The organism is Citrobacter sp. Cpo100 (assembly GCF_030332595.1).
Lineage (GTDB): Bacteria > Pseudomonadota > Gammaproteobacteria > Enterobacterales > Enterobacteriaceae > Citrobacter > Citrobacter portucalensis.
The window spans coordinates 57,672-173,014 of the sequence record NZ_JAOWHM010000023.1; the positions used below are offsets into that span (position 1 = coordinate 57,672).

Below are 115,343 nucleotides of genomic sequence, written 5' to 3' on the forward strand. Positions count from 1 at the left end.
TTATACAGGCGAGAGTAGAGCGTGCTCTTAACGGAACTGGCAGAAGCGAATTTAGAGTGTTGGTGCAAAAAGGCTTGCCATTCGGGAAGTAAATCCGCGCGACGCGACATTTCCCGACCAGCCAGCAGTTCCAGCAGTTGCAGGTTGCCTTCCTGATCGTCAAGCGAACGCAATGTCTTTTCGTCATCATGCAGAAATTGTTGTCCACGAGGAGTGGGTTGCCAGGCATCATCTGGCGTGCTTTTCATCAGGTCAAACTGAGGATAGTTGAGGAACAAATAGCAGCCGTAGCTGTGGCGTGGGTTCAGAATATGGTTATCGGTATCCCAGATACGGCGGGCGATTTCGGCATCTTCACCTGATAAGCGCTCGCTGATCCACAGATCCGGTTCGGACCAATCAACGGGTTGTTGCGGGGTTCCTGTTTGCTCGTGAATGGCGGTAATCATATCCCGCACGGCTTTCAGGGAATAGCCTGAAACGGCTTTCATCATCGCTTTTACCTGGGCGTAGGTTGGAAAAAGCGGGGTAATCACTTTGTAATTTTTCACGTTGGTCCCTTAACGAGTGCAATGGCAATAGCTTGCCATACCAGATGAAAAATTCCATGGGATGAATCACTTATCGGAATGAAAACTGCCCATGCCGGATGGCGGCTGCGCCTTATCCGGCCTACAAGGAGCAGGATTTCCAGGCCCGGTAAGCGTAGCACCACCGGGCAATTCAGCAGGGGATTACTTCTTCAATCCCGCAAACGCTGCTCTAATCTCATCTTCCGGCAGGTTAATGCCGATAAACACCAGCAGGCTGTGTGGTTGTTCGTCGCCCCACGGGCGGTCCCAGTCGGCGCTGTAAAGGCGCTGGACGCCCTGGAACAGCAGTCGGTTCGGCTCGCCTTCAATCCACAGCATGCCTTTGTAGCGCAGTAGCTTCTCGGCGGATTCCAGCAGCAGGTTTTCCATCACTCGCGACACGTCGCTGATGTTGACCGGGTAATCCAGCTCGACGACGATCGAGGAGATATCGTTTTGTTTGTCGGCAATAAAGTGGAAGCGCGGTTTGGCGCTGACCACGTTCTCTTCCAGCATAAAACCGTTGGTGTCGAACAGCAGGGAGAGGTCGATGTCGCCATGCGTGACGGTATACACCGGGGCGCGGGCGTTGATGCGCGCCAGGCGTTCACGAAGCTTTTCGCTTTCACCTGCGACGTCGGTTTTGGTCAGCAGGATGCGGTCGGCATAGCCTACCTGCGACTGGGCGATGGTGAACTGATTCATCTGATCGTCGGCATGTACCGCGTCAACCAGCGCAATTACGCCGTCCAGCAGGTAGCGTTCGCAAATCACTTCATGGGAGAAAAAGGTCTGAATGATCGGGCCGGGGTCGGCCATGCCGGTGCACTCGATCACCAGACGGTCGAAATTGATGGCGCCTTTGTCGAGGTTGTCGAGCAGATCTAACAATGCGTCTTCCAGTTCACTGGAGCGGGTACAGCAAATACAGCCGTTGGTCAGGGTTTTGATCTGCGTGGCGCGATCGCCAATCAGCTGATCGTCCACCGAGACTTCGCCGAATTCGTTTTCGATAACGGCAATCTTGTAACCGTGCTGCTCGTTGAGAATATGGCGCAGCAGGGTGGTTTTACCCGCGCCAAGAAAACCGGTGAGTAGGGTAACTGCAATCGGGGTCATTCACTTCTCCTTCTAACAGCAACTGCTTCCGCCGCTACCGTAGCGGGCTTCCTGGCGCTCGCGGAAGAATTCTTCGTAGGTCATGTACGGCTTATCGGGATGGTTGGTCTTCATGTGCTCGACATAGTTGTCGTAGTCCGGAATGCCAATCAGCATCTTCGCCGCCTGACCGAGATATTTTTTAGCTTGCCCTAAAGTACCAAACATAAACAATCCTGATAAGCGAAAAGCCCCGCCGGAGCGGGGCTGAATACATCTTAGTGATGTGAAGAGGTCTTCACGCCGCCTTCCGGCACCGGCACATACGGTGTCTCTTTATCAGAGCGACCGTTGATGGCGCGGGCTTTCTGCCAGGTACGGAACCCGTAGAAAATGATGCTGTACACCACCACCAGGAACAGAATACTAAGACCTGCGTTGGTGTAGTTGTTGACGACGATGTGGTTCATGTTGGCAATCTGCTGAGCGGTCAGTTCGCCGCCGTTAGCAATCTTCTCTTTGTACTGATTCGCCATGAAGAAGAAGCCTTCCATCTGCGGGTTGGTGCTGAACAGTTTCAGACCCAGCGCCCAGGTGGTGCAGATAAGCAGCCATACAGCCGGAACAACGGTAACCCAGATGTATTTGGTGCGCTGCATTTTAACCAGTACCACGGTGCCGAGAACCAGTGCCACGGCAGCCAGCATCTGGTTAGAGATACCGAACAGCGGCCACAGGCTCTTAACGCCGCCCAGCGGGTCAACAACGCCTTGATACAGCAGGTAACCCCACAGGCCTACGCAGCCCGCAGTACCGATGATACCCGCAACCAGGGAGTCGGTTTTCTTCAGGAACGGCACGAAGTTACCCAGCAAATCCTGCAGCATAAAGCGGCCAGAACGGGTACCGGCATCCAGTGCGGTCAGGATGAACAGCGCTTCGAACAGAATACCGAAGTGGTACCAGAAGCCCATATCAGCCATCGGCAGCACTTTGTGGAACACGTGAGCGATACCAACAGCCAGCGTCGGTGCGCCACCTGCGCGGTTCAGAACGGACGGTTCACCGATGTCTTTCGCGGTTTGCAGGATCTGCTCAGGCGAAATGACGAAGCCCCAGGAGCTGACAGTCGCTGCCGCATGTGCGGTGACGTCTTTCAACTGCGCCATAATCAGCGGTGCGTTTTCGCCGCTCATTTCATGCAGGTTCGGCATGGTGATGCCAAGGCCCGCAGGCGGAGTGTTCATCGCGAAGTACAGACCTGGTTCGATGATAGACGCGGCAACCAGCGCCATAATTGCGACGAAGGATTCCATCAGCATTGCGCCGTAACCGATAAAGCGCGCGTCGGTTTCACAGGCCAGCAGCTTCGGTGTGGTACCGGAAGCAATCAGCGCGTGGAAGCCAGATACCGCACCACACGCGATGGTGATGAACAGGAACGGGAACAGAGCGCCTTTCCACAGCGGGCCAGTACCATCAACGTACTGCGTCATTGCCGGCATTTTCAGTTCCGGGTTGAGGATAACAATCCCCACCGCCAGACCGACGATAACGCCGATTTTCAGGAAGGTAGCCAGATAGTCGCGCGGGGCGAGGATCAGCCATACCGGCAGCAGCGCAGAGATAAATGCGTAGCCGATCAGGGTAAAGGTAATGGTGGTGTCTTTAAAGGTCAGCGCCGGGCCCCAGTACGGGTCGTGCGCAATCACGCCGCCGAAGTAGATAGAGGCAACCAGCAGCACAATACCAATCACCGACACTTCGCCCACGCGTCCCGGTCGCAGGAATCGCATATAGATCCCCATGAACAACGCGATAGGTACGGTTGAGCAGACGGTGAACACACCCCACGGGCTTTCTGCCAGCGCTTTCACCACGATCAACGCCAGTACTGCGAGGATGATGATCATGATTAAGAAGCAGCCGAACAGCGCAATGGTTCCCGGTATTGGGCCCATCTCTTCTTTGATCATCTCACCCAGAGATGCACCGTTACGGCGGGAAGAGATAAACAGCACCATGAAGTCCTGCACTGCACCGGCCAGCACGACGCCTGCCAGCAGCCACAGTGTACCAGGCAGGTAGCCCATCTGAGCAGCCAGTACCGGCCCAACCAGCGGACCAGCACCTGCGATAGCGGCAAAGTGGTGACCAAACAAGACGTTACGGTTGGTTGGAACGTAGTTCAGACCGTCATTATTGATGACCGCCGGCGTGGCACGCGTTGGGTCAAGTTTCATCACCTTTTGGGCGATGTAAAGGCTGTAGTAACGATAGGCCACCAGATAAACAGAAACTGAGGCGACCACGATCCACAGGGCACTAATGTGTTCACCCCGACGTAATGCCACTACCGAGAGGCAGAATGCACCGATGATTCCGAGAATCACCCAGGGTATGTGCTTGAATATCTTTTTCGTATCCATAGTAAAACCTGGTATCTAATTAATAATTGGCCGAAGCCGCGTGGGTTTGATCTTGTGTTTGAGGAGGTAAATTGACTGCTATGTTGGAGGGATCTTGCCAGAGAATTACGCGCGTAAAGTAAGGTAAATAAGTGAGCGGTTGTATGTCAGCTTAAGCGGTCCCAAGTGTCAGTGAGCGGTAAACTGCGGGGGGAACGGGGAAATTTATGTGATTGAGATCACTAATAAACCCGCTTAGCGCTTTGGCAGACGGCGTGGATCGACGAATCGTCGATGCTGAGATCGATTCAACTAGCACAAATTTCATAAAGTTTTCCCTTTCCAGGCCGAAAATTCTGACATCTGTCTAGCGGAAAGAGAAAACATGTTAAAACGAATGAAGATTGTTACCAGCTTACTGCTGGTATTGGCGCTATTTGGCCTTTTACAGCTCGCCTCGGGCGGCTTGTTTTTTAACTCACTTAAGAATGACAAAGAGAACTTTACCGTTCTGCAAACCATTCGCCAGCAACAGTCTGCGCTGAACGCCACCTGGGTTGAGCTGCTGCAAACGCGTAACACCCTGAACCGGGCAGGCATTCGCTACATGATGGATCAGAGCAATATTGGCAGCGGCGCGACCGTTGCCGAACTGATGCAGGTAGCCAGCACGGCGCTGAAGCTGACGGAAAAAAACTGGGCGATTTACGAATCGCTCCCGCGCGATCCGCGTCAAAGCGAAGCCGCTTTCCAGGAGATCAATCGCACCTATGACATCTATCACGGTGCGCTGGCGGAGCTGATCCAGTTACTGGGTGACGGGAAGATCAACGCGTTCTTTGATCAACCGACACAGAGCTATCAGGATGGTTTTGAGAAGCAATATATCAACTACATGCAGCAGAACGATCGCCTGTATGACATCGCGGTGGCAGATAACAACAGCTCTTACAGCCAGGCGATGTGGGTGCTGGTTTGTGTGCTGATTACCGTACTGGCGGCGATTATTGCGGTGTGGTTTGGTATCAAGCTGACCCTTATCTCCCCAATGAACCGTCTGATTGACAGCATTCGTCATATCGCCAGCGGTGACCTGGTGAAACGTATTGAAGTGGAAGGTTCCAACGAGATTGGACAGCTGGCGGAAAGCCTGCGCCATATGCAGGGTGAGCTGATGAATACCGTGGGTGACGTGCGTAACGGTGCCAACGCGATTTACAGTGGGGCCAGCGAGATTGCGATGGGCAATAACGATCTCTCCTCGCGTACCGAACAGCAGGCTGCATCTCTGGAAGAAACCGCAGCCAGCATGGAACAACTGACGGCGACCGTGAAGCAGAACGCCGAAAACGCGCGTCAGGCCAGCCATTTGGCGCTGAGTGCTTCTGAAACCGCGCAGAAAGGCGGCAAAGTGGTGGATAACGTGGTGCAAACCATGCGTGATATCGCGTCCAGTTCGCAGAAAATCGCCGACATTATCAGCGTCATCGACGGCATTGCCTTCCAGACTAACATTCTGGCACTCAACGCCGCGGTAGAAGCAGCACGTGCAGGCGAGCAGGGCCGTGGATTTGCGGTGGTTGCGGGTGAAGTGCGTAACCTGGCCCAGCGTAGTGCGCAGGCCGCGCGCGAGATTAAGAGCCTGATTGAAGACTCGGTCAGCCGCGTGGATGTTGGTTCAACGCTGGTAGAAAGCGCCGGTGAAACCATGGATGAGATCGTCAATGCGGTAACCCGCGTGACCGATATCATGGGTGAAATCGCCTCTGCTTCTGATGAACAGAGCCGCGGTATTGACCAGGTGGGTCTGGCCGTTGCCGAGATGGATCGCGTGACGCAGCAGAACGCCTCGCTGGTGGAAGAATCCGCTGCCGCCGCTGCGGCGCTGGAAGAGCAGGCCAGCCGCCTGACTCAGGCCGTTGCCGTGTTCCGTATTCAGCATGACCAACAGCGCGCGCGTGACGTTGCGGCCGCTAAACCGGTTTCAACGGTCCAGCCGCGCAAAGCCGCGGTAACGGATGCCGGGGATAACTGGGAAACGTTCTAAGCCTGTGATGCCGGATGGCGCTATCGCTTATCCGGCCTACGGGAAAGTTACGTGGTTGCCGGATGGCGCTGCCGCTTATCCGGCCTACGGGGAAAGATACGTGGTTGCCGGATGGCGCTATCGCTTATCCGGCCTACGGGGAAAGATACGTGGTTGCCGAATGGTGCTGTCGCTTATCCGGCCTACGGGAAAGTTACGTGGTTGCCGGATGGCGCTGCCGCTTATCCGGCCTACGGGGAAAGATACGTGGTTGCCGGATGGCGCTGCCGCTTATCAGGCTTACCGGAAATGTTACGTAGGCCCGATAAGGCGTAGCCGCCATCGGGCAATTAGCGCAACATCAGGTGCATGGCGCAGCGCGATTCAAATGCCAGTCCGTGCGCCGCTTCCTCTTCTCTTTTCTGGCGCAACTTTGCAGGCAGCGTCTCGTCAGCCAGCATTTCAAATCCCAGTCGCGCGTACCATGGCGCATTCCACGGCACATCGCGGAAGGTGGTCAGCGTGAGCGACGTATAACCTTTCGCGTGCGCCTGTTCGGCAACATACTCAATCAATCTGCGGCCAATTCCTTTTCCCTGCCACTCCAGATGCAGCGACAGTTCAGCAATAAACAGCGATGACCCCAGCGTTTCGGCAACCAAAAAACCGACCGGAAGCGCATCGACCTGCGCCAGCCAGCTCATGCCAGCGGCGGCAAAAGCCCGATGCTGAGCAGCGGATAACATCTGGTCTTCAGCAATCCACGCCAGTTCGGGGATGCGTAAAAAACGTTGTCCCGCAGATCGTTCGATGGCGGGAAGAGCGGCAGTGTCTGCCAGAGTAGTAGCGCGCAAGGTGATGTTCATACGAGGAGCATAACATGCCCGATAAACGCGGTGTTATCGGGCATCTGGAGGATTAATCTTTACGCGGATCGCTGATGGGTTGGCGAACCAGGAAGATGTAGGCGAGGGCACCCACCATGGTGACGCAGCCGCAGATGATCAACGCCAGGCGGAAAGAGTTGGTGGTATCAACAATAAAACCGGTGACGATCGGTGCGAACGACGCGCAGATAAAGCTGGCAAAGTTCTGGATACTGCCCACGGAAGCTGTCATACGTGAGGCGACGGCGACGTGGATCAGACCCCAGCACGAGGTACCTGCGAAGTGGATACAGAACAGCGCCATACCGATCAGTAACACGGCGGCCATTGACGTTGTGGCCTGTGGCACGACGAAGGTGAAGGCCGCGGAGCAGAACATCCCGGCGATAATACAAATCTTACGGCTCTTAATCGGCGCCATACCGCCTTTCACCAGCCAGTCGGTGACAAAACCGTTAATCAGCATGCCGGCTGCGCCAAACAGGAATGGGATCGCCGCCATTAATCCGGTGCTTTTTAAATCCAGGTTGTAGGAGGTTTGCAGGTAGCCCGGCAGCCAGGCCAGGTATAACCATGCAGTGTAGTTGATGCCGCTAAAGCCCAGCATCATGCCCCACATGGTACGGTTGCGGAACAGGCTGCGCCATTCGGCAAAGCTCAGCGGATCGCGGCGGGCATTGACGCTACCGGCGTTCAGGTACGCTTGTTCCGTGGCGCTCAGCTCAATTTGCTCGCGGTTGCGATACAGCATGTACCAGCCGATGGCGAGGAAAATACCCAGCACGCCAATGGTGATGAACATCCAGCGCCAGCCCATTACCAGCATCATGGCAGCCAGAATCGGCGGGCTAATGGCAACCCCGATGGTGGAGGCGGCGTTGAATAATCCCATCGGGCGGCCGCGCTCTTTGATGTTAAACCAGTCGTTGATGACCTTTACGCCGCACGGGTTCATTGGCGCTTCGCCGATCCCCATTCCGATACGCACCAACACAAACTGGGTGAAGCTGTGCACCATGCCGGACATCGCCTGAAACAGCGACCAGAAGAACATCCCCAGTCCCAGCATAATGCGCGGACCTTTGCGGTCCAGCAGCGGACCGCAGGGCAGTTGCGCAATACCGTAAGCGAGAGAGAATACCGACAGCAGCACGCCGATTTGCGTGGCGCTCAGCCCCAGTTCTTCACGAATCGTTAAGTTGGCGACAGACAGTGAACTGCGGTCGAGGTAATTAATCACCGCAGCAAAAAATAATAAAATCATTGCTGTGGTCTGGATACGTTTAATTCGGCTACTGCGTTGCACCATGCCCTCAGGCGGAACATTAATATCCGCAGATGACGACGTGCCAAACGAAGAACTTGGGTCGAGGGTAATATTATTTTTTTCCACGCCGGACTCCTGAACCTCAATAATTTATTTTTCACACAGCAGGACTGTGCAGTATTGAAAAAATACCAGTGATGAATCAATTTGCTCATCACCGCTCACAAAAGTTTTTAATGCAGTCGACTTAGCGTGAGCATAGGCAAGAGGTATTTTTCAGGCGTTTTTATTTTTATAAAATCGTGCTCCCGGTAATGATTTGCTGTTTTTTATCGGTACTTAATGAGCGACGTTACAACCCTGGTTGATGGAGCGAATCATCGATTGTTTGGCTGAATTCAAATGGTTACAGAGCGCGAGGGTGGCATCCAGGTCGCTGCGACATATCAGCGCGCTGAGGATGGTCATATGCTCATCAATGGCAATGATGTTACGCTGCTTGAGGTCGCTCTCATCCCACTGATAGTGGAAGTGGAAAATCACGGAGATGATTTCAAGTGATTGATTAAAAAATACATTATCGGCAGCAGAGAGTAGCAAAGCATGGAACTCACGATCTAACTGCGAGAACATGCGAAAGCTGCTGCCGATGCTGTCGCGCAGGATCCGATGGCGCTCCAGCAGCGTTTTAGCCTGCAACCAACGCGGGTCATCATCGGGCAGATTGAGGAAATGCTGCAGAGAATGCGTTTCCAGCATCTCTCTGAGTTCAAACAGCTGTTCAGCATAGGCCTGATCGAATTGCTTCATGCTCCACTGACCGCGTTTTTCGTTTTTAATCAGGTTGTAACGCTCGAATTTTAAAAGATATTCCCGCACTACCACCGGGCTGACGCCTGCGGCTCTGGCAAGCTGCAGTTCGGAGAAGCTCTCGCCTGCACGCAGCTGTCGCTGGTTGATCATGGTGAAAAACGCCTGTTCAAAAATCCGGTTTTGCTCGGTCATGGAGGCGGTGGTGCAGGCAAAACCATCGTCATGATCGGGTTTTCGCATGATGACATAGTGGCTGCCGACCTGGGTCAGAACGCCGCACTCGCCTAAGTGGCTCAGCATATGGCGCACGGTGGTGCGGCTGATGTTGTACATCTCCGCCAGTGCGCTTTGTGAGGGGAGTGGGGAAGGGATATGACCACGCGCCATATCATCGATTATCTGGTTAATCACATTGTGGCGTAAGTTCTGCGAACGGCTCATGGTTTCTCCTTTTTATCTATTAAAACCCGATTTAAAACATTTTTATGCGCTGGAATTCACAGATTGTGTTTCTGCTTTCTCCGTCCTTTTTATTTTCGTTGATATCTGAGGCAACAAAAAAACAGGAGAGCAGAATCATGTCTACGATGAATACGTTGATTTGCCAGGAACCTAAAAAATTAGTCTGGAAAGAGCGCGAAATACCTATTCCGGGTGAGGGTGAAGCATTAATTAAAATTAAATCGGTAGGAATTTGTGGTACCGATATTCATGCCTGGGGTGGCAATCAACCTTTTTTCAGCTACCCGCGTGTATTAGGGCATGAAATATGTGGGGAAATTGTCGGTCTGGGTAAGAATATACAGAATCTGAAAAATGGTCAGCAGGTGGCGGTTATTCCTTACGTGGCCTGCCAGCAGTGTCCGGCATGCCTGAGCGGGCGCACCAACTGCTGCGAGAAGATTTCAGTGATTGGCGTGCACCAGGATGGCGGATTCAGTGAATATCTGTCCGTTCCGGTGACCAATTTGCTGGATGCGCAGGGGATTGACCCGCAGGCGGCGGCGCTGATTGAGCCTTACGCTATCAGCGCTCATGCGGTACGCCGGGCGGCGGTGGCTCCGGGTGAGCAGGTGCTGGTGGTCGGCGCGGGTCCGATTGGTCTGGGGGCGGCAGCGATTGCCAAAGCCGATGGCGCACAGGTGGTGGTCGCCGATACCAGTCCAGCACGCCGGGAGCACGTGTCTTCCCGGTTGGGACTCCCGGTTATCGACCCATCCGCTGAAGATTTTGATGCGCAGCTGCGCGCTCAGTTTGGCGGTTCGTTGGCGCAAAAGGTTATTGATGCCACGGGGAATCAGCATGCGATGAACAACACGGTGAATTTGATTCGTCATGGCGGCAGCATCGTTTTCGTTGGGCTGTTCAAAGGCGATTTACAGTTCTCTGACCCTGAGTTCCACAAGAAAGAGACCACCATGATGGGCAGTCGCAACGCCACGCCGGAAGATTTCGCCAAAGTGGGCCGTCTGATGTCGGAAGGCAAACTTACCGCCGACATGATGCTCACGCACCGTTACGCGTTTGCCACACTGGCAGAAATCTACGAACGGGATGTGATTAACAACCGTGAGCTGATTAAAGGCGTGATCACGTTCTGAGAGGAGAAATGCGATGAAGACATTGAATCGACGTGATTTTCCGGGGGCCTGCTACCCAACGCGCGTGATCCAGTTTGGTGAAGGTAACTTCCTGCGGGCGTTTGTTGACTGGCAACTGGATATCCTCAACGAGCAAACCGATCTGAACGCTGGCGTGACCATCATTCGCCCGATCAATACCGATTTTCCGCCGTCGCTGAATACCCAGGACGGGCTGTATACCACGCTTATTCGCGGGCTAAACGAGCAGGGTGAGGCAGTGAGTGAGGCTCGGCTTATCCGCTCGGTGAATAACGAAATCAACCCGTATCAGGATTTCGCGGCGTATCTGGCGCTGGCGCACAATGCGGACATCCGTTTTGTGCTTTCGAATACCACCGAAGCCGGAATTAGCTATCACGCAGCGGACCGTGTGGATGATGCGCCGCCGGTGAGTTTTCCGGCCAAGCTGACACGCCTGCTGCTGGAGCGTTTTAACCACTTTGCGGGCGCGGTGGATAAGGGCTGGGTAATTATCCCATGCGAGCTTATCGACTATAACGGTGAGGCGCTCAAAACCCTGGTGCTGCGCTATGCGCAGGAGTGGCAGCTTCCTCCGGCATTTGCCGACTGGGTGGAGACGGCAAACACGTTCTGTTCCACGCTGGTCGACCGCATTGTCACCGGCTACCCGCGCGAAGAAGCCGCTACGCTGGAGGCTACGCTTGGCTATCACGATGCGTTTCTCGATACCGCGGAGCATTTTTACCTGTTTGTGATCCAGGGGCCGCAGTGGCTGGCAGAGGAGCTGAAGCTGGCGCAGTGTCCACTGAATATCCGTGTGGTGAGCGATATCAAACCGTACAAAGAGCGCAAGGTCGCTATCCTCAATGGTGCGCATACGGCTCTGGTGCCGGTCGCGTGGCTGTGCGGGCTGGAGACCGTTGGCGAGGCGATGCAGGATGCTGATGTCCGCCGCTTTGTCGAGCGGGCGATTAGTGAGGAGATTATTCCGGTGTTGGATCTCCCAGCGGACGAATTGCGTGAATTTGCCGATGCGGTGAGCGGGCGTTTTCAGAACCCCTACATTCGCCACCAGTTGCTTTCCATTGCGCTTAACGGGATGACCAAATTCCGCACCCGAATTTTGCCGCAGCTGCTGGCGGGTCAGCACAATGGGCGCTGGCCCGTGCGGTTAACGTTTGCCCTCGCTGCGCTGCTGGCGTTTTATCGTGCAGAGCGCGATGGGGAACGCTATCCGATACAGGATGATGAGCAGTGGGTAAGCCTGTATGCCAGCCTGTGGCCGCGAGTTGGCAATGATTTAACGCTGCGTGAACTGGTGGATGCCGTGCTCGGCGATGCGGCGCACTGGGGAGAGGATTTGACGTTGTTACCTGGGCTCGCCGGGCAGGTGACGGCCAATCTGGAGATGATTCTGGTGCAGGGTATGCGCCAGGCGGTGAACGGTCTGGAATAAGGTTGCCATGCAGCGCCCGGTGTGGTGTTGGGCGCTGTTTTTTTTTCAGACAATACATTCGGTTCACGATAGGCCTGATAAGCAAAGCGCTATCAGGCCTTTCATGTTACGAACCCTGAGCCACTACTTTGATTTCAACCATCCCGATCCCCAGCTTACGCGGTGAGTGACCGAGAATATTGCCCTCGTTGGTGGCGACCGGATCGGGTGGAACAATTACCAGCGTATCGGCATCCGCCGGGTTATCAAAATGTAAGGTGGTGGTGCTGACGTCATGGCCTAACACCAGCGTCTGCTCCTCGTTGCCAACGCGCACGGGGATCGGACGATTGGCATTGTCACCGAAGGCTTTCGCGGTAATGACCAGATCGAATTTCTTTGGTAGCGGGGCTTTGTACTCAATCGTTACTTCTTCGCTGAGCTGCGCATTGGACCAGCGTCCCCAGGATTCGGGGCGTGAAATGCCGCTAAACTGTTTGACTTCTTCCGGCGCGCCCGCCACGTTGAAAACGAAGCTATCTGCTTTGTAGCGAATGTCGTTATCGACAATTTTCAGCGTATCGACGTTACCTTTATAGCGCTCCATGTCGATCACCGTGTCTTTAAATACGGTTTTACTTTTCCACTTGGCTTTATCGACGTGCTGTACGATTTGCTGTCCGCCCAGCTGCCCCTGTGATACGCACCAATCGGTAGAGAGTGCCAGCTCCGGCGCCCACAGTTGCGCCATTTTGTAGCAGCGATCGACCCAGACGAAGTTATCGCGTGGGGCGAAATCTGCCAGCTGGAAGCGCAGCGGGGCCGAGTATTCGCTTTCCGGCAGCGGCTCGACGCGTTTGTCCGATACGCGCAGCAGCAGCGGCAGGCGGAAATGACTGCCGGAGAAAGAGATCATATTTTTGTCCTGGTCGACGGTGAACTCTTTCATCTCTTTCGGGAAATTCCACAGGCGAATGATATCGGGCTTCCACGCCAGCATTTTTTCTTTGATGTTCAGGAACACTTCCGAGACGGATTCGCTCGACAAGCTGCTGCGGCCAAGGCCGATAAAGTTATCGCCGCCGAGAATATCCAGTACCGTTGCGCCGTTATCCATCGTGTTACGCTTTACCGCCAGCGTGTCCTGTTGCGGTTGATCGCCGCGCAGTACGAAGAACAGGTTGTTGCGGTCCTGCTTGTTCAGATACTTCCATGCGGTGTTGTTCATCGCCAGATGATCGGAAGACACCACGATAACGGTATCTTTAAACCACGGCGATGCTTTGATTTTATTGATAAATTCGGCAATATTTTCCTGGCTGCAGCTGACCGCGCTGAACGATTGGTTGGCCTTCCCGTCGATGTCATAACGTTTACGGTTGCAGCTACGGGAGATAAATCCATCCGGATGATGGGTATCCACGGTCAGGGTAAACAGTGAAAAACGCTGGCCCGAGCGCGAAAGCTCTTCGAATTTTTTCCACGCTTCGTCCAGCACGGTATCGTCGTAGAAGCCCCAGTCGTTACGATAGGTCGGGTCCGCCACCACGCTTTTTAACTCTTCCGCACCATACAGATGGTCAAAGCCGTGAGATTTCAGGAACACGTCTTTGCCAGCAAAGCGCAGGTTGGCACCCTGCACAAAGTAGTTCTGATAGCCGGAGTTTTTCAGGATATCGCCCAGACAAATATTGTTAGGGAAGAAACTTGAAACCGACGCAGAGGCGTTGCCTTCAAACGGCGCAAACAGCGGAATACCGCACTGGGAGGCGACCATGCCCGCGATGGTGTAATCCGTACCCGGCAGCTGCATGGTGTTGCTGAAATCCAGACCTTCGTTTTTCAACGCGCCGAGTTCCGGGGTCAGATCCGGGAACGCGTCGTTATTAAAATAGGTGCGTTCGAGGCTCTCACCGTAGATATACACCAGGTTCAGCTTCGGATTGGGAATGGTTTTCGATGGCTCTTTATAATACGTCGGGAAATCCGGGTCGCCATCGCGTGACTGCGACTTCACCAGTTCGGTTATCTGGTGAAACGCCGGGCTGGCGTCAACGGAGGCCAGCGCCAGCAGCAGGGCCAGCAGACTGTAACCCACATGATGTGGATGATGGCGACGGCGGCGTAGGATCCAGCCGAGAGCGACAAAAACGGTAGTCAGCGCCAGCGCGATCCCAACGCCCGGCAGGATATATTTGCCGATGCCTGCGCCGGTCAGGCTGTTGGTCAGCGTATAGAGAACCGCGTCATTGATCCCGTCGCCGGTGAAATAGTCACTGGCATAAAGCGTGATATTCAAGACAATAAAAATCCCCAGCACCGTTAACGTGGCGGCAAACCACCAGGTGTTGCGACCCGCTTTCCAGGCATAAATCAGCACTGAAGCGAGAAACAGAGTGATGGAGATTAATTCTGACAACGGTCGATCCTCAGTAAACCGGGCAATTGCCTGGCAGGCTAATCATTTGGTGAGAGAACAATGTAATAGCGTTGTTACATTGCTGCAATTGTAGTGACATTAAATTACGTTGTTATTCAGAATTGGTTTAGATATGCGCGTTTTTGTGGAGAAATACTGTTTATTTGGAATGTGAATGTATTGTCGAAAATAAATAGATGCCGCGCAGGTTATACGCGGCATGTCGTGCGTCAGGAAATGAAGTTCATGCCCTGTTTTAACACCAGATCGCAAGCCTTGGTTTTTACCTGCTGTGCCAGTGAGCTGTTACCGATCGTGCTCAGGTTCAGCTGTTGACCATCTTTGGCGTTGAGCAGACCCTGAATACCGTCCATATAGTTGGTATCTTGTTTCTGCTCAGGCGCGCTGAGTCCCAGTTTATCCAGTACCTGGTTTTTGACGTTTTGCGCGTCGGTGACCGAAGCCAGCTTCTGTTTCGCGCAATATTCAAGGATCCCGGCTGCGTTATTCATGCTGCTGGAGGTCAAAGACTGATTGCTGCCATTCAGCAGGCTGGTCAGGGAAGAGAGAGACGAGCTGCTTTGCGAGCCGGAGCTTTGTTTGCTCAGCTCACTGGCCGCGCTGGAGAGCGAATCCTGCCAGGAGGCGGCGAAAACGCTGGTAGATATGAGCGTGCTGGCGGCAAGCGCACAGCACAGCAGACGTTTGGTAGTTTTCATCATTATATGCAACTCGTGTTATGCCTTTTCAGCGCAGTATAGCGCTGCCTGTCTTAGGAGTGTTCCTAATACCTTAATACTCTTTCCCGGTTACCCGACTACGGTAGCTTTCCCAGTTAAAAATGACCCACAGACTGTTGCCAAGGCGCATACGATCCATCACGCGCTCACCCAGCAGCTTGTTCATTTCATCCATATTGCTGTTAGTTAACATACCGGTCGGACGTTTTGAGGACGAACGGCGATCGACAATCTGATTAATGATCACTTTTTCATAGCGGGATTCGGTCTGCATGCCGATCTCGTCGATCACCAGCAGATCCACATTGCTCAGATCGTTGAGCAGCTGTTCTTCGCTGGTTTCACGATTACTGAACGTTTCTTTCATCGCCGACATGATATCGGCCACGGTAATGATCAATACCGACTTGCCGCGCAGCAGCAGTTCGTTGCAGATGGCGGCGGCTAAATGGTTTTTGCCGGTGCCGGGTTTGCCGGAGAAGATAAAGCTGGCGATGTTGCCGTCAAACTCTTCAACATACTGGCGGGCTTTGCTCAGGGCGTTCATCTGACCTTCGCACTCTACCCGATAGTTTTCGAACGAACAGTTCTGATGCAGCGGACGGATACCGGAACGGTTGAATGTGCGCTGCATTTTCATAGCCCGGTTTTCGCGGGCCAGCGCTGCGGCACGAATTTCACCTTGCTCTTTTTGCCATGCCAGCAGTTCTTCGCCCGTTTTAAAGGCGGGCTCGACATTAGGTGGCATCATTTTTTGCAGACGTTTCATCAGGTCGCCAACGTTTTTCATCGTTATCCTCTAAAACCCGGTGGAATGTGGCTGTCAGGTTCACTGACGCTGTTCACATCGCGCTTTGGCATTCCGCCATTGCTGGCCCGTCCAATCTGAATGCTGCGCGCCAGTTTTTGCTGCCACTGAATATGGTGAAAGACTTTTCCTTCAGCCTGCCAGTAGGCAACAAATGAGGCCAGCTCTTCAGCAGTAACCGGCTCTCTCAACGCTACGCCCCATAAAGCGGCCTGACGCTGAAAGTCGGCATCAGGCTGCCAGGCAGCGTACATCGCAAATTTCCCCATTGGTACGGCAACGGGAGCGGCTTGCGGCTCTTCATAAAATTGATCATCTAATGTCACATCGCTTCCCGGGCGTGACAGTTTCTCCTCAAGCGCCAACAGCTCAGCCAGTCTCGCAGGCGTCACCGCGTAAAACGCTGGCGCATTGTTAGCGAATACGGCTACGGCGCCACCCGTAGACTTGGCCAGCACGGCGTGGTGATCGTGTAGTAAGGCGTCAATGCTAGTGACGTCTGGCGTCAAAATTTTGCAGGGCATAATGTTTCTCAATACTGAACAACAACCGAGAAGGGGACTGCTTTTATAGTAACACAGAGAAGAAGGAGAGCAGCAGATGAGGGGGAGATTCCCCTCTCTGCAGGGCATTAAAGAAAGTGCACCGTCAAACGCGTGGGCGTTTGCGATACAGCCATAATCCTGGCACGGATAGTCCGATGGAGAGCGCGCCGACGATCGATGAGGCTTTCAGGAAATTGGTCAGCAGGGTGATCATCAGCGCTTCGCTGTAGCCAAAATGACCGATTTTTACCGCCGAGATCATGGCGGTGTAAGCGGAGATCCCAGGGAACATCGGGATCACTGCCGCAACGGTAAAGACTTTCGGATGTGCCAGATACCAACGCGACCACTGGATCCCAATGCAGCCGACCAGCAGCGATGCCATAAAAGTCGACCATTCGATATTAAACCCTGCGCTCATCATCACCATTCGCGAACCGTGGCCGAGCGCGCCGAGTAACGCACACCAGGGGAGCGCCCGATGAGGGACATTAAATACCATGGCAAAGCCTACCGCCGGGATCGCCGACAGGATCATGTCCTGCATTAACGCCAATATGAAATCGATCACGCCCATCCGCGCAGCCCCCATAAGGTCATCGACATGACCACGCCAATGCAGGTTGCCAATGTCAGCAAACTGGCAATTGCCCAGCGGGCGAGCCCGGTATTAATGTGTCCCTTAAACATATCCGCGACGGAGTTGATCAGCGGAAAGCCCGGAACCAGTAGCAGCACGCTGGCGGCCATGGCGATGGTCGGGGTGTGGCTAAACGTCGGTAGCGTCAGCAGCAGACCAGAAATCGTTGTCGCCACAAACGCGGTGATGCAAAAGTTAATTTGTGGGTGCAAATGCCGGGATGCCAGAATCTGACGGATATACATTGCCACCATGCTGGCGAAAAAGGTGATCACCGCACCATCCCATCCGCCGTTATTGAGTTTACAAAAGCAGGCGCAGGACAAACCGACCATGAAGGCGACCAGCCATCTTGGATAGCGTAGCGGCTTAATCTGGCTAAAGCGTTTCTCTACCCCTTTAATATCCAGCAGTTTATGTTCCGCCAAAATGACAATGTGCTGCACTTCCGTCACGACGTGCATATTAATGCCGCGATCCTGATTTTTTCGCGTTGATGTCAGGCATTGCCCGTCTTTAATGGTGGTCAGGACGATAGCGTTAGAGGAGATGGCGCTTTCTACGCTATCCATGCCAAGTGCCAGCCCGAGTCGGGTGGATAACTCGTCAACCAGAGCGCTTTCTGCCCCATGCTGAAGTAAAAAAAGTCCGCATTGAATACATAACCGTGTAACCGTTCGCTGTGACGACTGCTCTGTTTGCATGGCTCGCTCTGACTGAAAAGGATCTCTTTGAGTGACGAATGTCTTCTTTTTATCATGAAGCATGAGCCCGCTGGCTCTGGCTAAGATCAATCTTTGTGTCGAAAAAAGACACAGGTGATACGGTTGTGGCATCTTAACGCCCCCGTTCGCTAAGGTACGAGAGGGAGACATGATTGAAATGTAGCGCTATTTTCCCGGATGGCAAATACGTAAGCCATGCTAACGATCTATTGTAGTTATTATAATTGTACAGATAATGTATTTATACGTAATTGTGCAATAATAGCTTAGAATTTGGCGCTATTTGGATGGTGCCGTCAATACTTTTTGAAATAAATACCAAGGATAACAATTCACCCCGCTTATTGTTCGGAGTATTTTCCTGTGAGTTAAGATTATTAATCCACCCGGGAGAATTTAATTAAGTACGATTGCGGACTGGTGAGTGTGGAGGGGATATGTTGCCAGGACGCTGCAAAAACGCAATTATTATTAGTAAATCACCGATTATACAAACTGGGCTTAAAGGTATAATGCAGGGAAAGTTCTCCGATTACGAACTTACCTACTGTCGTTCTGTTGAAGAACTGACGTTATTACAGCTACGGTGTGCTGATTTGGTAATTGCTGATTTAACCGGAGACTGCAATCATCCACGTGCAGTTTGCGAACAATATTATTCTTTATTATCTCAATACCGTGATATTCACTGGGTATTTCTCGTATCTCGTATCTTTTATCCTCTGGCGGTTGAACTACTGATGTGTCCTGTCAGCTCGCTGCTCTCTGACGCCGAGCCGATTGGAAGTTTAGTGAATGTCATTCACGCGGGAAATACACGAGCAGAGAGAATAAGCAAGGCGCTGCTCTCTCCGCCTGCTATGCCGCAATTGTTAGACCATAGCGCACGATCTATCGTTCTCACTCTCTCTGAAAGAAAAGTATTGCGCCTCCTTGGGAAAGGATGGGGGATTAACCAGATTGCGGCGTTGCTGAAAAAAAGCAATAAAACAATCAGTGCCCAAAAGAATAGCGCTATGCGTCGCTTGTCGATAAATAGCAATGCAGAAATGTATGCCTGGATAAATAGTTCTCAAGGATCGCGAGAACTTAATTTACCTTCAGTTTATGGAGAAACCACGGAATGGAAAGCAGAATCATCAAAAGAAACGTTGCGCTGGTAGAAAAGTGCACGATGAGCAGCGTGGGTATTAAGAGTTTATTTAATACCATGCCGGATGACCAATATAAACTTCATCTCTTTTCAAACCAGCCCGCTTTTAGCCAGGCAATGTTAAAGATGTCGTTTTCGGCAGTTATTTTTTCCCTCTCTGCAATCAGAACCGATCGAAGAGCAGGGTTGACCTATTTAACGGAGCTGGCGATAAATTATCCGCGGATTCGCCGTGTGGTGATTGCCGATGATGACGCTGAAGCGCGTTTAATTGGTTCCCTATCCCCCTTGCCGTTAGATGGCGTTGTGAGTAAAGCTTCTTCGTTAACGTTGTTGCAGGACGCGTTATTTACGGCGTTAAGCAGCCCTGGTCGGGGAACCGAAGGCACGAAAAACCATTGGTATATTAATCAAAGCCGTATGCTCAGCCCGACAGAACGAGAAATACTGCGCTTTATGTCGAATGGTTATTCGATGCCACAGATTGCTGTTCAGCTTGAACGGAACATCAAAACCATTCGGGCACACAAATTTAATGTGATGTCCAAACTGGGGGTCAGCTCGGATGCCGGGTTATTGGATGCCGCCGACATCCTGTTGTATCTGCGTGCCGGCGAGCCAGCGCCTTTTATGCAGGCGGTTTCGTGACGGGCAACGTTGACGTGTTTCTTGCCGGGCTTGGCAGCCGGTTTAGCGCGTGAAACATTACTGACACACGTCAACCCAGGTGGCAGAAGTCAGTTCAACCATCCTTTCAGGCGTGATGCGAACCGCGCTGTGGATGGCACCTGCGGCAGGCAGCACTTCAGCGTAGTGTTTCAGAGAAACATCACAGTACACTGATATCGGTGTTTCTAATCCGAAGGGGCAAACGCCGCCAACGGGGTGCCCCGTCGCGTTCACGACCTCATCACTACTTAACATTCGGGCTTTGGCACCGAACGTACTCTTAAGCTTTTTATTATCCAGTCGGGCATCGCCTTTTGCCACGACCAGGATGATATCGTTCTTCACCTTTAGCGAAAGTGTTTTCGCTATTTGGCCAGGTTCAACGTTATGGGCTTTTGCTGCCAGATCAACGGTTGCTGTGCTCTGGTTTAATTCGATTATCTCGATATCTGGTGCATGTTGCGCCAGGAATTGGCGTACTGATTGCAAACTCATTCTTCTCTCCCTATCGCTTACAGATAGCCCTGCACAGCAGAAAACTGCAGGATGTAATTTGTCATAGGGGCAACCACACTGTAAATATTTTATTGTAACAACATAGCAACATTAGCAGTTTTTCGATCGTCTTCACAATCAAAGAAACCGGTTACAGTAACCGGTTGCAGAATGCTGAAATGACGATTAATACTGAAGTTGTCACTTCCTCTGTATCACATAATAAGAGCCATCTATGAAACTTAACTCGAAAAGCGGTAGCGCTGGTGTTCCTCCCGGCACGGTTGCGAAAAGTGGTAATGGGCTTTACGTGGTGGCGGTGTTGATGCCAGCACGGTTGCAGGGTTTTGCACAACGGGAGAACGGCTATGTCTACTAACCATGCTGTGTTTAACGTGATTTTCCGCTTTGTTGAAAATTACGTCAGCCCTGTTGCCGGGCGCATCTCTTCGCAACGACATGTAATGGCCATTCGCGACGGTTTTATTTCGGCGATGCCTTTTATGATTGTAGGCTCTTTTCTGCTGGTTTTTGCCTATCCGCCTTTTTCTCCGGATACCACCTGGGGATTTGCTCGCGCGTGGCTGGATCTGGCAAAACAGTTTGAAGGCCAAATCCTCACACCGTTTGATATGACGATGGGGATTATGTCGGTCTACATATGTGCGGCTATTGCTTATAACCTGGGCAAGCACTATGTGAAGTCCCATCAGTTAGATCCGTTTATGTGTGCGATGCTATCAATCATGGCTTTTTTGCTGATTGCCGCGCCAAAAACCAAAGGCACAATGCCGGTTGATAGCCTGGGAGGAACGGGGATTTTCACCGCCATCCTGGTGGCCATTTACTGTGTTGAAATGATGCGCTTCCTGAAGGCGCACAACATCGGCATCCGTTTACCCGATCAGGTGCCGCCGATGATCAAAAACTCTTTCGATCTGCTGATCCCGGTGCTGGTGGTAGTACTGACGCTGTACCCGCTGAGTCTGGTGATACAGTCGCAGTTTGACATGCTGATCCCTCAGGCCATTATGGCCATCTTTAAACCACTGGTGTCGGCTGCAGATTCTCTCCCGGCGATACTTCTGGCGGTATTGATTGGACATCTATTGTGGTTTGCGGGTATTCACGGCGCGGCAATTGTGTCGGGAATGCTGCAAATGTTCTGGCTAACTAATCTTGGGATGAACCAGTCGGCGCTGGCGCAGGGCGCGCCGTTACCGCATATCTTTATGGAAGCGTTCTGGACGTTCTTTATTGTGGTCGGAGGGTCAGGTGCAACGATGGGGTTGGTGATTTGCTATCTGCGTAGTCGTTCGGCTCATCTACGCTCGATTGGGCGTCTGAGCGTAGTCCCCAGCATTTTTAATATTAACGAACCGGTGATTTTTGGTACGCCGATTGTCATGAACCCGGTGTTTTTTATCCCCTTCCTGCTGGCCCCAATGGTGAATGCGGTACTGGCCTGGGCGGCGATGAAACTGGATTTAATTGGGCGGGTCATTTCAGTGGTTCCCTGGACAGCACCGGCACCGGTTGGCGCGGCATGGGCATTAGGCTGGGATTATCGTGCGGCTATTCTGGTGGTGCTGTTGGCGCTAGTGTCGGCCGTTATCTACTTCCCATTCTTTAAGGTCTACGAAAAGCAGCTATTGGCGCAGGAAAAAGAAGAAGCGCAGCGTATGGAAGAGGAAAACCAGCAGGTTGCATAAATATCTGGCGAGGGGCTACGGCTCCTCGCTTACTTCAGCGTGCAGTCTCCGCATTGCTGAACGTCAGGCAGGCGATAGCGTTGGCAGCAGGTTCTGCGTACTAACAGCCCCTCGCGCGGAACAACGGTTCGCCACAGAGGGTTATCCTGACCGCAGGAGAGTTGTTTCTCAAAAAAGCAGGTCTGGCGCAGCGTGGTCAGCAGTTCCTCACCTAGCAACGGCTTCATTTCCGTTAAATACCAGTGAATTAAATATCCGGTGTTGCTCCAGATAAGCTTCGCGTTGATCTCGCCCGTCGCTTCCAGCGCCTGCACAACCGGCGTCAGCGCTGAGAGAATCAGCGTTTCCATGCGTTGTTGAGGGGACAGAGCTGTTGCCTGGTGATCCTGATGGACGTCGATCCAGAAGCAGGCCGCACGGCCCGTTTCGTGAAACTCTACGCGCATATGTTCAGGAGAGACGTCGATAGCCTCTTTTTGCGTCAGTAGGGCCACCATTAACGGAGGCATCATCAGGCCGATATACCATTGCGCCCAAAGAGAAATCAGGGGCTTATTTTCGCGGGGTAGCGTGGGTTGGTTGCGATAGATATGGTCTGAATAAACGGCCAGCAGCGAGCTAAGCGTCGCCGGTTGCGTCCATTCATGCAGCGTCATTGCACCTGGCACAGGCGTTTCGTCAAGACGAATGAAGTCCAGCAGGTGCTCGCGAGTTTTGGCTATCGTTGTGCGTACGGCAGCAGCCAGCGAGGGCATCTCTGAGGGGAGATGGCTACGCCAGATGACATCTTCAACGATCGGTGCGGAACGATAAGCCATGTCGATATAAGGATGTTAATCTTAATGATAATGATTGCTAATCCTATAATTGACATTGAGCGATGGCAAGATCTTTGTCGCCATCCCGAGCGGCAGCGCACAGAAAGCTCAGGTAGAGGGGCAGTTTACCCGCAGCTCATCGCTGACCAGGGTATTGTTACGCCCAAGATTCTTGGCCTCGTAAAGGGCTTTATCCGCTTTGGCGATAGCAGCATCAATATCCTGTTCTACCAGAGGTGCAATGCCGATACTGACGGTTACGTTGGTTGCCACGCTCTCATTAAACATGTGAGGGATTTTAAGATCGTACACTTTCTGGCGGATACGTTCGGCGGCAGCCTGGGCCTGCTGTGGATCGACCGCGGTCAGCAAAATCATAAACTCTTCACCGCCAAAACGCGCCACCACGTCCCGGGAGCGTACGGAGTCTCGGATGGCGGCAGAAACACGGATCAACGCCTGGTCGCCCATCATATGTCCGTAATGATCGTTATAGGATTTGAAATGGTCGATATCCAGCAGCAGAACGAAGTGCCTCGAATTACTCAGAGCCAACAGCGTATCGAGCCGGTGTTGCAGCCCCCGGCGATTATACAAACCGGTTAGCGGGTCGAGCATGCTGAGCCCGTTCAGGGTTTCCCTTTCCTCCAGCAGTTTGTACATCAGTTGCTGAGCGAATCCATCGTAGCGCTTTTGTATCACATGCTGAATGGCGATACCGGCCATAGGCAGCGCCATAAAATAGAAAATCCGCAAACCATGTTCGCTGCCGTTAAGCCATAAACAAACAGCGACGGAGGGGAGTGAGTGGAGCGTAAACGCGATGATATTATTGGCAAAAGCGATAGAGCCAATAAACAGTACGCTGAGCAGCGCTATTAACAGGAAATAATAATCATTCTGACCTAGAGCATTATATTTCAAGAATATATGTAACGCCCATAACAAGCCAAAAACGATTGAAATAAAAGGGAGATTAATTCTTTTATCCGCGTATTTCCCATGCCATACCAGCAGCAGTGTACTCATCACCAGCATCAGCAACGCCGGTACTGATAAGGCTTTGACCGCAAACAGTGGGAAAAAAAGCGTAAACAGCGCGGAGACTGCGTTGAGCAGCAGAAACAGTCGTAAAGAGAGTTGGTATTTTTTTGTGCGCAGAGTTCGCCAGGATTGTACTGTCATAGGTAAATATTGTTAGTTATCTGCAATGTACGAAGGTGTGTTGGTAAATAAAACAAATAACGAACGGGGTATCATTCGCAGAGGTTTTTATTGTTTTTAGTTGAAGATCTAACCGGTGAGCAATTTATCACCTTGGATTATTCATGTCATCAATCGTTAAGTAAAACTCATATAATTGATAGTGCTTCACGGCTGACAAATGAGAAATTTTATCATATGATATTGGTTATCATTATCAATGTCATAGGTGAAATCATGTTGCAACGTACGCTGGGCAGTGGATGGGGTGTTCTGCTGCCGGGAATGCTGATTGCCGGGATGGCATATAGCGACCTGTCGGTCTACGTATGGAAGGTGATGATTGTATTAGGATTACTGCTGACTTCGCTCATGCTGTACCACAAACGTTTACGTCACTTTGTTTTGTTACCTTCATGCGCGGCACTGATTGGTGGCATTGTTTTGGTAATGATGAACTGGAATCAGGGATGAACAAAACAGAGAAGGAAATCGAGAGGGAAATAAGATAATTGGTGCGAGGGGGGGGACTCGAACCCCCACATCCTAAGGACACTAACACCTGAAGCTAGCGCGTCTACCAATTCCGCCACCTTCGCACAGTCATCTTATTTTTTTGATATCGCCTCGTTGGTGCGAGGGGGGGGACTCGAACCCCCACATCCTAAGGACACTAACACCTGAAGCTAGCGCGTCTACCAATTCCGCCACCTTCGCCCAGTGCGAGCAATATCAACGTGGATTATGGTGCGAGGGGGGGGACTTGAACCCCCACGTCCGAAAGGACACTAACACCTGAAGCTAGCGCGTCTACCAATTCCGCCACCTTCGCATACCATCGACACTCAAAAAGTATCGTTACCACGGGGGCGAATTCTAGAGATTTTATGCAGGGCGTCAACAGTTAATTTTCGAACTTAACGTGATTGCCGAAAAAAAAGGCGTTTCTTCGGTTTTTGGCGTTTTATGCAGGCCGGATAAGCGATAGCGCCATCCGGCGTTGCTCGGTGTCACGCCGGATGGCGGCGTAAACGCCTTATCTGGCCTACAGCCGTTAGGCTTTTTTCGCCTGGCGCGTCATCACAGTGCGATAGACCTTGAAACGTCCGGTCTGCGCGATAACTTCATGGAAGCCAAACACTTCATCCAGAACCTTCGGATAAGGCAGGAAGGCGTTCGCCACAATACGCAGTTCACCACCGCTGTTGAGATGACGCACTGCGCCACGAATCAGCGTTTGTGCGGCATCAAGGCTGGTCTGCATACCGTCGTGGAACGGCGGGTTGGAGATGATCATATCAAAACGACCCGTCACGTCAGAAAAGACGTTACTGGCGATGACGTCACCTTCAATGCCGTTGGCTGCAAGCGTTGCGCGGCTGGCTTCAACGGCGGCGGCGCTAACATCGCACAGGGTTAAGCGCACTTTCGGCGAGTGACTGGCTAAGGCGACGGAGAGAACGCCTGCGCCACAGCCGACATCCAGCACTTTGCCTTTGGTGTGCGGCGTCAGCGTGGAGAGCAGCAGTTGGCTGCCAACATCCAGACCGTCACGGCTGAAGACGCCCGGCAGCGTTTTGATGGTCAGATTTTCTGTCTGGTATTCATCCCAGTATTTTTCTGCATCAAAGACCGGCTGTTTTTCCAGACGACCGTGGTACAGGCCACAGCGACGTGCGCTGTCGACTTTGTTTAACGGTGCGTATTCGGCCAGCATCTGCTCTGCGCTACGTACACCGCTGCGATTCTCTCCGACAACAAAAATATCGGTGCCCACCGGTAACAGCGACAGAATGTTCATCAACTGGAACTGGGCTTCCGGCTTATTCTTCGGCCAGTAGTAGATCAGCGTATCGCTATCGGCAACGTCATCGGCCTGCGCGACGAGGCTGAAGCGGACGTTGTCGCCCATCTGGCGGTTAAGCACCTGCCAGTGGTGAAGTTGCTGGGTGTGCGCACGGCTTGCGGCGCTTTCAAAATGGGCAGGCAGGTCATCCTGCAAATCACCGGCAAACAGAATATGGCTTTGTTCGAAATCATCACTGTGGCGCAGCAAGACTTCACTTGCCGGGGTAAAAGCAGACATGGAATGCTCCTTAAATTGTACAGCGGGGGATTATAGTTGTTTGATGGCACGGATTCGACAAATTTGCTATATTTGCGCCCCTGATAGACAGGAGTGTTTCGCTATGACATCCCGACGAGACTGGCAGTTACAGCAACTGGGCATTACGCAGTGGTCGTTGCGTCGTCCTGGCGCACTGCAGGGCGAGATCGCGATTTCCATTCCTGCGCATGTCCGTTTGGTGATGGTTGCTGCACAGTTACCCGCGCTAACCGAACCGTTGATCAGCGATATTTTACGTGCATTAACCGTTAGCCCGGATCAGGTTTTACAATTGACGCCTGACCGTGTCGCCATGCTGCCGCAAGGCAGTCGCTGTAATAGCTGGCGGCTGGGAACCGAAGAGCCGCTGCTGCTGGAGGGCGCTCAGGTCGAGAGTCCTGCGTTTAATGAATTACGGGAAAACCCAGCGGCACGCGCCGCGTTATGGCAACAAATCTGCGCATATGAACACGATTTCTTCCCTCGAGCCGACTGATTTACCCGCAGCATTTCAGATTGAAAAACGCGCCCACGCTTTTCCGTGGAGTGAAAAAACATTTGCCAGCAACCAGGGCGATCGCTACCTCAATTTTCAGTTGAGGGTTGACGACGTGATGGCCGCCTTTGCAATTACGCAGGTCGTACTGGATGAAGCGACGTTGTTCAATATCGCCGTCGATCCTGACTTTCAGCGCCGGGGCCTGGGGCGTGAGCTGCTGGAGCACCTGATCGATGAGCTGGAAAAGCGTGGCATTTTGACCCTGTGGCTTGAAGTGCGCGCCTCGAATGCGGCCGCTATCGCGCTGTACGAAAGCTTAGGCTTTAACGAGGCGACGATCCGTCGCAACTACTATCCAACGGCCGATGGTCACGAAGACGCCATCATCATGGCGTTGCCAATCAGCATGTAAGACAAGGTGTAATGATGAAGAAGTGGGACTGGATTTTCTTTGATGCCGACGAAACGCTGTTTACGTTTGACTCGTTTACCGGCTTACAGCGGATGTTTCTCGACTATAGCATTACCTTTACCGCTGAAGATTTTCAGGACTACCAGGCCGTGAATAAACCGCTGTGGGTGGATTACCAAAACGGCGCGATTACCTCATTACAACTGCAGCATGCCCGTTTTCAGAGCTGGGCCGAACGCCTGAAGGTTGAACCGGGCCAGCTTAATGACGCATTCATCAATGCGATGGCGGAGATCTGCTCACCGTTGCCGGGGGCGGTTTCTCTGCTCAATGCGATTCGTGATAAAACGAAAATAGGCATCATTACTAACGGCTTTACCGCGTTGCAGCAAATCCGCCTTGAGCGGACGGGGCTGCGCGACTATTTCGACCTGCTGGTGATTTCTGAGCAGGTTGGGGTGGCAAAACCCGACCCCCGTATTTTTGACCATGCGCTGGAGCAGGCGGGTAATCCTGACCGTTCTCGCGTGCTGATGGTGGGTGACACCGCAGAGTCCGATATTCTTGGCGGCATTAACGCCGGGCTATCCACCTGCTGGCTAAATACGCACCACCGCGAGCAGCCAGCGGGCATTCAGCCGACCTGGACCGTAGCGTCATTAAGCGAACTGGAGCAGCTCCTGTGTAAACACTGATTGCCTCCCCCCCGTTGATGGGTAAAATAGCCGCAATTTTTCGTATTCAACTTGCCCGGCCCGTTGCCGTGCTTACCTAAGAAGATTTGACTATGACGTTGTCTCCTTATTTGCAAGAGGTGGCCAAACGCCGCACTTTTGCCATTATTTCTCACCCGGATGCCGGTAAAACGACAATTACTGAAAAGGTACTGTTATTCGGACAGGCCATTCAGACCGCCGGTACGGTAAAAGGCCGTGGCTCCAGCCAGCATGCAAAATCTGACTGGATGGAAATGGAAAAGCAGCGTGGTATCTCAATTACCACCTCTGTGATGCAGTTTCCGTATCATGACTGCCTGGTGAACCTGCTGGACACCCCGGGGCACGAAGACTTCTCCGAAGATACCTATCGTACTCTGACGGCGGTGGACTGCTGCCTGATGGTTATCGATGCCGCAAAAGGCGTCGAGGATCGTACCCGTAAGCTGATGGAAGTTACCCGTCTGCGCGATACGCCGATCCTGACCTTTATGAACAAACTCGACCGTGACATCCGCGATCCGATGGAGCTGCTGGATGAAGTCGAGAACGAACTGAAAATCGGCTGTGCGCCAATCACCTGGCCGATTGGCTGCGGTAAGTTGTTCAAAGGTGTCTATCACCTTTATAAAGATGAAACTTACCTGTATCAGACCGGTAAAGGACACACCATTCAGGAAGTGCGTGTTGTTAAAGGTCTGAACAACCCGGAACTTGATGCTGCCGTGGGTGAAGACCTGGCGCAGCAGCTGCGTGACGAGCTGGAGCTGGTGCAGGGCGCGTCCAATGAGTTCGACCATGAGCTGTTCCTCGCGGGCGAAATCACCCCGGTCTTCTTCGGTACCGCGCTGGGTAACTTCGGCGTTGACCATATGCTGGACGGCTTAGTGGAGTGGGCGCCTGCGCCGATGCCGCGTAAAACCGACACCCGCGTCGTCGAAGCCTCAGAAGAGAAGTTCACCGGTTTCGTGTTTAAAATTCAGGCCAACATGGACCCGAAACACCGTGACCGCGTGGCGTTCATGCGTGTGGTATCCGGCAAGTATGAGAAAGGCATGAAAATGCGCCAGGTGCGCATTGGTAAAGACGTGGTGATCTCCGACGCACTCACCTTTATGGCCGGTGACCGTTCTCATGTGGAAGAAGCGTATCCGGGCGATATTCTCGGTCTGCATAACCACGGCACTATCCAGATCGGCGATACCTTTACACAGGGCGAAATGATGAAGTTCACCGGTATTCCGAACTTCGCACCGGAGCTGTTCCGTCGTATTCGCCTGAAGGATCCATTGAAGCAGAAACAGCTGCTGAAAGGGCTGGTTCAGCTGTCAGAAGAGGGCGCAGTGCAGGTATTCCGTCCGATCGCCAATAACGATTTGATCGTGGGCGCTGTCGGTGTGCTGCAGTTTGACGTGGTGGTTTCACGTCTGAAGAGCGAGTACAACGTTGAAGCGATTTATGAATCTGTCAACGTGGCGACTGCGCGCTGGGTAGAATGTTCTGACGTGAAGAAATTCGAAGAATTTAAGCGTAAGAACGAAATTCAGCTGGCGCTGGATGGCGGCGATAACCTCACCTATATCGCACCAACCATGGTTAACCTGAATCTCACTCAGGAACGTTACCCGGACGTTCAGTTCCGTAAAACACGCGAACACTAATCGACCTCCCAGGGCACGGTATCCACCGTGTCCTGCAACTTTTCCTGTCTTTTAAATCCCTTGCGGAATGTTCTTAAAACCTCGCGTTTTTCTTTTGTTTGCCTGTTTTTTAATCAATTCTGACTGCGATCACGAAATCGTGAACTATATTTAACAATGTGGTGACATAAATATCGGCGTTAAATGCTTTTTAGGCTGCCTGTTGCAGCGTCTATTGCTGATATTTATTCCACTTACAAGATTAGTTGCTGGTTCAGGCCGTGTAACGGCAGAGCATAGCTTTTAGCAAAACATACAGGAATACATCGATGACAATGACAGGACTTAAGATTTCTAAAACGCTGCTGGCCGTGATGCTGACCTCCGCTGTTGCAACGGGTTCTGCTTATGCAGAAAACGCCACGATGGATAAAGCGCAATCCGGCGTCGAAAGTGCGGGGCAGAAAGTCGATAGCTCTATGAACAAAGTCGGTAATTTCATGGATGACAGCACCATCACCGCGAAAGTAAAAGCCGCGCTGGTGGACCACGAAAGTATTAAGAGCACCGATATTTCCGTCAAAACAGATCAAAAGGTGGTGACACTAAGCGGGTTTGTTGAAAGCCAGGCACAGGCCGAAGAAGCGGTGAAAGTGGCGAAAGGCGTTGAGGGTGTGACCTCCGTTAGCGACAAACTGCACGTGCGCGATAGCAAAGACACCTCTGTAAAAGGTTATGCGGGCGATACGGCAATCACCAGTGAGGTAAAAGCCAAGCTGCTGGCCGATGATATCGTCCCTTCCCGCAAGGTGAAAGTTGAGACCACCGATGGCGTAGTGCAACTTTCAGGCACCGTCGATTCACAGGCTCAAAGCGATCGTGCTGAGAGCATCGCCAAAGCGATTGATGGCGTGAAAAGCGTCAAAAACGATCTCAAAACTCAGTAATTAGACTTAATTCGTCCTCCTGACGTTTGTCGGGAGGCGTGTTGTGCACCACACTGAAAATATCGCCGATGGGCAGCCTGAGCGCTCATATCAAGCGGTGAAATTAACTATGGTAAAGGAGAAGCATATGTTTCGATGGGGCATCATATTTCTGGTTATCGCGTTAATTGCCGCCGCACTCGGTTTTGGTGGACTGGCGGGTACTGCAGCCGGCGCAGCGAAAATTGTGTTCGTGGTGGGGATCATTCTGTTTTTGGTCAGCCTGTTTACCGGGCGTAAACGACCCTAGCCCATAGCCGTAAAGAAAAATTGCTACTAAGCCAGTCCATTGGACTGGCTTTTACGGTTTTAGCGTCAGGCGATTTGCGTTACTTTGTTGCTCTATTACAAAAACAACAGGAAGGCAGAGGTGGGGCAGAGAATACCCGTCACGCTCGGTAATATTGCGCCGTTATCGTTACGTCCGTTTCAACCAGGCAATATGGCGCTGGTGTGCGAGGGTGGGGGACAAAGAGGTATCTTTACCGCTGGCGTACTGGATGAATTCATGCGCGCGCAGTTTAATCCTTTTGAGCTCTTCTACGGGACGTCCGCTGGCGCGCAAAACCTTTCAGCCTATCTCTGTAACCAGCCCGGTTACGGCCGCAAAGTTATTATGCGATACACTACCCGACGCGAATTTTTTGACCCGGTGCGCTTTGTGCGCGGGGGAAACTTAATCGATCTCGACTGGCTGGTGGATTCGACTGCGTCCCAGATGCCGCTGGCAATGGATAACGCCGAGCGTCTGTTTGCCGCAGGGAAAGCGTTTTATATGTGCGCCTGTCGGGGCGATGATTACACGCCCGGCTATTTTTCGCCGAACCGGCAAAACTGGCTCGACCTCATTCGAGCCTCCAGCGCGATTCCCGGGTTCTACCGCACAGGGGTTGTATTGGACGGCGTGAACTATCTGGATGGAGGAGTTAGTGATGCCATACCTGTGCAGGAGGCAGCGAAGCAAGGGGCAAAAACGTTGGTAGTGATTCGCACTGTGCCTTCGCAAATGTACTACACCCCGCAGTGGTTCAAACGTATGGAGCGCTGGTTGGGTGAAAGTAGCCTGCAACCGTTTCTGAATCTGGTGCAGCATCATGAGACCAGCTATCGTGCTATCCAGAGTTTTATTGAGAAGCCGCCGGGCAAGCTGCGTATTTTTGAGATCTATCCGCCAAAACCACTCCATAGCATGGCGTTGGGCAGCCGTATTCCGGCACTGAGGGAAGATTACAAAACCGGACGCCTGTGCGGTCGTTACTTTCTGGCGACAGTCGGCAAACTGCTGGCGAAAAATGCGCCGCTGCCTCGTCAGACGCCGAAGATTGTGGTGCCGGGGCCGGTGGTAGTTCCTCCCGCGCCGGTGGCCAACGATGCCCATGTGCCAGTGGTGACCGATGCGCCTCAGGCGAACGACACGACGTTTGATAATGAGGATTTGGCGTGAGTTATCGTTTTATCGATACGCATTGTCACTTTGATTTCCCGCCGTTTACCGGCGATGAATCTGCCAGCATTCAGCGCGCGGCGGAGGTTGGTGTACAGAGCATTATCGTTCCGGCCACCCAAGCGGCGAATTTTCCCCGCGTACTGGCGTTAGCGGAAAATTATCCTCCATTGTTTGCCGCGCTTGGTCTGCATCCCATTGTTATTGAGCAACATAGCGATGACTGCCTGGACCAGTTGCAACAGGAGCTGGATAAGCGCCCACAAAAGCTGGTGGCGCTAGGCGAGATTGGATTGGATCTGTATCGGGACGATCCGCAATTCGAAAAGCAAGAGCGGGTGCTGGAAGCGCAGCTAAAGCTGGCGAAGCGGTATGAATTGCCGGTGATCCTGCATTCGCGGCGCACCCATGACAAGCTGGCGATGCACCTGAAACGTCATGCTTTGCCGCGAACTGGCGTGGTGCATGGTTTTTCCGGGAGCGTGCAGCAGGCAGAGCGCTTTGTGCAACTGGGATACAAAATTGGCGTGGGAGGCACCATTACCTATCCGCGCGCCAGTAAAACCCGCGAGGTAATAGCGCAACTGCCGCTGGAATCGCTGTTGCTGGAAACCGACGCGCCGGATATGCCGCTCAACGGCTTTCAGGGGCAGCCTAACCGCCCGGAGCAGGTAGTCAGAGTCTTCGACGTCTTATGCGAACTGCGCCCGGAACCTGCGGACGTGATCGCTGACGCGCTGTATCGTAATACCACGGCGTTGTTTAACATGTGATTGGATGGCGTACCCAGCCGACAAAAGTGTGCGTTCCGTAAGCCTGATAAGCAAAGCGCATCAGGCATATCTTTGCCGGATGGCGGCTGCGCCTTATCCGGCCTACAAAAGTATGCGCTCCGTAGGCCTGATAAGCGAAGCGCATCAGGCATAACTTCGCCGGATCGCGGCTGCGTCTTATCCGGCCTACAAAAGTATGCGCTCCGTAGGCCTGATAAGCGAAGCGCATCAGGCATAACTTCGTCGGATGCAGCTGTGTTTTCTCCGGCCTGCAAATGATGTAGCCGCATCCGGCAATCACAGGTACAGCGCCGGGAAGATCAAATTATCCACCCTGCGCTCGCGCAATCTTTGCGCCAGGTGTTCCACATCCTTCGGCGTGGCGCTCGGCCAGTCCTTCGCTTCGCCATACACCCCGTGCGCATGGAAGGCATTCAGCCGTACCGGTACGTCACCGGTGCGTTTGATAAACGCCGCCAGCGCATCGATATGCTGTAGATAATCTTCCTGACCAGGAATTACCAGTAGGCGGAGTTCCGCCAGTTTTCTCTGCCCGGACAAAAAGGTAATGCTTTGTTTAATCAGCGTGTTATCGCGGCCGGTAAGCTGCCGATGACACGTGCTGTCCCAGGCTTTTAAATCCAGCATTACGCCGTCGCACACTGGCAGCAGCTTCTGCCAGCCGGTTTCGCTCAGCATGCCGTTGCTGTCGACCATGCAGGTCAGGTGTTGCAACTGCGGATCGGTTTTTATCGCGGTAAATAGCGCCACAATAAAGGGGAGCTGGGTAGTCGCTTCACCGCCACTAACGGTTATCCCTTCGATAAACAGTGACGCTTTACGAATATGTTGCAGCACTTCATCAACGCTCATACTCTGCGCCATCGGCGTGGCCTGCTGGGGGCACATATGCAGGCAGGTGTCACACTGCTGACACACATCGGACTGCCACCACACTTTCCCTGCGCTCAGGCTCAGCGCCTCATGCGGGCAATGCAGCACACACTCCCCGCAGTCGTTGCAGCGTCCCATCGTCCACGGATTGTGGCAATTTTTACAGCGCAGATTACATCCTTGCAGAAACAGAGCCAAGCGACTGCCCGGGCCGTCGACGCAGGAGAAAGGAATCAGCCTACTGACTAAAGCGCATCTGCTGTTCATGGCTAATCACGCGAGGTTGTCGTTCCAGAATGCGCGTATTGCGCGCGGCTTCTTCGCCAAGCCAGGTGGTGTTGGTTCGTGACCCTTCGGCGCGATACTTTTCCAGATCCGACAGACGCACCATATAACCCGTAACGCGAACCAGATCGTTGCCGCTCACGTTGGCGGTAAACTCGCGCATTCCGGCTTTAAACGCCCCGAGGCACAACTGCACCAGCGCCTGAGGATTACGCTTGATGGTTTCATCCAGCGTGAGAATGTCGCTGATCCCGGCGTGATAAAACGCGTGATGTGGCGCGACGGTTTGCAGATGGGTGATCGGGTCCGGCTCATCGCCGTAAGGCAGGCGTGCACCTGGCGTGGTGCCGATGTCAGAACTGATGCCCGACTGTGCATGCAGCATCGCGCGCTGCTTCCAGCCATATTTCACCGGGGTGTTTTCGACAAACTCCGCCAGGTAGGCGCTAATACGATAGCCGAGCTGATTGGCGAACTCATCTTTCCCATAGCGCGCATTCTGTCCCGACTTATCGCACAGCAGGTTAACCGCCTCCGCCAGACCATACATCCCGAACATAGGCACAAAACGTTCGGGATCAATCAACCCTTCCTGCACGAGGAAGCTATTCTCAAAGAAATGTGATTTCTCATAGAGGAATTCACATCGTGAATCAATGATGGCGATTTGCTGCTGGCAGTAGTGCGGTAGGGTGCGCGTAAAGAAGTCATCGACAGAGGTGCAGCGCTCTGCGATGGCTTTCAGATTAAGCCTGACCAGCGTGCTTCCACCCCCGGCGAGTGGCAAAGAGTTGTAACAACTGACGACGCCATACTGACCTTTTGTGAAAATTTTATCATTTTCAGGGCCGTTGGAAATATGCGGCTTACTGCACTCACAGATATTTTGCGCCACGTTGAGCAGCAGATCGTCAGGTGTGATTTGCGGGTCATAAATGAATGTCAGATTAGGCGAAACCTGCTTTAACTCTGCGTCCGCGCGTAAAATTGCACGGGTGACTGGTGTATCGGCGGGGCCGATATTGGCATGCATAAACGCGTCTGGCAGGGTTCTGTCGAGATAACGCCAGAAACGTTTTATTCGAATATCGATCTCGTCTTGTGTTAGAATTCTAACATACGGTTGCAGCAGGGCATCGAGCTGACCGAGATAAACCGGCATCGACGTCACTGACGGAACATGGTGGTAAAGAATAGTGAGTAAGGATAACGCGTCATCAAGATCCCTGGCGCCTTCCAGCTCCAGCCACGATGAGCCATTGGCCAGAAAACGCGCGTAATCGGGTAAAACATAGCGCGGTTTGAACGGGGCATGACCTTCGTACATATCGCAGATTACCCCATCATCCAGCGCCTGACGTGCCTGTGCAGGCAGTTGCGGGTAAGGCAGCGCGTTTTCAGCTTCCAGCGCCAGAAAGTGGCGTTTCTGCTCAGGGCTGAGCACTGGGCTGGTCACGATTTGTTGGCAACGCTGTTGCAGCGCGAGTTCGCTTGAAGTGGGCATCGTTGATTCCTTTTTATCCCGAAGGTGTAACGCCATTGTAGAAAGCAACGCCGCCGCAACCTTTGATCCGGATGCGCCTGATGCCACCGCATCCCTTTAGAAAAGGTGATTTATTTGAAGTAGATCTCATTAGAGTAATGCAAATCTGTATGTGGTTTTCATTAACTGTGATGTATATCGAAGTGTAATAGCGAGCGGATGTTAGAATACTAACAAACTCGCAAGGTGAAATTTTATACGGCGATGCCGTTGGAGAATGTTATGACCGATTTAACAGCAAGCAGCCTGCGTGCACTGAAACTGATGGACCTGACCACCCTGAATGACGACGACACCAATGAAAAAGTGATCGCGCTGTGTCATCAGGCGAAGACCCCGGTTGGCAACACTGCCGCAATCTGTATCTATCCGCGTTTCATCCCTATTGCGCGTAAGACCCTGAAAGAGCAGGGCACGCCGGACATCCGCATTGCAACCGTAACCAACTTCCCGCATGGCAACGACGACATCGAGATTGCGCTGGCTGAAACCCGCGCGGCGATTGCTTACGGCGCAGATGAAGTTGACGTGGTGTTCCCGTACCGTGCGCTTATCGCCGGTAACGAGCAGATTGGTTTCGATCTGGTTAAAGCCTGCAAAGACGCGTGTGCGGCGGCAAACGTGCTGCTGAAAGTCATCATCGAAACCGGTGAGTTGAAAGAAGAAGCACTGATTCGCAAAGCGTCTGAAATCTCCATCAAAGCTGGTGCTGATTTCATCAAAACCTCTACCGGTAAAGTGCCGGTCAATGCGACGCCGGAAAGCGCACGCATCATGATGGAAGTGATCCGCGACATGGGTGTTTCTAAAACTGTAGGTTTCAAACCGGCTGGTGGCGTGCGCACTGCAGAAGATGCACAGCAGTTCCTGGCGATTGCCGATGAACTGTTTGGCGCTGACTGGGCTGATTCTCGTCACTACCGTTTTGGCGCATCCAGCCTGCTGGCGAGTCTGCTGAAAGCGCTGGGTCACGGCGACGGCAAGAGCGCAAGCAGCTACTAAGCCTTATATTGCCGGAGCTGTAGCGACGTAGGCCGGATAAGGCGTAGCCGCCATCCGGCATTAAGACGACTGCCGGGTGGCGCGTTGCTTACCCGGCCTACAACGGCCTTCTACTCTTTTCCCCTGGGGGTTACCGTGTTTCTCGCACAAGAAATTATTCGTAAAAAACGTGATGGTCATGCGCTGAGCGATGAAGAAATTCGTTTCTTTATCAATGGTATTCGCGACAACACCATCTCTGAAGGGCAAATCGCCGCCCTGGCGATGACCATTTTCTTCCACGATATGACAATGCCTGAGCGAGTTTCGCTGACCATGGCAATGCGTGATTCAGGAACCGTGCTGGACTGGAAAAGCCTGCAACTGAACGGCCCGATTGTGGATAAACACTCTACCGGCGGTGTGGGTGACGTAACGTCACTGATGTTAGGCCCGATGGTCGCAGCGTGCGGCGGCTATATTCCGATGATCTCCGGGCGTGGTCTGGGGCATACCGGCGGTACGCTCGATAAACTGGAAGCGATTCCTGGATTTGACATCTTCCCGGACGACGCGCGCTTCCGTGAAATTATTAAAGACGTGGGTGTGGCGATTATTGGGCAAACCAGCTCGCTCGCACCGGCGGATAAACGTTTTTATGCCACCCGCGATATTACCGCGACGGTGGATTCCATCCCGCTGATTACCGGTTCCATTCTGGCGAAAAAACTGGCGGAAGGGCTGGATGCGTTGGTGATGGATGTGAAAGTGGGCAGCGGCGCCTTTATGCCGACCTACGAGCTTTCCGAAGCTCTTGCTGAAGCGATTGTCGGTGTGGCAAACGGTGCGGGTGTACGTACCACTGCGCTGTTAACCGATATGAACCAGGTGCTGGCCTCCAGCGCAGGTAACGCGGTCGAAGTTCGCGAAGCGGTGCAGTTCCTGACCGGTGAATACCGCAATCCACGTCTGTTAGACGTCACCATGGCGCTGTGCGTGGAAATGCTGATCTCCGGCAATCTGGCGAAAGATGACGCCGAAGCCCGTGTGAAATTGCAGGCGGTGCTGGACAACGGTAAAGCGGCAGAGATTTTTGGTCGCATGGTTGCGGCGCAAAAAGGCCCGACCGATTTCGTCGAAAATTATGCGAAGTACCTGCCGACGGCAATGCTCAGCAAAGCGGTATATGCTGATACCGAAGGCTTTGTCAGCGCGATGGATACCCGCGCGCTGGGGATGGCGGTCGTTTCCATGGGCGGCGGTCGTCGTCAGGCTTCGGACACCATTGATTACAGCGTTGGCTTTAGCGATATGGCGCGCCTGGGCGACAGCGTAGACGGACAACGCCCGCTGGCGGTGATCCACGCGAAAGACGAAGCCAGCTGGCAGGAAGCGGCGAAAGCGGTCAAAGCGGCAATTAGCCTTGACGATAAAGCGCCAGAAATTACACCGACAGTCTATCGTCGTATTACCGAATAACTGTATACTGATCTGATCGCTTTTTTGCGGCGCAGATGTATGGAGAACGAGATGAAACGTGCATTTATTATGGTGCTGGACTCCTTTGGTATTGGTGCGACTGAAGATGCGGATCGCTTTGGCGACGTAGGTTCAGACACTATGGGACACATTGCAGAAGCCTGTGCGAAAGGTGAGGCTGACAATGGTCGCAAAGGTCCACTGAATCTGCCTAACCTGACCCGTCTGGGCCTGGTGAAAGCTCACGAAGGTTCTACCGGTAAAATTGCTGCTGGTATGGACGGTAACGCGGAAGTGATTGGTGCCTACGCATGGGCACATGAACTTTCTTCCGGGAAAGACACGCCGTCTGGCCACTGGGAAATCGCGGGTGTCCCGGTTCTGTTTGATTGGGGTTATTTCTCCGATCATGAAAACAGCTTCCCGCAGGAACTGCTGGATAAACTGGTAAAACGTGCCAACCTGCCAGGCTACCTCGGCAACTGCCACTCTTCCGGTACCGTGATCCTGGATCAACTGGGTGAAGAGCATATGAAAACCGGCAAGCCGATTTTCTATACCTCCGCTGACTCCGTGTTCCAGATTGCCTGCCACGAAGAGACGTTTGGCTTGGATAAACTTTACGAGCTGTGCGAAATCGCACGTGAAGAGCTGACCGAAGGTGGTTACAACATCGGTCGTGTTATCGCACGTCCGTTTATCGGTGATAAAGCCGGTAACTTCCAGCGTACCGGTAACCGTCACGACCTGGCCGTTGAGCCGCCAGCACCGACCGTGCTGCAGAAACTGGTCGACGAAAAAGACGGTCACGTGGTTTCCGTCGGTAAAATTGCGGATATCTACGCTAACTGCGGCATCACCAAAAAAGTGAAAGCCACCGGTCTGGACGCGCTGTTCGACGCCACCATCAAAGAGATGAAAGAAGCAGGTGATAAGACCATCGTCTTCACCAACTTCGTTGATTTCGACTCTTCCTGGGGACATCGTCGCGATATCGCCGGTTATGCTGCGGGCCTGGAACTGTTCGACCGCCGTCTGCCTGAGCTGATGGAGCTGGTGGGTGAAGATGACATTCTGATCCTGACCGCTGACCACGGCTGCGACCCAAGCTGGACCGGCACTGACCACACCCGTGAACACATCCCGGTACTGGTCTACGGCCCGAAAGTGAAACCTGGTTCTTTAGGTCACCGTGAAACCTTCGCGGATATCGGTCAGACGCTGGCGAGCTACTTTGGTACGTCACCGATGGACTACGGTAAAAACATGCTGTAATACCCGTTGTCTTTCGCGCTGTAGATGCGTTGATTTCATTCGCTCACCCCGGTCACATAGTGAATCTATGCTCCCGGGGATTCACGAATTCGTCGCCTTCCTACAACGCGAAATCCTTAGGGTATTTCACTGTTTTGCATACGTTTTGTAGGCCTGATAAGGCGTGGCCGCCATCAGGCAATAACAACGAAATAAGGACAAAAAATGGCAACTCCACATATTAATGCAGAAATGGGTGATTTCGCTGACGTCGTATTGATGCCGGGCGACCCGCTGCGTGCAAAGCATATTGCTGAAACTTTCCTCGAAGATGTTCGTGAAGTGAACAACGTTCGCGGCATGTTAGGTTTTACCGGTACTTACAAAGGCCGTAAGATCTCCGTTATGGGTCACGGTATGGGTATCCCGTCCTGCTCCATCTACACCAAAGAGCTGATCACCGATTTCGGCGTGAAGAAAATCATTCGCGTAGGCTCCTGCGGCGCTGTGCGTATGGACGTTAAACTGCGTGACGTGGTTATCGGTATGGGCGCTTGCACCGACTCCAAAGTTAACCGTATCCGTTTTAAAGATCATGACTTCGCTGCTATTGCTGACTTCGACATGGTGCGTAACGCGGTTGATGCGGCAAAAGCACTGGGTGTAGACGCGCGCGTGGGCAACCTGTTCTCTGCTGACCTGTTCTACTCTCCGGACGGTGAAATGTTCGACGTGATGGAAAAATACGGCGTGCTGGGTGTGGAAATGGAAGCGGCGGGCATCTACGGTGTTGCTGCGGAATTTGGTGCAAAAGCGCTGACCATCTGCACCGTTTCCGACCATATCCGTACTCACGAGCAGACCACTGCCGCTGAACGTCAGACGACCTTCAACGACATGATCAAAATCGCGCTGGAATCCGTTCTGCTGGGCGATAAAGAGTAAGGGTTGTTATGGCCCGGTGGCGCTTCGCTTACCGGGCCTACGGGAATGCCGCTATTAATGCCTGATGGCGCTTCGCTTATCAGGCGTACAGGAGCGGTCTTGTAGGCCGGATAAGGCGCAGCTGCCATCCGGCAATTCGCCACTAATCGCTTAACGCACGGCCTTCGCCACCCACGCCGCCAGTTCACGCAGCTCGTTTTCCTGATCCGGATATTCCGTAACCAGCGCTTCGCAAGTCTGCTGTAAAACATCGGCGCGATACTGGCAGCCCTGTAGCCGCTCCGCCAGCGCTTCTAACGGCGCGGGATTGAGACTGTCGGTAAACACCTGTGTGCGCGTGATATGACCTTTTTCGACGTCGAAATGCAGCTCAACGCCACCCCAGGTGAAACGCTCGTCCAGCAGATGCGAGAAAGCAGGTGCCTGACCAAAATTCCATTCCCAACTGCTCTGGCGGGCAAAGGTTTCGGCAAAATTTGGCAGATCCGGCGTTTTATCCGGTGAGATCACTTCCGCTTCAACGCGTTCGCCATAATGAGCAAAAAAGGCTTCCGTGATGGCCTGACAGACCTGTTCATGGGTGATACCCGGTAACAGCTCCGTCAAATTCGCCACCCGTGAGCGGACAGAGGTGATCCCCTTTGCCGCGAGTTTCTTTTTGTCGGGATTGAGATAATTTGCCAGGCGGCTGAGATCGGCATTTAGCAGCAGCGTGCCGTGGTGGAAGCCGCGATCTTTCGTTTCCCGATAAGCAGAGCCTGAAACCTTGCGATCGCCGTCTGGCGTTTTCACAACCAGATCGTTACGCCCGGAGGCATCTGCCGTCACACCCAGAGAATTCAATGCGTTGAGGACAATCGCGGTGGAAATGGTTTTATCGTACTCCGGTTTACCGGCCATAAAGGTAAAGCAGGTATTGCCTAAGTCATGGAACACCGCGCCGCCGCCGCTGCTACGGCGGGCGAGCCGCACGTTGTCTTCCTCCATACGGCGGGTATTACACTCTTTCCACGGGTTTTGCGCCCGGCCAATCACCACCGTATCGGCGTTACGCCACAAGAACAGGACGCGCTGCGTGGCGGGCATCTGGCGAAAAATGCACTCTTCGACCGCGAGGTTAAACCACGGATCGTAAGAGTCTGAGATAAGCAGGCGTAGTGTAGTCATGGTTGATTTCCCTTCTGTTTTACAGTTTTTACTGCTCTTACTCTTTTTTCTCGTTGTCTTCTTCCTGCACCGGTTTGTTGGCGGTCAGCAGGAAAGGGGATTGCTGCCAGCGGGTACGCTTGCCTTGCAATAAGGTACGGGTGAGCACGACGCCAATCGCCAGCGCCAGCAGCAGCATCAGGCGTAAGATATTGGTGGTGTTATCTACCTGCTTCGCCTCGGTGGCGAGGGTGTGGGTATCCAGCGTCAGACGCAAATAGCCCAGCGGACCATTTTTCCCCTGAATGGGTTCGACAATCTGCTGGTTAAAATAACCCCCGGCTTTTTTGCCGTCGAGCGCCAGTCGGTCACGAACGTTGACGCTCTCGCCGGTGCGCGTAATCAGGTCTCCCTGTTCATCGTATACGCCAGCGTCCAGAATACGGCTACTTTCCGTCAGCTGTGTGAGTACCGCTTTGATGCGTTTTTCATCCGGCGTTTCGGTACGCATTAGCGGAGCAACATTTAGCGCCACCTGGCGGGCCAGCGTACGGGCCAGCTCTTCGAGCTGCGGATTACGCTGCTGCTGGTGACTTTGACTAAACCAGGATGCGCCCTGCATCAGGGCGACGAGCAGCGCAAGACAGAACAATACAATCACTGCACGATGAAGTCGGAATTTCAGTTTTGCGCGAGCCATATTCCACCTGCTGAAAATTTGAGACTTAATGTTGCCAGAAGCGCTGGTTACAGGGTAGCCTCATGCGTTATTTTCCCCTGATGATTCCGACCCGAACGATTTTACAGGAGCTTTAATGCCTAACATAACCTGGTGCGATCTACCTGAAGATGTTTCTCTGTGGCCAGGTCTGCCTCTCTCTTTAAGTGGCGATGAAGTCATGCCGCTGGACTACCACGCGGGCCGCAGTGGCTGGCTGCTGTACGGTCGTGGTCTGGATAAACAACGTTTAACGCAATACCAGAGCAAACTGGGTGCAGCGATGGTGATTGTTGCTGCCTGGTGCGTCGAGGATTATCAGGTGATTCGCCTGGCGGGTTCGTTAACGCCGCGCGCGGCAAAACTGGCGCATGATGCCAAACTGGATGTTGCCCCGTTAGGCAAAATTCCGCATCTGCGCACACCGGGTTTACTGGTGATGGACATGGACTCAACGGCAATCCAGATCGAATGCATTGATGAAATTGCTAAACTGGCTGGAACCGGTGAGATGGTTGCGGAAGTCACGGAACGCGCAATGCGCGGCGAACTGGACTTTACCGCCAGCCTGCGTAGTCGCGTGGCGACGCTGAAGGGCGCTGATGCCAATATTCTGCACCAGGTGCGCGAAACGCTACCGCTGATGCCAGGCCTGACACAGCTGGTGTTAAAACTGGAAACGCTTGGCTGGAAAGTGGCTATTGCCTCTGGCGGCTTTACCTTCTTTGCCGATTACCTGCGTAATAAACTGCGTCTGACGGCGGCTGTGGCAAACGAGCTGGAGATCATGGACGGTAAATTTACCGGCAACGTGATCGGCGATATCGTCGATGCCCAGTACAAAGCCAATACCCTGACCCGCCTGGCGCAAGAGTATGAGATCCCGATGGCGCAGACGGTGGCGATCGGCGACGGTGCTAACGATCTGCCGATGATCAAAACGGCCGGGCTGGGTATTGCGTATCATGCTAAACCGAAAGTGAATGAAAAGACGGAGATTACTATCCGCCACGCTGACCTGATGGGCGTGTTCTGCATTCTCTCCGGCAGCATGAACCAGAAATGATTAAATTGCCTGATGGCAGGGTGTCCGTATGCCGGATAAGCGCCTGCGCCATCCGGCAAAAGCGTTAACGGAAGAGGTAAAACGTGGCCAAAGCTCCAAAACGCGCCTTTGTTTGTAATGAATGCGGGGCCGATTACCCGCGCTGGCAGGGGCAATGCAGCGCCTGTCAGGCCTGGAATACCATTACCGAGGTGCGCCTTGCCGCATCGCCAACGGTGGCGCGTAACGAGCGGCTCAGTGGCTATGCCGGGAATGCGGGCGTGGCAAAAGTGCAGAAGCTGTCTGACATCAGCCTTGAAGAACTGCCGCGTTTTTCCACTGGATTTAAAGAGTTTGACCGCGTGCTGGGCGGCGGGGTGGTACCCGGCAGCGCTATTCTGATTGGCGGTAACCCCGGCGCGGGGAAATCAACGCTGCTGCTGCAAACGCTGTGCAAGCTTGCTGAGCAGATGAAAACTCTGTACGTCACCGGTGAAGAGTCACTGCAGCAGGTGGCGATGCGTGCGCACCGGCTCGGTTTGCCGACAGCGAATCTGAATATGCTGTCGGAAACCAGTATCGAACAAATTTGCCTGATTGCCGAAGAAGAACAGCCGAAGCTGATGGTGATCGACTCCATTCAGGTAATGCACATGGCGGATATTCAGTCTTCGCCGGGCAGCGTGGCGCAGGTGCGTGAAACGGCGGCTTACCTGACGCGCTTTGCCAAAACGCGCGGCGTGGCGATTGTCATGGTCGGCCACGTCACCAAAGACGGCTCGCTGGCCGGGCCGAAGGTGCTCGAACACTGTATTGACTGTTCGGTACTGCTCGACGGTGACGCCGATTCCCGTTTCCGTACTCTGCGTAGCCATAAAAACCGCTTTGGCGCGGTGAACGAACTGGGCGTCTTTGCTATGACCGAACAGGGCCTGCGTGAAGTCAGCAACCCTTCCGCTATCTTCTTAAGCCGTGGCGATGAGGTCACCTCCGGCAGTTCGGTGATGGTGGTCTGGGAAGGTACGCGCCCGCTGCTGGTAGAGATTCAGGCGCTGGTCGATCACTCAATGATGGCGAACCCGCGTCGCGTGGCGGTCGGTCTGGAACAGAACCGTCTGGCGATTCTGCTGGCGGTGCTGCATCGTCACGGTGGCTTGCAGATGGCGGATCAGGACGTGTTTGTTAACGTAGTCGGCGGCGTAAAAGTCACCGAAACCAGCGCCGACCTGGCGTTGCTGCTGGCAATGGTCTCCAGCCTGCGTGACAGACCGCTGCCACAGGATTTAGTGGTCTTTGGCGAAGTGGGGTTGGCGGGCGAAATCCGTCCGGTACCCAGCGGGCAGGAGCGTATTTCGGAAGCGGCGAAGCACGGCTTTCGCCGGGCGATTGTCCCTGCCGCTAACGTACCGAAAAAAGTACCGGAAGGCATGCAGGTCTTTGGCGTTAAGAAGCTTGCGGATGCGTTAAGCGTGTTTGACGACCTATAATCAAATACCCGTACATACTGATTTTGTAGGCCTGATAAGCGAAGCGCCATCAGGCAGTGTTACGCGATTTTTCCAGCAGGAGGCTCTTGTGTCATTTGAATATCTGAAAACCGCCATAAAGCAAAAGGGCTGTACCTTGCAACAGGTGGCGGATGCCAGTGGCATGACCAAGGGATACCTAAGCCAACTGCTGAATGCCAAAATCAAAAGCCCCAGCGCGCAGAAGCTGGAGGCGTTGCACCGCTTTCTCGGTCTGGAGTTTCCGCGCCAGCAGAAAAATATCGGTGTGGTATTCGGCAAGTTTTATCCGCTGCACACCGGCCATATCTATCTTATCCAGCGCGCCTGTAGCCAGGTCGATGAACTGCATATCATCATGGGCTATGACGACACGCGCGATCGCAGCCTGTTTGAAGACAGTGCCATGTCGCAACAGCCTACGGTGCCCGATCGTTTACGCTGGCTGCTGCAAACCTTTAAGTATCAGAAAAATATCCGTATTCATGCCTTCAACGAAGAAGGCATGGAGCCGTATCCGCACGGCTGGGACGTGTGGAGCAACGGGATCAAAACGTTTATGCAGGAGAAAGGGATCCAGCCAAACTGGATCTACACCTCTGAAGAATCAGATGCCCCGCAGTATCTCGAACATTTGGGGATCGAAACCGTGCTGGTGGATCCTAAGCGGACGTTCATGAGCATCAGCGGCGGGCAAATCCGTGAAAACCCGTTTCGCTACTGGGAGTATATTCCGACCGAAGTGAAGCCGTTTTTCGTGCGCACCGTGGCGATCCTCGGCGGGGAGTCGAGCGGCAAATCGACGCTGGTGAATAAGCTCGCCAATATCTTTAACACCACCAGTGCGTGGGAATACGGGCGTGATTATGTCTTCTCCCATTTGGGCGGCGATGAGATGGCGTTGCAGTATTCTGACTACGATAAAATCGCCCTGGGGCAAGCGCAATACATCGATTTTGCTGTTAAGTACGCCAATAAAGTGGCGTTCATCGACACCGATTTCGTGACCACTCAGGCCTTCTGTAAAAAGTATGAAGGGCGTGAACACCCGTTTGTGCAAGCGCTTATTGATGAGTATCGCTTCGACCTGGTGATCCTGCTGGAAAACAACACCCCATGGGTGGCGGATGGCTTACGCAGCCTTGGAAGCTCAGTTGACAGAAAAGCGTTTCAGACGCTGCTGGTCGAGATGCTGCAGGAAAACAATATCAATTTTGTGCACGTTCAGGAGCCTGACTACGACGGCCGCTTCCTGCGCTGCGTGGAACTGGTGAAAGAGTTGATGGGCGAGCAGAGGTAGGTTTTAATGCCGGATGCGCTGCGCTTATCCGGCCTACAAGTCGCACTAACCTCATAGACAGGATGGCGCTGTGCTTATTCGACCTACAAGTCGCACTAACCTCGTAGGCCGGATAAGGCGTAAAGCCGCCATCCGGCACTTAACGCTAATTACTTAGAAATACGCTTGTACTTAATACGTTTCGGCTCCAGCGCATCGGCGCCCAGCGTACGTTTTTTGTACTCTTCGTATTCGGTAAAGTTACCTTCGAAGAACTCAACCTTACCTTCATCCTGGTAATCCAGAATGTGGGTGGCGATACGGTCGAGGAACCAACGGTCGTGCGAGATAACCATCGCGCAGCCCGGGAATTCCAGCAGGGCGTTTTCCAGCGCGCGCAGGGTCTCGATATCCAGGTCGTTGGTTGGTTCATCGAGCAGCAGCATGTTGCCGCCAACCTGCAGCAGCTTCGCCAGGTGCAGACGACCACGCTCACCACCGGACAGCTCGCCGACGCGTTTGCCCTGATCCACACCTTTGAAGTTGAAGCGGCCCACGTAGGCACGGCTTGGCATCTCGGTGTTGCCGATTCGCATGATATCCAGCCCGCCGGAAACTTCTTCCCACACGGTTTTGCTGTTGTCCATGGCGTCACGGAACTGGTCAACGGAGGCCAGTTTGACGGTTTCACCCAGCGTGATGGTGCCGCTGTCAGGCTGTTCCTGACCGGACATCATACGGAACAGGGTAGATTTACCCGCGCCGTTCGGACCGATGATGCCGACAATTGCGCCTTTCGGTACGGAGAAAGTCAGATCGTCGATCAGAACGCGATCGCCGTAGGATTTACGCAGATTGGTGACTTCAACGACTTTATCGCCCAGACGTGCTCCAGGTGGAATAAACAGTTCGTTGGTTTCGTTACGTTTCTGGTATTCGGTGTTGTTCAGCTCTTCAAAGCGTGCCAGACGGGCTTTACCCTTAGACTGACGACCTTTAGCGCCCTGACGCACCCACTCCAGCTCTTTCTCAATGGATTTACGGCGAGCCGCTTCCTGAGAGGCTTCCTGGGCCAGACGCTGATCTTTCTGTTCCAGCCAGGAAGAGTAGTTACCTTCCCACGGAATACCTTCACCACGGTCCAGCTCCAGGATCCAGCCCGCAACGTTGTCGAGGAAGTAACGGTCGTGGGTAATCGCCACTACGGTGCCTTCGAAATCGTGCAGGAAGCGTTCCAGCCACGCGACGGATTCGGCGTCCAGGTGGTTGGTTGGTTCGTCGAGCAGCAGCATGTCTGGTTTTTCCAGCAGCAGGCGGCATAGCGCAACGCGGCGGCGTTCACCACCGGAGAGATTCTCAATTTTAGCGTCCCAGTCCGGCAGACGCAGGGCGTCAGCGGCACGCTCGAGCTGCACGTTCAGGTTATGACCGTCGTGCGCCTGAATAATTTCTTCAAACTTGCCCTGTTGCGCGGCCAGCTTATCGAAGTCGGCGTCCGGCTCGGCGTACTTGGCGTAAACTTCATCCAGACCTTTCAGTGCACTAACCACTTCGGCAACCGCTTCTTCAACGGATTCACGAACGGTATGTTCTGGGTTCAGTTTTGGTTCCTGCGGCAGGTAACCGATTTTAATGCCTGGCTGTGGGCGAGCTTCACCTTCGATATCGGTATCAATACCGGCCATGATGCGCAGCAGGGTAGATTTACCCGCACCGTTCAGACCGAGAACACCGATTTTGGCGCCAGGGAAGAAGCTCAGTGAGATGTTTTTAAGAATATGACGTTTCGGCGGAACGACTTTGCCGACACGATGCATGGTATAAACGAATTGAGCCACGTGGACTTCGCCTCTTTTATAGTGATGAATAGAGTTTTCAAAGGCGAAGTGTAGCCTTTTTCATTGCCCAATCCCAGCCAGCAGATCTCACTCGCAACAAAAGTAAAAAAGTGTCCGTGACGTGGCGCATTCTGCAATGTCTGGTTAGCATGAATTAATTAAGCGGCATGATGCTGCACAGACGTAACATGAGAAGAGGAAGAGCTTGTGGACAAAGCCAATCAATTTACCTGGCGCCTGCTGGCAGCCAGCGTATGTCTGCTGACGGTCAGTCAGGTGGCGCGAGCCGACTCCCTGGATGAGCAGCGCAATCGTTATGCGCAAATCAAGCAAGCCTGGGACAACCGACAGATGGATGTCGTAGAGCAGATGATGCCCGGCCTGAAGAACTATCCTCTGTACCCGTATCTGGAATATCGTCAGATCACTGACGATCTGATGAATCAGCCCACCATTACCGTTACCAATTTTGTGCGTGCCAATCCGACACTGCCTCCTGCGCGTACGCTGCAATCGCGTTTCGTGAATGAACTGGCGCGCCGCGAAGACTGGCGCGGACTGCTGGCGTTCAGCCCGGAAAAACCGGGTACCACGGAAGCGCAATGTAACTATTACTTCGCGAAATGGAGTACCGGGCAAACCGAAGAAGCCTGGCAGGGCGCGAAAGAGCTGTGGTTGACCGGGAAAAGTCAGCCGAATGCCTGTGACAAATTATTTGGCGTATGGCGCGCCTCAGGCACTCAGGATCCGCTGGCGTATCTGGAGCGTATTCGTCTGGCGATGAAAGCCGGGAATACCGGTCTGGTGACGGCGCTGGCCGGACAGATGCCCGCGCAATACCAAACCATTGCCTCTGCGATCATCTCGCTGGCCAACGATCCGAATTCGGTGATGACTTTTGCACGTACCACCGGCGCCACGGATTTCACCCGACAGATGGCGGCGGTCGCCTTTGCCAGCGTGGCGCGTCAGGATGTGGAAAACGCCCGCCTGATGATCCCGTCCCTGGTGCAGGCGCAACAGCTCAATGACGAGCAAACCCAGGAGCTGCGCGACATTGTTGCCTGGCGTCTGATGGGCAATGACGTCACCGACGAGCAGGCCAAATGGCGTGATGATGCGATTATGCGCTCCAATTCCACCTCGCTTGTGGAGCGTCGCGTGCGCATGGCGCTGGGAACCGGCGATCGTCGTGGCCTGAATACCTGGCTGGCACGTCTGCCAATGGAAGCAAAAGAAAAAGACGAGTGGCGCTACTGGCAGGCTGATCTGCTGCTGGAGCGCGGACGTGATGCGGAAGCCAAAGAGATCCTGCACCAGCTCATGCTGCAGCGTGGTTTCTATCCGATGGTGGCGGCACAGCGCCTGGGCGAAGAGTACGAGCTGAAAGTGGATAAAGCGCCAGCGAACGTTGATTCTGCGCTGACTCAGGGGCCAGAAATGGCACGCGTACGCGAGCTAATGTACTGGAACATGGATAATACCGCGCGCAGTGAATGGGCGAATCTGGTTACCAGCCGTACCAAGTCCGAGCAGGCTCAGTTGGCGCGTTACGCGTTCAACAATCACTGGTGGGATCTGAGCGTTCAGGCGACGATCGCCGGTAAGCTGTGGGATCATCTGGAAGAGCGCTTCCCATTGGCCTATAAAGATCTGTTTACCCGTTACACCAGCGGCAAGGATATTCAGCCAAGCTATGCGATGGCGATAGCGCGTCAGGAAAGCGCCTGGAACCCGAAAGTGAAATCACCGGTCGGCGCCAGCGGGCTGATGCAGATTATGCCGGGCACGGCGACGCATACGGTGAAAATGTTCTCGATTCCAGGTTACAGCAGTCCGAGCCAGCTACTGGATCCTGATACCAACATCAACATTGGTACCAGCTATTTGCAGTACGTATATCAGCAATTCGGCAATAACCGCATCTTTGCGTCGGCAGCCTATAACGCCGGTCCGGGACGCGTTCGCACCTGGCTTGGCAATAGCGCTGGCCGCATTGATGCTGTGGCGTTTGTCGAAAGTATTCCATTCTCAGAGACGCGTGGTTACGTGAAGAATGTGCTGGCTTATGATGCGTACTATCGCTATTTCCTCGGCGATAAACCGGAGTTGATGAGCGACGCAGAATGGCAACGTCGTTACTGATCGTGTCGATTGTGTTATGCTATCGTACTCGTTAAAGAGTACAAAAGGGGGAAGCAAGCACGCTTCCCCCGCAACGATGGCGATATCTTATGACTCAGCAATCACCCTATTCAGCAGAGATGGCAGAACAACGTCACCAGGAGTGGTTACGTTTTGTCGATCTGCTTAAACACGCCTATGAACAAGATTTACACCTGCCGCTGCTCAATTTGATGTTAACGCCGGATGAGCGTGAAGCGTTGGGCACGCGTGTGCGTATCATTGAAGAGCTGCTGCGCGGCGAGATGAGCCAGCGTGAGCTTAAAAACGAGCTTGGGGCGGGGATTGCCACTATTACGCGGGGGTCGAACAGCCTCAAATCCGCACCGGTGGATTTGCGTCAGTGGCTGGAGCAGGTACTGCTAAAAAGTGTCTGATTCTCTCGTAGGCCGGATAAGGCGAAGCCGCCATCCGGCAATGGTGCGCGCTGCTTGCCTGATGGCGCTACGCTTATCAGGCCTACAAATTACAATGACTCATCGTATATCGCGTTATGAAACGGGCTGAGCGCCAGAATCACCGCCTGGTGATAGACGCTTGAGCGCGTCAGCTTGCCCGCGGTAAAAACGCCGATTGCGCCTTCTTTACGGCCAATTTCATCAATACCCGTATAGTCCGACATCACCGGGCCGAGCGCTTCACCTTTACGGACTCTGTCGAGAATGACAGTCGGCAATGGCAGCGTGGCTGAACGGGCTTCACCGCGCTGAATGCCGTTATCAATCACCACCCAACTAAAGGTGGCATCGTCGTCAATTCCTGCTTCAATGGCGACCCAGAAATCAGCCTGCGGGTGCAGGCGGCGAGCGTTATCAACGCGATTTCGTGCGCCAGTGCGCGTTTCCTGGTTTCCGAAAGGTTGTTCCGGCACGCCACTCTCGACGGCGACGGGTTCAATATGGCAGGATCCTTCCCCGAAAATCTCTTCAAATGCCCGCAGAATTGCCTGAATTTTGGCAGGATTGGTGGTCGCAGAGATAACCTTGTGCATAATTAAGCTCAGTTTGAAAATTCATCGCAGAGTCTACTCAACGTATGACGAGTATATAACGGAAAAAAAGCATGTTACAGGTATACCTTGTTCGCCATGGCGAAACGCAGTGGAACGCCGAGCGACGTATTCAAGGCCAGTCAGATAGCCCACTAACCGCTAAAGGTGAACAACAAGCCATGCAGGTGGGAGAACGCGCCCGCTCGTTTGGTATTACGCATGTCATCAGTAGCGATCTTGGTCGTACACGACGCACCGCAGAAATCATCGCCCAGGCCTGCGGCTGTGATATCACCTATGATTCTCGTCTGCGTGAGTTGAATATGGGGGTGCTGGAAAAACGTCACATCGATACGCTGACGCCAGAGGAAGAGGGCTGGCGTCGCCAGTTGGTGAACGGCACGGTGGATGGTCGTATTCCGGAAGGGGAATCGATGCAGGAACTGAGCGATCGCGTCAATGCGGCGCTGGCATCCTGTCTGGAGCTGCCGCCGGGAAGTCGTCCACTGCTGGTCAGCCACGGTATCGCGCTGGGTTGCCTGGTGAGCACAATTCTGGGATTACCGGCATGGGCTGAACGTCGCTTGCGTCTGCGCAACTGTTCTATTTCTCGAGTTGATTACCAGGAAAGCTTATGGCTGGCGCCGGGATGGGTCGTTGAAACGGCAGGGGACATCTCACATCTGGACGCCCCTGCGTTGGATGAACTGCAGCGCTAGCGGCGAATCGGAATCAGGAATTCGCAGCGCAGGTTGATCGGGCGATCTCCCGCTTTGGCATCTTCTGCCGGGTAGTATCGCTCGATATCCTGTCCTTTACGGCGCGTCAGGTTCAGCATTGGCATGCATGTGCCGTAAACCGTCAGGATAAACTCTTGCACACCGGTTCCCAGCCCTTCGTAGGTAAACATCACGTACTCGCCACCCTGTAACAGGATAGGCTGCGCCGACGGCACATAGCCATTGGCCTGTTCCGGTGTCAGTGCTGTGGTGTAAAACACTTCCTGTTCGTCGTCTTTTTCAATGCTCGGACGCGTTTCGTTAAGCCCGTACAGCACTGGCGGGATCGCCGGAGCCTGAGCAAGGAAGTCGCGCCAGAACTGAATACGCATTTCATGACGGAAATCTGAAATCTGTTCCAGCGAGCAGGAATAGCTTTGCGTGGTGCCGAGCAGTTGCGTATCTTCCAGCGTAACGAACTCGTGCGCAGGCATTGTAAATTCACCCAGTCGCATTGGCGGGCGAATACCGAATGCGCTCCATTCCGGTGAACGGCGATACAGCGCTGGTGTCTGCGAAAATTGTTTCTTGAATGCGCGAGTAAAAGTTTGTTGAGAGTCGAAGCGATATTGCAGCGCAATATCCAAAATTGGACGCGCAGTCAGGCGCAGCGCCACTGCGGATTTCGATAAACGACGGGCGCGGATATAGGCGCCAATAGCATGGCCCGTCACGTCCTTAAACATTCTCTGCAGGTGCCACTTGGAATAGCCCGCTTTTGCCGCCACATTGTCAAGCGACAAAGGCTGATCCAGATGACCTTCCAGCCAGATTAATAGGTCGCGAATAATGCCAGCCTGATCCATAAAATATCCTCATCCTTTCAACAACGAGTACCTGACGTCAGGTATGAGGATAATAGCATTTTTTGCTGTTTTAGCATTCAGTGTTTTTTTTGCTCATAAGTGCTTTTTTCGGACATACGAAAGCGTGATTATTGTAATCCTGTGATCTGTATACATTTTATCTTAGAATGTTTAATAATTACGCAGAACAACTTTTAAGAATGGTAACAATATGAAATATAAGAGCTTAGTCATTTCCTCAATTCTGCTGATGTTGGCGCAGGTCGCCCATGCGGAGCAGATTGGATCTGTCGATACGGTGTTCAAAATGTTTGGGCCGGATCATAAAATTGTGGTCGAAGCGTTTGACGATCCGGATGTTACCAATGTGACCTGCTACGTGAGTCGTGCGAAGACCGGCGGCATCAAAGGTGGACTGGGGCTGGCGGAAGATACCTCCGATGCCGCCATCTCTTGCCAGCAGGTTGGGCCGGTAGAACTGAGCGACAGAATCAAGAACGGTAAAGCTCAGGGCGAGGTGGTATTTAAGAAACGTACCTCGCTGGTGTTTAAATCTTTACAGGTCGTGCGTTTTTACGATGCGAAACGTAATGCGCTGGCCTATCTGGCCTATTCAGATAAAGTTGTCGATGGATCGCCCAAAAATGCCATCAGTGCGGTACCCATCATGCCGTGGCGGCAATAACAAGGAAGCACAATGCAACAGCCGTTGATCTGGTTGGTTGAGGATGAGCAGGGAATCGCTGATACGCTTATCTACATGCTGCAACAGGAAGGGTTTAGCGTAGAGGCGTTTGAGCGCGGATTTCCCGTGCTGGAGAAATCTCGCCAGCAATGCCCTGATGCCATCATTCTGGATGTCGGGCTACCGGATATCAGCGGTTTTGAACTGTGCCGACGTTTACTGGAACGCCACCCGGCGTTGCCGATCCTATTTCTGACCGCGCGCAGCGATGAAGTGGATCGCCTGTTGGGGCTGGAAATTGGCGCAGATGACTATGTTGCCAAGCCTTTCTCGCCGCGTGAGGTGTGCGCTCGTGTGCGTACGCTGCTGCGGCGGGTGCAAAAATTCTCCACGCCTTCATCGATGACACGCTGTGGGGATTTTGAACTTAATGAGCTGGCCGCGCAGATTACCTGGTTCAGCATGCCGTTGAACCTGACGCGTTATGAATTCCTGCTGCTGAAAACATTGCTGATGTCGCCGGGACGTATTTACTCTCGCCAGCAACTGATGGATTTAGTCTGGGCAGACGCGCAGGATACCTTTGACAGAACGGTTGATACTCACATCAAAACGCTGCGCGCCAAGCTGCGGGCTATCAATCCGGAACTTTCCCCCATCAATACACATCGCGGTATGGGATACAGCCTGAGGAATTGCTGATGCGCATTGGCATGCGTTTGCTGCTCGGCTATTTTCTGATTGTCGCGGTCGCCGCCTGGTTTGTTCTGTCGATCTTTGTGCAGGAAATTAAGCCAGGCGTTCGTCGGGCGACCGAAGGTACTCTAATTGATACCGCCACGCTGCTGGCTGCACTGGCGCGTGATGACGTGCTCTCTGACTCACCGGCTAACGGCAAGCTGGCGCAGGCATTTGCGCAGCTGCATAACCGCCCATTTAATGCCAACATCAGCGGCATTAACAAAGTGCGTAATGAATACCATGTCTACATGACGGACGCGCAGGGCAAGGTGTTGTTTGATTCAGCTAACCAGGCCGTCGGTCAGGACTACTCCCGCTGGAACGATGTGTGGTTAACGCTGCGTGGGCAGTATGGCGCCCGCAGCACGCCGCAAAACCCGAACGATCCGGAAAGCTCGGTGATGTACGTTGCCGCGCCGATCGTAGACGGTGGGCGTATTATCGGCGTGCTCAGTGTCGGCAAACCAAATGCGGCGATGGCACCGGTGATTAAACGCAGTGAACGGCGAATGCTGTGGGCCAGCGCCGTATTGCTGGGCATTGCCCTGGTGATTGGCTTCGGGATGGTATGGTGGATAAACCGATCCATTGCCCGGCTGGCGCGTTATGCCGACTCCGTTACCGAGAATCGCCCCGTCCCACTGCCTGATTTAGGCAGCAGCGAGTTACGCAAACTGGCGCAGGCGCTGGAAAGTATGCGCCTGAAGCTCGAAGGCAAGAACTACATTGAGCAGTATGTCTACGCGTTAACGCATGAGCTGAAAAGTCCGCTGGCGGCTATTCGTGGCGCGGCAGAGATATTGCGCGAAGGCCCGCCGCCAAACGTGGTAGCGCGTTTTACCGATAATATTCTGACGCAAAATGCGCGTATGCAGGCGCTGGTCGAAACTTTGCTGCGCCAGGCGCGACTGGAGAATCGACAGGACATTACGTTGACGGCGGTGGAGGTAGATACGCTTTTTGCTCAGCTCAAAGAGGCGCGTAGCGTGCAACTGGCGGCAAAAAACATTACGCTGACCATTCTGCCTTCATCGCTTAGCGTCGCTGCCGATCCCGCGTTACTGGAGCAGGCATTGGGGAACTTGCTCGACAACGCTATCGACTTCACGCCACAGGGCGGGACGATTACGTTGAGCGCGCATCAGCAGGAGGAGCTGGTCACATTGCAGGTTACCGACAGCGGTAGCGGGATCCCTGATTTTGCGTTGCCGCGTATTTTTGAGCGCTTCTACTCGCTGCCCCGCGAGAATGGGCACAAGAGCAGCGGTTTGGGGCTGGCGTTTGTCAGTGAAGTTGCACGACTGCATGAAGGTACGGTGACATTATCTAACCGACCAGAGGGCGGCGCCCAGGCCTCGTTTACGCTTCACCGTCACTTCACATAACTTCAAATTCTCCGCACATAGCTGTTCTACCTTACTGATAATGCAAAGGAGAACGCTATGTTTAAATCACCCCTGTTTTGGAAAATTGTCACCTTAGGCGGCGCCATATTATTGCTGTTAATACCACTGACGATGGTCAGGCAGATAATCGTTGAGCGATCGGATTATCGTGATGAAGTCGAAGATGCTATTCGTCAGAGCACCAGCGGGCCGCAAAAGATGGTCGGGCCGCTGATTGCCGTCCCGGTGACGGAACTGTATATCGAGCTGGAAGGCGACAAACAGATCCAGCGTAAGCGCAGCTATATCCATTTCTGGCTGCCGGAGTCGCTGGTGGTTGAGGGGAATCAGAACGTTGAAGCGCGTAAAATCGGTATTTACGAAGGCCAGGTTTGGCACAATGACCTCTCGGTGAAGGCCGAGTTTAACGCTGAACGCTTGCGTGATTTAAACCATCCCAACGTCAGCGTCGGCAAACCGTTTATCGTGGTTGGCGTGGGGGATGCGCGCGGGATCGGTGTGGTGCAAGCGCTGCAGGTCAATGGGGAATCGCTGGCCGTTGAGCCAGGGACGGGGCTGGATGGAGGAGCTCAAGGGATCCACATTCCGCTACCTGACGCGAGCTGGGCAGAGCAAAACCTGAGCATGGTGCTGTCGTTGAATTTGAGCGGAACCGGAGATTTCTCCGTTGTTCCGGTTGGCCGTAACAGTGAAATGACTTTAACCAGCAATTGGCCGCATCCCAATTTTCTGGGGGATTTCCTCCCGGCGAAGCGCGAAATCAGCGAGTCAGGATTTAAGGCCCAGTGGCAAAGCAGCTGGTTCGCGAATAACCTCGGCGAACGCTTTGATGGCGAAAAGATTGGCTGGAAGGGAATGCCTGCATTTAGCGTTGCCGTCGCCACGCCAGCGGATCAGTATCAGTTAACGGACAGGGCTACCAAGTATGCCATCCTGCTGATTGTACTGACCTTTATGTCTTTCTTCGTGCTTGAAAGTATGACCAGCCTGCGTCTGCACCCGATGCAGTATCTGCTGGTGGGGCTATCGCTGGTGATGTTTTATCTGCTGCTGCTGGCATTGTCTGAGCACATTGGGTTTACGGCGGCGTGGATTACGGCAAGCCTGGTAGGCGCGTTAATGAACGGGGTGTATCTGCAGGCGATATTACAGAGTTGGCGGAACAGTATTTTATTCACCGTGGCGCTGCTGGGGTTGGATGGGGTGATGTGGGTGCTGCTACGTTCACAGGACAGCTCTTTACTGCTGGGAACCGGCGTGCTGTTGGTCGCGTTGTGTGGCGTGATGTTCCTGACGCGTCATCTTGACTGGCACTCGCTGGCACAGCCAAAACCAAAGCCGACAGAAATTCCGGAGCCTCTGCCTGCGCAGAGTGACGAGTTTCGCTTATGGAAATAGGGCGGTGGGGAAATGAAAAACGGCGCATAACGCGCCGTTTTTTTACCTGTGAGGATTGAATTAATCCTGCAGGTCGCCGCAGAAACGGTAGCCTTCACCGTGAATGGTGGCGATGATTTCTGGCGTATCCGGCGTAGATTCGAAATGTTTACGAATGCGGCGGATAGTCACGTCAACGGTACGGTCATGCGGCTTCAGTTCGCGACCGGTCATTTTTTTCAGCAGTTCTGCGCGAGACTGGATTTTGCCCGGATTCTCACAGAAGTGAAGCATTGCACGGAATTCGCTGCGTGGCAGTTTATACTGCTCGCCGTCAGGACCAATCAGAGAGCGGCTGTTGATGTCCAGCTCCCAGCCGTTGAACTTGTAGCTTTCGACGCTACGGCGTTCTTCGCTGACAGTACCCAGGTTCATGGTACGGGACAGCAGGTTACGAGCACGGATAGTCAGTTCGCGCGGGTTAAACGGCTTGGTGATGTAATCGTCTGCGCCGATTTCGAGGCCGAGAATTTTATCGACTTCGTTATCACGGCCCGTCAGGAACATCAGCGCAACGTTAGCTTGTTCGCGAAGTTCGCGCGCTAACAGGAGGCCATTTTTCCCAGGCAGATTGATATCCATAATCACAAGGTTGATGTCATATTCAGAGAGAATCTGATGCATTTCCGCGCCATCTGTCGCTTCGAATACATCATAGCCTTCTGCTTCGAAAATGCTTTTCAACGTGTTGCGTGTTACTAACTCGTCTTCAACGATAAGAATGTGCGGGGTCTGCATGTTTGCTACCTAAATTGCCAACTAAATCGAAACAGGAAGTACAAAAGTCCCTGACCTGCCTGATGCATGCCGTAAATTAACATGATCGGCGTAACATGACTAAAGTACGTAATTGCGTTCTTGATGCACTTTCCATCAACGTCAACAACATCATTAGCTTGGTCGTGGGTAGTTTCCCTCTGGACCCGACAGTGTCAAAAACGGCTGTCATCCTAACCATTTTAACAGCAACATAACAGGCTAAGACATGCCGGACACCCAATAAAACTACGCTTCGTTGACATATATCAAGTTCAATTGTAGCACGTTAACAGTTTGATGAAATCAACGTATCCAAATGTTTGCTTTCATCACAAAATTGCAATATTACAACTAGTTGCACGAGCTAATTAATAAATGTAATGAATCCAACCAATGCGATCCATTTTAAAATAAATTATCATGGATAAACAGAGGGATATACAACTTTTGTTAACATAAAAAGCAATAGTACAGTTTGGAAATAGTTTAGCATTTTTTACCGGATGCGAAATCCTTTTTCAGTGACTTCTGTTAAAAAAATGTAAATTCGCGCTGCGTAATATGTTGACGTGCGTCACATTATTACTTGCAGACTGACCAAAAAGAGTATCGAAATGCGTTTAACAATTATTCTGGTTGCCCCTGCCAGAGCGGAAAATATTGGTGCGGCTGCCCGTGCGATGAAGACCATGGGATTCACTCAATTACGTATCGTTGACAGCGAGGCGCACCTGGAACCCGCCACGCGATGGGTCGCGCATGGATCTGGCGACATTATTGATAATATTAACGTTTTTCCAACGTTAGCCGATGCGCTTCACGACGTTGATTTTACCGTTGCGACCACCGCGCGTAGCCGGGCGAAGTTCCATTATTACGCCACCCCGGTCGAACTGGTTCCCCTGTTACAGGAGAAATCCACGTGGATGGAACATGCAGCGCTGGTGTTTGGTCGTGAAGATTCGGGGCTGACCAATGAAGAATTAGCGCTGGCAGATGTACTCACTGGTGTACCGATGGTCGCTGACTATCCTTCACTCAATTTGGGGCAGGCGGTGATGGTGTATTGCTATCAATTAGCAGGTTTAATACAACAACCGGCCAAAAACGTTGAGGTGACGGATGAACTTCAGCTGCAGGCATTGCGCGCACGCGTTTTGCGTTTATTAGCCACGCTGAACGTTTCTGACGACATCAAGCTGACGGACTGGTTGCAACAGCGAATGGGTCTGTTGGGGCAGCGAGACACGGCAATGTTGCACCGTTTTTTACATGATATTGAAAAAAACATCACAAAATAAAATGTCGAACAATTTTTGTTGTGCAGTGTTTTGTTCTTGGTTCAAGTGGGCTCAACATGCTGTATTGGTTGAAAGTAAAAGGGCAAGCAGTCGCTCATGAACAAGTTTCGGAATGTGATCAATTTAAAAATTTATTGACTTAGGTCAGCAGATACTTTAACCCTAAAAGAATACAGCACAGACAGATAATAATTACAGAGCACACAACATCATGAAACGCATCAGCATCACTATTACCACAACCATCACCATTACCACAGGTAACGGTGCGGGCTGACGCGTACAGGAAACACAAGAAAAAGCCCGCACCTAAACAGTGCGGGCTTTTTTTTCGACCAAAGGCAATGAGGTAAACCATGCGAGTGTTGAAGTTCGGCGGTACATCAGTGGCAAATGCAGAGCGCTTTCTGCGGGTTGCCGATATTCTGGAAAGCAATGCCAGACAGGGGCAGGTCGCGACCGTTCTCTCTGCCCCCGCAAAAATTACCAACCATCTGGTGGCAATGATTGAGAAGACCATCGGTGGTCAGGATGCTTTAGCTAATATCAGCGACGCCGAACGCATTTTCTCCGAGCTGCTGGTGGGTCTTGCCGCCGAGCAACCAGGTTTTCCGCTGGCGCAGCTCAAAGCCTTTGTTGAACAAGAATTTGCTCAGATTAAGCACGTCCTGCACGGCATCAGCCTGCTGGGACAGTGCCCGGACAGCATCAATGCCGCGCTTATCTGCCGTGGTGAAAAAATGTCGATTGCTATCATGGCCGGCCTGCTGGAAGCACGCGGGCATAACGTAACGGTCATCGACCCGGTGGAGAAATTGCTGGCTGTCGGCCATTACCTCGAATCTACCGTTGATATCGCCGAATCTACGCGCCGCATCGCCGCCAGCCGTATTCCTGCGGACCACATGATTCTGATGGCAGGGTTTACCGCTGGAAATGAAAAAGGTGAGTTAGTGGTGTTGGGGCGTAATGGCTCTGACTACTCTGCCGCCGTACTGGCCGCCTGTTTGCGTGCCGATTGTTGTGAAATCTGGACCGATGTCGACGGTGTATATACTTGCGATCCGCGTCAGGTACCCGACGCCCGACTGCTAAAGTCGATGTCTTATCAGGAAGCGATGGAGCTTTCTTACTTCGGCGCTAAAGTGCTGCACCCGCGCACCATTACCCCTATTGCCCAGTTCCAGATCCCGTGCCTGATTAAAAATACCGGCAATCCGCAAGCGCCCGGTACGCTGATCGGTGCCAGCAGTGATGACGATGATTTGCCGGTAAAAGGTATTTCTAACCTCAATAACATGGCGATGTTTAGCGTTTCCGGCCCTGGAATGAAAGGCATGGTGGGCATGGCGGCGCGCGTTTTTGCCGCGATGTCGCGTGCGGGCATCTCGGTAGTGCTGATCACCCAATCCTCTTCTGAATACAGCATCAGCTTCTGCGTCCCGCAGGGCGACTGCACGCGTGCACAACGCGCCATGCAGGATGAATTCTACCTCGAGCTGAAAGAAGGCCTGCTGGAGCCGTTGGCGGTGACTGAGCGTCTGGCCATCATCTCTGTTGTTGGCGATGGTATGCGCACCCTGCGCGGCATCTCGGCGAAGTTCTTTGCCGCGCTGGCTCGTGCGAACATCAATATTGTAGCGATCGCCCAGGGCTCGTCTGAGCGTTCTATTTCGGTGGTGGTGAATAACGATGACGCGACCACCGGCGTACGCGTGACCCATCAGATGCTGTTCAACACCTACCAGGTGATTGAAGTGTTTGTGATTGGCGTAGGCGGCGTGGGCGGTGCGCTGCTGGAGCAGCTTAAACGTCAGCAAACCTGGCTCAAAAAGAAGCATATCGATCTGCGCGTGTGCGGCGTGGCGAACTCGAAGGCCCTGCTGACCAACGTCCACGGTCTGAATCTGGAAAACTGGCAGTCGGAGCTGGAGAGCGCGAAAGAGCCTTTCAACCTTGGGCGCTTAATTCGTCTGGTGAAAGAATACCATCTGCTCAATCCGGTGATTGTCGACTGTACGTCAAGCCAGGCGGTAGCGGATCAATATGCCGACTTCTTGCGTGAAGGCTTCCACGTGGTTACGCCGAACAAAAAGGCCAACACGTCGTCGATGGATTACTATCATCAGCTGCGTTTTGCCGCCGCGAAGTCTCGTCGTAAATTCCTGTACGACACCAACGTGGGCGCGGGCTTGCCGGTTATTGAAAACCTGCAAAATCTGCTCAGCGCAGGTGATGAACTGCAACGTTTTTCAGGCATCCTTTCTGGCTCACTGTCGTTTATTTTTGGCAAGCTGGATGAAGGCATGAGCTTCTCGCAGGCCACCACCCTGGCGCGTGAGATGGGCTATACCGAACCCGATCCGCGTGACGATCTTTCCGGTACGGACGTGGCGCGTAAGCTGCTGATCCTGGCCCGTGAAACTGGTCGTGAGCTGGAGCTTTCTGACATTGTCATTGAGCCGGTCCTGCCAAAAGAGTTTGATGACTCCGGTGATGTTTCCGCGTTTATGGCGAAATTGTCGCAACTGGATGACGTCTTTGCCGCGCGCGTGGCGAAAGCCCGTGATGAGGGAAAAGTATTGCGCTATGTTGGCAATATCGAAGAGGACGGTGTTTGTCGCGTGAAAATTGATGCAGTAGACGGCAACGATCCGCTGTTTAAAGTGAAAAACGGTGAAAACGCGCTGGCGTTCTATAGCCACTATTATCAGCCGTTACCGTTGGTTCTGCGCGGATATGGCGCGGGTAACGATGTGACGGCGGCGGGCGTCTTTGCCGACCTGCTACGCACCCTTTCATGGAAGTTAGGAGTCTGACATGGTGAGAGTTTATGCCCCGGCTTCCAGTGCCAATATGAGCGTCGGGTTTGATGTACTCGGTGCGGCGGTAACTCCGGTGGATGGTTCGCTGTTGGGTGATGTGGTGTCCGTTGAGGCGGCTGACCAGTTCAGCCTGAACAACCTTGGGCGCTTTGCCAACAAACTGCCGTCCGAGCCACGTGAAAATATTGTCTACCAGTGTTGGGAGCGATTCTGCCAGGAGCTGGGTAAAACCGTTCCGGTGGCGATGACGCTGGAAAAAAATATGCCGATTGGCTCCGGGTTAGGCTCCAGCGCCTGTTCCGTCGTGGCGGCGTTAGTCGCTATGAACGAACATTGCGGTAAGCCGCTCAACGATACGCGCCTGTTAGCGATAATGGGCGAACTTGAAGGGCGTATCTCCGGCAGCATTCATTACGATAACGTCGCTCCGTGCTTTTTGGGCGGTATGCAGTTAATGATTGAAGAAAACGGCATTATTAGCCAGCAGGTGCCAGGCTTTGATGAGTGGCTGTGGGTACTGGCGTATCCAGGGATTAAAGTGTCGACGGCTGAAGCGCGGGCGATTCTCCCAGCGCAGTATCGCCGTCAGGACTGTATCGCTCACGGGCGGCATCTGGCTGGATTCATCCATGCCTGCTATTCCCGTCAGCCTCTTCTGGCCGCGAAGCTGATGAAAGATGTCATTGCTGAGCCGTATCGTACCCGCTTGCTGCCAGGCTTTAGCCAGGCGCGTCAGGCGGTCGCAGAAATTGGCGCGCTGGCCAGCGGTATATCCGGGTCAGGGCCGACGCTGTTCGCTTTGTGCGATAAGCCGGATACGGCACAGCGCGTAGCAGATTGGCTGGGTAAAAATTACCTACAAAATCAGGAAGGCTTTGTTCATATTTGCCGGCTGGACACGGCGGGCGCACGGGTACTGGGATAATCAATGAAACTGTATAATCTGAAAGATCACAACGAACAGGTCAGCTTTGCACAGGCTGTTACGCAAGGACTGGGCAAGAATCAGGGATTGTTTTTTCCGCACGATCTACCGGAATTCAATCTGACAGAAGTGGATGAGATGCTGAACCAGGACTTCGTTAGCCGCAGCGCGAAGATCCTGTCCGCATTTATTGGTGATGAGATCCCTCAGGAAATTCTGGAAGAGCGCGTGCGTGCGGCATTTGCCTTTCCGGCTCCGGTTGCCCAGGTTGCCGCGGATGTCGGCTGTCTGGAACTGTTCCACGGCCCTACGCTTGCATTTAAAGACTTTGGCGGGCGCTTTATGGCGCAGATGCTGACGCACATCAGTGGCGACAAACCGGTAACGATTCTGACGGCGACTTCCGGAGACACCGGGGCGGCGGTTGCGCATGCCTTTTATGGACTGAAAAATGTGCGCGTGGTGATCCTCTACCCGAACGGCAAGATCAGCCCATTACAGGAAAAACTGTTCTGTACGCTGGGCGGTAATATTGAAACTGTGGCGATTGATGGCGATTTTGATGCCTGCCAGGCGCTGGTGAAACAGGCGTTTGATGACGAAGAGCTGAAGGTGGCTCTGGGACTGAACTCGGCGAACTCAATTAACATCAGCCGCCTGTTGGCGCAAATCTGTTACTACTTTGAGGCTGTGGCCCAACTGCCGCAAGAGGCGCGTAATCAACTGGTGATTTCCGTTCCCAGCGGTAACTTTGGCGATCTGACCGCCGGGCTGCTGGCGAAATCACTGGGCTTGCCGGTGAAGCGTTTTATCGCGGCGACGAACGTTAACGATACGGTTCCGCGTTTCCTTGCAGAAGGTGAGTGGGCGCCGAAAGCGACCCAGGCAACGTTGTCGAATGCGATGGATGTCAGCCAGCCGAACAACTGGCCGCGCGTGGAAGAACTGTTCCGCCGTAAAATCTGGCGTCTGAATGAGCTGGGTTATGCCGCTGTTGACGATGCAACAACTCAGGACACGATGCGTGAGTTACATGAGATAGGCTACACCTCAGAACCGCATGCGGCGGTGGCTTACCGAGCGCTGCGTGACCAACTGAATCCTGGCGAGTACGGCCTGTTCCTTGGTACTGCGCATCCGGCGAAGTTTAAAGAAAGCGTTGAAGAGATTCTTGACCTGACGCTGGCGTTGCCAAAAGAACTGGCGGAACGCGCGGACCTGCCGCTGCTTTCTCATCACCTGCCAGCTGATTTTGCTGAACTGCGCAAGCTGATGATGACCCGCGGTTAACGGTTGCGCCCGCTGGCGCTTTGCATAGCGGGCCGACAAAACCTGTAGGCCGGATAAGGCGTTAGCCGTCATCCGGCCTTTTTACTATTGCTCGTGGCGTTTAAACACCAGTTCGCCGTTTCCTGATGCTTCTTCATCAAAGAAGTAGCCTTCGCTGTTAAATGCGGTCAGCTGTTCCGGTTGCGTTAAGCGGTTCTCAATAATGTAGCGACTCATCAGGCCGCGCGCTTTTTTGGCATAGAAGCTGATGACTTTAAACTTGCCGTTCTTCTCGTCGAGGAAGACCGGTTTGATAAGCTCAGCGTTGAGTTTTTTCGGCTTCACGGATTTAAAATACTCATCCGAGGCGAGGTTGATCACCACGCTGTCGCCTTGCGCTTCCAGCGCTTCGTTAAGTTTATCGGTGATGGTATCTCCCCAGAACTGGTAGAGATCTTTACCCTTCGCATTGGCCAGACGAATGCCCATCTCCAGACGGTATGGCTGCATCAAATCCAGCGGACGCAAAACGCCGTACAACCCGGACAGCATCCGTAAATGCTGTTGAGCGAAGTCGAAATCCGCCTCGCTGAAGGTTTCAGCCTGCAACCCTGTATAGACGTCGCCTTTAAACGCCAGAATGGCCTGACGTGCATTGTCCGGCGTGAAGTCAGGCTGCCAGTCATGGAAACGGGTGGCGTTCAGATCCGCCAGCTTGTCGCTAATCCCCATCAGCTTGCCAATCTGCGGTGCAGAGAGCTGGCGTGCCACGTGAATAAGCTGCTGAGAGTGATCCAGCAACTCGGGCAGCGTATGACGTGTCGTTGCCAGCGGGCTTTGGTAGTCGAGCGTTTTTGCAGGTGAAATCAGAATCAGCATATCCAGTCCTTGCAGGAAATTTACTGCGACTTTAGCAAAAAAAACGACTGAATTGATCGATGGTTGCGATTGCCGCGCTATTCGCGCGGCGTTTCATCCCAGCTATCGGGCGCAAGCTGTTGTCTGATATCAGGATAACGGCGCGGATCGAATTCCGGGCGCACCCCGAGTTTTCGCTGGCGCAGATAGTCGCTGGCGATGGTATGGACAACCGGAGAAAGCAGAAGAATCGCCGTCAGGTTAGTAATGGCCATACAGGCCATGATGATGTCGGCAAGTTGCCAGACCAGCGGAAAACTGATTAACGTACCGCCAATGACGGTGCAAACGGTGGCAATACGTAATAACCAGATAACCCGGATGTTGTCCAGTTTCAGGAAAATGAGGTTGTTTTCCGCATAAATGTAGTTGGCGACGATAGAGCTAAAGGCAAACAGAATCACTATTAAGGCAACGAATCCGGCCCCCCATTCACCCGTCAGCGAGACCATGGCTCGTTGCAGCAACTGGATGCCTTCCATTGGCACATAAGTGGTGCCATTACCCGCCAGTAAAATGATCATTGCGCTGGCCGTACAAAGAATTAGCGTATCGCCCAATACACCAATCATTTGCACAATGCCTTGTGCTGCAGGGTGTGGCGGCCAGGATGCTGCCGAGGCAGCCGCGTTCGGAGTTGAGCCCATTCCGGCTTCATTAGAGAACATACCGCGCTGAAAACCGCTGGCAATGGCCTGGCTTAGCGTATACCCGGCTGCACCGGCCGCGGCTTCCTGCCAGCCAAAGGCGCTTTTTATGATGGTCATGATAATGCCGGGGAGCTGTCCGAAATGCCAAAGGCAGATGACGAGGCTACAACCGATCCACAGCAGCGCCATCATCGGAACAAACCATTGCATCAGGCGGGCAACGCCTTTAATGCCGCCGACGATGACCAGTAATGACACTATTGCCAGTGCGATACCGGAGAAGAGGGGAGGGATGTCAAAAGCAAAGGTCAACGCACGAGAGACTGAGTTTGCCTGCACGCTGTTAAAAATCAGGCCATAGGCAATGAGTAAAAAGATGGCAAACAGCACGCCCATCCAGCGCATGCCCAATCCACGGGCCATATACCATGCAGGACCGCCGCGAAACTGTCCCTTGCTGTCGCGCTCTTTATACAGCTGGGCAAGGGAACATTCGGCGAATGAGGTTGCCATACCAATGACCGCCGAGACCCACATCCAGAAAATGGCTCCCGCGCCGCCGGCGGCGATCGCCAACGCCACACCCGCCAGATTTCCGCTACCGACGCGCGCGGCAAGACTGGTGCACAGAGCCTGAAAAGAAGTTAAACCGCCCGGCTGCGGGCTGATGCTGTTTTTAAGACTTTTGCCAAACTGGCGAATATAGCGGAACTGCACGAACCCTGTACGCCAGGTGAACCAACATCCTGCGCCAAGCAGGAGGTAGATCATCACCGATCCCCAGAGTATTTCATTAATAAATGAGAAAAAATCAGGCATTAACATCCCTCTTGTTGATGCCGGTAAGCGCGAATAATCCCGTGTAAGCGCTACCAATTATCGACCAGTATATACCTTATAAGGTGATTGATTGCGGGAGTTTACCATAACAATGGGTATATCCTTAATTGCGCATCACGAGCTGTGAGATGCGTAATCAGGGCTGAGCGGCGGGTCGGACAATCCAGGCGGTTGCGCTGAGAGTGCGTCGTGCTATCATCAGGGAAGATCGGTTACATCCCCCTAACAAGCTGTTTAAAGAGAATCGCTATCATGACGGACAAATTGACCTCCCTTCGTCAGTTCACCACAGTAGTGGCCGACACCGGAGACATCGCGGCAATGAAGCTGTATCAGCCTCAGGATGCCACAACTAACCCTTCTCTCATTCTTAACGCAGCGCAGATCCCAGAATACCGCAAGCTGATTGATGACGCTGTAGCCTGGGCTAAGCAGCAGAGCAACGACCGCGCACAGCAGATCGTCGACGCGACCGATAAACTGGCAGTAAATATCGGTCTGGAGATCCTGAAACTGGTCCCGGGTCGTATCTCTACTGAAGTTGACGCTCGTCTGTCCTACGACACCGACGCGTCCATCGCGAAAGCAAAACGTCTGATCAAAATGTACAACGATGCTGGCATCAGCAACGATCGCATTCTGATCAAACTGGCTTCAACCTGGCAGGGCATCCGTGCCGCTGAGCAGCTGGAAAAAGAAGGTATCAACTGTAACCTGACTCTGCTGTTCTCCTTCGCGCAGGCGCGCGCATGTGCAGAAGCTGGCGTATATCTGATTTCTCCGTTTGTTGGTCGTATTCTGGACTGGTACAAAGCCAACACTGACAAGAAAGAGTATGCACCGGCAGAAGATCCGGGTGTGGTTTCCGTAACGGAAATCTATGAGTACTACAAACAGCACGGTTACGAAACCGTGGTGATGGGTGCGAGCTTCCGTAACGTCGGCGAAATCATTGAGCTGGCAGGCTGCGATCGTCTGACTATTGCTCCGGCACTGCTGAAAGAACTGGCGGAAAGCGAAGGCACTATCGAACGTAAACTGTCCTTCTCTGGTGAAGTGAAAGCGCGTCCTGCACGCATCACCGAAGCTGAGTTCCTGTGGCAGCACAACCAGGATCCGATGGCTGTAGACAAACTGGCGGACGGTATCCGTAAGTTTGCTGTAGACCAGGGTAAACTGGAAAAAATGATCGGCGATCTGCTGTAATCATTAATGCGTGGCCCTGATATGGGTCACGCTACCTCTTCTGAAACCTGTCTGTCCTTCCCTTCGCAGTGTATCATTCTGTTTAACGAGACTGTTTAAACGGAATAATCATGAATACTTTACGCATTGGCCTGGTTTCCATTTCTGACCGTGCTTCCAGCGGCGTTTACCAGGATAAAGGTATCCCGGCCCTTGAAGAGTGGCTGGCATCTGCCCTTACCACCCCTTTTGAGCTGCAAACGCGACTGATCCCGGATGAACAGGCGATCATCGAACAGACCTTATGTGAGCTGGTGGATGAAATGAGCTGTCATCTGGTGCTGACTACCGGCGGAACGGGTCCGGCCCGCCGCGATGTAACGCCTGATGCCACGCTGGCCGTAGCCGACCGCCAGATGCCGGGCTTTGGCGAGCAGATGCGCCAGATAAGCCTGCACTTTGTGCCAACGGCTATTCTCTCCCGCCAGGTTGGTGTGATTCGCAAACAGGCGTTGATTCTGAATCTGCCAGGGCAGCCGAAATCGATCAAAGAAACGCTGGAAGGCGTGAAAGATGCCGACGGTAAGGTTATCGTGCCGGGTATTTTTGCAAGTGTACCGTATTGTATACAGTTGCTGGATGGGCCGTATGTGGAAACCGCACCGGCTGTTGTAGCATCTTTTCGTCCTAAAAGCGCAATCCGCGATACAAACGCCTGAAAGTAGCCCGATCGTGACATAAGTGCCAATGACAGTGGAGTATTGAATTGTTTACGATATAGTAATTTTTGCTTTACATATATCGACAGACAGATTCAATAACTCCACTGACTCATGGTTTGCTATGTCACAACACACTCGACCGCTGAATCGCCAGGATTATAAAACTCTTACGCTTGCTGCCCTCGGCGGTGCGCTTGAGTTTTATGATTTCATTATCTTCGTCTTCTTTGCCGCTGTTGTTGGCGAACTCTTCTTCCCGGCAGACATTCCTGAATGGCTACGTCAGGTGCAAACCTTCGGCATTTTTGCCGCCGGATATCTGGCGCGTCCGCTGGGTGGCATCATCATGGCGCACTTTGGCGATCTGGTCGGGCGTAAGAAAATGTTCACCCTGAGCATTTTGCTGATGGCGATACCGACGCTGGCGATTGGTCTTTTGCCTACCTACGCCTCAATGGGGATCCTCGCGCCGCTGCTGTTACTGCTGATGCGTATTTTGCAAGGCGCTGCCATCGGCGGAGAAGTGCCCGGCGCGTGGGTGTTCGTGGCAGAGCACGTACCGGAGCACCGCATCGGCATTGCCTGTGGCACGCTGACCGCCGGGCTGACGGTGGGGATTCTGCTGGGATCGGTGGTTGCGACGCTGGTGAATACCAGCCTGACGCAGCAGGCGGTGCATGACTACGGCTGGCGTATCCCGTTCCTGCTGGGTGGCGTGTTTGGGCTGGTGGCGATGTACCTGCGTCGCTGGTTGCAGGAAACGCCCATCTTCCTCAAAATGCAGCAGCGTAAAGCGCTGGCGCAAGAGCTACCGGTGAAGTCGGTGGTGAGCAAACATAAAAAAGCGGTGGTCATTTCCATGCTGCTGACCTGGCTGTTATCGGCCGGGATTGTGGTGGTGATCCTGATGTCGCCAGTCTGGTTGCAGAAGCAGTATGGTTTTGCACCGGCGTTGACGTTACAAGCCAACAGTGTCGCGACCATTATGCTGTGCGTCGGCTGTCTGCTGGCAGGGTTTATTGTCGATCGGGTCGGCGCCAGCAAAACCTTTATTGTCGGCAGCCTGCTGCTGGCCTGTTCAAGCTGGTTTTTCTATCATCTGACCGGTAGCCATCCTCAGCACTTGTTCTTGTTATACGGGCTGGTAGGGTTGTGCGTTGGCGTGGTGGGGGCTGTGCCTTATGTGATGGTGCGGGCGTTTCCGGCGGAGGTCCGCTTTACCGGAATCTCCTTTTCTTACAACGTGTCGTACGCCATTTTTGGTGGTCTGACGCCAATCGCCGTGACGATGTTAATGAGCGTGTCGCCAATGGCTCCGGCCTGGTATGTGCTGGCGTTATCGCTGGTGGGATTAGGTCTGGGGATTTGGCTGCGACAGGATATTTATCATCGCGATACGAGCGTGCAGGGAGAGTTACAGCGCTTGTAAGGAATATCCCCCCGTTTGGGGGGATAGCGTCAGATTAGTGCGCTTCACCGATCGGCAGGATGGTACGGCCAAACTGTTCGTTCAGCACTTCACCCATCGCCAGGTAAATGGCGCTTGCGCCACACACTAAGCCAATCCAGCCAGCAACGTGAATGATCGCTTCGTTACCTGCAATGTTGCCGACCGCCAGCAGTGCGAACAGCACTGTCAGGCTCAGGAAGACAAACTGCAACGCGCGGTTAGCTTTCAGCGTGCCGAAGAACATGAACAGTGTAAACACGCCCCACAGACCCAGGTATACGCCCAGGAACTGACCATTGGTTGCATCCGCCAGGCCCATTTTCGGCATGATCAGGATTGCAACCAGCGTCAGCCAGAACGAACCGTAGGAGGTAAAGGCGGTTAAACCGAAGGTGTTGCCTTTTTTATATTCCAGCAGACCGGCAAATATTTGCGCGATACCGCCGTAGAAAATGCCCATCGCCAGAATAATAACGTCAAAGGCGAAGAAACCCGCGTTGTGCAGGTTAAGCAGAATGGTGGTCATGCCAAAGCCCATCAGGCCCAGCGGTGCCGGATTAGCCAACTTAGTGTTGCCCATAATTCCTCAAAATCATCATTGATTGAATGGTGAAATAGTTTCCCCAAATAACGATCACTGTCTTCGGGGCGCGGCATGATAATCAGGGGAGAGGGCACTGTCTATGATCTAACGAAGGGAAAATGAATTATTTTCCCTGTGATGGGCATCACGCTTACGCGTGGTTGATCATTTTGCTAAGACAGACGATTTGAAGTACCGCCGGGATCTGAGGGATTTGGTGGACGATCTGGTGAGAAATACCCATCGCCAGATGGGCGCGGCAGTGGTTATTCCAGATCAAAGGCTTTCACATCAACCGCGTGTCTGCCCCGCATGTTTTCTATGGCTTCTGAATCAAAATGTGCGGAATTAATCGTCGCCAATAACTTTCAGCGTTGCCATGTCAGAGGAGTTTACTGACTGGCCTGAGAAGGTGATTTTAGACACGCAGCGTTTATTGTCGTTGTCGCTATTAATAGTGATCCAGTTGGTCGTTTGTCCCTCTTTAATGGATGACGGGACGTTCAGGCTTTGGCTGGAAGTGCGTACTGCTTTGAAGTAGACGGATGCGCCGTTAAGTTTAATATCGCCGCGATCGGCGGTGAGCTGAATGCGCTTCACTACCCGGCAAACGGGAATTCTCAGCGTGAGATCGTTGGTTGCGTTGCGGGGCATCGCAATCATACCCAGAACTTTATGATCGTTAGCGTGCGCGGCGCTGCTCAGCAGCAGGCCCATAAGCAGGCTGGTGGAAAGGGTTAACACGGATTTCATGGAATTTCTCTTTGACGGCTGTAAAAGTGTGTGACATCAGACCATCTTACCGCCGACGGGAAACCGTTTCATGGTCGTAATCTTTTCTTTTTATTACAATTTTCACATGAATGACCGTGCTGGTTTTGATTTGTTTTATGAATTGATTTTGATTGGAAACTATTCGTTTTTTTGCCTTTCTGCCTTTTTACCTTAATTTTATCGCCACTGTGCTAAAAAAAATTTTCATGCCCCCCTTGATGACGTGGGTTACGACCCCATCTTGTAGACAACCGCAGTGGTGAGTCTGAAAAAAAACGATTCAGGGTAGTTGAAACCGCACGTTTCGCCCTTATTACAGATTCACAACCACATGATGACCGAATTTTTAGTGGAGACGTTTAGATGGGTAAAATTATTGGTATCGACCTGGGTACTACCAACTCTTGTGTAGCGATTATGGATGGCACTACTGCACGTGTGCTGGAGAACGCCGAGGGCGATCGCACCACGCCTTCTATCATTGCTTATACCCAGGATGGTGAAACTCTGGTTGGTCAGCCGGCTAAACGTCAGGCAGTGACAAACCCGCAAAACACCCTGTTTGCGATTAAACGCCTGATTGGCCGCCGCTTCCAGGACGAAGAAGTACAGCGTGATGAAGCCATCATGCCGTACAAAATCATCGGTGCTGACAACGGTGATGCATGGATTGACGTAAAAGGTCAGAAAATGGCACCGCCGCAGATTTCTGCTGAAGTGCTGAAAAAAATGAAGAAAACGGCTGAAGATTACCTGGGCGAACCGGTAACTGAAGCGGTTATCACCGTACCTGCATACTTCAACGATGCTCAGCGTCAGGCAACCAAAGATGCTGGCCGTATCGCAGGTCTGGAAGTAAAACGTATCATCAACGAACCGACCGCAGCGGCACTGGCTTACGGTCTGGATAAAGAAGTCGGCAACCGTACTATCGCGGTTTATGACCTCGGTGGTGGTACTTTCGATATCTCTATTATCGAAATCGACGAAGTTGACGGCGAAAAAACCTTCGAAGTTCTGGCAACCAACGGTGATACCCACCTGGGTGGTGAAGACTTCGACAGCCGTATGATCAACTACCTGGTTGACGAATTTAAGAAAGATCAGGGTATCGATCTGCGTAATGACCCGCTGGCGATGCAGCGTCTTAAAGAAGCCGCTGAGAAAGCGAAGATCGAACTGTCTTCCGCTCAGCAGACCGACGTGAACCTGCCGTACATTACTGCAGACGCGACTGGTCCGAAACACATGAACATCAAAGTGACCCGTGCGAAACTGGAAAGCCTGGTTGAAGACCTGGTTAACCGTTCTATCGAGCCGCTGAAAGTTGCTCTGCAGGATGCTGGTCTGTCTGTTTCCGACGTTCAGGACGTTATCTTGGTCGGTGGTCAGACTCGTATGCCGATGGTACAGAAGAAAGTTGCTGAGTTCTTCGGTAAAGAGCCGCGTAAAGACGTTAACCCGGACGAAGCAGTGGCAATCGGTGCTGCCGTTCAGGGTGGTGTATTGACCGGTGATGTGAAAGACGTGCTGCTGCTGGACGTTACCCCGCTGTCTCTGGGTATCGAAACCATGGGTGGCGTGATGACTCCACTGATCGCGAAAAACACCACTATCCCGACCAAGCACAGCCAGGTGTTCTCTACCGCTGAAGACAACCAGTCTGCGGTAACCATCCACGTGCTGCAGGGTGAACGTAAACGTGCCGCTGATAACAAAGATCTGGGTCAGTTTAACCTGGATGGTATCAGCCCGGCTCCGCGCGGTATGCCGCAGATCGAAGTTACTTTTGACATCGATGCCGACGGTATCCTGCACGTTTCCGCGAAAGACAAAAACAGCGGTAAAGAGCAGAAGATCACCATCAAGGCTTCTTCTGGTCTGAACGAAGAAGAAATTCAGAAAATGGTTCGCGAAGCAGAAGCGAACGCAGAATCTGACCGTAAGTTTGAAGAGCTGGTTCAGACTCGTAACCAGGGTGACCATCTGCTGCACAGTACTCGTAAGCAGGTTGAAGAAGCAGGCGACAAACTGCCGGCTGACGACAAAACTGCCATCGAGTCTGCACTGACCGCACTGGAAACTTCTCTGAAAGGCGAAGACAAAGCGGATATCGAAGCGAAAATGCAGGCGCTGGCACAGGTTTCCCAGAAACTGATGGAAATCGCTCAGCAGCAGCACGCACAGCAGCAGGCTGGTGCAGCAGGCGCTGATGCTTCTGCAAACAACGCGAAAGATGACGACGTTGTCGATGCCGAGTTTGAAGAAGTGAAAGACAAAAAATAATCGCCCTTTGAACGGGTAATTACTGGCACGGGCGAAGAGGTTTCCTCTCCGCCCGTGCACGCATGTTAGGGGCAGATAAAAAGAGATGGCTAAGCAAGACTATTACGAGATTTTAGGCGTTTCCAAGTCAGCGGAAGAGCGTGAAATCAAAAAGGCCTACAAGCGCCTGGCCATGAAATTTCACCCGGACCGCAACCAGGGTGATAAAGAGGCCGAAGCCAAGTTTAAAGAGATCAAAGAAGCGTACGAAATCCTGACCGATGCGCAAAAACGTGCGGCTTACGATCAGTACGGTCATGCTGCGTTTGAGCAAGGCGGCATGGGCGGCGGCGGCGGTTTTGGCGGCGGGGCTGACTTCAGCGATATCTTTGGTGACGTGTTTGGCGATATCTTTGGCGGCGGTCGTGGTCGTCAGCGCGCCTCACGTGGTGCTGATTTACGTTACAACATGGATCTCACTCTGGAAGAAGCCGTGCGTGGCGTCACCAAAGAGATCCGTATTCCGACTCTGGAAGAGTGTGACGTCTGCCACGGTAGCGGTGCGAAGGCAGGTACTCAGCCACAGACCTGCCCAACCTGTCACGGTTCTGGTCAGGTACAGATGCGTCAGGGCTTTTTTGCCGTACAACAGACCTGTCCACACTGTCAGGGCCGCGGTACGCTGATCAAAGATCCGTGCAACAAATGCCACGGTCATGGTCGTGTTGAGAAAAGCAAAACGCTGTCCGTTAAGATCCCGGCAGGGGTTGATACCGGCGACCGCATTCGTTTAGCGGGCGAAGGTGAAGCCGGTGAACATGGTGCGCCAGCAGGTGATTTGTACGTTCAGGTGCAGGTAAAACAGCACCCAATTTTCGAACGTGAAGGCAATAACCTGTACTGCGAAGTACCGATTAACTTTGCGATGGCTGCGCTGGGCGGCGAGATTGAAGTCCCAACGCTGGACGGTCGCGTGAAGCTAAAAATTCCGGGCGAAACGCAAACTGGCAAACTTTTCCGCATGCGTGGAAAGGGCGTCAAGTCTGTACGCGGTGGCGCTCAGGGCGACCTGCTGTGCCGCGTGGTGGTTGAAACCCCAGTGGGCCTGAACGACAAGCAGAAGCAACTGCTCAAAGATCTGCAGGACAGCTTTGGCGGCCCGACCGGCGAACAAAACAGTCCGCGCTCCAAAAGTTTCTTCGACGGTGTGAAGAAGTTCTTTGACGATCTGACTCGCTAATTCGCAGTTTTATCTCGAATAAAAAGCCTGGGACTGAAAAGTCTCAGGCTTTTTTATTTCTGTTTTCCGCTCGGAAAATCTTTATCGACTTACTCTGTATAGATCGTAAAAACCGATTTATCCATCATGAATAATCTAATTTTAACGAGCTTTTTGAGGGTGTAAGATAGTATTTACGAAGTATTCACCCAATAGAGAGAATAAAAGTGAAACATCTGCATCGTTTTTTTAGTAGTGACGCCTCGGGGGGCATCATTCTGATCATCGCAGCCGTGGTCGCTATGCTGATGGCAAATATCGGGGTTACCAGTGGATGGTACCACGCCTTTTTGGAAACGCCCGTTCAACTGCGGGTTGGCGCGCTTGAGATCAACAAAAATATGCTGCTGTGGATCAACGACGCGTTGATGGCGGTGTTCTTCCTGTTGATTGGTCTGGAAGTAAAGCGCGAGTTAATGCAAGGTTCGCTGGCCAGTCTGCGTCAGGCGGCGTTCCCGATCATTGCTGCTATCGGGGGCATGATTGTCCCGGCGCTGCTGTACCTGGCATTCAACTATGCCGATCCCATCACCCGTGAAGGGTGGGCGATCCCGGCGGCAACGGATATCGCTTTTGCGTTAGGTGTGCTGGCGTTGTTGGGCAGTCGTGTACCACTGGCGTTGAAAATCTTCCTGATGGCGCTGGCGATTATTGATGACCTCGGCGCTATCGTAATCATCGCACTGTTCTATACCAGCGATCTCTCGCTGCTGTCGCTGGGCGTTGCCGCGTGCGCAATCCTTGTTTTGGCAGGATTGAATCTGTGCGGAGTGAGACGCACCGGTATTTATATTCTGGTCGGCGTGGTGCTGTGGACTGCCGTACTGAAGTCTGGCGTGCATGCAACGCTGGCGGGCGTGATTGTGGGCTTCTTCATTCCATTGAAGGAAAAACACGGGCGTTCACCGGCGAAGCGATTGGAGCATGTTCTGCATCCATGGGTGGCATACCTGATCCTGCCACTGTTTGCTTTCGCCAACGCGGGTGTTTCACTGCAGGGCGTCACTATTGATGGACTGACCTCGGTGTTACCGCTGGGGATCATTGCGGGTTTGTTGATCGGCAAACCGTTGGGTATCAGTCTGTTTTGCTGGCTGGCGTTACGCCTCAAGGTGGCGCAATTGCCGGAAGGAACGAATTTCCAGCAGATTATGGCGGTCGGTATTCTTTGCGGCATTGGCTTTACGATGTCGATTTTTATTGCCAGCCTGGCGTTTGGCAACGTCGATCCTGAGCTGATTAACTGGGCAAAACTGGGGATCCTGATCGGCTCCTTGTTGTCGGCAGTGATAGGTTACTGCTGGTTACGTGCCCGGTTGAACGCATCAGCCTGACGGGATAACCCTTTCGTGACAATTTTCAGGGAGAGAGTATGTCTCATATAAATTACAACCATCTGTACTACTTTTGGCATGTCTATAAAGAAGGGTCAGTGGTTGGTGCAGCAGAAGCGCTTTATCTGACACCGCAGACCATTACCGGGCAGATTAAAGCGCTTGAGGAACGCTTACAGGGAAAATTGTTTAAGCGGAAGGGGCGTGGGCTGGAGCCCAGTGAGTTAGGCGAATTGGTTTTTCGTTACGCGGATAAGATGTTCACCTTAAGCCAGGAAATGCTGGATATCGTGAACTACCGCAAAGAGTCTAATTTGCTGTTCGATGTCGGCGTGGCGGATGCGCTATCGAAGCAGTTGGTCAGCAGCGTACTGGATGCCGCTGTGGTTGAAGATGAACAAATCCATCTGCGTTGTTTTGAGTCAACGCACGAGATGCTGTTGGATCAACTCAGCCAGCATAAGCTGGATATGATTATCTCCGACTGTCCGATTGATTCAACGCAGCAGGAAGGGTTGTTCTCAGTGCGGATAGGCGAATGCAGCGTGAGTTTTTGGTGCACCAAACCGCTGCCTGAGAAACCATTCCCGGCCTGTCTTGAAGAGCGTCGGTTGCTGATCCCAGGGCGCCGTTCGATGCTCGGACGTAAGCTGCTGAACTGGATCAACTCACAAGGATTGAATGTCGAAATCCTCGGTGAGTTTGATGACGCTGCGCTGATGAAAGCGTTTGGGGCAACGCATAATGCTATTTTTGTTGCACCTACGCTGTATTCGCACAATTTCTATGCCGATGATTCTATTGTTGAAATTGGACGCGTAGAAAATGTGATGGAAGAGTATCACGCCATATTTGCGGAAAGAATGATCCAGCATCCGGCGGTGCAGCGTATTTGCAATGCGGACTACTCGGCATTGTTCAAGCTACAGTAGACATACTTACCGTAATACTCCCGGCTGCGGTACTCACCCGCAGCCGGTTTCATGCTATAGCCTCAATAAGCTACGATACTGCCCACCTTCGCGGATAAATACCGGAATTTTGTTCAATGGCGCGGCATAGTGCAACGTTTGCCCTCCCGAATAACTCTCGCCGGTCGTAAGATCCGTCCATGTTTCCCCTTCCGGTAGCCAGATATCACGTTCGCGCATACCTTCATGCATTACGGGGGCAATCAGCAGGTCAGGACCAAAACAGTACTGGTCAGTGATTGCCCAACTTGTTTCCTGTTCGGGGAAATCAAAAAACAGGGGGCGCATCACTGGCGTATTGTGCTTATGGGTTTCCTCCATCAGCGCTTTGATATAGGGCTTCAGTTTCTCTCGCAACGCCAGGCAACCCGTCAGTACGTCGCACACGTCCTCACCGTAGCTCCAGACTTCGTTCGGTGCACCGGTAGGACACTGGGCGATACCATCCCGGTACGGTTGTTCCGGTAAAATCTGCGGATCGCGGTTGCCGTGCAGACGCATCACCGGGCTAAATACGCCCCACTGGAACCAGCGGATCAGCAGTTCATGGAAATGTGGGTCGTGAATATTACCGCCATGAAAACCACCGATATCCGTCGTCCACCACGGTATCCCCGCGATTCCCATATTGAGTCCGGCGGCAAACTGGTTGCGTAGCGATCTAAACGAGGAGTGAATATCACCTGACCAGACCAGTGCGCCATACTTTTGACTGCCGGCCCAGGCGCAGCGTAGCAGGTTGATAACCTTGTCTTCACCATCGGCTTTCATACCATCAAAAAAGGTTTTGGCGTACATTCGCGGGTAGATATTGCCCACTTCCAGTACCGGCCCGGCATGGTAGCGATAGTTGTCATAGTCATAAACGCTGAACTCAGGTTCGGCTTCGTCTAACCAGAATAGCTTCACGCCCTTATCATAATAGTTGCGTTTGGCTTTGCCCCAGACGTAGTCCCGCGCACCCGGATGGGTAGCATCAAAGAAAGTGGTGTTGCCGAGGAAATCCATATTGATCGGCAAGCCACGTTCCGTTTGTACCAGCCAGCCGTTTTCGCGCATCTCCCGATAGCTTTCTGTGCGGTTATCCACCGTCGGCCAGACGGAGACCATCAGCTCAATTTCCAGCGATTTCAGCTCGGCAATCATGGCATCAGGGTCGGGCCAGTCGCGCGCATCGAACATCCAGTCACCCTGATTCGGCCAGTGAAAGAAGTCGATAACGATCACCGAGATGGGCAGATTGCGGCGCTTATATTCGCGGGCAACCTCCAGCAGCTCTGCCTGCGTACGATAGCGGAGTTTGCACTGCCAGAAGCCCATGGCGTAGTCCGGCATCATCGGCGGTGTGCCGGTAGCCAGCGCATATGCCCGGCTAATTTCTGCTGGGGTATCGCCAGCCGTGATCCAGTAGTCCAGCTGTTCGCTGACCTGTGCTTCCCATTCGGTAACGTTGTGGGCAAAGGTTACGCGCCCGACTGCCGGGTTGTTCCATAAAAATCCGTAGCCCAGACTGGAGAGCATAAACGGTACTGAGGCCTGGGAGTTACGTTGCGCCAGCTCAAGAACGCATCCTTTGAGATCCAGGTTAGCCTGTTGATACTGCCCCATACCATAAATTTTTTCCCCTTCGGTGGCTTCGAAGCGGGCTTTAAGTGAATATTTCCCACCCTGAATAGGTCGGAATTCGCGCCCTTCAAGGTTGAGTGCGCTGACGTACTGGCCGTGAGAAGATTCATCCTCGCCAATTTCGCCCCGCAGGCGCCAGAACTCCTGCAACAGAGGTTTGTGTGGATGGCGGTAAAAGGTAACTTGTCCTTTTTGATTGACGATAGCGATAATTTTGCCGTTGGTCAGCGTCGCCTGGTGGTGCTCATAATCAATGTGGCAGTGGCTTTCTGCGACTGGCTCAGTCAATGCCCAGTCTTCATTTCTCATTACCGGCAGATGACGGCCACTGCGTACGCGCAGGCTGTTCTCGCCCCAGGGTTCAATCCATAAATAGCGATCGTTTTGCTGCCAGACCAGGCGACGCGGGTCATGTTGCATAAATGGCATGGTGGTGCCTCCCATATTTCGAGGGTGAAGGTAAAGATCGTTTTTAGTTGATGGTTTCCAGATCGTGGCGAATCTTCTCTTCCATCGCTTCGTATTTACGAAAGAAAAGTAGTGGGATCGCTGCGAGCGCGAAGAGTAGGGCGGGTGCCCAGATAAAGGCCCAGGTAATTCCCTCCAGACCCGCAGCACTCTGGGCATGGTTGGGGACATAGCCAAAACTGTTCATGATCCAGGCAGCGAAAGCGGTACCGAGGCCACTACCCATCTTGATGCAGAAGGTGCTGCCGAAGGCGATAAGAATGCCGGTAGCCTTAATACCCGTCTTCCATGCGCCGAAGTCGACTGCGAAGCCCAGCATGGCAAACGGCATTGAGCAGGCGATACCGCTGCCGATATTGCCGAGTACCCAGGCGGCGATGAGAAAAGGAATGTTGTCCGCTGCCAGCCACATCATGATGCCGCCAAGCGTGGCGACCAGCAGACCGCCTACCCATATCCACGTTTTAGCCAGGTATTTGCTAAAGAAGGGGATAGCGATGATAAACAGGATCTGAATTGTCGCCAGGCTGTTAATCAGCGGAACCAGATCTTTGCGGTCGAGGTTGTAGGTAAGATAGTAGACAATCGTTGTGGAGCGTTGTTGTAGGGCAATCCAGAAGATCAGGTTTGCCAGCACCATCAGGATCCATGGCCAGTTGCCTTTCATTGCCGCAAAACTCTTTTTCATCGGCAATTTAGGTTCTTGCTGAATTTTATCCGTATTCATTTCTCGGATATTTTTAAAGGCGAAAAGCGTTAACGAACAGGATATTACGGCAAATATAATCGCCGTATAAATAAAACCCGCATGATCATTTCCGTTACCTAAAAAAGCAACTAACGGCAGTGCGGTCGCATTCATTAATAAAACCCCAATTTGCCCACCGGTCATTCGCCAGGAATTTAAAACCAGTCTTTCCTTAGGAGATAAGGTCATCAGGGGTAATATTGCACTGAGCGGTGTATTAAGTCCGGTAAATAGAATGCTGGCAATCATATAAGATATTGCTGCATAGATAGCTTTTCCGGTCATACTGATATCAGGAGACCAAAATGACAGGGCGCTGAATACGGCAAAAGGTAATGGCAACCATAAAAACCAGGGGCGGCATTTACCGTAACGCGAACGCGTTTTATCGATGATGATCCCCCATATGGGGGCGTCTATGCCATCGACAATACGCGCCAGCAGCAGGATGACGCCTGCTACGGCGAGGCTAATACCTGCAACGTCTGTGTAGAAATATAAAATGTAAGTTGAACCGAAACAATACAGCAGATTACCCGCCACATCCAAAGAGCCGTAGCTAATACGCTGTAGTAAAGATAATGATGTTGACCCGCATGACTGGGTATCCTCAATAACAGAACTCATAATAATAACTCCGATACTGGAACGATACGCCCAGAAAAACAGCTTCTACTTTCCAAGCAAGTTTTAAATATTATTTTTTATGTCGTTACTGAATTTAACCTCAGATTAAAATGAGTGAGTAAGGTGTACATGAAAAGTAGTTAACCCTACCGCGGCAATCAATTATCAAATCTTACATCAGGATTGCGTTTATTCGTTTTTGAATGAACGATGTTTCTATTTGCTAAGGTGGTCACAGTTTTTTTAATAATGAAATAAAAAAAGGAAAACAGTGAAAGAAAATAACTTTCACGTATTACGCGACGCGACTGAGGAAGGGATAGCTGAAAAAACAGGCTGGTCAGGAAGAGTGTGAACGAGCGAGAACAACATCAGTGGCTAAAGAGAAAAACGTCAGATAGCAGGCATAAAAAAACCCGCTTGCGCGGGTTTTTCACAAAGCGACAACAAGCAGGCGATTAAGCCAGTTTGTTGATCTGTGCAGTCAGGTTTGCTTTATGACGTGCAGCTTTGTTTTTGTGGATCAGACCTTTAGCAGCCTGACGGTCCACGATTGGTTGCATTTCGTTAAATGCTTTCAGTGCAGTAGCTTTGTCGCCAGCTTCGATAGCTGCGTATACTTTCTTGATGAAAGTACGCATCATAGAGCGACGGCTAGCGTTGTGCTTGCGGGCCTTTTCAGACTGAACGGCGCGCTTCTTAGCTGATTTGATATTAGCCAAGGTCCAACTCCCAAATGTGTTCTATATGGACAATTCAAAGGCCGAGGAATATGCCCTTTTAGCCTTCTTTTGTCAATGGATTTGTGCAAATAAGCGCCGTTTAAATTGCAGCACTCGTTGCGTAGTGATGGCGCAGGATTCTACCAGCTTGCGTGGCGTGAATACAGCTTTTCCACGAGAAAAATTGCATTGGCGTGCCCGTGAAGGTCTGCAATTTGTTTCATAACAATGAAAACAATCCTCTTTCTGTTTCGTAGAAACAATCGCCGGTTAACGTTGACCGCGGTACAGGGTATACTTTCACGATTTTCACTGTTTTGAGCCAGACATGAAGCTGATACGAGGCATACATAATCTCAGTCAGGCCCCGCATGGGTGTGTGCTGACTATTGGTAATTTCGACGGCGTGCACCGTGGCCACCGTGCGTTGCTGCAGGGTTTACGGGAAGAAGGGCGCAAACGCAATTTACCGGTGATGGTGATGATTTTCGAGCCGCAGCCGCTGGAGCTGTTTGCGACCGACAAGTCACCTGCGCGCCTCACTCGCCTGCGCGAAAAACTGCGTTATCTGGCGGAATGCGGCGTGGACTACGTGCTGTGCGTGCGTTTTGACAGGCGCTTTGCGGCATTAACGGCGCAGACCTTCATCAGCGATCTGCTGGTTAAGCGCCTTGGTGTACAATTTCTTGCCGTTGGTGATGATTTCCGCTTTGGCGCTAGCCGTGCGGGCGATTTCTTGTTATTACAGGAAGCGGGCGCTGAGTATGGTTTTGATATCACCAGCACCCAAACCTTCTGCGAAGGCGGTGTGCGCATTAGCAGCACCGCGGTACGTCAGGCGCTGGCAGAAGATAACCTGCAACTGGCCGAAAGCCTGCTTGGGCATCCTTTTACTATCTCAGGACGTGTCGTTCACGGTGATGAATTAGGGCGCACCATCGGTTTTCCGACGGCAAACTTACCGCTGCGTCGCCAGGTTTCTCCGGTGAAAGGGGTTTATGCGGTTGAAGTGATGGGACTGGGCGATAAACCGTTGCCCGGCGTCGCCAACATCGGCACCCGCCCGACGGTAGCAGGCGTACGCCAACAGTTGGAAGTGCATCTATTGGACGTTGTAATGGACCTGTATGGTCGCCATATAGATGTAGTACTGCGTAAAAAAATACGCAGCGAACAGCGATTTGCCTCGCTGGATGAACTAAAAGCGCAGATTGCGCGTGATGAGTTGACTGCCCGTGAATTTTTTGGGCTAACAAAACCGGCTTAATGCCTATACGAGTTTTAAATACGGAACCGAGAATCTGATGAGTGACTATAAATCAACCCTGAATTTGCCGGAAACAGGGTTCCCGATGCGCGGCGATCTCGCCAAGCGCGAACCGGGAATGCTGGCGCGTTGGACTGATGATGACCTGTACGGCATCATTCGTGCGGCCAAAAAAGGCAAAAAAACCTTCATTCTGCATGATGGCCCTCCTTATGCGAATGGCAGCATTCATATTGGTCACTCGGTTAACAAGATTCTGAAAGACATTATCGTGAAGTCCAAAGGACTCACGGGTTATGACTCGCCTTACGTTCCGGGCTGGGACTGCCACGGTCTGCCGATCGAGCTGAAAGTAGAGCAGGAATACGGCAAACCGGGCGAGAAGTTTACCGCCGCTGAGTTCCGTGCCAAGTGCCGCGAATACGCAGCGACCCAGGTTGACGGTCAGCGTAAAGACTTTATCCGTCTTGGCGTACTGGGTGACTGGTCGCATCCGTACCTGACCATGGACTTCAAAACCGAAGCCAACATCATTCGTGCGCTGGGTAAAATCATCGGCAACGGTCACCTGCACAAAGGTGCGAAGCCGGTGCACTGGTGCGTTGACTGCCGTTCCGCGCTGGCGGAAGCGGAAGTTGAGTATTATGACAAAACCTCCCCGTCCATCGACGTGGCGTTCCACGCCGCCGATCAGGATGCGGTGAAAGCGAAATTTGGCGTTTCTGACGTCAACGGCCCGATCTCTCTGGTTATCTGGACCACTACCCCGTGGACGTTACCGGCGAACCGCGCAATCTCTCTGGCACCTGATTTTGACTATGCGCTGGTGCAGATTGACGGCCAGGCTGTGATTCTGGCGAAAGATCTGGTTGAAAGTGTTATGCAGCGTATTGGCGCGGCTGAATACACCATTCTCGGCACCGTTAAAGGCGCTGAGCTGGAACTGCTGCGCTTTACCCATCCGTTTATGGGCTTTGATGTGCCGGCTATCCTTGGCGATCACGTTACGCTGGATGCGGGTACCGGTGCGGTTCATACCGCTGGCGGTCACGGTCCGGATGACTACGTCATCAGCCAGAAATACGGTCTGGAAATCGCTAACCCGGTTGGCCCGGACGGCGCATACCTGGCGGGTACTTATCCGGATCTGGACGGCGTGAACGTCTTTAAGGCCAACGACAAAATCGTTGCGCTGCTGAGCGAAAAAGGCGCGCTGCTGCACGTTGAGAAGATGCAGCACAGCTACCCATGCTGCTGGCGTCACAAGTCACCGATCATCTTCCGCGCGACCCCACAGTGGTTCGTCAGCATGGATCAAAAAGGCCTGCGCGCACAGTCGCTGAAAGAGATCAAAGGCGTGCAGTGGATCCCGGACTGGGGCCAGGCGCGTATTGAATCGATGGTTGCTAACCGTCCTGACTGGTGTATCTCCCGTCAGCGTACGTGGGGTGTGCCGATGTCTCTGTTTGTTCACAAAGACACCGAAGAGCTGCACCCGCGCGCTATCGAACTGATGGAAGAAGTGGCTAAACGCGTTGAAGTTGACGGCATCCAGGCGTGGTGGGATCTCGATCCGAAAGATATCCTCGGCGACGAAGCTGACCAGTATGTCAAAGTCCCGGATACGCTGGACGTGTGGTTCGACTCTGGTTCAACCCACTCCTCCGTCGTGGACGTACGTCCTGAGTTTGTAGGCCATGCGGCAGATATGTATCTGGAAGGCTCTGACCAGCACCGTGGCTGGTTCATGTCATCTCTGATGATCTCCACCGCCATGAAAGGCAAAGCACCTTATCGCCAGGTACTGACTCACGGTTTCACCGTTGATGGTCAGGGCCGTAAGATGTCCAAGTCTATCGGTAACACCGTTTCTCCGCAGGATGTGATGAACAAACTGGGCGCGGATATTCTGCGTCTGTGGGTGGCTTCAACCGACTATACCGGTGAAATGGCCGTTTCTGACGAAATTCTGAAACGTGCTGCCGACAGCTATCGTCGTATCCGTAACACCGCGCGCTTCCTGCTGGCGAACCTGAATGGGTTCGATCCGGTTAAAGACATGGTGAAACCGGAAGAGATGGTGGTGCTGGACAGGTGGGCGGTAGGTTGTGCGCAAGCGGCGCAGGACGAAATCCTGAAAGCCTATGAAGCCTATGACTTCCACGAAGTGGTACAGCGCCTGATGCGCTTCTGCTCCGTCGAAATGGGTTCGTTCTACCTCGACATCATCAAAGACCGTCAGTACACCGCGAAAGCGGATAGCGTGGCGCGTCGTAGCTGCCAGACAGCGCTGTTCCATATCGCTGAAGCGCTAGTTCGTTGGATGGCGCCGATCATGTCCTTCACCGCCGATGAAATCTGGGGCTACCTGCCGGGCGATCGTGAGAAGTATGTCTTTACCGGTGAATGGTACGAAGGTCTGTTTGGCTTAGGCGAAACCGAAGCGATGAACGATGCCTTCTGGGACGAGCTGTTGAAAGTGCGTGGCGAAGTGAACAAAGTCATCGAACAGGCGCGTGCGGATAAGAAAGTCGGCGGTTCTCTGGAAGCGGCAGTGACCCTGTACGCTGAACCTGAGCTGGCGGCGAAACTGACCGCGCTGGGCGAAGAGTTGCGTTTTGTACTGCTGACCTCTGGTGCGACGGTTGCGGATTATGCAGCGGCTCCTGCTGATGCTCAGCAGAGCGAACTGCTCAAAGGTCTGAAAATCGTACTGAGCAAAGCCGAAGGTGAGAAATGCCCGCGCTGCTGGCATTACACTACCGACGTCGGCCAGGTGGCGGAACATGCAGATATCTGCGGACGCTGTGTCAGCAACATCGCCGGTGATGGCGAACAACGTAAGTTTGCCTGATGAGTAAGCCTCTTTGTTCAACAGGACTACGCTGGCTGTGGCTGGTGGTAGTCGTGCTGATTATCGATTTAGGCAGCAAATACCTGATCCTCCAGAACTTTGCTCTGGGGGATACGGTGTCGCTGTTTCCGTCGCTTAATCTGCACTACGCGCGTAACTATGGTGCGGCGTTTAGCTTCTTAGCCGACAGCGGCGGCTGGCAACGTTGGTTCTTTGCCGGAATCGCCATCGGTATTTGCGTCATCCTGATGGTGATGATGTATCGCTCGAAGGCGACGCAGAAGCTGAACAACATCGCGTATGCGTTAATCATTGGCGGTGCACTGGGCAACTTGTTCGACCGCCTGTGGCACGGCTTCGTGGTTGATATGATTGACTTTTACGTCGGCGACTGGCATTTCGCGACCTTCAATCTGGCCGATACTGCTATCTGTATCGGCGCGGCATTGATTGTTCTCGAAGGCTTCCTGCCGTCGAAAGAGAAAAAAGCCGCATAAAAAAATGCCGGATGGCGCTATGCTAATCCGGCCTACAATATACTGCGATCCTTGTTGGCCCGGTAAGCGTATCGCCACCGGGCAAACAGGCGGCAGCAATTTTAAAGAGCAACCTGCATGTCTAAATCAGTACAGAGTAACAGTGCGGTGCTGGTGCACTTCACCCTTAAGCTCGACGATGGCTCAACCGCAGAGTCAACCCGCAATAACGGCAAGCCTGCGCTGTTTCGCCTGGGCGACGGTTCTCTGTCTGAAGGACTGGAACAACACCTGCTGGGGCTAAAAGAAGGTGATAAAACCACTTTTGCTCTGGAACCGGATGCCGCCTTTGGCGTGTCAAGTCCGGACTTAATTCAGTATTTCTCGCGTCGGGAGTTTATGGACGCGGGCGAGCCAGAAATTGGCGCTATCATGCTCTTTACCGCAATGGACGGCAGTGAGATGCCTGGCGTGATCCGCGAAATCAACGGTGATTCGATCACGGTTGATTTCAACCATCCGCTGGCCGGGCATACCGTTCATTTTGATATTGAAGTGCTGGAAGTCGAACCGGCACTGGAGGCGTAAAATGCAGATCCTGTTGGCCAACCCGCGCGGTTTTTGCGCTGGCGTAGACCGCGCTATCAGCATTGTGGAAAACGCGCTGGCTATTTATGGCGCACCGATTTATGTCCGTCACGAGGTGGTGCATAACCGCTATGTGGTGGATAGCCTGCGCGAGCGCGGCGCTATTTTTATCGAGCAAATCAGCGAAGTGCCGGATGGCGCGATCCTGATTTTCTCCGCTCATGGCGTATCTCAGGCGGTGCGTAACGAAGCCAAAGGCCGTGACCTCACGGTTTTTGATGCGACCTGCCCGCTGGTAACGAAAGTGCATATGGAAGTTGCCCGTGCCAGTCGTCGTGGCGAAGAATCCATTCTGATTGGTCACGCCGGGCACCCGGAAGTCGAAGGCACGATGGGCCAGTACAGCAACCCGCAAGGGGGAATGTATCTGGTTGAATCACCAGATGATGTGCTGAAACTGAATGTGAAAAATGAAGGCAAATTATCCTTCATGACGCAGACAACGCTTTCCGTTGACGACACTTCTGACGTTATTGATGCACTGCGTCAACGCTTCCCGAAAATTGTCGGGCCGCGCAAAGACGATATCTGTTATGCCACCACCAACCGTCAGGAAGCGGTTCGCGCGCTGGCGGAACAGGCTGATGTTGTGCTGGTGGTCGGCTCTAAGAACTCCTCTAACTCCAACCGTCTGGCTGAACTGGCCCAGCGAATGGGGAAAGCGGCGTATTTGATTGACGATGCGACCGACATTCAGGAAGCGTGGGTGAAAGAAGCGAAGTGTGTGGGCGTGACGGCCGGAGCCTCGGCGCCGGATATCCTGGTGCAAAACGTGATTGCTCGCCTGCAAGAGCTTGGTGGTGGGGAAGCGATCCCACTGGAAGGCCGCGAAGAGAACATCGTTTTCGAAGTGCCGAAAGAGCTGCGTGTGGATGTTCGTGAAGTAGAGTAAGTCTTTCCGGTTACGATTATGAGAAGATGCCAGACTTAACGTCTGGCATTTTTTTATGGAGAAACCATGCGCTTACCGATCATTCTTGATACCGATCCCGGCATTGATGATGCCGCCGCCATTGCCGCCGCGCTGTTTGCCCCTGAGCTGGATCTGCAACTGATGACCACGGTAGCAGGCAATGTGTCGGTGGAGAAAACCACCCGTAATGCGTTGCAACTGCTGCACTTCTGGAATGCGGATGTTCCGCTGGCGCAGGGAGCATCAATGCCGCTGGTGCGGCCACTGCGTGATGCCGCTTCCGTGCACGGCGAGTCCGGTATGGAAGGGTATGAATTTGTCGAACACGACCGCCAGGCGATGGCAAAACCCGCCTTCCAGGCGATTCGCGATGCGCTGATGCATGCCCCGCAGCCCGTGACGCTGGTGGCGATTGGCCCGCTGACCAACATTGCGCTGCTGCTGACCCATTATCCTGAATGCGTATTTAACATTCACCGTCTGGTGATTATGGGCGGCTCTGCCGGGCGCGGGAACTTCACACCCAACGCCGAGTTTAATATTGCTATCGATCCCGAGGCCGCAGCGAAAGTCTTCCAGAGTGGGCTGGAGATTGTGATGTGTGGGCTGGATGTGACCAATCAGGCCATGCTCGCCCCAGACTATCTGGCGACGTTGCCTCAACTTAACCAGACGGGAAAAATGCTGCATGCACTGTTTAGCCATTACCGTAGCGGCAGCATGAATACGGGGCTGCGAATGCACGATCTGTGTGCCATTGCCTGGCTGGTGCGCCCGGAACTGTTTACCCTGCAGTCGTGTTTCGTGGCGGTTGAAACCCAGGGCGAATATACCTCGGGTACGACGGTAGTGGACATTGAAGGACGCTTGGGGCATCCGGCAAATGCGCAGGTTGCGCTGGGCCTGAACGTTGAAGGTTTCCAGCAGTGGGTGGCAGAGGTATTTGCCCGCGCACTGTAATCAGGTGTTGTGCAACGGCACCTTCTCGCTGAGATAATCAATCATCGCCCGCATTCTGGCGGGCATATGTTGATTGCGCGTCCATAGCAGCCACAGTTCCCCGCTGTAGTCGCTGATAAATTCCCATTCTGGCAGTACCTGGACAATCTCGCCATTGGCGAGTGCCTCGCTGGCGGTGAACAGTGGCAGGCTGCCGATTCCCAGATCCTTTTTTACCGCGTCCAGGCGTACACCGGTGTGGTTGGCGGCGTAGCGGCCATGAGTCTGAATGGTCTCCATGCGCTCACCGCGTCGAAACTTCCAACGTGAATCCGCAGGTGTCTCGCCAAGACTGATACAGCTATGCTCGCGCAGTGCCTGCGGGTGCTCGGGCGTACCGTGCTTGCGTAAGTATTCGGGGGTTGCGCATATCACATGGCTGACCGGCATCAGCGGTTTCCCGTACAGGCCCGGGGAAGGCGACTGACTGATGCGCAGTGCAAGGTCGACGCCGTCGTCGATTAAATCCATATACCGGTCTTCCAGCCGAAGGCAGACGTCCACTTGCGGGTAGCGCGTAAAGAATTCGGCCATCAGTGGATGAATGACAAATCGCCCCACCGCTTTCGGCACGCTGAGGGTCAGTTGCCCTTGCGCGATGGTTTGTCGACTGCTGCCTGAGTCGACGGCCATTTGTGCCGCATGCAGCATTTCCTGCGCGTGTGCATACACAATTTTGCCCGTTTCGCTGAGCGCCAGCTTGCGCGTCGTACGGTGCAGCAGCTTACTGCCCAACGCCTTCTCGAGGCGTGAAGCGCTGCGGCTAATAGCGGAAGGCGTAGCACCCGAGGCTTTGGCGGCGGCGGAGAAGCTCCCCTGGTCGATAATCAACACAAAGGTGGCAAGGTCGGGAAGAAGATTAGGGTTCATTTGTGCGTACCAGGCAAAGATGCATTGAACCAGCTCAGGATTATCGCCGTCAGTAAAGTGAATATACTCTTCCCATCAATAGGAGAGCAATCATGACTGAACGTCTTTATTACACCAGCGATAACACTGAAGGCCAGGCTAACTTACTGAGTTGCTCGGCTGAGCCGGATGGACGGTACGCGGTGGTACTGGATAGAACCCTTTTTCACCCGCAGGGAGGCGGGCAGCCTGCGGATGCGGGCTGGATTGATGGTGAGCGGGTTGAAACAGTCCTCGCGCGCGGTGACGATGTGGTGCACATTGTGGCAAAACCGCTCCTCCCCGGTATCGTGAACCTGCGTGTGGATGCCGCGCTGCGTCAACTGCACGCCCGCCTGCACTCGGCAGGACATCTTATCGGCCTGGCGGGTACAGCGTTCGGCTGGCTCCCGGTGAAAGCACACCATTGGCCCAATGAGGGGCGCATTACTTTCGCCGCCGGTGAAAACGGTACGTTACCGGATACGCTATCGCTGCAGGAGAAAATTAACGCTTGGCAGGCAGACAATCTCGCCAGACAAGTGATATTCACCGACGGGTTGCGGCAGGTTGGATTTGGTCATCTCCTCGCTTATCCCTGCGGAGGGACGCATGTTGCCCATCTCTCTGAGATTGGACCGGTGACGATTACTCAGGTGAAGATGAAAAAAGGGCAAATGATCGTCAACTACACGCTCGTGCCATAAAACCACACTCGCGAAAATATCTACGCAGACTGGCTGATTTCTGCTCGTATTTCCGTCGTTTTCCCATCATTTTGCGCCATACTGAGTAAGTTTGACTTCTTTCCTGTACTCCAGCAATGATTCATCCTGCGGGATGAATCATGTCTTTTACTGATATTCCCCTCTGTTTATCATTAAATTCTAATTATGGGTGTTTTCAGCTAGCGGCCTCCGGGCGCGCTGGTTACTCTGAAAACGGTTTACGCAATTTTTATAAAAGAGAATAGCTATGCATGAAGCACAAATCCGTGTCGCCATTGCCGGCGCCGGTGGCCGCATGGGACGGCAGTTAATCCAGGCCGCCATGGCGATGGAAGGTGTTCAATTGGGTGCCGCGTTAGAGCGCGAAGGCTCGTCCTTACTGGGAAGCGATGCCGGAGAATTAGCGGGGGCCGGAAAAACGGGCGTTACCGTGCAAAGCAGCCTTGACGCGGTGAAAGATGATTTCGATGTTTTCATCGATTTTACCCGCCCGGAAGGCACGCTGGCGCATCTGGCGTTTTGCCGCCAGCACGGTAAAGGGATGGTGATTGGCACCACCGGCTTTGATGACGCAGGTAAACAGGCTATTCGCGATGCCGCGCAGGAGATTGCTATCGTTTTCGCCGCGAACTTTAGCGTTGGCGTCAATGTCATGCTTAAGCTGCTGGAGAAGGCGGCGAAAGTGATGGGTGATTACACCGATATTGAGATTATTGAAGCTCACCACCGCCATAAAGTTGATGCGCCGTCAGGCACTGCGCTGGCGATGGGCGAGGCGATTGCCGGGGCGCTGGATAAGGATTTAAAAGAGTGTGCCGTCTATTCGCGTGAAGGTTACACCGGCGAGCGCGTACCGGGCACGATCGGTTTTGCCACGGTGCGGGCGGGGGATATCGTCGGTGAGCATACCGCGATGTTTGCTGATATTGGCGAGCGTATTGAGATCACGCATAAAGCGTCCAGCCGCATGACTTTTGCCAATGGCGCAGTGCGTTCGGCAATTTGGCTAAAATCAAAGTCAAATGGTCTTTTTGACATGAAAGATGTGCTTGATTTACGCAGTTTATAGCTTTCATTACCCTTCGTGATGTGGTTATTGTAATCATAATTATTTGATTACATAGGGCAATATTTTATTGCCCTTTTATTTTTGGCTTCTGAATGTGTTTTTTCTTTTAATTGGTTATTTGTCTATGTTTTGTTGGGTAATTCTGTTATCTCAATGTAAATTTTGACCAAATGGTCCACTTTTTTCTCTCCCGCATTCTGTTTTTACACTCTTTGTCTGCCGCAAGCGTTTTCCACCCTGAGTTAGCTGATCTTTTTGCCTGTTAAATCGTGTGTTTTATCCCAGTGGCGCAAAATAATAATAAAAAAAGCCCTTTTGGGTAGACTTTTGTGTGAGCTATCTCTAGAATGCCGCCGTTTGCCAGAAATCCAAGGTAAGCAAATTTGCATTGATTCATGAGGTGTTAATGAATTAATATGCAAATAAAGTGAGTGAATATTCTCTGGAGGGTGTTTTGATTAAGTCAGCGCTATTGGTTCTGGAAGACGGAACCCAGTTTCACGGTCGGGCCATAGGGGCAACAGGTTCGGCGGTTGGGGAAGTCGTTTTCAATACTTCAATGACCGGTTATCAAGAAATCCTCACTGATCCTTCCTATTCCCGCCAAATCGTCACTCTTACTTATCCTCATATCGGTAATGTCGGCACCAATGAAGCCGATGCAGAATCTTCTCAGGTACATGCGCAAGGCCTGGTCATCCGCGACCTGCCGCTGATTGCCAGCAACTTCCGCGATACTGAAGACCTCTCTTCTTACCTCAAGCGCCATAACATTGTGGCGATTGCTGATATCGATACCCGTAAGCTGACGCGTTTGCTGCGTGAAAAGGGCGCACAGAACGGCTGCATCATCGTGGGCGATAACCCGGATGCGGCGCTGGCACTGGAAAAAGCAAAAGCTTTCCCAGGCCTGAACGGTATGGATCTGGCGAAAGAAGTGACCACCGCGGAGCCTTATAGTTGGACGCAGGGGAGCTGGACGCTAGCCGGTGACCTGCCGGAAGCGAAATCTGCCGATGAAATGCCGTTCCACGTTGTGGCTTACGATTTCGGCGCCAAACGTAACATTCTGCGTATGTTAGCGGACCGCGGCTGCCGCCTGACGGTTGTACCGGCGAAAACCTCAGCAGAAGACGTTCTGAAGATGAATCCGGACGGTATTTTCCTGTCCAACGGCCCTGGCGACCCGGCACCGTGCGACTACGCAATTACCGCGATTCAGAAATTCCTCGAAACCGATATTCCGGTATTTGGCATCTGCCTCGGCCATCAGTTGCTGGCGCTGGCGAGCGGTGCGAAGACCATTAAGATGAAGTTTGGCCACCACGGCGGTAACCATCCGGTAAAAGATATTGATAACAATACCGTGATGATCACCGCACAGAACCACGGTTTTGCTGTAGATGAAGCCTCCATGCCTGCCAACCTGCGCGTGACCCACAAGTCACTGTTCGACGGCACCTTGCAGGGGATTCATCGTACCGATAAACCGGCGTTTAGCTTCCAGGGGCACCCTGAAGCGAGTCCGGGTCCGCACGACGCTGCACCGTTGTTCGACCACTTTATCGAGTTAATTGAGCAATACCGTCAGTCCGCGAAATAATCAGGAGTAAAAGAGCCATGCCAAAACGTACAGACATAAAAAGTATCCTGATTCTGGGCGCGGGTCCGATTGTTATCGGTCAAGCGTGTGAGTTTGACTATTCCGGCGCGCAGGCGTGTAAAGCCCTGCGTGAAGAGGGTTACCGCGTTATTCTGGTGAACTCCAACCCGGCAACCATCATGACCGACCCGGAAATGGCCGATGCCACTTACATCGAGCCGATTCACTGGGAAGTGGTGCGCAAAATTATTGAGAAAGAACGCCCGGATGCGGTGCTGCCAACCATGGGCGGTCAGACAGCGCTGAACTGCGCGCTGGAACTGGAACGCCAGGGCGTACTGGCTGAGTTCGGCGTGACCATGATTGGCGCAACGGCGGATGCCATTGATAAAGCGGAAGACCGTCGTCGCTTCGATATCGCGATGAAAAAGATTGGTCTCGACACCGCACGTTCAGGCATCGCTCACACCATGGAAGAAGCGCTGGCGGTTGCCGCTGACGTTGGCTTCCCGTGCATTATCCGCCCTAGCTTCACCATGGGCGGCACCGGTGGCGGTATCGCCTATAACCGCGAAGAGTTCGAAGAAATCTGCGAACGCGGTCTGGATCTTTCCCCAACCAACGAGCTGCTGATTGATGAATCACTGATTGGCTGGAAAGAGTACGAGATGGAAGTGGTGCGTGATAAAAACGACAACTGCATCATCGTTTGCTCCATCGAAAACTTCGACGCGATGGGCATCCATACCGGTGACTCCATCACCGTAGCACCTGCCCAGACGCTGACCGACAAAGAATATCAAATCATGCGTAACGCCTCGATGGCGGTACTGCGTGAAATCGGCGTGGAAACCGGCGGTTCTAACGTCCAGTTTGCGGTAAACCCGAAAAACGGTCGCCTGATTGTCATCGAGATGAACCCGCGCGTATCCCGTTCTTCTGCGCTGGCATCTAAAGCCACCGGTTTCCCGATTGCGAAAGTCGCCGCCAAGCTGGCGGTGGGCTATACCCTCGACGAACTGATGAACGACATCACCGGCGGCCGTACTCCGGCTTCATTTGAGCCGTCCATCGACTACGTTGTGACCAAAATTCCACGCTTCAACTTCGAGAAATTCGTTGGCGCTAACGACCGTCTGACCACGCAGATGAAATCTGTCGGTGAAGTGATGGCGATTGGCCGCACCCAGCAGGAATCGCTGCAGAAAGCGCTGCGCGGTCTGGAAGTGGGCGCGACCGGCTTCGACCCGAAAGTAAGCCTGGACGACCCGGAAGCACTGACTAAAATCCGTCGCGAGCTGAAAGACGCGGGCGCTGAGCGTATCTGGTACATCGCCGATGCCTTCCGTGCTGGCCTGTCCGTCGATGGCGTGTTCAATCTGACCAACATCGACCGCTGGTTCCTGGTGCAGATTGAAGAGCTGGTACGTCTGGAAGAAAAAGTCACCGACCTTGGCATCAACGGCCTCGACGCTGACTTCCTGCGCGTACTGAAGCGCAAAGGCTTCGCCGATGCGCGTCTGGCGAAACTGGCCGGCGTTCGCGAAGCGGAAATCCGCAAACTGCGCGACCAGTACAATCTGCACCCGGTCTACAAACGCGTGGATACCTGTGCGGCAGAATTTGCCACCGACACCGCTTACATGTACTCCACCTATGAAGATGAGTGCGAAGCGAACCCGTCCGTTGACCGCGATAAAATCATGGTGCTGGGCGGTGGTCCAAACCGTATCGGTCAGGGTATTGAGTTTGACTACTGCTGCGTACACGCCTCGCTGGCGCTGCGCGAAGACGGTTACGAGACCATCATGGTCAACTGTAACCCGGAAACCGTTTCAACTGATTACGACACCTCTGACCGCCTGTACTTCGAACCGGTCACGCTGGAAGACGTACTGGAAATCGTTCGTATCGAGAAGCCGAAAGGCGTCATCGTACAGTACGGTGGACAGACCCCGCTGAAGCTGGCGCGTGCGCTGGAAGCGGCAGGTGTACCGGTTATCGGTACCAGCCCGGATGCCATCGACCGCGCGGAAGACCGCGAGCGTTTCCAGCAGGCGGTTGACCGTCTGAAGCTGAAACAACCGGCGAATGCTACCGTAACGGCTATCGAACAGGCTGTTGAGAAGGCGAAAGAGATTGGCTACCCGCTGGTAGTGCGTCCGTCGTATGTTCTCGGTGGTCGCGCGATGGAAATCGTCTACGACGAAGCCGACCTGCGTCGCTACTTCCAGACCGCAGTCAGCGTTTCTAACGATGCGCCGGTACTGCTGGACCGTTTCCTTGATGACGCGGTTGAAGTGGACGTGGACGCTATCTGCGACGGTGAAATGGTGCTGATTGGCGGCATCATGGAGCACATCGAACAGGCGGGCGTGCACTCCGGTGACTCCGCATGTTCTCTGCCAGCGTACACCCTGAGCCAGGAAATTCAGGATGTGATGCGCCAACAGGTGCAGAAACTGGCCTTCGAACTGCAGGTTCGCGGTCTGATGAACGTCCAGTTTGCGGTGAAGAATAACGAAGTTTACCTGATTGAAGTGAACCCGCGTGCGGCACGTACCGTTCCGTTCGTCTCCAAGGCAACTGGTGTACCGCTGGCGAAAGTCGCGGCGCGCGTGATGGCCGGGAAAACGCTGGCACAGCAGGGCGTAACCAAAGAAGTTATCCCGCCGTACTACTCGGTAAAAGAAGTGGTGCTGCCGTTCAACAAGTTCCCGGGCGTTGACCCGCTGTTAGGGCCAGAAATGCGCTCTACCGGGGAAGTGATGGGCGTGGGCCGTACCTTCGCGGAAGCGTTCGCCAAGGCACAGCTGGGCAGCAGCTCCACCATGAAAAAACAGGGTCGTGCACTGCTCTCCGTTCGCGAAGGCGATAAAGAGCGCGTGGTTGACCTGGCAGCGAAACTGCTGAAGTTTGGCTTCGAGCTGGATGCGACGCACGGGACCGCGATTGTTCTGGGTGAAGCGGGTATCAATCCACGTCTGGTGAACAAGGTGCATGAAGGTCGTCCGCACATTCAGGACCGTATCAAGAATGGCGAGTACACCTATATCATCAACACCACCGAAGGTCGTCAGGCGATTGAAGACTCCAAGCTTATTCGCCGCAGCGCGCTGCAGTACAAAGTGCATTATGACACTACGCTGAACGGCGGTTTCGCCACAGCGATGGCGTTGAATGCCGATGCCACCGAGAAGGTAACCTCGGTGCAGGAAATGCACGCGCAGATCAAAAAGTAATAAACAAAAGGTCCGGTGAATATTGCTCTAACCGGATCTGTAATATAATTTTGAAAGGGTTTCTGTAAAGAAACCCTTTTTTTGTCTTGCGTAAGGTCATTCCTGGACAAGTCCGTTTCCGTAACCACATTTTCAATGTAATAAGCACGATATTGCTCACACTAATCAACATTCAAGTCGCATACTATCCTTTATATCCACAATTTTAATATGGCTTAGTTTTTATTAATTTGGACAGGCCGTAGCCAGATTTTTAATTTGTGAAAATGGTGTGCTTATGTGTGAAAAATATGTTGAAAGACCGCTTTATTTGTTAATTGCTGACTGGATGATGGCCGAGGATCGTTGGATCACCGCAAAGGAAATTTCCCGCCATTTTGATATCGAGCACTGCAAAGCAATTAATACGCTCTCTTATATTCTGTCGGAAGTGGGAGAAATTGTTTGTGAAGTTAAGATGATCCCTAATCAGATTGCCGGTCGGGGTTGTCAGTGCCAGCGTCTGGTGAAAGTCGTGAGCATTGACTCTCATCTCTACAGCCGACTGAATCACAATTTGCAGGAGAAAAAGGTGAGCATGGCGAAAACGCCACGCCTGTCTGCCGTTCCTCCAACAGAGCTCAACCGTGAGCAGAAATGGCAGATGATGCTCTCCAAGAGTATGCGTCGCTAATAATCAGTTTGCCTGATGGCGGCATAAACGGTGATTGACACGTAGGCCGGATAAGCGTGAGCGCATCCGGCATCAATTACTGTGCTGATTTGGGTTTTACGTCCGTTGTGCCTTTCAGGCGTGGCCGGTTTTCTTCGACCCGCGTTAAGGGTAGTGTTTCGTGTAGACCTGTGTGGCAGCGAGTTGCAAGATCCTGATACTCTTTGGTGTTTAGCCGTTTCCAGTGCAGTTCCTGGTCCGTGACTTCGCGCAATACGCGAGCGGGTGAGCCAACCAGCATCTGCCTTGCCTCTCCCTGAAATCCGGCTTTGACAAAGCTCATGGCGGCGACAATGCTCTCTTCGCCAATCGCTGCGCCGTCCATAATGACGCTGTTCATGCCGATCAGCGCATCTCTGCCCACCACGCAACCGTGCAGGATTGCGCCATGGCCGATGTGTCCGTTCTCATGCACGATGGTGTCGGTGTCGCAGTAGCCGTGCATGATGCAGCCATCCTGCAAATTAGAACCAGCCTCCAGGATCAAGCGACCATAGTCACCGCGCAATGACGCGTGCGGGCCAATATAAACTCCGGCACCCACTATGACATCGCCAATCAGCACGGCGCTGGGATGGACAAAGGCATCCGGATGTACCACCGGAATCAGGTCCTCAAAGGCGTAGTAGCTCATCGTTTTATCTCGGTTTTATTGCCGGATAAGCGAATCGCTATCCGGCATCGGCACATTAACGACCTTTCCACACCGGGTCGCGTTTTTCGGCAAACGCCTGCGGTCCTTCAAGCGCATCTTCCGAATGCAGTACAGATGGATAGTGCTTCAGTACGCCGCTGCGGATGTAGCGGTAGCCTTCTTCCACCGGCATTTCGCTGGTGGTGCGATAGATCTCTTTCAGTGCGGCGATAGCCAGCGGGGCGCTATTGACCAACTGCTGCGCCAGTTCACGCGCGCTATCCATCAGTTCGCTCTGGCTGACAACGCGGTTGACGATACCCCAACGCAGCGCTTCTTCGGCGCTCATTCGTCTGCCGGTCATCACCATTTCGTTGACGATTGCCGGTGGCAGCTGCTTAGGCAGACGCAGTACGCCGCCGCTGTCAGGCACGATCCCGAGCTTGGCTTCCGGCAGTGCGAAGCTGGCGTTTTCCGCGCAGACAATAAAATCCGCTGCCAGCGCCAGCTCAAAACCACCGCCAAACGCATAGCCGTTTACCGCAGCGATGACCGGCTTATCGAGATCGAAAATTTCGGTTAAACCGGCGAAGCCGCCTGGGCCAAAATCGGCATCTGGCGCTTCACCTTCAGCTGCTGCTTTTAAGTCCCAGCCCGCAGAAAAGAATTTCTCACCGCCGCCGGTGATAATCGCTACGCGTAATTCCGGGTCGTCACGAAAATTAAGAAACGCTTCACCCATGGCAAAGCTGGTTTTGGCGTCAATGGCATTGGCTTTAGGCCGATCGAGGGTAATTTCCAGGATCGGGCCGTTACGGGTCAGATGTAATGAATCACTCATAGTTCATCTCCAGATAAATAGATTTCCCGGCAGGAGGAGTTCCTGTCGGAAGGGTTATTTCAGATTTTTTTTGATTATTTTTCCTGAACAATTGCGCGGCAGGTCGGTTCTTATCTCCATAAAAGAGGGAACCTTGAATTTCGCCATATTGTTTTCGCAGAAGCTGAAGAACTCGGCTTCGCTTAATGTTTCACCTTCATTAAGGACGATAAACGCTTTAATGGCTTCATCACGGATCGAATCTTTAATACCGACAACCACAATGTCCTGAATTTTGGGATGCGCAGAAATAATATTTTCCAGCTCGACGCAGGAGACATTTTCCCCGCCGCGTTTAATCATGTTGCAGCGCCTGTCGACGAAATAAAAATAGCCATCCTCATCCTGATAGCCCGAATCACCGGTATGTAACCAGCCCTCAGGTTCCAGCGCTTTGGCGGTAGCCTCCGGCTGCGCGTAGTACTCTTTGAAGATTGTTTTGCCCGGCACGCCTTTAATACAGATTTCGCCAATTTCTCCGGCGGGCAGGGGACGGTTGTGATCGTCGCGGATTTCGGCTTCATAGCTAAATCCCACGCGACCAATGGAGGGCCAGCGTCGTTTGTCACCGGGACGGTCGCCGATAATACCGACGATGGTTTCAGTCATACCGTAGGAGGTCAGCAGCCTGACGCCAAAGCGTTCGGTAAAATCGTCTTTTTCCTGCTCGGATAAATTGAGGTAGAACATCACTTCGCGCAGGTGATGCTGTCTGTCGGTTGGTGCAGCGGGCTGCACCATTAGCGTTCTGATCATCATCGGAATGCATTCGGTAACGGTCGCCTTATATCTATGCACCTGATTCCAGAACGCCCTGGCACTGTACTTCTCTAGCAGCACAAAGGTGCTGCCAGCGGAGAATGCGGGCATTGCGGCGGTACACTGACAGTCGATATGAAACGCGGGCATCACCGTCATGTAGACGTCATCATCGCGCAGGGCGATTTGCCAGGCAGAGTAGTAGCCTGCAAAACGCAGGTTGTAGTGGGTAATTACCACCCCTTTAGGCCGCGAGGTGGTGCCTGAGGTAAACAGAATTTCCGCCGTATCGTCAGTGGATAACGTGGGCGTATAGCACAGCGTGGCGGACTGGCGGGATTGCAGTTGGGTAAAGTGACTCACGCCGTCGTCAGCCGGAAGCTGTTCGCCAATCAGACAGATATGATTAAGCGGGGTGCTATTTTCCAGCCGTATCTGGCGGTACATAGGATAAAACTGGGCGCTGGTGACCAGCAGACTTACCTGGCTGTTTTGCAGGATCCAGGCACTTTCTTCACCCAGCAAGCGGGCATTAATCGGTACCATGATGGCGCCAATTTTTGCCAGCCCAAACCAGCAAAAAATGAATTCCGGACAGTTATCCAGATGCAATGCGACCTTATCGCCCTTGCGGATCCCTAAGGAATGGAACAGGTTTGCCGTGCGGTTAATCTCTTCATTGAGCGAGGCATAGCTAAACTGCCGAACGATTCCTTCGCAGGATTCGAAAATTAACGCCGTTTTATCTCCGTACACCCCGGCCAGGTCGTCCCACATCTGACGTAAGTTTTGTCCGCCAACGATATCCATATTGCTTTATCCACTGAAATCAGGCGTGAGCGCTAACCATCGAGGGGTCAGCGCGTCGCGTTTATTCCTCAACTCTGGCCAGGCCTTTGCCGACCAGCTCATTTATGTCTGCTTCGCTATAACCAATATTTTTCAGAATGGCGGCAGTATCCATGCCATGTGACGGCATGCCACGCCAGATTTTCCCCGGGTTGTTTTTAAATTTCGGCATGATGTTTGGCCCTTTGCAGGTGCGGCCATCCATTGTTTGCCACTGCGTAATAGATTCACGGGCAACGTACTGCGGGTTGCCTTCCAGTTCAGGAATAGTTAGCACCTTCGCGCAGGCGATGTTCAGCTCAGCAAAGCGCGCCTGGACTTCGGCGATGGTGTGCGTTGCCAGCCAGGCGTCCAGTTTCTCTTCCACAAGCGGGCCGTAAGGGCATTCAACACGATGGATAAGCTGGGTGCCTTCCGGGACTTCCGGTGTGCCAAGAATGTGGGCGAGGCCAATATCCTTGAAGCATTCGTTGATTTGCGTGATGCCGACCAGCTCCATGACGATATAGCCATCGGCGCATTTATACAGGCCGCAGCCAGCGTAATACGGGTCTTTGCCTTTGGTCATGCGTGGGCAAATTTCGCCGCCGTTGAAGTAATCCATCATGAAATACTGACCCATGCGCAGCATCACTTCGTACATAGCGATATCGATGCTTTCACCTTTACCCGTTTCGCGCACTTTGTGCAGGGCCGCCAGCGCTGCTGTCGTTGCGGTCATCCCGGAGAAGTAATCGGCGGTGTACGGGAAGGCGGGCATTGGCTGATCCACGTCGCCGTTTTGGATCAGATAGCCGCTGAACGCCTGTGCGATGGTGTTATACGCCGGAAGATTGGTGTACTCCTCGGTACCAAACTGGCCGAAGCCGGAAAGGTGGGCGATAACCAGTTTCGGGTTATGTTCCCACAGCACTTCATCGGTAATACCGCGGCGGGCAAAGGCCGGGCCTTTACTGGCTTCAATGAAAATATCGGTGGTTTCCATCAGCTTCAGAAACGCTTCCCGGCCTTCATCTTTGAAAATATTCAGCGACAGGGCGTGCAGGTTACGGCGTGAGAGCTGCGGATAGTTAGGCTGCACGCGGATGGTATCGGCCCATGCGACGTTTTCAATCCAGATAACCTCAGCGCCCCATTCGGCGAACATCTGTCCGGCGAACGGACCGGCAATTTCGATCCCTGAAAAGACAACTCGTACCCCGGAAAGCGGGCCGAAGGCTGGCATTGGTAAATGATTCATCATTTTTCTCCTGGCATTTATGGGTGTCCATGTAGGCCGGATAAGGCACTCGCGCCGCCATCCGGCATTGATTGCCTGATGGCAACGCTAAGGCGTCTTATCAGGCCTACAGGTTGCGTCGTTCTATCGGTATTGCTTGAGTACCGCACGACCCAACGTCAGGATCTGCATTTCGTCAGAACCACCAGAAACACGGTCAACGCGCAGGTCACGCCAGAAACGCGTGATGCGGTGGTTGCCCGCGATACCAACACCTCCCAGTACCTGCATGGCGGTGTCTACCACTTCAAACGCGGCGTTGGCGCAGAAGTATTTACACATTGCCGCGTCACCCGAAGTAATGGTGCCGTTATCCGCTTTCCATGCGGCTTCCAACAGCATGTTTTTCATGGAGTTCAGTTTGATCGCCATGTGCGCGAACTTCTCCTGGATCAGCTGGAAACGGCCGATCGTTTCGCCAAACTGTACGCGTTGGTTGGCGTAGCGCGCGGCGTCTTCAAAAGCGCACATTGCCGTACCGTAGTTGGTCAGCGCGACGAGGAAGCGTTCATGGTCAAACTCTTCTTTCACACGGTTGAAGCCATTACCTTCCCGACCGAACATGTCTTTCTCGTCCAGTTCAACGTCATCAAAGGTGATTTCACAGCAGCTATCCATGCGCAGACCGAGTTTCTCCAGTTTGTTGACCTTGATACCCGCTTTGCTCATGTCAACAAACCACTCGGTATAAACAGGTTTATCCGGTGATGCACCATCTCTCGCCATCACTACGATGTACGGGGTATAGGCGCTACTGGTGATAAAGCACTTACTGCCATTAAGATAAACCTTACCATGTTTGCGTGTATAAGTGGTTTTCAGACTGCCAACATCCGATCCCGCTCCCGGTTCGGTGATAGCAGAGTTCCACATCTGCTTACCGGTGCCCTGGAACGCCATGATTTTATCAATTTGCTCCTGAGTCCCTTCACGCAGGAAAGTGTTAAAACCTCCCGGTAATTGGTACAACACGTAAGTCGGTGCGCCAAGACGTCCGAGTTCCATCCAGACGGCGGCAACGGTGACAAAACCGGCTTCCAGGCCGCCGTGTTCTTCTGGGATCAACAGGCTATCGATGCCCATATCCGCCAGCGCTTTTACAAAACGCTCAGGGTAGACGCTGTCGCGATCGCACTCGGCAAAATAAGCTTCCCAGTTCTCACTGGCCATCAGTTCACGAATACCGGCGACAAACAGTTCCTGCTCGTCATTTAAGTTGAAATCCATCTTTCAGCCTCTTGATCAATTGGGTTAATAAGAATTACTTGTCTTTCCAGTGCACTTTGGCGTCTTTAATAAAGGACAGCGTCACCATGATGTTGACGAAGAACAGCGGACATCCCCCGGCGATAATTGCGGTCTGAATAGGCTTCAGCCCACCCAGCGCCAGCAGAACGATGCCGATGACGCCGACCAGAACGGACCAACCGATACGCACCAACAGCGGCGGTTCTTCACCATCACGAACTTCGCGACAGGTGGACATCGCCAGGGTGTAGGAGCAGGCGTTAATCAGCGTGACGGTGGCAATAAAGCAGAGGATAAAGAATCCCCACATGGTGGCGGTACTGAGCGGTAAAGCAGCCCAGGTTTCGATAATGGCGCGCGCCACGCCGTGTTGTTCAATCAGTTGCGGGATGTTGAGAATGTTTTTATCCATCAGCAGCAGCGTGTTGCTGCCAAGGACGGTCCACAGGATCCAGGTGGAAGCGGTCAGGCCCAGTACCATCCCGAAACACAGTTCACGTACGGTACGACCGCGAGAAATACGTGCCAGGAAGATACTCATCTGGATAGCGTAAATAACCCACCACGCCCAGTAGAAAACAGTCCAGCCCTGCGGGAAGCCGCCTTTGCCGATGGCATCGGTATAGAACAGCATGCGCGGCAGATGCATCAGCAGCATGCCGACCGAGTCGGTGAAGTAGTTCATGATGAAGCTGGCGCCACTGACGATAAACACCCAGCCGAGCATCAGGAAGCTCAGGTAACTACGTACGTCGCTGGCGATCTTGACCCCTTTTTGCAGGCCGCAGGCCACGCAAATGGCGTTCAATATGATCCAGCAGGTAATGATGATGGCGTCGAGTTGCAGCGTATGCGGAATACCGAACAGCCATTGCATACACTCGGTTACCAGCGGGGTAGCGAGACCGAGGCTGGTGCCCATCGCGAAGATCAGCGCCACCAGATAGAAGTTATCGACGATGGTGCCGAACAAGCCCTTAGCATGCTTCTCGCCAACTAACGGTACCAGCGTGGAACTGGGGCGGATAACGTCCATTTTGCGTACAAAGAAGAAGTAGGCGAACGCGACTGAAAGGAAGCTGTAGGTCGCCCACGGCAGCGGTCCCCAGTGGAACAAGCTGTACGCCAGAGCTATCTCTTTTGCGCCAACGGAGTTGGGGGCGAGAGCAAACGGCGGGGTAGAGATATAGTAGTAGATCTCGATGGAACCCCAGAACAGCACCGCGGCGGATGTACAGGAAGCGAACATCATAAAAATCCAGCTGGCGGTACTAAACTCAGGTTTTTCGTCGCCTAATTTCTTTTTCGAATACGGGCCAAAGACCAACCAGAACCAGCCGAAGAGCATGACGACCATATACCATTCGAATGCCCAACCCCAGACGTTGGTGACATAACTGAATACCGCATTAATAACGACGTTAGCGGCATCAAGATCTCTTACTGTTAACCAACAAAGTATCCCAACAATTATTAATGGCGGAAAAAAAACCTTCGGTTCAATTCCCGACTTTCTCTTTTCATTTTTCATAAGTGAATTCCAGTGTGAAAACGAAATTTATTTAGCGTGCCCGTATGTGATCATTTGTTTATTTGTTATTAATGATTTGTTGATAACTTTTTAACCTCTGGGGCGCCTCAGTGATTAACTCATAATGGGTATTCATTTCCTGCTATTCTGTTATCTAGATCACACTTTTTTATGCTGGTTATTTTGTCTTAAAATATAGATATTTTCTTTATTAATCATAATCTTGATATTGATTTTTTAACTTTTTTAAGTGACTGGCGTTCAATATTGTTGAACCAGCAAACAATATTGAAAATTTTCGTATTTGACATATTTCTTTCAATATTGGTGAAGTGGGTAACACTATTGAAAGTTACGAATATCAATGTGTGACATTTTCAATATTGGTGATTAATGTTTTATTTCCGAATTAAAGAGCGTGATATCTGTATTTAACACCGCCGATATAAATACGTTTCCTTCATGATTTCTGGAGATGCAATGAAGATAATTACTTGCTACAAATGCGTACCTGATGAGCAGGATATTGCGATTAATAATGCTGATGGAACACTCGATTTCAGCAAAGCAGATGGCAAAATCAGCCAATATGATCTGAATGCGATCGAAGCGGCTTGCCAGTTAAAACAGCAGGTGGGAGAGGCTCAGGTTGTGGCCATGAGCGTCGGCGGCAAAGCGCTGACCAATGCAAAAGGGCGCAAAGATGTGCTCTCCCGTGGCCCTGATGAACTGATTGTTGTCATTGACGATCAATTTGAACAGACGCTGCCGCAACAAACCGCCACTGCGCTGGCTGCCGCCGCACAAAAATCAGGTTTTGATCTGCTTATTTGCGGCGACGGTTCTTCCGATCTTTATGCTCAGCAGGTTGGCCTACTGGTGGGCGAAATGCTGAACGTGCCGGCGATTAACGGCGTGAGTAAAATCCTCTCTCTTACCGACAGCACGCTGACGGTAGAGCGTGAACTGGAAGATGAAGTTGAAACCCTGAGTATCCCGCTTCCGGCGGTGATCGCGGTCTCTACCGACATCAACACCCCTCAAATCCCTTCCATGAAAGCCATTCTTGGCGCGGCGAAAAAACCGGTCCAGGTCTGGTCGTCTGCGGACATTGGGCTGAACGGCGCGCAAGCGTATTCCGAACAACAGGTTGCCGCACCGAAGCAGCGCGAGCGTCAGCGCGTTGTGATTGAAGGTGACGGTGAAGAACAGATTGCCGCGTTTGTCGAGAATCTTCGCAAAATCATTTAATTATCAGGGGATGTTATGAACAAATTTTCCAGTGTCTGGGTATTCAGCGATACCCCTTCTCGTCTGCCGGAACTGATGAATGGTGCGCAGGCTTTAGGTGAAAACGTTAACACGTTTGTGCTCAGCGATGAGGACTGCGCGGCGGCATGCCATTTAGGCGCAGATCATGTCTGGCTGCTCAGCGGCAAACCAGAAGACCGTATGGTTGAAGACTACGCCGATGCGATGGCCGAAACCATTCGTCAGCACAGCGAGGGCGGCGCGGTGCTGCTGCCGAATACGCGTCGGGGCAAGCTGTTAGCGGCAAAGCTGGGCTTTCGCTTGTCGGCTGCGGTCTCAAACGACGCCAGCGCAGTCGCGGTGCAGGACGGAAAAGCGGCGGTCAAACATATGGTCTACGGCGGCCTGGCGATGGGAGCAGAAACAATCGCTTCACCGTTTGCCGTGATCACTCTCAGCAGCGGAACGTTTGACGCGCAGCAACCGGATACCGCTCACAGCGGCGAGGTGCACACCGTCCAGTGGCAGGCTCCGACTATCGCCGTGACCCGTACGGCAACGCAGGCGCGTCAGAGCAACAGCGTTGATCTCGACAAAGCCCGTCTGGTGGTCAGCGTGGGACGTGGTATTGGTAGCAAAGAAAATATCTCGCTGGCCGAAGCGCTGTGCCAGGCGATTGGCGCTGAGCTGGCCTGTTCCCGTCCAGTGGCGGAAAACGAAAAGTGGATGGAGCACGAACGCTACGTCGGCATTTCCAACCTGATGCTCAAACCAGAACTGTACCTGGCCGTGGGGATCTCCGGGCAGATCCAACATATGGTCGGCGCCAACGGCGCGCAGACGATTTTCGCCATCAACAAAGATAAAAATGCGCCGATCTTCCAGTACGCAGATTTTGGCATCGTTGGCGATGCGCTGAAGATCCTGCCTGCGCTGACGGCTGCTCTGGCGCGTTAAACCATTCGGGCAGGGTGCGAAAGTATCCTGCCACTGACAGGAGTACGTATGTCCGAAGATATCTTTGATGCCATCATCGTGGGTGCAGGTCTGGCCGGTTCGGTTGCGGCGCTGGTGCTGGCTCGGGAAGGTGCACAGGTGCTGGTCATCGAGCGCGGCAATTCTGCTGGCGCGAAGAATGTCACCGGTGGGCGCATGTATGCCCATAGCCTGGAACGCATCATTCCCGGCTTTGCTGAGCAGGCCCCCATTGAACGCATAATCACCCACGAAAAACTCGCCTTTATGACCGATAAAGGGGCGATGACCATCGACTATTGCAATGGTGAAGAGGCTGCATCGTCGCAGGTTTCTTATTCCGTCTTACGCAGCAAATTTGACGCCTGGCTGATGGAGCAGGCCGAGGAGGCGGGAGCCCAGCTTATCACCGGTATTCGGGTGGATAACGTTGTGCAGCGCGAAGGCAAAGTCGTGGGCGTGGAAGCCGACGGCGATATTCTGGAAGCCAAAGTGGTGATCCTCGCTGACGGGGTGAATTCTTTGTTGGCAGAAAAACTGGGCATGGCAAAGCGCGTTGAGGCATCGCATGTTGCCGTTGGCGTAAAAGAGCTGATCGAATTGCCAAAATCGGTGATTGAAGATCGTTTCCAGTTACAGGGGAACGAAGGTGCAGCTTGCCTGTTTGCCGGTTCTCCAACTGATGGGTTGATGGGCGGGGGCTTCCTCTATACTAATGAAACGACCCTTTCTCTGGGGCTGGTCTGCGGTCTTCATCATCTGAAAGATGCTAAAAAATCGGTCCCACAAATGCTGGAAGATTTCAAACAGCATCCGGCGGTTGCCCCACTGATCGCCGGTGGCAAGCTGGTGGAATATGCCGCGCACGTCGTACCGGAGGCCGGTATGAATATGCAGCCTGAACTGGTGGGTGACGGTGTGCTGATTGCCGGTGATGCTGCCGGAATGTGTATGAACCTCGGCTTTACCATCCGCGGTATGGATCTCGCCATATCCGCAGGCGAAGCGGCCGCGAAAACGGTGCTTTCCGCAATGAAGCGCGACGACTTCAGCAAACAGTCGCTGGGCGAATACCGTCAGCATCTCGATGATGGTCCAATGCGCGATATGCGCATGTATCAGAAGCTTCCCGCTTTCCTAGATAACCCACGCATGTTTACCGCCTATCCCGAAATGGCGGTCAGCATCGCGCGCGACCTGTTCACCGTAGATGGCTCTGCTCCGGTGCCAATGCGCAAAAAAATCCTGCGTCATGCGAAGAAAGTGGGCTTCATCAACCTGATGAAAGATGGCCTGAAAGGAGTGACCGTATTATGACATCTCCCGTCAATGTGGACGTCAAACTGGGCGTCAATAAGTTCAATGTGGATGAAGACAGCCCGCACATCATTCTCAAAACCGATCCTGATAAACAGGCGCTGGAAGTACTGATTAAGGCCTGTCCGGCCGGACTGTATAAAAAACAGGACGACGGCAGCGTCCGTTTTGATTACGCCGGATGCCTGGAGTGCGGAACGTGCCGCATTCTCGGACTTGATACAGCGCTCGAAAAGTGGGAATACCCGCGCGGGACATTTGGCGTGGAGTTTCGCTACGGCTAATAAGTATGAGGTTGTGCACCCGTAGGTCGGATAAGACGCGGTAGCGTCGCCATCCGGCAATCATGTGGCGCCAATGCCGGATGGCGGCGTAAACGCCTTATCCGGCCTACAGATGACGCTTTGCCCGTATTGAAACAGGAAGTCGCTATGCAGCAGCCCAGGAACTTTGATGACATCAAATTTACCTCTATTCACCGCCGGATAATGCTGTGGGGAAGCGGTGGGCCATTTCTGGATGGTTATGTGCTGGTGATGATTGGCGTGGCGCTGGAACAGCTCACGCCAGCGTTGAAACTGGACGCACAGTGGATTGGTCTGCTGGGTGCCGGCACGCTCGCCGGTCTGTTTGTGGGGACGTCGCTGTTTGGCTACATTTCCGATAAGGTCGGGCGGCGCAAAATGTTCATCATCGATATTATCGCCATTGGCGTGATATCGGCGGCAACCATGTTTGTTTCCTCACCCATTGAGCTGTTGGTAATGCGTGTGCTGATCGGCATTGTGATTGGTGCCGATTATCCGATTGCTACCTCGATGATTACTGAGTTCTCCAATACCCGCCAGCGCGCTTTCTCCATCGGTTTTATCGCCGCGATGTGGTATGTCGGCGCCACCTGTGCCGATCTGGTCGGTTACTGGCTGTATGATGTTGAAGGAGGATGGCGCTGGATGCTGGGCAGCGCGGTGATCCCTTGTATTTTGATCCTGATTGGGCGCTTCGATCTTCCTGAATCGCCGCGCTGGCTGCTGCGTAAAGGTCGGGTGAAAGAGTGTGAAGCGATGATGATCAAACTGTTCGGCGAACCGGTGGTGTTCGACGAAGAGGCGCCGCAGGAGACGCGCTTCCTACAGCTGTTTAACCGCCGTCATTTCCCGTTTGTCCTGTTTGTCGCCGCTATCTGGACCTGTCAGGTGATCCCGATGTTCGCCATTTATACCTTTGGTCCGCAGATTGTTGGACTGTTGGGGCTTGGTGCCGGGAAAAGCGCGGCGTTGGGCAATGTGGTGATAAGCCTGTGCTTTATGCTGGGGTGCATTCCACCCATGTTCTGGCTCAATAGCGCGGGCCGTCGGCCATTGTTAATTGGCAGCTTTATTATGATGACGCTGGCGCTGGCCGTGCTGGGGTTAATTCCTGATATGGGAGCGTGGCTGGTGGTGCTGGCGTTTGCCGTGTACGCCTTTTTCTCGGGGGGACCGGGAAATCTTCAGTGGCTGTACCCAAATGAACTGTTCCCTACCGACATTCGCGCATCTGCCGTCGGGGTGATTATGTCCTTAAGCCGCATCGGCACCATTGTTTCAACATGGGCGCTGCCGGTGTTCATTACCAAATACGGGATCAGCAATGTCATGCTGATGGGCGCAGGAATTTCGCTGATTGGCCTGCTTGTGTCCATCGCTTTCGCCCCGGAAACGCGAGGTCTGACGCTGGCGCAAACCAGTCAAATGACGATTCGCAGTAAGCCCGTGACCAGGGCGAGTTATTAGGAGTGTTCTGTATTTTCCCTGCAACTCAGTCAGTTAGCCTACAGTTAACTGGGTATATCACTGAAAACAACTGAAAAGCAGGGAGAACACCATGCAAAAACATATCCTGATCACCTCAATTTTTACCGCAGCAGCACTGTTTACCGTGGCCGGTTGTTCCTCAAACCAGGCGGTTAAAACCACCGATGGCAAAACAATCGTCACTGACGGCAAACCGCAAGTCGATGATGATACTGGCCTGGTGTCGTATAAAAATGCGCAAACGGGTAAGACGGAACAGATTAACCGCGATCAGGTTAAAGATATGAGTGAACTGGATAACTAGTTCAGTTTTCTCCATTCAGCCACTCAATAATATTGACTGTTAGCCTGTGGATTAAGTGACTAAACTCACTGTTATTACAATAATGCAGTGAAACAGGCTAATCATGATCCTCATCATTTATGCGCATCCCTATCCGCAGCATTCGCATGCGAATAAGCGGATGCTTGAACAGGCAAGGACGCTGGAGGGCGTGGAGATCCGCTCGCTCTACCAGCTCTACCCCGACTTCAATATCGATATTGCCGCTGAACAGGATGCGCTGGCACGCGCTGATTTGATCATCTGGCAGCATCCGATGCAGTGGTACAGCACACCTCCATTACTCAAGCTGTGGATGGATAAAGTCCTTTCGCACGGCTGGGCGTATGGCCATGGCGGTACTGCGCTGCACGGTAAACATCTGCTGTGGGCGGTGACGACCGGCGGCGGTGAAAACCACTTCGATATTGGCTCCCATCCCGGATTTGATGTGCTTTCTCAACCCTTACAGGCGACGGCACTTTATTGTGGCCTCAAATGGCTACCGCCGTTTGCGATGCACTGTACGTTTATCTGTGATGATGAAACCCTGCAAGCGCAGGCGCGTCACTACAAACAGCGTCTGATGGAATGGCAGGAGGCACACCATGGATAGCCATACGCTGATACAGGCGCTGATTTATCTCGGATCGGCGGCACTGATTGTCCCCATCGCCGTACGGCTGGGGCTCGGGTCGGTACTGGGGTATCTCATCGCCGGGTGCATTATCGGCCCATGGGGCCTGAGGCTGGTGACGGACGCCGAATCCATCCTGCATTTTGCGGAGATCGGTGTGGTGCTGATGCTGTTTGTCATTGGTCTGGAGCTGGATCCTCAACGTTTGTGGAAACTGCGAGCCTCGGTGTTCGGCGGCGGCGCATTGCAAATGGTGGTCTGCGGAGGCCTGATTGGTGTGTTCTGTATGTTCCTCGGCCTGCGCTGGCAGGTAGCGGAGCTGATCGGCATGACGCTGGCGCTTTCCTCTACGGCTATCGCTATGCAGGCAATGAATGAACGCAACCTGATGGTTTCGCAAATGGGCCGCAGCGCGTTTGCCGTGCTGCTGTTCCAGGATATCGCTGCTATTCCACTGGTGGCGATGATCCCATTACTGGCAGCGAGTGGCGCATCAACAACGCTTGGGGCGTTTGCATTGTCTGCCCTTAAGGTAGCGGGCGCACTGGTGCTGGTGGTGCTGTTAGGTCGTTATGTCACACGTCCTGCCTTGCGTTTTGTCGCCCGTTCGGGCCTGCGGGAAGTGTTCAGTGCCGTTGCGCTGTTCCTCGTGTTTGGCTTCGGTCTGCTGTTGGAAGAGGTTGGATTGTCGATGGCGATGGGGGCATTCCTGGCCGGGGTGCTGCTGGCAAGCTCTGAGTATCGCCACGCGTTGGAAAGCGACATTGAGCCATTTAAAGGACTGCTGCTGGGGCTGTTCTTCATCGGTGTAGGGATGTCTATCGACTTTGGTACGCTGATTGATAATCCCTTGCGCATTATCATTTTGCTGGTCGGTTTCCTGGTTATCAAAACCGTCATGCTGTGGTTGATAGCGAAACCGTTGCAGGTGCCGAACAAGCAGCGTCGCTGGTTTGCCGTATTATTAGGGCAGGGCAGTGAGTTTGCCTTTGTGGTGTTTGGCGCGGCGCAAATGGCAAATGTGCTCGATCCTGACTGGGCGAAATCGCTGACGCTGGCGGTGGCGTTGTCGATGGCGGCTACACCGATTTTGCTGGTGATTTTGACGCGTCTGGAAAAATCGGCGACTGAGGAAGAGCGCGAAGCCGATGAAATCGATGAGGAGCAACCGCGGGTGATCATCGCCGGGTTTGGGCGATTTGGCCAGATAACCGGTCGTTTGCTGTTGTCGAGCGGGGTCAAAATGGTGGTTCTTGATCATGACCCGGACCATATCGAAACGCTGCGTAAATTCGGGATGAAGGTTTTCTATGGCGACGCGACCCGGATGGATCTGCTGGAGTCTGCCGGGGCGGCGAAAGCTGAAGTTATTATTAATGCCATTGACGATCCGCAAACCAGCCTGCAATTAACCGAAATGGTGAAAGAGCATTTCCCGCATCTGCAAATTATTGCCCGCGCGCGCGACGTGGATCATTACATCCGCCTGCGCCAGGCGGGCGTGGATATGCCGGAACGTGAAACCTTTGAAGGTGCACTGAAGACCGGACGTCTGGCGCTGGAAGGTCTCGGGCTAGGGCGCTATGAGGCACGTGAGCGGGCTGACGTATTCCGCCGATTCAATACCATGATGGTAGAGGAGATGGTGAAAGGGGAAAATGACGCGACTTCCCGCGCGGCCGTTTATAAACGCGCCAGCGCAATGCTGAGTGAAATTATTGCGGAAGATCGTCAGCACTTATCGTTAATTCAACGCCATGGCTGGCAAGGCACGGATGAAGGTAAGCATACGGGCGACGTCGCCGATGAGCCGGAAGTGAAACCGTCAGCATAGGGTAAAAAATGTGATGTTCTGCAAACTTTACTGCTAATTGGCTGTTTTTGAACTACTGTAATGCTGGCGTACCACCTTAAATAGGTCGGTTCGCCAGCAGAACGGAAAATTTTCCTGTTCATCCTCTTTCCGCCAGTCGACGAAAGATTGCGCTTTCCGTATAGTGGCGACAATTTTTTTGTATCCGGGAAATATTCAATGATCAGTCTGATTGCGGCGTTAGCGGTAGATCGCGTCATCGGTATGGAGAACGCCATGCCGTGGAACCTCCCTGCCGATCTCGCCTGGTTTAAACGTAATACCTTAAACAAGCCGGTTGTCATGGGACGCCATACCTGGGAATCCATCGGGCGACCGTTACCTGGGCGTAAAAATATCGTCATCAGCAGTAAGCCTGGCACCGACGATCGCGTGCAGTGGGTGAAGTCTGTGGATGAAGCAATTGCGGCCTGCGGCGATGAACCTGAAATTATGGTAATTGGCGGTGGGCGTGTGTATGAGCAGTTCCTGCCAAAAGCACAGAAACTGTATCTGACGCACATTGATGCGGAAGTGGAAGGGGATACGCATTTCCCGGACTACGAACCGGATGACTGGGAATCGGTGTTCAGTGAATTCCACGATGCCGACGCGCAAAACTCTCACAGCTACTGCTTCGAGATTCTGGAACGTCGTTAATACTGTAAGTGCCGGATGGCGGCGAAACGCCTTATCATCCAGCTAATGTAGGCCGGATAAGGTGCGAGCACCGCATCCGGCAAACGACTATCAGGCGTTGACCGCTTCGCCAGGATCCAGATTCAGATGGCGATTTGACGGCTGCACGAAGTACTGTTTGTCTTCCCAGCGCAGACAGGTGAGATCGCCTCCCCAGCAACACCCCGTATCCAGCGCGTAAATACCTTCTGGCGTGCCTTTACCCTCCAGCGATGCCCAGTGCCCGAATGCAATGCTGTATGCTTCACTGACAGGTCCAGGAATGGCAAACCACGGCTTCAGCGGGGCAGGTGCGTCTTCTGGTGACTCTTTGCTGTACATATCCAACTGACCGTTAGGGAAGCAGTAACGCATGCGGGTAAAGGCGTTGGTAATAAAACGCAGGCGCGCCAGCCCGGTCAGTTCCGGGGTCCAGTTATTGGGCATGTCGCCGTACATCGCATCAAGGAAGAAGGGATACGAGTCGCTCGACAGCACGGCTTCAACATCGCGAGCACAGTCTTTTGCCGTCTGCAGGTCCCACTGTGGGGTGATACCGGCATGCGCCATCACCAGCTTCTTCTCTTCATCTACCTGCAACAGCGGTTGACGGCGGAGCCAGTTAAGTAATTCGTCGGCATCCGGTGCTTCGAGCAGCGATGTGACCCTGTCTTTAGGTTTATTACGACTGATACCAGCAAATACGGCCAGCAGGTGTAAATCGTGATTACCCAATACTAACCGCACGCTGTCGCCCAGTGATTTCACGTAGCGCAAAACGTCCAGCGAGCCCGGTCCACGAGCGACCAGATCGCCGGTGAGCCATAGGGTGTCTTTTTCGGAATTAAAGTCTACCTGATGCAGCAAGGCTACCAGTTCATCGTAACAACCGTGAACGTCGCCAATAAGGTATGTCGCCATAATTATTGTTTTAATGAATGAGTGTTGGAACGGCGAGTCGGAATACGGGAATATCGATGGTAAAGGCGATGCCTTGTTCATCGATCATTTCGTAATGACCCTGCATGGTGCCCAGCGGCGTTTCAATCACCGCACCGCTGGTGTACTGGTACTCTTCGCCGGGTTCGATGTGGGGCTGGACGCCAACCACGCCTTCACCCTGAACTTCGGTTTCGCGGCCATGACCATTAGTGATCAACCAATAACGCCCCAACAGCTGCACAGGCGCTCGCCCCAAATTGCGGATAGTTACGGTGTAAGCAAAAACGTAACGTTCATCATCAGGTGAGGATTGCGCCTCAATGTAGACGCTTTGTACCTGAATGCACACTCGGGGCGAATTGATCATGTTTAACTCTCCTTCGATGGCGCGTTTTCTGACAGATAGTTAGCCATCCGGCAGTATTGCGCGACAGAGATATTTTCCGCTCGCATCGCCGGATCAATGCCCAGCTCTGTCAGTACTTCAACGCTAAACAGGTTGCCGAGACTGTTACGTACCGTTTTACGGCGCTGATTAAACGCTTCGGTGGTAATACGGCTCAGCACACGAACATCTTTAACCGGGTACGGCATCGTCGTATGAGGCACCAGACGCACAACGGCTGAATCAACTTTAGGCGCTGGCGTAAATGCGGAAGGCGGTACTTCAAGTACCGGGATCACATTGCAGTAATACTGCGCCATGACGCTTAATCGACCATACGCTTTACTGTTTGGCCCTGCAACCAGACGATTCACCACCTCTTTTTGCAACATGAAATGCATGTCGGCAATGGCATCAGTATAGGAAAAAAGATGGAACATGAGCGGCGTGGAGATGTTGTACGGCAGGTTGCCGAATACGCGCAGCGGCTGCCCCATCGTTTGTGCCAGTTCGCCGAAGTTCATGGTCATGGCATCTTGCTGATAAATCGTCAGCTTAGGCCCTAAAAACGGGTGTGTCTGTAGGCGTGCTGCCAGATCGCGGTCGAGTTCAATGACCGTGAGCTTGTCCAGACGTTCGCCTACTGGTTCGGTCAATGCCGCCAGGCCCGGGCCGATTTCGACCATAGCCTGACCTTTCTGCGGGTTGATAGCAGAGACAATACTTTCGATCACAAACTGATCGTTGAGGAAGTTCTGCCCGAAACGTTTACGGGCTAAATGGCCCTGATGGACTCGATTATTCATTGGTATTAACAATCATTTTGATGGCGAGATTAAGCGCCGTAATAAAACTGCCGACATCTGCTTGTCCACGGCCCGCGAGTTCAAGTGCGGTGCCGTGATCGACGGATGTGCGAATAAAGGGCAGGCCCAGCGTGATATTCACACCGCGACCAAATCCCTGGTATTTTAGCACGGGGAGACCCTGATCGTGGTACATTGCCAGCACGGCATCCGCGTGGTCGAGATATTTGGGCTGAAACAGCGTATCTGCGGGCAGCGGACCGTTTAATTTCATTCCCTGCGCACGCAGTTCATCGAGTACCGGAATGATGGTATCTATCTCTTCCGTTCCCATATGACCGCCTTCACCAGCATGCGGGTTAAGACCGCACACCAGAATATGCGGATCGGCAATGCCGAACTTGGTGCGTAAATCATGATGCAAAATGCCGATCACTTCCTGAAGCAGGGCGGGCGTAATGGCGTCGGCAACGGCTCTGAGCGGCAAATGCGTGGTTGCCAGGGCAACGCGCAGCTCTTCGGTCGCCAGCATCATAACAACTTTCTTTGCCTGTGAGCGCTCTTCAAAAAACTCGGTATGTCCGGTAAACGGGACGCCAGCGTCATTGATAACGCCCTTGTGAACCGGGCCGGTGATCAGCGCCGCAAACTCACCTTGCAGACAGCCATCGCAGGCGCGAGCCAGCGTATCCACCACATATTGCCCGTTTTTTACCGCCAACTGACCCGCGACAACAGGTGCCCGCAGCGCAATCGGTAACAGCGTCAATGTGCCTGCTGATTGCGGTTTGGCTGGGGTATCTGGAGAGTAGGGGAGGAGTGAAAGCGGTAAACCGAGCATCGCTGCCCGGTCATTGAGGAGTGCTGCATCCGCACAGACAACAAGTTCTACAGGCCAATCGCGCTGGGCGAGCTGAACCACCAGGTCCGGGCCAATCCCGGCGGGTTCGCCGGGAGTGATAACAACGCGTTGAGCACGAGTCATTAGTTGCTCAGAACTTTAACGT

The 115,343-nt window shown here is 53.0% G+C and carries 107 protein-coding genes, 3 tRNA genes, 1 pseudogene and 1 other annotated feature (2 of these 112 cut by a window edge); of the genes and pseudogenes, 64 read left to right on the forward strand and 47 right to left on the reverse strand.

Features of this window, described 5'->3' with window-relative positions:
• The 4 genes from OGX96_RS01450 to btsT form a co-directional block, all read right to left on the reverse strand.
• On the reverse strand, window positions 1–551 hold the 5' portion of the coding sequence (locus OGX96_RS01450; RefSeq protein ID WP_198802651.1) for a restriction endonuclease. It extends 616 nt beyond the left edge of the window; the window shows 551 of its 1,167 coding nt (coding positions 1–551); its start codon is at window positions 549–551; its stop codon lies off the left edge, out of view.
• A gap of 183 nt (window positions 552–734) precedes the next feature.
• Window positions 735–1,691 (reverse strand): GTPase, encoded by a 957-nt coding sequence (gene yjiA, locus OGX96_RS01455; RefSeq protein ID WP_286582075.1) that lies wholly within the window; start codon window positions 1,689–1,691, stop codon window positions 735–737.
• 12 nt (window positions 1,692–1,703) lie between these two features.
• Complete coding sequence (locus OGX96_RS01460; RefSeq protein WP_003830038.1) at window positions 1,704–1,898, reverse strand: YbdD/YjiX family protein; 195 nt, start codon at window positions 1,896–1,898, stop codon at window positions 1,704–1,706.
• A 50-nt stretch (window positions 1,899–1,948) separates the two neighbouring features.
• Entirely contained in the window at window positions 1,949–4,099 is a 2,151-nt protein-coding gene (gene btsT / locus OGX96_RS01465) for a pyruvate/proton symporter BtsT (protein WP_003830033.1), read from the reverse strand.
• 364 nt (window positions 4,100–4,463) lie between these two features.
• Here btsT and tsr point away from each other — a divergent pair, with 364 nt between their 5' ends.
• Window positions 4,464–6,125, forward strand: coding sequence for a methyl-accepting chemotaxis protein (gene tsr, locus OGX96_RS01470; protein WP_008786110.1), 1,662 nt, complete (start codon window positions 4,464–4,466; stop codon window positions 6,123–6,125).
• 329 nt (window positions 6,126–6,454) lie between these two features.
• Here tsr and OGX96_RS01475 read toward each other — a convergent pair whose 3' ends face one another.
• The 3 genes from OGX96_RS01475 to OGX96_RS01485 all read right to left on the reverse strand — a co-directional run bounded on the left by OGX96_RS01475 (window position 6,455) and on the right by OGX96_RS01485 (window position 9,512).
• Window positions 6,455–6,970 (reverse strand): GNAT family N-acetyltransferase, encoded by a 516-nt coding sequence (locus OGX96_RS01475; protein WP_252430361.1) that lies wholly within the window; start codon window positions 6,968–6,970, stop codon window positions 6,455–6,457.
• Window positions 6,971–7,022: 52 nt separating this feature from the next.
• Complete coding sequence (locus tag OGX96_RS01480) at window positions 7,023–8,384, reverse strand: MFS transporter (RefSeq protein WP_003845612.1); 1,362 nt, start codon at window positions 8,382–8,384, stop codon at window positions 7,023–7,025.
• 213 nt (window positions 8,385–8,597) lie between these two features.
• Window positions 8,598–9,512 (reverse strand): GntR family transcriptional regulator, encoded by a 915-nt coding sequence (locus OGX96_RS01485; protein ID WP_279850927.1) that lies wholly within the window; start codon window positions 9,510–9,512, stop codon window positions 8,598–8,600.
• Between the two features lie 137 nt (window positions 9,513–9,649).
• Here OGX96_RS01485 and OGX96_RS01490 point away from each other — a divergent pair, with 137 nt between their 5' ends.
• Together OGX96_RS01490 and OGX96_RS01495 are read left to right on the forward strand one after the other, a co-directional pair.
• Window positions 9,650–10,672 carry a zinc-binding alcohol dehydrogenase family protein gene (locus tag OGX96_RS01490; RefSeq protein WP_032942306.1) on the forward strand — a complete coding sequence of 341 codons (1,023 nt, stop codon included), beginning with the start codon at window positions 9,650–9,652 and terminating at the stop codon, window positions 10,670–10,672.
• Between the two features lie 13 nt (window positions 10,673–10,685).
• A complete protein-coding gene (locus tag OGX96_RS01495; protein ID WP_286582083.1) occupies window positions 10,686–12,131 on the forward strand; it encodes a tagaturonate reductase in 1,446 nt (481 codons plus the stop codon).
• Window positions 12,132–12,237: 106 nt separating this feature from the next.
• Here the strand turns inward: OGX96_RS01495 and opgB are convergent, their stop codons facing one another.
• From opgB to OGX96_RS01525, 6 genes are all read right to left on the reverse strand, one after another.
• On the reverse strand, window positions 12,238–14,529 hold the full coding sequence (opgB, locus tag OGX96_RS01500) for a phosphatidylglycerol--membrane-oligosaccharide glycerophosphotransferase (RefSeq protein ID WP_008786114.1): 2,292 nt from the start codon (window positions 14,527–14,529) through the stop codon (window positions 12,238–12,240).
• A 230-nt stretch (window positions 14,530–14,759) separates the two neighbouring features.
• On the reverse strand, window positions 14,760–15,251 hold the full coding sequence (locus tag OGX96_RS01505) for a YjjA family protein (protein ID WP_100271548.1): 492 nt from the start codon (window positions 15,249–15,251) through the stop codon (window positions 14,760–14,762).
• 70 nt (window positions 15,252–15,321) lie between these two features.
• Entirely contained in the window at window positions 15,322–16,059 is a 738-nt protein-coding gene (dnaC, locus tag OGX96_RS01510) for a replicative helicase loader DnaC (protein WP_003019133.1), read from the reverse strand.
• A 2-nt stretch (window positions 16,060–16,061) separates the two neighbouring features.
• Window positions 16,062–16,601, reverse strand: a complete 540-nt coding sequence (dnaT, locus tag OGX96_RS01515; protein WP_286582086.1) for a primosomal protein DnaT — start codon at window positions 16,599–16,601, stop codon at window positions 16,062–16,064.
• Between the two features lie 124 nt (window positions 16,602–16,725).
• Window positions 16,726–17,199: a threonine/serine exporter gene (locus OGX96_RS01520; protein WP_020996241.1), complete on the reverse strand. Its 474-nt coding sequence runs from the start codon at window positions 17,197–17,199 to the stop codon at window positions 16,726–16,728.
• Complete coding sequence (locus OGX96_RS01525) at window positions 17,190–17,966, reverse strand: threonine/serine exporter family protein (protein ID WP_032942309.1); 777 nt, start codon at window positions 17,964–17,966, stop codon at window positions 17,190–17,192. The genes OGX96_RS01520 and OGX96_RS01525 overlap by 10 nt, the downstream gene beginning before the upstream one ends.
• Window positions 17,967–18,424: 458 nt before the next feature.
• Between OGX96_RS01525 and OGX96_RS01530 the strand changes: the two genes are divergently transcribed.
• Both OGX96_RS01530 and bglJ read left to right on the forward strand, forming a co-directional pair.
• Window positions 18,425–19,150 (forward strand): helix-turn-helix transcriptional regulator, encoded by a 726-nt coding sequence (locus OGX96_RS01530; protein WP_286582088.1) that lies wholly within the window; start codon window positions 18,425–18,427, stop codon window positions 19,148–19,150.
• On the forward strand, window positions 19,111–19,788 hold the full coding sequence (gene bglJ / locus OGX96_RS01535; protein ID WP_286582090.1) for a DNA-binding transcriptional activator BglJ: 678 nt from the start codon (window positions 19,111–19,113) through the stop codon (window positions 19,786–19,788). Before OGX96_RS01530 ends, bglJ begins: the two co-directional genes overlap by 40 nt.
• 57 nt (window positions 19,789–19,845) lie before the next feature.
• Here the strand turns inward: bglJ and OGX96_RS01540 are convergent, their stop codons facing one another.
• Window positions 19,846–20,304 carry a YbaK/EbsC family protein gene (locus OGX96_RS01540; protein WP_048236181.1) on the reverse strand — a complete coding sequence of 153 codons (459 nt, stop codon included), beginning with the start codon at window positions 20,302–20,304 and terminating at the stop codon, window positions 19,846–19,848.
• 235 nt (window positions 20,305–20,539) lie between these two features.
• Here OGX96_RS01540 and OGX96_RS01545 point away from each other — a divergent pair, with 235 nt between their 5' ends.
• Window positions 20,540–20,683: a hypothetical protein gene (locus OGX96_RS01545; protein WP_020996240.1), complete on the forward strand. Its 144-nt coding sequence runs from the start codon at window positions 20,540–20,542 to the stop codon at window positions 20,681–20,683.
• Complete coding sequence (locus OGX96_RS01550; RefSeq protein WP_003829998.1) at window positions 20,673–22,016, forward strand: PTS cellobiose transporter subunit IIC; 1,344 nt, start codon at window positions 20,673–20,675, stop codon at window positions 22,014–22,016. Before OGX96_RS01545 ends, OGX96_RS01550 begins: the two co-directional genes overlap by 11 nt.
• A 29-nt stretch (window positions 22,017–22,045) precedes the next feature.
• Here the strand turns inward: OGX96_RS01550 and fhuF are convergent, their stop codons facing one another.
• Window positions 22,046–22,834 carry a siderophore-iron reductase FhuF gene (gene fhuF, locus OGX96_RS01555; RefSeq protein WP_286582093.1) on the reverse strand — a complete coding sequence of 263 codons (789 nt, stop codon included), beginning with the start codon at window positions 22,832–22,834 and terminating at the stop codon, window positions 22,046–22,048.
• A 108-nt stretch (window positions 22,835–22,942) separates the two neighbouring features.
• Complete coding sequence (locus OGX96_RS01560) at window positions 22,943–24,019, reverse strand: GGDEF domain-containing protein (protein ID WP_003829994.1); 1,077 nt, start codon at window positions 24,017–24,019, stop codon at window positions 22,943–22,945.
• A gap of 255 nt (window positions 24,020–24,274) precedes the next feature.
• Between OGX96_RS01560 and OGX96_RS01565 the strand changes: the two genes are divergently transcribed.
• Complete coding sequence (locus OGX96_RS01565; protein WP_003019100.1) at window positions 24,275–24,511, forward strand: DUF1435 domain-containing protein; 237 nt, start codon at window positions 24,275–24,277, stop codon at window positions 24,509–24,511.
• 39 nt (window positions 24,512–24,550) lie between these two features.
• Here the strand turns inward: OGX96_RS01565 and OGX96_RS01570 are convergent.
• The 4 genes from OGX96_RS01570 to rsmC all read right to left on the reverse strand — a co-directional run bounded on the left by OGX96_RS01570 (window position 24,551) and on the right by rsmC (window position 26,123).
• A tRNA-Leu gene (locus tag OGX96_RS01570) sits at window positions 24,551–24,636 on the reverse strand.
• A gap of 32 nt (window positions 24,637–24,668) precedes the next feature.
• A tRNA-Leu gene (locus OGX96_RS01575) sits at window positions 24,669–24,754 on the reverse strand.
• A 28-nt stretch (window positions 24,755–24,782) separates the two neighbouring features.
• A tRNA-Leu gene (locus OGX96_RS01580) sits at window positions 24,783–24,869 on the reverse strand.
• A gap of 222 nt (window positions 24,870–25,091) precedes the next feature.
• Window positions 25,092–26,123 (reverse strand): 16S rRNA (guanine(1207)-N(2))-methyltransferase RsmC, encoded by a 1,032-nt coding sequence (gene rsmC, locus OGX96_RS01585; protein ID WP_286582096.1) that lies wholly within the window; start codon window positions 26,121–26,123, stop codon window positions 25,092–25,094.
• A gap of 103 nt (window positions 26,124–26,226) precedes the next feature.
• Here rsmC and holD point away from each other — a divergent pair, with 103 nt between their 5' ends.
• The 8 genes from holD (at window position 26,227) to OGX96_RS01625 (ending at window position 32,614) form a co-directional block, all read left to right on the forward strand.
• Window positions 26,227–26,640, forward strand: coding sequence for a DNA polymerase III subunit psi (gene holD / locus OGX96_RS01590; protein WP_003829988.1), 414 nt, complete (start codon window positions 26,227–26,229; stop codon window positions 26,638–26,640).
• Window positions 26,609–27,055, forward strand: a complete 447-nt coding sequence (gene rimI, locus OGX96_RS01595; protein WP_003829985.1) for a ribosomal protein S18-alanine N-acetyltransferase — start codon at window positions 26,609–26,611, stop codon at window positions 27,053–27,055. The genes holD and rimI overlap by 32 nt, the downstream gene beginning before the upstream one ends.
• Window positions 27,056–27,069: 14 nt before the next feature.
• Window positions 27,070–27,750 (forward strand): pyrimidine 5'-nucleotidase, encoded by a 681-nt coding sequence (gene yjjG, locus OGX96_RS01600; RefSeq protein WP_008786125.1) that lies wholly within the window; start codon window positions 27,070–27,072, stop codon window positions 27,748–27,750.
• A gap of 92 nt (window positions 27,751–27,842) precedes the next feature.
• Complete coding sequence (gene prfC, locus OGX96_RS01605; protein ID WP_003829982.1) at window positions 27,843–29,432, forward strand: peptide chain release factor 3; 1,590 nt, start codon at window positions 27,843–27,845, stop codon at window positions 29,430–29,432.
• A gap of 308 nt (window positions 29,433–29,740) precedes the next feature.
• Window positions 29,741–30,358, forward strand: a complete 618-nt coding sequence (gene osmY / locus OGX96_RS01610) for a molecular chaperone OsmY (RefSeq protein WP_071446017.1) — start codon at window positions 29,741–29,743, stop codon at window positions 30,356–30,358.
• Between the two features lie 127 nt (window positions 30,359–30,485).
• Window positions 30,486–30,647, forward strand: a complete 162-nt coding sequence (locus OGX96_RS01615; RefSeq protein WP_003019081.1) for a DUF1328 domain-containing protein — start codon at window positions 30,486–30,488, stop codon at window positions 30,645–30,647.
• Window positions 30,648–30,767: 120 nt separating this feature from the next.
• Complete coding sequence (locus tag OGX96_RS01620; protein ID WP_008786128.1) at window positions 30,768–31,841, forward strand: patatin-like phospholipase family protein; 1,074 nt, start codon at window positions 30,768–30,770, stop codon at window positions 31,839–31,841.
• Complete coding sequence (locus tag OGX96_RS01625) at window positions 31,838–32,614, forward strand: metal-dependent hydrolase (protein ID WP_174770728.1); 777 nt, start codon at window positions 31,838–31,840, stop codon at window positions 32,612–32,614. The genes OGX96_RS01620 and OGX96_RS01625 overlap by 4 nt, the downstream gene beginning before the upstream one ends.
• A 297-nt stretch (window positions 32,615–32,911) precedes the next feature.
• On the opposite strand, the gene OGX96_RS01630 is transcribed toward OGX96_RS01625, so the two are convergent.
• Window positions 32,912–33,775 (reverse strand): YjjW family glycine radical enzyme activase, encoded by an 864-nt coding sequence (locus OGX96_RS01630; protein ID WP_071446020.1) that lies wholly within the window; start codon window positions 33,773–33,775, stop codon window positions 32,912–32,914.
• Window positions 33,747–35,297, reverse strand: a complete 1,551-nt coding sequence (locus OGX96_RS01635) for a YjjI family glycine radical enzyme (protein WP_286582100.1) — start codon at window positions 35,295–35,297, stop codon at window positions 33,747–33,749. Before OGX96_RS01635 ends, OGX96_RS01630 begins: the two co-directional genes overlap by 29 nt.
• A 261-nt stretch (window positions 35,298–35,558) precedes the next feature.
• Between OGX96_RS01635 and deoC the strand changes: the two genes are divergently transcribed.
• From deoC to deoD, 4 genes are all read left to right on the forward strand, one after another.
• Window positions 35,559–36,338 (forward strand): deoxyribose-phosphate aldolase, encoded by a 780-nt coding sequence (gene deoC, locus OGX96_RS01640; protein ID WP_003019042.1) that lies wholly within the window; start codon window positions 35,559–35,561, stop codon window positions 36,336–36,338.
• Window positions 36,339–36,473: 135 nt separating this feature from the next.
• Window positions 36,474–37,796 carry a thymidine phosphorylase gene (deoA, locus tag OGX96_RS01645; protein WP_100271539.1) on the forward strand — a complete coding sequence of 441 codons (1,323 nt, stop codon included), beginning with the start codon at window positions 36,474–36,476 and terminating at the stop codon, window positions 37,794–37,796.
• 51 nt (window positions 37,797–37,847) lie between these two features.
• Window positions 37,848–39,071 carry a phosphopentomutase gene (deoB, locus tag OGX96_RS01650; protein WP_003019037.1) on the forward strand — a complete coding sequence of 408 codons (1,224 nt, stop codon included), beginning with the start codon at window positions 37,848–37,850 and terminating at the stop codon, window positions 39,069–39,071.
• A 204-nt stretch (window positions 39,072–39,275) separates the two neighbouring features.
• Window positions 39,276–39,995, forward strand: coding sequence for a purine-nucleoside phosphorylase (gene deoD, locus OGX96_RS01655; RefSeq protein WP_000224864.1), 720 nt, complete (start codon window positions 39,276–39,278; stop codon window positions 39,993–39,995).
• A 150-nt stretch (window positions 39,996–40,145) separates the two neighbouring features.
• Here the strand turns inward: deoD and lplA are convergent, their stop codons facing one another.
• A complete protein-coding gene (gene lplA, locus OGX96_RS01660) occupies window positions 40,146–41,162 on the reverse strand; it encodes a lipoate--protein ligase (RefSeq protein ID WP_111466146.1) in 1,017 nt (338 codons plus the stop codon).
• Between the two features lie 37 nt (window positions 41,163–41,199).
• Entirely contained in the window at window positions 41,200–41,841 is a 642-nt protein-coding gene (locus OGX96_RS01665; protein ID WP_003829948.1) for a YtjB family periplasmic protein, read from the reverse strand.
• Window positions 41,842–41,956: 115 nt separating this feature from the next.
• Here OGX96_RS01665 and serB point away from each other — a divergent pair, with 115 nt between their 5' ends.
• From serB to nadR, 3 genes are all read left to right on the forward strand, one after another.
• Window positions 41,957–42,925, forward strand: a complete 969-nt coding sequence (gene serB, locus OGX96_RS01670; RefSeq protein ID WP_003829946.1) for a phosphoserine phosphatase — start codon at window positions 41,957–41,959, stop codon at window positions 42,923–42,925.
• Between the two features lie 83 nt (window positions 42,926–43,008).
• Window positions 43,009–44,391, forward strand: a complete 1,383-nt coding sequence (gene radA / locus OGX96_RS01675) for a DNA repair protein RadA (RefSeq protein WP_003829944.1) — start codon at window positions 43,009–43,011, stop codon at window positions 44,389–44,391.
• Between the two features lie 88 nt (window positions 44,392–44,479).
• Window positions 44,480–45,709: a multifunctional transcriptional regulator/nicotinamide-nucleotide adenylyltransferase/ribosylnicotinamide kinase NadR gene (nadR, locus tag OGX96_RS01680; RefSeq protein WP_003829942.1), complete on the forward strand. Its 1,230-nt coding sequence runs from the start codon at window positions 44,480–44,482 to the stop codon at window positions 45,707–45,709.
• A gap of 149 nt (window positions 45,710–45,858) precedes the next feature.
• On the opposite strand, the gene ettA is transcribed toward nadR, so the two are convergent.
• Window positions 45,859–47,526 carry an energy-dependent translational throttle protein EttA gene (ettA, locus tag OGX96_RS01685; protein ID WP_032942320.1) on the reverse strand — a complete coding sequence of 556 codons (1,668 nt, stop codon included), beginning with the start codon at window positions 47,524–47,526 and terminating at the stop codon, window positions 45,859–45,861.
• Between the two features lie 207 nt (window positions 47,527–47,733).
• Between ettA and sltY the strand changes: the two genes are divergently transcribed.
• Together sltY and trpR are read left to right on the forward strand one after the other, a co-directional pair.
• Entirely contained in the window at window positions 47,734–49,671 is a 1,938-nt protein-coding gene (gene sltY / locus OGX96_RS01690; protein ID WP_008786137.1) for a murein transglycosylase, read from the forward strand.
• Window positions 49,672–49,760: 89 nt separating this feature from the next.
• Entirely contained in the window at window positions 49,761–50,087 is a 327-nt protein-coding gene (gene trpR / locus OGX96_RS01695; protein WP_032934222.1) for a trp operon repressor, read from the forward strand.
• 89 nt (window positions 50,088–50,176) lie between these two features.
• On the opposite strand, the gene yjjX is transcribed toward trpR, so the two are convergent.
• Window positions 50,177–50,701 carry an inosine/xanthosine triphosphatase gene (gene yjjX, locus OGX96_RS01700; RefSeq protein ID WP_057067005.1) on the reverse strand — a complete coding sequence of 175 codons (525 nt, stop codon included), beginning with the start codon at window positions 50,699–50,701 and terminating at the stop codon, window positions 50,177–50,179.
• Between the two features lie 71 nt (window positions 50,702–50,772).
• Between yjjX and gpmB the strand changes: the two genes are divergently transcribed.
• On the forward strand, window positions 50,773–51,420 hold the full coding sequence (gpmB, locus tag OGX96_RS01705) for a 2,3-diphosphoglycerate-dependent phosphoglycerate mutase GpmB (protein WP_003019006.1): 648 nt from the start codon (window positions 50,773–50,775) through the stop codon (window positions 51,418–51,420).
• Here the strand turns inward: gpmB and robA are convergent.
• The gene (robA, locus tag OGX96_RS01710) at window positions 51,417–52,286 is read right to left on the reverse strand and encodes an MDR efflux pump AcrAB transcriptional activator RobA (RefSeq protein WP_003829933.1); all 870 of its coding nucleotides are present in this window, start codon (window positions 52,284–52,286) and stop codon (window positions 51,417–51,419) included. The genes gpmB and robA overlap by 4 nt on opposite strands.
• 211 nt (window positions 52,287–52,497) lie before the next feature.
• Between robA and creA the strand changes: the two genes are divergently transcribed.
• The 4 genes from creA to creD are packed head-to-tail and all read left to right on the forward strand — an operon-like array spanning window position 52,498 to window position 56,516.
• Window positions 52,498–52,971, forward strand: a complete 474-nt coding sequence (creA, locus tag OGX96_RS01715) for a protein CreA (RefSeq protein WP_003018998.1) — start codon at window positions 52,498–52,500, stop codon at window positions 52,969–52,971.
• Between the two features lie 12 nt (window positions 52,972–52,983).
• Window positions 52,984–53,673: a two-component system response regulator CreB gene (gene creB / locus OGX96_RS01720; RefSeq protein WP_003829928.1), complete on the forward strand. Its 690-nt coding sequence runs from the start codon at window positions 52,984–52,986 to the stop codon at window positions 53,671–53,673.
• Window positions 53,673–55,097, forward strand: a complete 1,425-nt coding sequence (gene creC, locus OGX96_RS01725) for a two-component system sensor histidine kinase CreC (protein ID WP_048214983.1) — start codon at window positions 53,673–53,675, stop codon at window positions 55,095–55,097. Before creB ends, creC begins: the two co-directional genes overlap by 1 nt.
• 57 nt (window positions 55,098–55,154) lie before the next feature.
• Window positions 55,155–56,516 (forward strand): cell envelope integrity protein CreD, encoded by a 1,362-nt coding sequence (creD, locus tag OGX96_RS01730; RefSeq protein WP_100271535.1) that lies wholly within the window; start codon window positions 55,155–55,157, stop codon window positions 56,514–56,516.
• A 60-nt stretch (window positions 56,517–56,576) separates the two neighbouring features.
• Here the strand turns inward: creD and arcA are convergent, their stop codons facing one another.
• Entirely contained in the window at window positions 56,577–57,293 is a 717-nt protein-coding gene (gene arcA / locus OGX96_RS01735) for a two-component system response regulator ArcA (protein WP_001194359.1), read from the reverse strand.
• Window positions 57,294–57,388: 95 nt separating this feature from the next.
• Between arcA and yjjY the strand changes: the two genes are divergently transcribed.
• The 6 genes from yjjY (at window position 57,389) to thrC (ending at window position 63,655) form a co-directional block, all read left to right on the forward strand.
• A complete protein-coding gene (gene yjjY / locus OGX96_RS01740; protein ID WP_042998021.1) occupies window positions 57,389–57,529 on the forward strand; it encodes a YjjY family protein in 141 nt (46 codons plus the stop codon).
• Between the two features lie 399 nt (window positions 57,530–57,928).
• Window positions 57,929–58,615, forward strand: coding sequence for a tRNA/rRNA methyltransferase (locus tag OGX96_RS01745; RefSeq protein ID WP_003829762.1), 687 nt, complete (start codon window positions 57,929–57,931; stop codon window positions 58,613–58,615).
• Window positions 58,616–58,821: 206 nt separating this feature from the next.
• Window positions 58,822–58,948: a sequence feature (Thr leader region), on the forward strand.
• On the forward strand, window positions 58,827–58,892 hold the full coding sequence (gene thrL, locus OGX96_RS01750) for a thr operon leader peptide (protein ID WP_032337689.1): 66 nt from the start codon (window positions 58,827–58,829) through the stop codon (window positions 58,890–58,892). Its footprint overlaps the feature before it by 66 nt.
• A gap of 23 nt (window positions 58,949–58,971) precedes the next feature.
• Window positions 58,972–61,434: a bifunctional aspartate kinase/homoserine dehydrogenase I gene (gene thrA, locus OGX96_RS01755; protein WP_286582103.1), complete on the forward strand. Its 2,463-nt coding sequence runs from the start codon at window positions 58,972–58,974 to the stop codon at window positions 61,432–61,434.
• A gap of 1 nt (window position 61,435) precedes the next feature.
• On the forward strand, window positions 61,436–62,365 hold the full coding sequence (gene thrB / locus OGX96_RS01760; protein WP_008786144.1) for a homoserine kinase: 930 nt from the start codon (window positions 61,436–61,438) through the stop codon (window positions 62,363–62,365).
• 3 nt (window positions 62,366–62,368) lie between these two features.
• A complete protein-coding gene (gene thrC / locus OGX96_RS01765) occupies window positions 62,369–63,655 on the forward strand; it encodes a threonine synthase (RefSeq protein WP_008786145.1) in 1,287 nt (428 codons plus the stop codon).
• A gap of 84 nt (window positions 63,656–63,739) precedes the next feature.
• On the opposite strand, the gene yaaA is transcribed toward thrC, so the two are convergent.
• Together yaaA and OGX96_RS01775 are read right to left on the reverse strand one after the other, a co-directional pair.
• Window positions 63,740–64,513: a peroxide stress protein YaaA gene (gene yaaA / locus OGX96_RS01770; RefSeq protein ID WP_032942329.1), complete on the reverse strand. Its 774-nt coding sequence runs from the start codon at window positions 64,511–64,513 to the stop codon at window positions 63,740–63,742.
• 77 nt (window positions 64,514–64,590) lie between these two features.
• Window positions 64,591–66,021, reverse strand: a complete 1,431-nt coding sequence (locus tag OGX96_RS01775) for an alanine/glycine:cation symporter family protein (protein WP_020996236.1) — start codon at window positions 66,019–66,021, stop codon at window positions 64,591–64,593.
• A 273-nt stretch (window positions 66,022–66,294) separates the two neighbouring features.
• Here OGX96_RS01775 and tal point away from each other — a divergent pair, with 273 nt between their 5' ends.
• The 3 genes from tal (at window position 66,295) to OGX96_RS01790 (ending at window position 69,378) form a co-directional block, all read left to right on the forward strand.
• Window positions 66,295–67,248 carry a transaldolase gene (gene tal / locus OGX96_RS01780; protein ID WP_003829752.1) on the forward strand — a complete coding sequence of 318 codons (954 nt, stop codon included), beginning with the start codon at window positions 66,295–66,297 and terminating at the stop codon, window positions 67,246–67,248.
• A 110-nt stretch (window positions 67,249–67,358) separates the two neighbouring features.
• Complete coding sequence (gene mog / locus OGX96_RS01785; protein WP_003018973.1) at window positions 67,359–67,946, forward strand: molybdopterin adenylyltransferase; 588 nt, start codon at window positions 67,359–67,361, stop codon at window positions 67,944–67,946.
• Between the two features lie 124 nt (window positions 67,947–68,070).
• Window positions 68,071–69,378, forward strand: coding sequence for an MFS transporter (locus OGX96_RS01790; RefSeq protein WP_286582105.1), 1,308 nt, complete (start codon window positions 68,071–68,073; stop codon window positions 69,376–69,378).
• 34 nt (window positions 69,379–69,412) lie between these two features.
• Here the strand turns inward: OGX96_RS01790 and satP are convergent, their stop codons facing one another.
• Complete coding sequence (gene satP, locus OGX96_RS01795) at window positions 69,413–69,979, reverse strand: acetate uptake transporter (protein WP_003829744.1); 567 nt, start codon at window positions 69,977–69,979, stop codon at window positions 69,413–69,415.
• Between the two features lie 351 nt (window positions 69,980–70,330).
• Window positions 70,331–70,735 carry a DUF2541 family protein gene (locus OGX96_RS01800; RefSeq protein ID WP_057066993.1) on the reverse strand — a complete coding sequence of 135 codons (405 nt, stop codon included), beginning with the start codon at window positions 70,733–70,735 and terminating at the stop codon, window positions 70,331–70,333.
• Window positions 70,736–71,119: 384 nt separating this feature from the next.
• Here OGX96_RS01800 and dnaK point away from each other — a divergent pair, with 384 nt between their 5' ends.
• The 4 genes from dnaK (at window position 71,120) to nhaR (ending at window position 76,566) form a co-directional block, all read left to right on the forward strand.
• Complete coding sequence (dnaK, locus tag OGX96_RS01805; protein WP_003829739.1) at window positions 71,120–73,042, forward strand: molecular chaperone DnaK; 1,923 nt, start codon at window positions 71,120–71,122, stop codon at window positions 73,040–73,042.
• Window positions 73,043–73,127: 85 nt separating this feature from the next.
• Window positions 73,128–74,261 carry a molecular chaperone DnaJ gene (dnaJ, locus tag OGX96_RS01810; RefSeq protein ID WP_003829737.1) on the forward strand — a complete coding sequence of 378 codons (1,134 nt, stop codon included), beginning with the start codon at window positions 73,128–73,130 and terminating at the stop codon, window positions 74,259–74,261.
• Window positions 74,262–74,467: 206 nt separating this feature from the next.
• Entirely contained in the window at window positions 74,468–75,634 is a 1,167-nt protein-coding gene (gene nhaA, locus OGX96_RS01815; protein WP_137378059.1) for a Na+/H+ antiporter NhaA, read from the forward strand.
• Window positions 75,635–75,672: 38 nt separating this feature from the next.
• Entirely contained in the window at window positions 75,673–76,566 is an 894-nt protein-coding gene (gene nhaR, locus OGX96_RS01820) for a transcriptional activator NhaR (RefSeq protein WP_275259848.1), read from the forward strand.
• 54 nt (window positions 76,567–76,620) lie between these two features.
• Here the strand turns inward: nhaR and OGX96_RS01825 are convergent, their stop codons facing one another.
• The 3 genes from OGX96_RS01825 to rpsT form a co-directional block, all read right to left on the reverse strand.
• Complete coding sequence (locus OGX96_RS01825; protein ID WP_286582110.1) at window positions 76,621–78,660, reverse strand: glycoside hydrolase family 31 protein; 2,040 nt, start codon at window positions 78,658–78,660, stop codon at window positions 76,621–76,623.
• Between the two features lie 43 nt (window positions 78,661–78,703).
• Window positions 78,704–80,074, reverse strand: coding sequence for an MFS transporter (locus OGX96_RS01830; RefSeq protein WP_048236162.1), 1,371 nt, complete (start codon window positions 80,072–80,074; stop codon window positions 78,704–78,706).
• Between the two features lie 458 nt (window positions 80,075–80,532).
• On the reverse strand, window positions 80,533–80,796 hold the full coding sequence (gene rpsT, locus OGX96_RS01835) for a 30S ribosomal protein S20 (protein WP_003018940.1): 264 nt from the start codon (window positions 80,794–80,796) through the stop codon (window positions 80,533–80,535).
• Between the two features lie 105 nt (window positions 80,797–80,901).
• Between rpsT and OGX96_RS01840 the strand changes: the two are divergent.
• The 7 genes and pseudogenes from OGX96_RS01840 to rihC all read left to right on the forward strand — a co-directional run bounded on the left by OGX96_RS01840 (window position 80,902) and on the right by rihC (window position 87,914).
• Window positions 80,902–81,117: pseudogene (locus OGX96_RS01840) on the forward strand (DUF2575 domain-containing protein).
• 7 nt (window positions 81,118–81,124) lie between these two features.
• Window positions 81,125–82,063 carry a bifunctional riboflavin kinase/FAD synthetase gene (gene ribF / locus OGX96_RS01845; RefSeq protein WP_003829725.1) on the forward strand — a complete coding sequence of 313 codons (939 nt, stop codon included), beginning with the start codon at window positions 81,125–81,127 and terminating at the stop codon, window positions 82,061–82,063.
• Window positions 82,064–82,100: 37 nt separating this feature from the next.
• Entirely contained in the window at window positions 82,101–84,917 is a 2,817-nt protein-coding gene (gene ileS, locus OGX96_RS01850) for an isoleucine--tRNA ligase (RefSeq protein ID WP_286582112.1), read from the forward strand.
• A complete protein-coding gene (gene lspA / locus OGX96_RS01855) occupies window positions 84,917–85,414 on the forward strand; it encodes a signal peptidase II (protein WP_003018932.1) in 498 nt (165 codons plus the stop codon). Before ileS ends, lspA begins: the two co-directional genes overlap by 1 nt.
• Window positions 85,415–85,531: 117 nt before the next feature.
• Entirely contained in the window at window positions 85,532–85,981 is a 450-nt protein-coding gene (gene fkpB / locus OGX96_RS01860) for an FKBP-type peptidyl-prolyl cis-trans isomerase (RefSeq protein ID WP_003018929.1), read from the forward strand.
• A gap of 1 nt (window position 85,982) precedes the next feature.
• Window positions 85,983–86,933: a 4-hydroxy-3-methylbut-2-enyl diphosphate reductase gene (gene ispH / locus OGX96_RS01865; protein WP_003018925.1), complete on the forward strand. Its 951-nt coding sequence runs from the start codon at window positions 85,983–85,985 to the stop codon at window positions 86,931–86,933.
• A 66-nt stretch (window positions 86,934–86,999) separates the two neighbouring features.
• Window positions 87,000–87,914: a ribonucleoside hydrolase RihC gene (gene rihC / locus OGX96_RS01870; RefSeq protein WP_125362749.1), complete on the forward strand. Its 915-nt coding sequence runs from the start codon at window positions 87,000–87,002 to the stop codon at window positions 87,912–87,914.
• On the opposite strand, the gene OGX96_RS01875 is transcribed toward rihC, so the two are convergent.
• A complete protein-coding gene (locus tag OGX96_RS01875; RefSeq protein WP_032942336.1) occupies window positions 87,915–88,823 on the reverse strand; it encodes a LysR family transcriptional regulator in 909 nt (302 codons plus the stop codon).
• A gap of 92 nt (window positions 88,824–88,915) precedes the next feature.
• Here OGX96_RS01875 and OGX96_RS01880 point away from each other — a divergent pair, with 92 nt between their 5' ends.
• The 5 genes from OGX96_RS01880 (at window position 88,916) to caiF (ending at window position 96,156) form a co-directional block, all read left to right on the forward strand.
• Window positions 88,916–89,548, forward strand: coding sequence for an alanyl-tRNA editing protein (locus OGX96_RS01880; RefSeq protein ID WP_286582115.1), 633 nt, complete (start codon window positions 88,916–88,918; stop codon window positions 89,546–89,548).
• Window positions 89,549–89,816: 268 nt separating this feature from the next.
• Window positions 89,817–90,638, forward strand: coding sequence for a 4-hydroxy-tetrahydrodipicolinate reductase (gene dapB, locus OGX96_RS01885; RefSeq protein ID WP_008786159.1), 822 nt, complete (start codon window positions 89,817–89,819; stop codon window positions 90,636–90,638).
• 454 nt (window positions 90,639–91,092) lie between these two features.
• Window positions 91,093–92,241: a glutamine-hydrolyzing carbamoyl-phosphate synthase small subunit gene (gene carA / locus OGX96_RS01890; protein WP_137377559.1), complete on the forward strand. Its 1,149-nt coding sequence runs from the start codon at window positions 91,093–91,095 to the stop codon at window positions 92,239–92,241.
• Between the two features lie 17 nt (window positions 92,242–92,258).
• Window positions 92,259–95,483, forward strand: coding sequence for a carbamoyl-phosphate synthase large subunit (carB, locus tag OGX96_RS01895; RefSeq protein ID WP_003829707.1), 3,225 nt, complete (start codon window positions 92,259–92,261; stop codon window positions 95,481–95,483).
• 277 nt (window positions 95,484–95,760) lie between these two features.
• Window positions 95,761–96,156, forward strand: coding sequence for a carnitine metabolism transcriptional regulator CaiF (gene caiF, locus OGX96_RS01900; RefSeq protein ID WP_003829705.1), 396 nt, complete (start codon window positions 95,761–95,763; stop codon window positions 96,154–96,156).
• A gap of 76 nt (window positions 96,157–96,232) precedes the next feature.
• On the opposite strand, the gene caiE is transcribed toward caiF, so the two are convergent.
• The 6 genes from caiE to caiT form a co-directional block, all read right to left on the reverse strand.
• On the reverse strand, window positions 96,233–96,829 hold the full coding sequence (gene caiE, locus OGX96_RS01905) for a carnitine operon protein CaiE (protein ID WP_198802692.1): 597 nt from the start codon (window positions 96,827–96,829) through the stop codon (window positions 96,233–96,235).
• A 55-nt stretch (window positions 96,830–96,884) separates the two neighbouring features.
• Window positions 96,885–97,670, reverse strand: a complete 786-nt coding sequence (gene caiD, locus OGX96_RS01910; RefSeq protein WP_198802694.1) for a crotonobetainyl-CoA hydratase — start codon at window positions 97,668–97,670, stop codon at window positions 96,885–96,887.
• Between the two features lie 54 nt (window positions 97,671–97,724).
• Window positions 97,725–99,278 carry a crotonobetaine/carnitine-CoA ligase gene (caiC, locus tag OGX96_RS01915; RefSeq protein WP_198802696.1) on the reverse strand — a complete coding sequence of 518 codons (1,554 nt, stop codon included), beginning with the start codon at window positions 99,276–99,278 and terminating at the stop codon, window positions 97,725–97,727.
• 61 nt (window positions 99,279–99,339) lie between these two features.
• Entirely contained in the window at window positions 99,340–100,557 is a 1,218-nt protein-coding gene (gene caiB / locus OGX96_RS01920; protein ID WP_003018901.1) for an L-carnitine CoA-transferase, read from the reverse strand.
• A gap of 123 nt (window positions 100,558–100,680) precedes the next feature.
• Window positions 100,681–101,823, reverse strand: a complete 1,143-nt coding sequence (gene caiA / locus OGX96_RS01925) for a crotonobetainyl-CoA dehydrogenase (protein ID WP_286582120.1) — start codon at window positions 101,821–101,823, stop codon at window positions 100,681–100,683.
• A 34-nt stretch (window positions 101,824–101,857) separates the two neighbouring features.
• Window positions 101,858–103,375 carry an L-carnitine/gamma-butyrobetaine antiporter gene (gene caiT, locus OGX96_RS01930; RefSeq protein WP_003829695.1) on the reverse strand — a complete coding sequence of 506 codons (1,518 nt, stop codon included), beginning with the start codon at window positions 103,373–103,375 and terminating at the stop codon, window positions 101,858–101,860.
• A 480-nt stretch (window positions 103,376–103,855) separates the two neighbouring features.
• Between caiT and OGX96_RS01935 the strand changes: the two genes are divergently transcribed.
• The 9 genes from OGX96_RS01935 (at window position 103,856) to folA (ending at window position 112,185) form a co-directional block, all read left to right on the forward strand.
• Window positions 103,856–104,626, forward strand: a complete 771-nt coding sequence (locus OGX96_RS01935) for an electron transfer flavoprotein FixA (protein WP_048214962.1) — start codon at window positions 103,856–103,858, stop codon at window positions 104,624–104,626.
• A 15-nt stretch (window positions 104,627–104,641) separates the two neighbouring features.
• Window positions 104,642–105,583, forward strand: a complete 942-nt coding sequence (locus OGX96_RS01940) for an electron transfer flavoprotein subunit alpha/FixB family protein (RefSeq protein WP_137377561.1) — start codon at window positions 104,642–104,644, stop codon at window positions 105,581–105,583.
• Window positions 105,584–105,631: 48 nt separating this feature from the next.
• Window positions 105,632–106,918: an FAD-dependent oxidoreductase gene (locus tag OGX96_RS01945; RefSeq protein WP_003018887.1), complete on the forward strand. Its 1,287-nt coding sequence runs from the start codon at window positions 105,632–105,634 to the stop codon at window positions 106,916–106,918.
• Complete coding sequence (gene fixX, locus OGX96_RS01950) at window positions 106,915–107,202, forward strand: ferredoxin-like protein FixX (protein WP_000203736.1); 288 nt, start codon at window positions 106,915–106,917, stop codon at window positions 107,200–107,202. Before OGX96_RS01945 ends, fixX begins: the two co-directional genes overlap by 4 nt.
• 147 nt (window positions 107,203–107,349) lie before the next feature.
• Entirely contained in the window at window positions 107,350–108,693 is a 1,344-nt protein-coding gene (locus tag OGX96_RS01955) for an MFS transporter (protein WP_020996234.1), read from the forward strand.
• 91 nt (window positions 108,694–108,784) lie between these two features.
• A complete protein-coding gene (locus OGX96_RS01960) occupies window positions 108,785–109,018 on the forward strand; it encodes a YgdI/YgdR family lipoprotein (protein ID WP_003018880.1) in 234 nt (77 codons plus the stop codon).
• 103 nt (window positions 109,019–109,121) lie between these two features.
• Window positions 109,122–109,652 carry a glutathione-regulated potassium-efflux system oxidoreductase KefF gene (gene kefF / locus OGX96_RS01965; protein ID WP_003829618.1) on the forward strand — a complete coding sequence of 177 codons (531 nt, stop codon included), beginning with the start codon at window positions 109,122–109,124 and terminating at the stop codon, window positions 109,650–109,652.
• Complete coding sequence (gene kefC, locus OGX96_RS01970) at window positions 109,645–111,507, forward strand: glutathione-regulated potassium-efflux system protein KefC (RefSeq protein WP_286582123.1); 1,863 nt, start codon at window positions 109,645–109,647, stop codon at window positions 111,505–111,507. The genes kefF and kefC overlap by 8 nt, the downstream gene beginning before the upstream one ends.
• A 198-nt stretch (window positions 111,508–111,705) precedes the next feature.
• The gene (gene folA, locus OGX96_RS01975; RefSeq protein WP_003018873.1) at window positions 111,706–112,185 is read left to right on the forward strand and encodes a type 3 dihydrofolate reductase; all 480 of its coding nucleotides are present in this window, start codon (window positions 111,706–111,708) and stop codon (window positions 112,183–112,185) included.
• A gap of 90 nt (window positions 112,186–112,275) precedes the next feature.
• Here the strand turns inward: folA and apaH are convergent, their stop codons facing one another.
• The 5 genes in view from apaH to surA are tightly spaced (at most 10 nt apart) and all read right to left on the reverse strand, a layout consistent with a single transcriptional unit that may run on beyond the window.
• On the reverse strand, window positions 112,276–113,124 hold the full coding sequence (gene apaH / locus OGX96_RS01980) for a bis(5'-nucleosyl)-tetraphosphatase (symmetrical) ApaH (RefSeq protein ID WP_003829612.1): 849 nt from the start codon (window positions 113,122–113,124) through the stop codon (window positions 112,276–112,278).
• A 10-nt stretch (window positions 113,125–113,134) separates the two neighbouring features.
• The gene (gene apaG / locus OGX96_RS01985; protein WP_003018867.1) at window positions 113,135–113,512 is read right to left on the reverse strand and encodes a Co2+/Mg2+ efflux facilitator ApaG/CorD; all 378 of its coding nucleotides are present in this window, start codon (window positions 113,510–113,512) and stop codon (window positions 113,135–113,137) included.
• Between the two features lie 2 nt (window positions 113,513–113,514).
• Entirely contained in the window at window positions 113,515–114,336 is an 822-nt protein-coding gene (gene rsmA / locus OGX96_RS01990) for a 16S rRNA (adenine(1518)-N(6)/adenine(1519)-N(6))-dimethyltransferase RsmA (RefSeq protein WP_003829609.1), read from the reverse strand.
• Window positions 114,329–115,321, reverse strand: coding sequence for a 4-hydroxythreonine-4-phosphate dehydrogenase PdxA (pdxA, locus tag OGX96_RS01995; protein WP_167820425.1), 993 nt, complete (start codon window positions 115,319–115,321; stop codon window positions 114,329–114,331). The genes rsmA and pdxA overlap by 8 nt, the downstream gene beginning before the upstream one ends.
• Window positions 115,321–115,343, reverse strand: partial view of a peptidylprolyl isomerase SurA gene (surA, locus tag OGX96_RS02000; RefSeq protein WP_198802700.1) — the 3' portion only. 1,264 nt of this gene lie beyond the right edge of the window; only the last 23 of its 1,287 coding nucleotides appear in the window; its start codon lies off the right edge, out of view — the gene reads right to left on this strand; the stop codon is at window positions 115,321–115,323. The genes pdxA and surA overlap by 1 nt, the downstream gene beginning before the upstream one ends.

Bases quoted from the DNA above. Each gene is read 5' to 3' on its own strand.
- nhaR (WP_275259848.1), top strand. From the start codon at position 75,673: ATGTCTCATATAAATTACAACCATCTGTACTACTTTTGGCATGTCTAT.
- caiE (WP_198802692.1), bottom strand. From the start codon at position 96,829: ATGAGCTACTACGCCTTTGAGGACCTGATTCCGGTGGTACATCCGGAT.
- OGX96_RS01630 (WP_071446020.1), bottom strand. From the start codon at position 33,775: ATGAACAGCAGATGCGCTTTAGTCAGTAGGCTGATTCCTTTCTCCTGC.
- OGX96_RS01790 (WP_286582105.1), top strand. From the start codon at position 68,071: ATGTCACAACACACTCGACCGCTGAATCGCCAGGATTATAAAACTCTT.
- OGX96_RS01830 (WP_048236162.1), bottom strand. From the start codon at position 80,074: ATGAGTTCTGTTATTGAGGATACCCAGTCATGCGGGTCAACATCATTA.
- OGX96_RS01935 (WP_048214962.1), top strand. From the start codon at position 103,856: ATGAAGATAATTACTTGCTACAAATGCGTACCTGATGAGCAGGATATT.
- creB (WP_003829928.1), top strand. From the start codon at position 52,984: ATGCAACAGCCGTTGATCTGGTTGGTTGAGGATGAGCAGGGAATCGCT.
- OGX96_RS01475 (WP_252430361.1), bottom strand. From the start codon at position 6,970: ATGAACATCACCTTGCGCGCTACTACTCTGGCAGACACTGCCGCTCTT.
- rimI (WP_003829985.1), top strand. From the start codon at position 26,609: ATGAACACGATTTCTTCCCTCGAGCCGACTGATTTACCCGCAGCATTT.
- caiF (WP_003829705.1), top strand. From the start codon at position 95,761: ATGTGTGAAAAATATGTTGAAAGACCGCTTTATTTGTTAATTGCTGAC.
- folA (WP_003018873.1), top strand. From the start codon at position 111,706: ATGATCAGTCTGATTGCGGCGTTAGCGGTAGATCGCGTCATCGGTATG.
- deoB (WP_003019037.1), top strand. From the start codon at position 37,848: ATGAAACGTGCATTTATTATGGTGCTGGACTCCTTTGGTATTGGTGCG.
- trpR (WP_032934222.1), top strand. From the start codon at position 49,761: ATGACTCAGCAATCACCCTATTCAGCAGAGATGGCAGAACAACGTCAC.
- OGX96_RS01525 (WP_032942309.1), bottom strand. From the start codon at position 17,966: ATGCAAACAGAGCAGTCGTCACAGCGAACGGTTACACGGTTATGTATT.
- ispH (WP_003018925.1), top strand. From the start codon at position 85,983: ATGCAGATCCTGTTGGCCAACCCGCGCGGTTTTTGCGCTGGCGTAGAC.
- OGX96_RS01635 (WP_286582100.1), bottom strand. From the start codon at position 35,297: ATGCCCACTTCAAGCGAACTCGCGCTGCAACAGCGTTGCCAACAAATC.
- rsmC (WP_286582096.1), bottom strand. From the start codon at position 26,123: ATGTCTGCTTTTACCCCGGCAAGTGAAGTCTTGCTGCGCCACAGTGAT.
- yjjG (WP_008786125.1), top strand. From the start codon at position 27,070: ATGAAGAAGTGGGACTGGATTTTCTTTGATGCCGACGAAACGCTGTTT.
- caiC (WP_198802696.1), bottom strand. From the start codon at position 99,278: ATGGATATCGTTGGCGGACAAAACTTACGTCAGATGTGGGACGACCTG.
- bglJ (WP_286582090.1), top strand. From the start codon at position 19,111: ATGGAAAGCAGAATCATCAAAAGAAACGTTGCGCTGGTAGAAAAGTGC.
- arcA (WP_001194359.1), bottom strand. From the start codon at position 57,293: ATGCAGACCCCGCACATTCTTATCGTTGAAGACGAGTTAGTAACACGC.
- OGX96_RS01665 (WP_003829948.1), bottom strand. From the start codon at position 41,841: ATGGCTCGCGCAAAACTGAAATTCCGACTTCATCGTGCAGTGATTGTA.
- thrB (WP_008786144.1), top strand. From the start codon at position 61,436: ATGGTGAGAGTTTATGCCCCGGCTTCCAGTGCCAATATGAGCGTCGGG.
- creD (WP_100271535.1), top strand. From the start codon at position 55,155: ATGTTTAAATCACCCCTGTTTTGGAAAATTGTCACCTTAGGCGGCGCC.
- gpmB (WP_003019006.1), top strand. From the start codon at position 50,773: ATGTTACAGGTATACCTTGTTCGCCATGGCGAAACGCAGTGGAACGCC.
- OGX96_RS01540 (WP_048236181.1), bottom strand. From the start codon at position 20,304: ATGAGTTTGCAATCAGTACGCCAATTCCTGGCGCAACATGCACCAGAT.
- satP (WP_003829744.1), bottom strand. From the start codon at position 69,979: ATGGGCAACACTAAGTTGGCTAATCCGGCACCGCTGGGCCTGATGGGC.
- OGX96_RS01490 (WP_032942306.1), top strand. From the start codon at position 9,650: ATGTCTACGATGAATACGTTGATTTGCCAGGAACCTAAAAAATTAGTC.
- dnaK (WP_003829739.1), top strand. From the start codon at position 71,120: ATGGGTAAAATTATTGGTATCGACCTGGGTACTACCAACTCTTGTGTA.
- yjiA (WP_286582075.1), bottom strand. From the start codon at position 1,691: ATGACCCCGATTGCAGTTACCCTACTCACCGGTTTTCTTGGCGCGGGT.
- deoD (WP_000224864.1), top strand. From the start codon at position 39,276: ATGGCAACTCCACATATTAATGCAGAAATGGGTGATTTCGCTGACGTC.
- robA (WP_003829933.1), bottom strand. From the start codon at position 52,286: ATGGATCAGGCTGGCATTATTCGCGACCTATTAATCTGGCTGGAAGGT.
- OGX96_RS01545 (WP_020996240.1), top strand. From the start codon at position 20,540: ATGAAACTTAACTCGAAAAGCGGTAGCGCTGGTGTTCCTCCCGGCACG.
- mog (WP_003018973.1), top strand. From the start codon at position 67,359: ATGAATACTTTACGCATTGGCCTGGTTTCCATTTCTGACCGTGCTTCC.
- OGX96_RS01825 (WP_286582110.1), bottom strand. From the start codon at position 78,660: ATGCCATTTATGCAACATGACCCGCGTCGCCTGGTCTGGCAGCAAAAC.
- OGX96_RS01945 (WP_003018887.1), top strand. From the start codon at position 105,632: ATGTCCGAAGATATCTTTGATGCCATCATCGTGGGTGCAGGTCTGGCC.
- OGX96_RS01495 (WP_286582083.1), top strand. From the start codon at position 10,686: ATGAAGACATTGAATCGACGTGATTTTCCGGGGGCCTGCTACCCAACG.
- deoC (WP_003019042.1), top strand. From the start codon at position 35,559: ATGACCGATTTAACAGCAAGCAGCCTGCGTGCACTGAAACTGATGGAC.
- lspA (WP_003018932.1), top strand. From the start codon at position 84,917: ATGAGTAAGCCTCTTTGTTCAACAGGACTACGCTGGCTGTGGCTGGTG.
- kefC (WP_286582123.1), top strand. From the start codon at position 109,645: ATGGATAGCCATACGCTGATACAGGCGCTGATTTATCTCGGATCGGCG.
- OGX96_RS01880 (WP_286582115.1), top strand. From the start codon at position 88,916: ATGACTGAACGTCTTTATTACACCAGCGATAACACTGAAGGCCAGGCT.
- OGX96_RS01775 (WP_020996236.1), bottom strand. From the start codon at position 66,021: ATGCCTGATTTTTTCTCATTTATTAATGAAATACTCTGGGGATCGGTG.
- prfC (WP_003829982.1), top strand. From the start codon at position 27,843: ATGACGTTGTCTCCTTATTTGCAAGAGGTGGCCAAACGCCGCACTTTT.
- btsT (WP_003830033.1), bottom strand. From the start codon at position 4,099: ATGGATACGAAAAAGATATTCAAGCACATACCCTGGGTGATTCTCGGA.
- thrA (WP_286582103.1), top strand. From the start codon at position 58,972: ATGCGAGTGTTGAAGTTCGGCGGTACATCAGTGGCAAATGCAGAGCGC.
- rihC (WP_125362749.1), top strand. From the start codon at position 87,000: ATGCGCTTACCGATCATTCTTGATACCGATCCCGGCATTGATGATGCC.
- creC (WP_048214983.1), top strand. From the start codon at position 53,673: ATGCGCATTGGCATGCGTTTGCTGCTCGGCTATTTTCTGATTGTCGCG.
- kefF (WP_003829618.1), top strand. From the start codon at position 109,122: ATGATCCTCATCATTTATGCGCATCCCTATCCGCAGCATTCGCATGCG.
- ileS (WP_286582112.1), top strand. From the start codon at position 82,101: ATGAGTGACTATAAATCAACCCTGAATTTGCCGGAAACAGGGTTCCCG.
- lplA (WP_111466146.1), bottom strand. From the start codon at position 41,162: ATGACTACACTACGCCTGCTTATCTCAGACTCTTACGATCCGTGGTTT.
- yjjX (WP_057067005.1), bottom strand. From the start codon at position 50,701: ATGCACAAGGTTATCTCTGCGACCACCAATCCTGCCAAAATTCAGGCA.
- tsr (WP_008786110.1), top strand. From the start codon at position 4,464: ATGTTAAAACGAATGAAGATTGTTACCAGCTTACTGCTGGTATTGGCG.
- osmY (WP_071446017.1), top strand. From the start codon at position 29,741: ATGACAATGACAGGACTTAAGATTTCTAAAACGCTGCTGGCCGTGATG.
- dnaT (WP_286582086.1), bottom strand. From the start codon at position 16,601: ATGCCCTGCAAAATTTTGACGCCAGACGTCACTAGCATTGACGCCTTA.
- tal (WP_003829752.1), top strand. From the start codon at position 66,295: ATGACGGACAAATTGACCTCCCTTCGTCAGTTCACCACAGTAGTGGCC.
- caiA (WP_286582120.1), bottom strand. From the start codon at position 101,823: ATGGATTTCAACTTAAATGACGAGCAGGAACTGTTTGTCGCCGGTATT.
- OGX96_RS01960 (WP_003018880.1), top strand. From the start codon at position 108,785: ATGCAAAAACATATCCTGATCACCTCAATTTTTACCGCAGCAGCACTG.
- OGX96_RS01505 (WP_100271548.1), bottom strand. From the start codon at position 15,251: ATGATGAAAACTACCAAACGTCTGCTGTGCTGTGCGCTTGCCGCCAGC.
- OGX96_RS01460 (WP_003830038.1), bottom strand. From the start codon at position 1,898: ATGTTTGGTACTTTAGGGCAAGCTAAAAAATATCTCGGTCAGGCGGCG.
- OGX96_RS01520 (WP_020996241.1), bottom strand. From the start codon at position 17,199: ATGGGCGTGATCGATTTCATATTGGCGTTAATGCAGGACATGATCCTG.
- OGX96_RS01745 (WP_003829762.1), top strand. From the start codon at position 57,929: ATGCGTTTAACAATTATTCTGGTTGCCCCTGCCAGAGCGGAAAATATT.
- fixX (WP_000203736.1), top strand. From the start codon at position 106,915: ATGACATCTCCCGTCAATGTGGACGTCAAACTGGGCGTCAATAAGTTC.
- caiT (WP_003829695.1), bottom strand. From the start codon at position 103,375: ATGAAAAATGAAAAGAGAAAGTCGGGAATTGAACCGAAGGTTTTTTTT.
- yjjY (WP_042998021.1), top strand. From the start codon at position 57,389: ATGACTAAAGTACGTAATTGCGTTCTTGATGCACTTTCCATCAACGTC.
- caiB (WP_003018901.1), bottom strand. From the start codon at position 100,557: ATGAATCATTTACCAATGCCAGCCTTCGGCCCGCTTTCCGGGGTACGA.
- thrC (WP_008786145.1), top strand. From the start codon at position 62,369: ATGAAACTGTATAATCTGAAAGATCACAACGAACAGGTCAGCTTTGCA.
- pdxA (WP_167820425.1), bottom strand. From the start codon at position 115,321: ATGACTCGTGCTCAACGCGTTGTTATCACTCCCGGCGAACCCGCCGGG.
- OGX96_RS01485 (WP_279850927.1), bottom strand. From the start codon at position 9,512: ATGAGCCGTTCGCAGAACTTACGCCACAATGTGATTAACCAGATAATC.
- fhuF (WP_286582093.1), bottom strand. From the start codon at position 22,834: ATGGCTTATCGTTCCGCACCGATCGTTGAAGATGTCATCTGGCGTAGC.
- OGX96_RS01940 (WP_137377561.1), top strand. From the start codon at position 104,642: ATGAACAAATTTTCCAGTGTCTGGGTATTCAGCGATACCCCTTCTCGT.
- caiD (WP_198802694.1), bottom strand. From the start codon at position 97,670: ATGAGTGATTCATTACATCTGACCCGTAACGGCCCGATCCTGGAAATT.
- ribF (WP_003829725.1), top strand. From the start codon at position 81,125: ATGAAGCTGATACGAGGCATACATAATCTCAGTCAGGCCCCGCATGGG.
- yaaA (WP_032942329.1), bottom strand. From the start codon at position 64,513: ATGCTGATTCTGATTTCACCTGCAAAAACGCTCGACTACCAAAGCCCG.
- carB (WP_003829707.1), top strand. From the start codon at position 92,259: ATGCCAAAACGTACAGACATAAAAAGTATCCTGATTCTGGGCGCGGGT.
- apaH (WP_003829612.1), bottom strand. From the start codon at position 113,124: ATGGCGACATACCTTATTGGCGACGTTCACGGTTGTTACGATGAACTG.
- dapB (WP_008786159.1), top strand. From the start codon at position 89,817: ATGCATGAAGCACAAATCCGTGTCGCCATTGCCGGCGCCGGTGGCCGC.
- OGX96_RS01530 (WP_286582088.1), top strand. From the start codon at position 18,425: ATGTTGCCAGGACGCTGCAAAAACGCAATTATTATTAGTAAATCACCG.
- OGX96_RS01560 (WP_003829994.1), bottom strand. From the start codon at position 24,019: ATGACAGTACAATCCTGGCGAACTCTGCGCACAAAAAAATACCAACTC.
- dnaC (WP_003019133.1), bottom strand. From the start codon at position 16,059: ATGAAAAACGTTGGCGACCTGATGAAACGTCTGCAAAAAATGATGCCA.
- OGX96_RS01875 (WP_032942336.1), bottom strand. From the start codon at position 88,823: ATGAACCCTAATCTTCTTCCCGACCTTGCCACCTTTGTGTTGATTATC.
- rsmA (WP_003829609.1), bottom strand. From the start codon at position 114,336: ATGAATAATCGAGTCCATCAGGGCCATTTAGCCCGTAAACGTTTCGGG.
- fkpB (WP_003018929.1), top strand. From the start codon at position 85,532: ATGTCTAAATCAGTACAGAGTAACAGTGCGGTGCTGGTGCACTTCACC.
- creA (WP_003018998.1), top strand. From the start codon at position 52,498: ATGAAATATAAGAGCTTAGTCATTTCCTCAATTCTGCTGATGTTGGCG.
- OGX96_RS01550 (WP_003829998.1), top strand. From the start codon at position 20,673: ATGTCTACTAACCATGCTGTGTTTAACGTGATTTTCCGCTTTGTTGAA.
- holD (WP_003829988.1), top strand. From the start codon at position 26,227: ATGACATCCCGACGAGACTGGCAGTTACAGCAACTGGGCATTACGCAG.
- OGX96_RS01955 (WP_020996234.1), top strand. From the start codon at position 107,350: ATGCAGCAGCCCAGGAACTTTGATGACATCAAATTTACCTCTATTCAC.
- OGX96_RS01800 (WP_057066993.1), bottom strand. From the start codon at position 70,735: ATGAAATCCGTGTTAACCCTTTCCACCAGCCTGCTTATGGGCCTGCTG.
- OGX96_RS01565 (WP_003019100.1), top strand. From the start codon at position 24,275: ATGTTGCAACGTACGCTGGGCAGTGGATGGGGTGTTCTGCTGCCGGGA.
- serB (WP_003829946.1), top strand. From the start codon at position 41,957: ATGCCTAACATAACCTGGTGCGATCTACCTGAAGATGTTTCTCTGTGG.
- OGX96_RS01615 (WP_003019081.1), top strand. From the start codon at position 30,486: ATGTTTCGATGGGGCATCATATTTCTGGTTATCGCGTTAATTGCCGCC.
- dnaJ (WP_003829737.1), top strand. From the start codon at position 73,128: ATGGCTAAGCAAGACTATTACGAGATTTTAGGCGTTTCCAAGTCAGCG.
- apaG (WP_003018867.1), bottom strand. From the start codon at position 113,512: ATGATCAATTCGCCCCGAGTGTGCATTCAGGTACAAAGCGTCTACATT.